This window comes from Pseudomonas sp. TNT2022 ID1044, assembly GCF_028656895.1.
Classification (GTDB): Bacteria; Pseudomonadota; Gammaproteobacteria; order Pseudomonadales; family Pseudomonadaceae; genus Aquipseudomonas; species Aquipseudomonas reinekei.
In genome coordinates, this window is record NZ_JAMDHB010000014.1 from 171,469 (window position 1) to 267,418 (window position 95,950).

Annotated in this window: 88 protein-coding genes, 2 tRNA genes and 2 pseudogenes; 28 read left to right on the forward strand and 64 right to left on the reverse strand. The window is 56.8% G+C overall.

The window, feature by feature from the left end; all coding sequences use genetic code 11:
- The first annotated feature begins 305 nt into the window (after window positions 1-305).
- On the forward strand, window positions 306-515 hold the full coding sequence (locus tag M5G20_RS18780) for a hypothetical protein (RefSeq protein ID WP_046819955.1): 210 nt from the start codon (window positions 306-308) through the stop codon (window positions 513-515).
- Between the two features lie 372 nt (window positions 516-887).
- Here M5G20_RS18780 and M5G20_RS18785 read toward each other — a convergent pair whose 3' ends face one another.
- Window positions 888-2,213 carry an OprD family outer membrane porin gene (locus M5G20_RS18785; RefSeq protein ID WP_046819781.1) on the reverse strand — a complete coding sequence of 442 codons (1,326 nt, stop codon included), beginning with the start codon at window positions 2,211-2,213 and terminating at the stop codon, window positions 888-890.
- A 449-nt stretch (window positions 2,214-2,662) separates the two neighbouring features.
- On the opposite strand from M5G20_RS18785, the gene M5G20_RS18790 reads away from it, so the two are divergent.
- Entirely contained in the window at window positions 2,663-3,988 is a 1,326-nt protein-coding gene (locus M5G20_RS18790; RefSeq protein ID WP_046819782.1) for an OprD family porin, read from the forward strand.
- Between the two features lie 375 nt (window positions 3,989-4,363).
- Here M5G20_RS18790 and M5G20_RS18795 read toward each other — a convergent pair whose 3' ends face one another.
- The 5 genes from M5G20_RS18795 to M5G20_RS18815 form a co-directional block, all read right to left on the reverse strand.
- Complete coding sequence (locus M5G20_RS18795; RefSeq protein ID WP_046819783.1) at window positions 4,364-4,696, reverse strand: DUF2790 domain-containing protein; 333 nt, start codon at window positions 4,694-4,696, stop codon at window positions 4,364-4,366.
- Between the two features lie 148 nt (window positions 4,697-4,844).
- Window positions 4,845-5,045 (reverse strand): co-regulatory protein PtrA N-terminal domain-containing protein, encoded by a 201-nt coding sequence (locus tag M5G20_RS18800; RefSeq protein WP_046819784.1) that lies wholly within the window; start codon window positions 5,043-5,045, stop codon window positions 4,845-4,847.
- Between the two features lie 142 nt (window positions 5,046-5,187).
- The gene (locus M5G20_RS18805; protein WP_046819785.1) at window positions 5,188-8,355 is read right to left on the reverse strand and encodes a CusA/CzcA family heavy metal efflux RND transporter; all 3,168 of its coding nucleotides are present in this window, start codon (window positions 8,353-8,355) and stop codon (window positions 5,188-5,190) included.
- 26 nt (window positions 8,356-8,381) lie between these two features.
- Window positions 8,382-9,623 (reverse strand): efflux RND transporter periplasmic adaptor subunit, encoded by a 1,242-nt coding sequence (locus M5G20_RS18810; protein WP_046819786.1) that lies wholly within the window; start codon window positions 9,621-9,623, stop codon window positions 8,382-8,384.
- A gap of 88 nt (window positions 9,624-9,711) precedes the next feature.
- A complete protein-coding gene (locus M5G20_RS18815; RefSeq protein WP_152670452.1) occupies window positions 9,712-10,998 on the reverse strand; it encodes a TolC family protein in 1,287 nt (428 codons plus the stop codon).
- A 491-nt stretch (window positions 10,999-11,489) separates the two neighbouring features.
- Here M5G20_RS18815 and M5G20_RS18820 point away from each other — a divergent pair, with 491 nt between their 5' ends.
- Entirely contained in the window at window positions 11,490-12,164 is a 675-nt protein-coding gene (locus tag M5G20_RS18820) for a heavy metal response regulator transcription factor (RefSeq protein WP_046819787.1), read from the forward strand.
- Window positions 12,161-13,597, forward strand: coding sequence for a heavy metal sensor histidine kinase (locus M5G20_RS18825; RefSeq protein WP_046819788.1), 1,437 nt, complete (start codon window positions 12,161-12,163; stop codon window positions 13,595-13,597). Before M5G20_RS18820 ends, M5G20_RS18825 begins: the two co-directional genes overlap by 4 nt.
- Before the next feature lie 138 nt (window positions 13,598-13,735).
- Here the strand turns inward: M5G20_RS18825 and M5G20_RS18830 are convergent, their stop codons facing one another.
- The 5 genes from M5G20_RS18830 to M5G20_RS18850 form a co-directional block, all read right to left on the reverse strand.
- Window positions 13,736-14,647, reverse strand: coding sequence for a cation diffusion facilitator family transporter (locus tag M5G20_RS18830; RefSeq protein ID WP_046819789.1), 912 nt, complete (start codon window positions 14,645-14,647; stop codon window positions 13,736-13,738).
- A gap of 56 nt (window positions 14,648-14,703) precedes the next feature.
- Window positions 14,704-15,045, reverse strand: coding sequence for a DUF3703 domain-containing protein (locus tag M5G20_RS18835; protein ID WP_046819790.1), 342 nt, complete (start codon window positions 15,043-15,045; stop codon window positions 14,704-14,706).
- Between the two features lie 14 nt (window positions 15,046-15,059).
- Entirely contained in the window at window positions 15,060-17,132 is a 2,073-nt protein-coding gene (locus tag M5G20_RS18840; RefSeq protein WP_414478848.1) for a heavy metal translocating P-type ATPase, read from the reverse strand.
- Between the two features lie 559 nt (window positions 17,133-17,691).
- Entirely contained in the window at window positions 17,692-18,336 is a 645-nt protein-coding gene (locus M5G20_RS18845; RefSeq protein WP_046819792.1) for a DsbA family protein, read from the reverse strand.
- Entirely contained in the window at window positions 18,333-18,773 is a 441-nt protein-coding gene (locus M5G20_RS18850) for a disulfide bond formation protein B (protein ID WP_046819793.1), read from the reverse strand. Before M5G20_RS18850 ends, M5G20_RS18845 begins: the two co-directional genes overlap by 4 nt.
- A gap of 105 nt (window positions 18,774-18,878) precedes the next feature.
- Here M5G20_RS18850 and M5G20_RS18855 point away from each other — a divergent pair, with 105 nt between their 5' ends.
- Entirely contained in the window at window positions 18,879-19,286 is a 408-nt protein-coding gene (locus M5G20_RS18855) for a MerR family transcriptional regulator (protein ID WP_046819794.1), read from the forward strand.
- Between the two features lie 139 nt (window positions 19,287-19,425).
- Here M5G20_RS18855 and arsJ read toward each other — a convergent pair whose 3' ends face one another.
- Genes arsJ through M5G20_RS18895 form a run of 8 tightly spaced genes read right to left on the reverse strand, consistent with a single transcriptional unit; the run spans window position 19,426 to window position 25,303 of the window.
- Entirely contained in the window at window positions 19,426-20,646 is a 1,221-nt protein-coding gene (arsJ, locus tag M5G20_RS18860; RefSeq protein ID WP_046819795.1) for an organoarsenical effux MFS transporter ArsJ, read from the reverse strand.
- Between the two features lie 12 nt (window positions 20,647-20,658).
- Window positions 20,659-21,663: an ArsJ-associated glyceraldehyde-3-phosphate dehydrogenase gene (locus tag M5G20_RS18865; RefSeq protein ID WP_046819796.1), complete on the reverse strand. Its 1,005-nt coding sequence runs from the start codon at window positions 21,661-21,663 to the stop codon at window positions 20,659-20,661.
- A 23-nt stretch (window positions 21,664-21,686) separates the two neighbouring features.
- Entirely contained in the window at window positions 21,687-22,199 is a 513-nt protein-coding gene (locus M5G20_RS18870; RefSeq protein ID WP_046819797.1) for a phosphatase domain-containing putative toxin, read from the reverse strand.
- 12 nt (window positions 22,200-22,211) lie between these two features.
- Window positions 22,212-22,928, reverse strand: a complete 717-nt coding sequence (arsH, locus tag M5G20_RS18875) for an arsenical resistance protein ArsH (protein ID WP_046819798.1) — start codon at window positions 22,926-22,928, stop codon at window positions 22,212-22,214.
- 4 nt (window positions 22,929-22,932) lie between these two features.
- Window positions 22,933-23,994, reverse strand: a complete 1,062-nt coding sequence (arsB, locus tag M5G20_RS18880) for an ACR3 family arsenite efflux transporter (RefSeq protein WP_046819799.1) — start codon at window positions 23,992-23,994, stop codon at window positions 22,933-22,935.
- A 16-nt stretch (window positions 23,995-24,010) separates the two neighbouring features.
- Window positions 24,011-24,481 carry an arsenate reductase ArsC gene (locus M5G20_RS18885; protein WP_046819800.1) on the reverse strand — a complete coding sequence of 157 codons (471 nt, stop codon included), beginning with the start codon at window positions 24,479-24,481 and terminating at the stop codon, window positions 24,011-24,013.
- A 44-nt stretch (window positions 24,482-24,525) separates the two neighbouring features.
- Window positions 24,526-24,882: a metalloregulator ArsR/SmtB family transcription factor gene (locus M5G20_RS18890; protein ID WP_046819801.1), complete on the reverse strand. Its 357-nt coding sequence runs from the start codon at window positions 24,880-24,882 to the stop codon at window positions 24,526-24,528.
- A 7-nt stretch (window positions 24,883-24,889) separates the two neighbouring features.
- On the reverse strand, window positions 24,890-25,303 hold the full coding sequence (locus M5G20_RS18895) for an arsenate reductase ArsC (RefSeq protein WP_046819802.1): 414 nt from the start codon (window positions 25,301-25,303) through the stop codon (window positions 24,890-24,892).
- A 351-nt stretch (window positions 25,304-25,654) separates the two neighbouring features.
- Between M5G20_RS18895 and M5G20_RS18900 the strand changes: the two genes are divergently transcribed.
- The 6 genes from M5G20_RS18900 to M5G20_RS18920 all read left to right on the forward strand — a co-directional run bounded on the left by M5G20_RS18900 (window position 25,655) and on the right by M5G20_RS18920 (window position 31,054).
- Entirely contained in the window at window positions 25,655-26,002 is a 348-nt protein-coding gene (locus tag M5G20_RS18900) for an ArsR/SmtB family transcription factor (protein ID WP_046819803.1), read from the forward strand.
- 38 nt (window positions 26,003-26,040) lie between these two features.
- Complete coding sequence (locus M5G20_RS30170; RefSeq protein WP_321032487.1) at window positions 26,041-26,178, forward strand: FAD-dependent oxidoreductase; 138 nt, start codon at window positions 26,041-26,043, stop codon at window positions 26,176-26,178.
- A gap of 60 nt (window positions 26,179-26,238) precedes the next feature.
- Complete coding sequence (locus tag M5G20_RS18905; protein WP_321032488.1) at window positions 26,239-27,126, forward strand: flavin-containing monooxygenase; 888 nt, start codon at window positions 26,239-26,241, stop codon at window positions 27,124-27,126.
- A gap of 208 nt (window positions 27,127-27,334) precedes the next feature.
- A complete protein-coding gene (locus tag M5G20_RS18910; protein ID WP_046819804.1) occupies window positions 27,335-27,853 on the forward strand; it encodes an arsenate reductase (azurin) small subunit in 519 nt (172 codons plus the stop codon).
- Window positions 27,854-27,866: 13 nt separating this feature from the next.
- Window positions 27,867-30,350, forward strand: coding sequence for an arsenate reductase (azurin) large subunit (locus M5G20_RS18915; RefSeq protein WP_046819805.1), 2,484 nt, complete (start codon window positions 27,867-27,869; stop codon window positions 30,348-30,350).
- Between the two features lie 530 nt (window positions 30,351-30,880).
- The gene (locus M5G20_RS18920; protein WP_414478851.1) at window positions 30,881-31,054 is read left to right on the forward strand and encodes a transposase domain-containing protein; all 174 of its coding nucleotides are present in this window, start codon (window positions 30,881-30,883) and stop codon (window positions 31,052-31,054) included.
- A 115-nt stretch (window positions 31,055-31,169) separates the two neighbouring features.
- Here the strand turns inward: M5G20_RS18920 and M5G20_RS18925 are convergent, their stop codons facing one another.
- Window positions 31,170-31,685 carry a hypothetical protein gene (locus tag M5G20_RS18925; RefSeq protein WP_046819807.1) on the reverse strand — a complete coding sequence of 172 codons (516 nt, stop codon included), beginning with the start codon at window positions 31,683-31,685 and terminating at the stop codon, window positions 31,170-31,172.
- A 481-nt stretch (window positions 31,686-32,166) separates the two neighbouring features.
- On the opposite strand from M5G20_RS18925, the gene M5G20_RS18930 reads away from it, so the two are divergent.
- Window positions 32,167-33,153: an arsenic resistance protein gene (locus M5G20_RS18930; protein ID WP_046819808.1), complete on the forward strand. Its 987-nt coding sequence runs from the start codon at window positions 32,167-32,169 to the stop codon at window positions 33,151-33,153.
- Window positions 33,154-33,198: 45 nt separating this feature from the next.
- On the opposite strand, the gene M5G20_RS18935 is transcribed toward M5G20_RS18930, so the two are convergent.
- The 5 genes from M5G20_RS18935 to M5G20_RS18955 all read right to left on the reverse strand — a co-directional run bounded on the left by M5G20_RS18935 (window position 33,199) and on the right by M5G20_RS18955 (window position 36,689).
- Window positions 33,199-34,023, reverse strand: a complete 825-nt coding sequence (locus M5G20_RS18935) for a sulfite exporter TauE/SafE family protein (RefSeq protein ID WP_321032489.1) — start codon at window positions 34,021-34,023, stop codon at window positions 33,199-33,201.
- A gap of 234 nt (window positions 34,024-34,257) precedes the next feature.
- Entirely contained in the window at window positions 34,258-34,911 is a 654-nt protein-coding gene (locus M5G20_RS18940) for an NAD(P)-binding domain-containing protein (RefSeq protein ID WP_235431885.1), read from the reverse strand.
- Window positions 34,912-34,925: 14 nt separating this feature from the next.
- The gene (locus M5G20_RS18945) at window positions 34,926-35,615 is read right to left on the reverse strand and encodes an FAD-dependent oxidoreductase (RefSeq protein ID WP_235431886.1); all 690 of its coding nucleotides are present in this window, start codon (window positions 35,613-35,615) and stop codon (window positions 34,926-34,928) included.
- 15 nt (window positions 35,616-35,630) lie between these two features.
- The gene (locus M5G20_RS18950) at window positions 35,631-36,134 is read right to left on the reverse strand and encodes an arsinothricin resistance N-acetyltransferase ArsN1 family A (RefSeq protein ID WP_046819810.1); all 504 of its coding nucleotides are present in this window, start codon (window positions 36,132-36,134) and stop codon (window positions 35,631-35,633) included.
- Between the two features lie 57 nt (window positions 36,135-36,191).
- Complete coding sequence (locus tag M5G20_RS18955; protein WP_046819957.1) at window positions 36,192-36,689, reverse strand: MarR family winged helix-turn-helix transcriptional regulator; 498 nt, start codon at window positions 36,687-36,689, stop codon at window positions 36,192-36,194.
- A 138-nt stretch (window positions 36,690-36,827) separates the two neighbouring features.
- Between M5G20_RS18955 and M5G20_RS18960 the strand changes: the two genes are divergently transcribed.
- Window positions 36,828-38,024: an MFS transporter gene (locus tag M5G20_RS18960; protein ID WP_235431887.1), complete on the forward strand. Its 1,197-nt coding sequence runs from the start codon at window positions 36,828-36,830 to the stop codon at window positions 38,022-38,024.
- 447 nt (window positions 38,025-38,471) lie between these two features.
- Here M5G20_RS18960 and M5G20_RS18965 read toward each other — a convergent pair whose 3' ends face one another.
- The 5 genes from M5G20_RS18965 to M5G20_RS18985 form a co-directional block, all read right to left on the reverse strand.
- Window positions 38,472-38,822 carry a copper-binding protein gene (locus M5G20_RS18965; protein ID WP_046819811.1) on the reverse strand — a complete coding sequence of 117 codons (351 nt, stop codon included), beginning with the start codon at window positions 38,820-38,822 and terminating at the stop codon, window positions 38,472-38,474.
- A complete protein-coding gene (locus tag M5G20_RS18970; protein ID WP_046819812.1) occupies window positions 38,819-41,977 on the reverse strand; it encodes an efflux RND transporter permease subunit in 3,159 nt (1,052 codons plus the stop codon). The genes M5G20_RS18965 and M5G20_RS18970 overlap by 4 nt, the downstream gene beginning before the upstream one ends.
- Window positions 41,974-43,458, reverse strand: a complete 1,485-nt coding sequence (locus tag M5G20_RS18975) for an efflux RND transporter periplasmic adaptor subunit (protein WP_046819813.1) — start codon at window positions 43,456-43,458, stop codon at window positions 41,974-41,976. The genes M5G20_RS18970 and M5G20_RS18975 overlap by 4 nt, the downstream gene beginning before the upstream one ends.
- Window positions 43,455-44,711, reverse strand: a complete 1,257-nt coding sequence (locus tag M5G20_RS18980; protein ID WP_046819814.1) for a TolC family protein — start codon at window positions 44,709-44,711, stop codon at window positions 43,455-43,457. The genes M5G20_RS18975 and M5G20_RS18980 overlap by 4 nt, the downstream gene beginning before the upstream one ends.
- Window positions 44,712-44,810: 99 nt before the next feature.
- Complete coding sequence (locus tag M5G20_RS18985) at window positions 44,811-45,152, reverse strand: hypothetical protein (RefSeq protein WP_046819815.1); 342 nt, start codon at window positions 45,150-45,152, stop codon at window positions 44,811-44,813.
- 195 nt (window positions 45,153-45,347) lie between these two features.
- On the opposite strand from M5G20_RS18985, the gene M5G20_RS18990 reads away from it, so the two are divergent.
- Entirely contained in the window at window positions 45,348-45,464 is a 117-nt protein-coding gene (locus M5G20_RS18990) for an MbcA/ParS/Xre antitoxin family protein (protein WP_235431888.1), read from the forward strand.
- Between the two features lie 186 nt (window positions 45,465-45,650).
- Here the strand turns inward: M5G20_RS18990 and M5G20_RS18995 are convergent, their stop codons facing one another.
- Window positions 45,651-46,016, reverse strand: a complete 366-nt coding sequence (locus tag M5G20_RS18995; RefSeq protein ID WP_046819816.1) for a histone-like nucleoid-structuring protein, MvaT/MvaU family — start codon at window positions 46,014-46,016, stop codon at window positions 45,651-45,653.
- Window positions 46,017-46,416: 400 nt separating this feature from the next.
- Between M5G20_RS18995 and M5G20_RS19000 the strand changes: the two genes are divergently transcribed.
- Window positions 46,417-46,716, forward strand: coding sequence for a hypothetical protein (locus tag M5G20_RS19000; protein ID WP_046819959.1), 300 nt, complete (start codon window positions 46,417-46,419; stop codon window positions 46,714-46,716).
- 361 nt (window positions 46,717-47,077) lie between these two features.
- Here the strand turns inward: M5G20_RS19000 and M5G20_RS19005 are convergent, their stop codons facing one another.
- The 4 genes from M5G20_RS19005 to M5G20_RS19020 form a co-directional block, all read right to left on the reverse strand.
- Entirely contained in the window at window positions 47,078-47,434 is a 357-nt protein-coding gene (locus M5G20_RS19005; protein WP_046819818.1) for a hypothetical protein, read from the reverse strand.
- A gap of 47 nt (window positions 47,435-47,481) precedes the next feature.
- Entirely contained in the window at window positions 47,482-47,886 is a 405-nt protein-coding gene (locus M5G20_RS19010) for a DUF6957 family protein (RefSeq protein ID WP_046819819.1), read from the reverse strand.
- A gap of 67 nt (window positions 47,887-47,953) precedes the next feature.
- Window positions 47,954-48,682: a metallophosphoesterase family protein gene (locus M5G20_RS19015; RefSeq protein WP_046819820.1), complete on the reverse strand. Its 729-nt coding sequence runs from the start codon at window positions 48,680-48,682 to the stop codon at window positions 47,954-47,956.
- A 218-nt stretch (window positions 48,683-48,900) separates the two neighbouring features.
- Window positions 48,901-49,281 (reverse strand): hypothetical protein, encoded by a 381-nt coding sequence (locus M5G20_RS19020; RefSeq protein WP_052760678.1) that lies wholly within the window; start codon window positions 49,279-49,281, stop codon window positions 48,901-48,903.
- 229 nt (window positions 49,282-49,510) lie between these two features.
- Between M5G20_RS19020 and M5G20_RS19025 the strand changes: the two genes are divergently transcribed.
- Window positions 49,511-49,990 carry a helix-turn-helix domain-containing protein gene (locus M5G20_RS19025; protein ID WP_152670453.1) on the forward strand — a complete coding sequence of 160 codons (480 nt, stop codon included), beginning with the start codon at window positions 49,511-49,513 and terminating at the stop codon, window positions 49,988-49,990.
- A 67-nt stretch (window positions 49,991-50,057) separates the two neighbouring features.
- Here the strand turns inward: M5G20_RS19025 and M5G20_RS19030 are convergent, their stop codons facing one another.
- Window positions 50,058-51,713 (reverse strand): NAD+ synthase, encoded by a 1,656-nt coding sequence (locus M5G20_RS19030; protein ID WP_046819821.1) that lies wholly within the window; start codon window positions 51,711-51,713, stop codon window positions 50,058-50,060.
- Window positions 51,714-52,015: 302 nt separating this feature from the next.
- On the opposite strand from M5G20_RS19030, the pseudogene nadE reads away from it, so the two are divergent.
- Window positions 52,016-52,324: pseudogene (gene nadE, locus M5G20_RS19035) on the forward strand (NAD(+) synthase); the annotation flags it as partial.
- Window positions 52,325-52,520: 196 nt separating this feature from the next.
- On the opposite strand, the gene azu reads toward nadE, so the two are convergent.
- On the reverse strand, window positions 52,521-52,967 hold the full coding sequence (azu, locus tag M5G20_RS19040; protein WP_075947758.1) for an azurin: 447 nt from the start codon (window positions 52,965-52,967) through the stop codon (window positions 52,521-52,523).
- 344 nt (window positions 52,968-53,311) lie between these two features.
- Here azu and M5G20_RS19045 point away from each other — a divergent pair, with 344 nt between their 5' ends.
- Window positions 53,312-53,899 carry a TIGR00730 family Rossman fold protein gene (locus tag M5G20_RS19045; protein WP_273920308.1) on the forward strand — a complete coding sequence of 196 codons (588 nt, stop codon included), beginning with the start codon at window positions 53,312-53,314 and terminating at the stop codon, window positions 53,897-53,899.
- A 68-nt stretch (window positions 53,900-53,967) separates the two neighbouring features.
- Window positions 53,968-54,147, forward strand: a complete 180-nt coding sequence (locus tag M5G20_RS19050; RefSeq protein WP_034149642.1) for a hypothetical protein — start codon at window positions 53,968-53,970, stop codon at window positions 54,145-54,147.
- A gap of 222 nt (window positions 54,148-54,369) precedes the next feature.
- On the opposite strand, the gene M5G20_RS19055 is transcribed toward M5G20_RS19050, so the two are convergent.
- The 11 genes from M5G20_RS19055 to rnr form a co-directional block, all read right to left on the reverse strand.
- Entirely contained in the window at window positions 54,370-55,260 is an 891-nt protein-coding gene (locus M5G20_RS19055; RefSeq protein WP_273920309.1) for a transglutaminase family protein, read from the reverse strand.
- The gene (locus M5G20_RS19060; RefSeq protein WP_273920310.1) at window positions 55,260-57,746 is read right to left on the reverse strand and encodes a circularly permuted type 2 ATP-grasp protein; all 2,487 of its coding nucleotides are present in this window, start codon (window positions 57,744-57,746) and stop codon (window positions 55,260-55,262) included. Before M5G20_RS19060 ends, M5G20_RS19055 begins: the two co-directional genes overlap by 1 nt.
- Before the next feature lie 88 nt (window positions 57,747-57,834).
- Window positions 57,835-61,110, reverse strand: coding sequence for a transglutaminase family protein (locus M5G20_RS19065; RefSeq protein ID WP_273920311.1), 3,276 nt, complete (start codon window positions 61,108-61,110; stop codon window positions 57,835-57,837).
- A 241-nt stretch (window positions 61,111-61,351) separates the two neighbouring features.
- A complete protein-coding gene (locus M5G20_RS19070) occupies window positions 61,352-63,655 on the reverse strand; it encodes a YgiQ family radical SAM protein (RefSeq protein WP_075947753.1) in 2,304 nt (767 codons plus the stop codon).
- Between the two features lie 190 nt (window positions 63,656-63,845).
- A complete protein-coding gene (gene dnaB / locus M5G20_RS19075) occupies window positions 63,846-65,243 on the reverse strand; it encodes a replicative DNA helicase (protein WP_150705315.1) in 1,398 nt (465 codons plus the stop codon).
- Between the two features lie 134 nt (window positions 65,244-65,377).
- Complete coding sequence (gene rplI / locus M5G20_RS19080) at window positions 65,378-65,824, reverse strand: 50S ribosomal protein L9 (protein WP_034149636.1); 447 nt, start codon at window positions 65,822-65,824, stop codon at window positions 65,378-65,380.
- 19 nt (window positions 65,825-65,843) lie between these two features.
- Window positions 65,844-66,737, reverse strand: a complete 894-nt coding sequence (locus tag M5G20_RS19085; protein ID WP_273920312.1) for a hypothetical protein — start codon at window positions 66,735-66,737, stop codon at window positions 65,844-65,846.
- Window positions 66,738-66,773: 36 nt separating this feature from the next.
- Window positions 66,774-67,004 carry a 30S ribosomal protein S18 gene (gene rpsR / locus M5G20_RS19090; protein ID WP_002551829.1) on the reverse strand — a complete coding sequence of 77 codons (231 nt, stop codon included), beginning with the start codon at window positions 67,002-67,004 and terminating at the stop codon, window positions 66,774-66,776.
- Between the two features lie 28 nt (window positions 67,005-67,032).
- On the reverse strand, window positions 67,033-67,455 hold the full coding sequence (rpsF, locus tag M5G20_RS19095) for a 30S ribosomal protein S6 (RefSeq protein WP_003217491.1): 423 nt from the start codon (window positions 67,453-67,455) through the stop codon (window positions 67,033-67,035).
- Between the two features lie 290 nt (window positions 67,456-67,745).
- The gene (gene rlmB, locus M5G20_RS19100) at window positions 67,746-68,513 is read right to left on the reverse strand and encodes a 23S rRNA (guanosine(2251)-2'-O)-methyltransferase RlmB (protein ID WP_150705313.1); all 768 of its coding nucleotides are present in this window, start codon (window positions 68,511-68,513) and stop codon (window positions 67,746-67,748) included.
- Window positions 68,510-71,137 carry a ribonuclease R gene (rnr, locus tag M5G20_RS19105; protein WP_273920314.1) on the reverse strand — a complete coding sequence of 876 codons (2,628 nt, stop codon included), beginning with the start codon at window positions 71,135-71,137 and terminating at the stop codon, window positions 68,510-68,512. Before rnr ends, rlmB begins: the two co-directional genes overlap by 4 nt.
- 225 nt (window positions 71,138-71,362) lie before the next feature.
- On the opposite strand from rnr, the gene M5G20_RS19110 reads away from it, so the two are divergent.
- From M5G20_RS19110 to M5G20_RS19125, 4 genes are all read left to right on the forward strand, one after another.
- Window positions 71,363-71,449, forward strand: a tRNA-Leu gene (locus tag M5G20_RS19110).
- 166 nt (window positions 71,450-71,615) lie between these two features.
- Window positions 71,616-71,702 (forward strand) — tRNA-Leu (locus M5G20_RS19115).
- Between the two features lie 210 nt (window positions 71,703-71,912).
- Window positions 71,913-72,923: an extracellular solute-binding protein gene (locus tag M5G20_RS19120; RefSeq protein ID WP_273920315.1), complete on the forward strand. Its 1,011-nt coding sequence runs from the start codon at window positions 71,913-71,915 to the stop codon at window positions 72,921-72,923.
- Window positions 72,923-74,488: an ABC transporter permease gene (locus M5G20_RS19125; RefSeq protein WP_273920316.1), complete on the forward strand. Its 1,566-nt coding sequence runs from the start codon at window positions 72,923-72,925 to the stop codon at window positions 74,486-74,488. Before M5G20_RS19120 ends, M5G20_RS19125 begins: the two co-directional genes overlap by 1 nt.
- A gap of 89 nt (window positions 74,489-74,577) precedes the next feature.
- Here the strand turns inward: M5G20_RS19125 and M5G20_RS19130 are convergent, their stop codons facing one another.
- The 12 genes from M5G20_RS19130 to M5G20_RS19185 form a co-directional block, all read right to left on the reverse strand.
- Window positions 74,578-76,512, reverse strand: coding sequence for a methyl-accepting chemotaxis protein (locus tag M5G20_RS19130; RefSeq protein WP_273920317.1), 1,935 nt, complete (start codon window positions 76,510-76,512; stop codon window positions 74,578-74,580).
- A gap of 150 nt (window positions 76,513-76,662) precedes the next feature.
- Window positions 76,663-77,952: an adenylosuccinate synthase gene (locus M5G20_RS19135; protein ID WP_273920318.1), complete on the reverse strand. Its 1,290-nt coding sequence runs from the start codon at window positions 77,950-77,952 to the stop codon at window positions 76,663-76,665.
- 54 nt (window positions 77,953-78,006) lie between these two features.
- Window positions 78,007-79,194 carry an ATP phosphoribosyltransferase regulatory subunit gene (locus tag M5G20_RS19140; protein ID WP_273920319.1) on the reverse strand — a complete coding sequence of 396 codons (1,188 nt, stop codon included), beginning with the start codon at window positions 79,192-79,194 and terminating at the stop codon, window positions 78,007-78,009.
- A 313-nt stretch (window positions 79,195-79,507) separates the two neighbouring features.
- The gene (hflC, locus tag M5G20_RS19145) at window positions 79,508-80,377 is read right to left on the reverse strand and encodes a protease modulator HflC (protein ID WP_075947746.1); all 870 of its coding nucleotides are present in this window, start codon (window positions 80,375-80,377) and stop codon (window positions 79,508-79,510) included.
- On the reverse strand, window positions 80,377-81,549 hold the full coding sequence (hflK, locus tag M5G20_RS19150; protein ID WP_075947745.1) for an FtsH protease activity modulator HflK: 1,173 nt from the start codon (window positions 81,547-81,549) through the stop codon (window positions 80,377-80,379). The genes hflC and hflK overlap by 1 nt, the downstream gene beginning before the upstream one ends.
- Window positions 81,550-81,645: 96 nt before the next feature.
- Window positions 81,646-82,947 (reverse strand): ribosome rescue GTPase HflX, encoded by a 1,302-nt coding sequence (gene hflX, locus M5G20_RS19155; RefSeq protein WP_273920320.1) that lies wholly within the window; start codon window positions 82,945-82,947, stop codon window positions 81,646-81,648.
- Between the two features lie 12 nt (window positions 82,948-82,959).
- Window positions 82,960-83,220 carry an RNA chaperone Hfq gene (hfq, locus tag M5G20_RS19160; protein ID WP_007902656.1) on the reverse strand — a complete coding sequence of 87 codons (261 nt, stop codon included), beginning with the start codon at window positions 83,218-83,220 and terminating at the stop codon, window positions 82,960-82,962.
- 93 nt (window positions 83,221-83,313) lie between these two features.
- Window positions 83,314-84,285, reverse strand: a complete 972-nt coding sequence (gene miaA, locus M5G20_RS19165; protein WP_273920334.1) for a tRNA (adenosine(37)-N6)-dimethylallyltransferase MiaA — start codon at window positions 84,283-84,285, stop codon at window positions 83,314-83,316.
- On the reverse strand, window positions 84,285-86,195 hold the full coding sequence (gene mutL / locus M5G20_RS19170) for a DNA mismatch repair endonuclease MutL (protein ID WP_443218308.1): 1,911 nt from the start codon (window positions 86,193-86,195) through the stop codon (window positions 84,285-84,287). The genes miaA and mutL overlap by 1 nt, the downstream gene beginning before the upstream one ends.
- Window positions 86,192-87,622, reverse strand: a complete 1,431-nt coding sequence (locus tag M5G20_RS19175; RefSeq protein WP_443218309.1) for an N-acetylmuramoyl-L-alanine amidase — start codon at window positions 87,620-87,622, stop codon at window positions 86,192-86,194. Before M5G20_RS19175 ends, mutL begins: the two co-directional genes overlap by 4 nt.
- Window positions 87,623-88,093: a tRNA (adenosine(37)-N6)-threonylcarbamoyltransferase complex ATPase subunit type 1 TsaE gene (gene tsaE / locus M5G20_RS19180; protein WP_273920321.1), complete on the reverse strand. Its 471-nt coding sequence runs from the start codon at window positions 88,091-88,093 to the stop codon at window positions 87,623-87,625.
- On the reverse strand, window positions 88,081-89,580 hold the full coding sequence (locus tag M5G20_RS19185) for an NAD(P)H-hydrate dehydratase (protein WP_273920323.1): 1,500 nt from the start codon (window positions 89,578-89,580) through the stop codon (window positions 88,081-88,083). The genes tsaE and M5G20_RS19185 overlap by 13 nt, the downstream gene beginning before the upstream one ends.
- Before the next feature lie 63 nt (window positions 89,581-89,643).
- On the opposite strand from M5G20_RS19185, the gene queG reads away from it, so the two are divergent.
- On the forward strand, window positions 89,644-90,723 hold the full coding sequence (gene queG, locus M5G20_RS19190) for a tRNA epoxyqueuosine(34) reductase QueG (RefSeq protein ID WP_273920324.1): 1,080 nt from the start codon (window positions 89,644-89,646) through the stop codon (window positions 90,721-90,723).
- On the opposite strand, the gene M5G20_RS19195 is transcribed toward queG, so the two are convergent.
- Entirely contained in the window at window positions 90,705-91,316 is a 612-nt protein-coding gene (locus tag M5G20_RS19195; protein WP_034148736.1) for a trimeric intracellular cation channel family protein, read from the reverse strand. The genes queG and M5G20_RS19195 overlap by 19 nt on opposite strands.
- A gap of 152 nt (window positions 91,317-91,468) precedes the next feature.
- Window positions 91,469-92,011: an oligoribonuclease gene (gene orn, locus M5G20_RS19200; protein WP_075947736.1), complete on the reverse strand. Its 543-nt coding sequence runs from the start codon at window positions 92,009-92,011 to the stop codon at window positions 91,469-91,471.
- A gap of 107 nt (window positions 92,012-92,118) precedes the next feature.
- On the opposite strand from orn, the gene rsgA reads away from it, so the two are divergent.
- From rsgA to M5G20_RS19220, 4 genes are all read left to right on the forward strand, one after another.
- Window positions 92,119-93,150 (forward strand): small ribosomal subunit biogenesis GTPase RsgA, encoded by a 1,032-nt coding sequence (gene rsgA, locus M5G20_RS19205; RefSeq protein ID WP_150735793.1) that lies wholly within the window; start codon window positions 92,119-92,121, stop codon window positions 93,148-93,150.
- Window positions 93,151-93,361: 211 nt separating this feature from the next.
- Window positions 93,362-93,769, forward strand: coding sequence for a TIR domain-containing protein (locus M5G20_RS19210; protein ID WP_273920327.1), 408 nt, complete (start codon window positions 93,362-93,364; stop codon window positions 93,767-93,769).
- A 2-nt stretch (window positions 93,770-93,771) separates the two neighbouring features.
- The gene (locus tag M5G20_RS19215) at window positions 93,772-94,731 is read left to right on the forward strand and encodes a caspase family protein (protein ID WP_273920328.1); all 960 of its coding nucleotides are present in this window, start codon (window positions 93,772-93,774) and stop codon (window positions 94,729-94,731) included.
- Window positions 94,731-95,222: a toll/interleukin-1 receptor domain-containing protein gene (locus M5G20_RS19220; RefSeq protein ID WP_273920329.1), complete on the forward strand. Its 492-nt coding sequence runs from the start codon at window positions 94,731-94,733 to the stop codon at window positions 95,220-95,222. The genes M5G20_RS19215 and M5G20_RS19220 overlap by 1 nt, the downstream gene beginning before the upstream one ends.
- 86 nt (window positions 95,223-95,308) lie before the next feature.
- On the opposite strand, the gene M5G20_RS19225 is transcribed toward M5G20_RS19220, so the two are convergent.
- Window positions 95,309-95,578 carry a PAAR domain-containing protein gene (locus M5G20_RS19225; protein ID WP_075947731.1) on the reverse strand — a complete coding sequence of 90 codons (270 nt, stop codon included), beginning with the start codon at window positions 95,576-95,578 and terminating at the stop codon, window positions 95,309-95,311.
- A pseudogene (locus M5G20_RS19230) lies at window positions 95,575-95,950 on the reverse strand (DUF2875 family protein); the annotation flags it as partial. The pseudogene M5G20_RS19230 and the gene M5G20_RS19225, both read right to left, overlap by 4 nt.

Below are 95,950 nucleotides of genomic sequence, written 5' to 3' on the forward strand. Positions count from 1 at the left end.
CTTCGTTGTCATAGATGTTGAAGCCTATGGGCGCAGTCTTGCAGTAGAAGCGCGCTCCGTTACGCAATGATCCCGTTTCTGTTGGTATTGCAGGGACAACAACAAATCTCGAAATCATCTTCAAGCCCTCTCCAATTCCCCTTAACTATTAGCGGCTGTTTGCCACCATAGCAAGGATGGAACATTGGTTTCCGATGAGGGGCACGACCGGCCACTGGCGCTGGCTAAAGTCGTTTAAGGGTTCGAGAATTGTGTTTCTAAAACTCACCCACTGGTACGCTGAGCTCTTCCACGGAGGAATCACCATGTCGAACGCCGACCTGCTCCCTTTCCTACTGCTCAGGATCAATCAGAACCAATTGGCCCTCGAAGCCGCAAACATGGAGTTTACGCTGTGGGTCGAACAGCGTGGCGCGGGTGAAGTTGGCGGCAATGTGCTCGGCGCACTGCAAATTTTCAGCAAGAATGAGGAGTTTATCAACATGACGCTTGCGGTGCTGATGACGCCGGATTGACTTCTTCATGACAGACAGCTAACGGCTTGGGATTCAACCGGTCGATGCAACAGCATTGGTTCAATCTTTCAGCGGGTGTTTCGTAGTTAGGAGCTTGCCGGAGAAAATGTCCGGGTTGAGACTCGCTCGTCCTGCAGCCCCGCCATACTGTTCAACATGACCATGAGGGAAACTAGACGCAGCCTATGCACGTTGCTGCTTACAGCCATCGGGTTTAGTGTACAAAATCTCCGTTTTCTGCATCCTCCCCGTATAGGACAGGGCGGCACCTTACCGGAGGGTAGGTGTTGCGCTCAGTCTTCGCAGCCGCCCGGGATAAAAACCAACTCACAATAAAAAGGGCTCATCAATCGAGCACTTTTTTACGCGTGATTACAGGAAACTATATGTGTAGTTAAAAATTAGGCGAGTCTGGTCTTGGTCGGCAATGCTTTCACCGCCGCCACGGTAAGTACCGTGACGCACAGTGGCCCCGAAGCCTTTGAGCACACCTGTTTGGAATAAGTAGTCGACACGCATGTCGCGTTCCCACTCAGAGTAATCGCCGGTGCCACTCTTGTTCTTGATGTCGTCGCCGCTCAGATAGGCGATCGACGCTTTCAAGCCTGGCACGCCGAGGCGGGCGAAGTCATAGGAGTACTGGCCGAAAGTGGTGTTTTCACCAGCGCGGGCGAACTGGTTGACCATGCTGTCGGTGAAAAGGTAGAAGCTAGAACCACCGGCGCCTTCAGGGCGGTTGTTGCTGTCGCGTACGCTACCCTGGTTAAGCCAGACAAAACCTCCATCGTCGCCAACTTGCTGGTGGCCCAGCAAGAACGCATGACCAACCAGGGTGTAGGTGAACATGGCGCTCCAGGTCTTGTTGGCGACCTCGCCAGTGTTCGCGGCAAAACCACCATTGTTGTCGAAGGCATAACCGGCTTGGCCGTTCTTGCCATCGGAACGGCTGTCGAAGTAGCGCAGGTCGGTCTTAAACGATTGGTCAGTGCCGATCGGGAAGACGTGAACCAGGCCCAGGAAATTTTGCGTGTAGTAATTTTCCAGGTTCGAGTAGTAGTACTGAAGAGTCAGATCTTTGGTGACCTTCCAGTCTACACCGCCAAAACGGAACTGGTTGCTGTCCTGGGTACCACCGGAAACGGCAAGGCCGGTGCGGTTGGTCGAAGCACGACCATAGGCGTGTTCCATCTGGCCGGCAGTGATGGTCAGGTTGTCGATTTCCTTGGAGGTTACGATGCCACCATCAAAGGTTTGCGGCAGCAGGCGACCGTCGTTCGCGATCAGGATCGGTAGGTTTGGCGCGAGGGCACTGCCTAGGTGACCTTCAGTTTTGGAGATGCGTGCCTTGACGTTGCCGCCGACACGGCTCCACTCATCTACCGCCGAACCATCGGTGTCACTTGGGACGAAGGTGTTGCTGTCCGGGTGGTGTCCCTTTCCGCCATCGAGGTGAATACCCCACAGCGCTTGAGCGTCGAAACCGATACCAATGGTACCTGGCGTGAAGCCGGACACGTAATCGAGCTTGAAGCCCTGGGCCGACTCGCGCTGGTCAGCACCGCCTTCTCGGTTGTCGGCGTTGTAATACATGGTTCGGGAACTGAGCGCGGCTTTGCTGTCTTCAATAAAACCGGCAGCGCCGGCTTGCTGGGCCAATACCCCGGAGGCCACGGCAAACGCCAAGCTGGATTTGTACATGTATTGCTCCTGTGGTTTCTAATTCTTGTGTTCATAGGCCGGGGTCTTATTGCCGCCTGGCCGCTGATGCGCGATTAGCACCAGTGTCCTCTCTCGCAAACAAGTTGCCTCTTGACGACTGCCTGTCGCCACCATGCTGCGTTGCGAATCCTCGCCAAAGCCCAGCCATGACTCGTCGCGGCGCCTTGCCTGACAGCAGGCGGTCGTCAAAAGGCAACTTATTTGCGAGACAAGACACTAAGGCATCCACGTATCGGCTGGGTGCATGCTACGCAAGTCAATTAAAAGCGATTGAACATTACGAAATTGTAATCATCTGATCATGTCCCCGTTATCTCCAGATTGCCACGATATAAATCGGCAACCGTATGGGAGGGCAATTCGCTTCCTGTAGAAAATAAAATTAAGCCGATGAACGTTCTCGTTCTGCCGAACCTAAGGAGTGATGGATGAATAACAACACAAAATTTTCGATGGCCGCGTTGGCAGTGGTTGTGAGTACCGGGCCATCCATGGTTTTTGCTGAGGAAAAATCTGGGGGCTTTATCGAAGATAGCAGCCTTAGTGTGCTCAACCGAAATTTCTACTTCAACCGCGATAATCGCGACGGTCAATCAAGCGCGACAGGCAACGGTTATTCCGAAGCTTGGGCGCACGCCATTATCAGTAAATTTGAGTCTGGATTTACACAAGGAACTGTGGGAGTGGGCGTCGACGCGTTCGCTATGTTAGGGTTGAAACTCGACACGGGTGACGGCCGTAATGGCGGCCGTAGTTCGTTCGATGTACTCCCCGTCAATAGTGAAGGGGAGGCTAGTGACGAATACACCAAAGTTGGTGGCGCGGCAAAAGTTCGCGCCTTTGACACTGTAGTAAAGGTCGGCGACGTATTCCCATCTAACCCAGTTGTTGCCGCGGGTGACTCCAGACTTCTGCCAGAAAGCTTCACTGGTGTAACGGCGACCAACACCAGCATTGACGGATTGACAGTTCAGGGCGGTCGCTTGCACGCCATGAGCCAGCCAACTTCCAGCAATATGCGCGATAACTTCGCGACATTCTATGCTGGGCCTGTTAACTCGCCGTGGGTCGGTTACTTTGGCGGTGACTACAATCTGAATAAGAACGTGATTGTAAGCCTCTATTCCAGCCGTCTCAAAGACGCATGGAATCAATATTATGCCGGCACGGGATTGAACTACTCACTGTCGGATGAACTCTCCGTATTCGGCGGTGCGAACTACTACAAAGCCGTCGACGAAGGCAAAAAACTGCTGGGTGAGTTCAACAACAATATTTGGAGTGCTAAAGTCGGCGTGAAGTATGGCGCACACTCTGTCGCACTGTCTCACCAACGAAATAATGGTAACGACGACTTCGACTATCTGCGTCAGTCTGACTCCATCTTTCTTGACAACTCAATCCAGTATAGCGACTTCAACTCGCCGAAAGAACGCTCATGGATGGTTCGTTACGACCTCGACATGAGTTCCTATGGCGTGCCTGGCTTGACGTTTATGACACGATACGGTCGCGGCACTGACGCTGATTACTCCAACGCTAACGCAACCTACATGCGACGTGATGCTGACGGGAACCCGTTGACTGACCAGAAACGTTGGGAGCGCGACATCGAAGTAAAATACGTCGTTCAGACAGGTTCCTTGAAAGACATGTCTTTCCGCCTGCGTCAAATGAACACTCGTGCAACCGCGTTTGAGTCTGACCTGGATGAAGTACGTGTGATTGTTGAGTATCCATTAGCGATCCTGTGATATCGAACGGGGCGACTCGTGTTGCGAGCGTCCCGCTCCTCCGAAAGTTACAGAAATGTCATTTTTCAATCATCTTCATGTTAGGTTCAGTTTTTTATACTTGTCGTGAGTTGATAGAGTTCTAGCTAGCGCATCTGGCTGGGACTCTATAGGCAAGTAGCTAGTCTGTGAAAGTCTGAACTCAATGCTGTTCAGTTGTAATATCCGTTCACCTTTGGAAGCTCCTTTGCTCCTTTGGAAAAGGTGAATTTTTAAGACGTCCTCCGGGACGTCTTTTTTTGGCCTGTCGAATCTTGAGCAAATAAAAAACGCCCGACACCCTTAAATAACGAAGTGGGTCGCGCGTTAATGATTCGTACGATAGCAACGCAGCTATTAACCGCCTCGTTTACGACAGTCTCCAGCGACCGTGTAAGTGATCGTATTGAGCTGTCCTTCGGAATCCTCATAAGTCATTGCAGCGGGCACTACTGCGCAGACTTTCGCAGGGCGCACCACACTGATCACCTTCACCACATCCACCTTCATCCCGTATTCGTATGGCCTCGGCACAGGAGCGCTCTTTCCCTGGCTGATCGCGTACTGCTCCATAGCTTTAGTATTGGCAGCCATCATTTTCTCAAAGGTTTTATCTCCCCCACCCTCAGCAAGCAAGTTTGAAGAAATAACTAAACCTCCGACTATAGCGAAGAAGTTCATAAATTTCATATTCTGTACCTCATCTAATAACAGCTACGAGAATATCAATCTAAACATTGCGACGGCGTGGCACGAAAATTACAAGTATGTAAGCTAGCTATCCATAAAAAAACCCGCCACCAGCAATCTGGAGACGGGTTCTTCCCAACGTGCATCACTACATTTCTTTTGCCGTCTCATTTTTTGCATCACTTGACACCACCGGGGCACTCTTCCCTTCTCTAGCTAAATATTTCTCCATTGCCGAGTCATTCGCCGCCATCATTTTTTCGAAGGTTCTATCTCCGCCACCCTCCGCCAACGCAGCGGAAGAGAGAACCAAAGCGCCCGCGAGAGCAAATATTTTAGTAATTTTCATTCTGACACCTCATATAGATAACGCTATTAGGGTATCAATCCGAACCTATCATCACGGTGGCACCAAGATTACAGATCCGTAATGTAACGTGCGTAAAAAAACCCGCTACTGAATCTCAGCAGCGGGCTTTAAAATCGAAGAACTATACTGTTACTGTTTTTTCTTCTTCTGCTTCATCCTCATCTCGACGGTGCGCCCAGTGATACAGCGCAGGCAGTATCAACAGGGTCAACGCAGTTGAAGACAGGATGCCGCCGATCACCACGGTAGCCAGTGGTCGTTGGACTTCTGCCCCGGTTCCGGTGGCCAGAGCCATAGGAATAAAGCCAAGGGAGGCCACCAGTGCTGTCATCAACACTGGGCGTAGCCGTGTAAGTGCCCCTTCATTGATCGCGGAACTCAACGAATATCCCTCCTCTCGAAGATTGCGGATGAACGCAATCATCACGAGACCGTTCAGCACCGCCACCCCCGATAACGCGATGAAACCAACTCCCGCTGAAATCGACAGCGGGATATCGCGTAGCCACAAAGCCATCACTCCGCCCGTTAATGCAAAGGGAATCCCCGTGAATACCAACAGGCCATCCTTGAGGTTGTTGAACATCATGAACAGTAGGGCGAATACAAGGAGCAGGGCTACCGGGACGACAATCTGTAAGCGTTTGGCGGCTGATTGGAGTTGCTCGAACTGCCCACCCCAGTTTATCCAATAGCCGGCCGGGATTTGCACCTGCTGATCAATGACGCTGCTGGCTTCCTGTACAAATGAGCCGATATCCCGTCCACGCACGTTGGCGCTCACAATTACCAGACGCTTACCGTTTTCACGACTGACCTGGTTCGGCCCCAGCACCAGATCCAGGGTTGCTACCTCTGAGAGCGCAATGAAAGCGATCTGATCGGCGTTGCCGTTAAGCAACGCCGGCACCGGAATCAGCAGCGTGGCCAATTCCTCGAGGTCTTTGCGCATGACGTCGGATAAACGCACCACCATGTCGAAGCGACGGTCTCCTTCGTACATAGTGCCGGCCTGGCGGCCACCAACCGCCACCGCAATGGTGTCTTGTACGTCGCCAACATTCAGACCGTAACGTGCGGCTTTGTCACGATCGATGTTGATGGTCAGCACCGGCAGCCCCGTTGTCTGCTCAACTTTGACTTCGGAAGCACCATCGACCTTTTGCATGGACGAGGCAATTTTGGCAGCGGTGCTATTCAGCACAGCCATGTCATCGCCAAAGACCTTGACCGCCACGTCACTACGTACGCCTGAAATCAACTCGTTAAAACGTAATTGAATGGGCTGGGAAAGCTCATAGTTGCTGCCGGGCATAGCGGACGTAGCTTTTTGGATATCGGCTATCAAAGCTTCTCGGGATTTATTGGGATCAGGCCATTGATCCTTGGGCTTGAGCATTACGTAGCTATCAGAGATGTTGGGCGGCATTGGATCAGAAGCGATCTCTGCGGTACCTGTACGAGCAAACATCCGTTCAACTTCAGGCACCTTTGCCAGTACAAGTTTTTCGAGACTCTGCTGCATTTCTACCGATTGTGTCAGGCTGGTGCCCGGTACACGCAATGCTTGCAGGGCCAAATCCCCTTCGCTAAGGCTCGGCACAAACTCACTACCCATTCGACTGGCGACCACACCGCACACAGCGATAACGCCGAGTGCCATGGCGAATGCCAGCGACCGATGTCCCATGACCCAGTCAAGCGCGGGGGCATAGACTCGGCGCGCCCCTCGCATGACCGCGTTCTCTTCTTCCTTAACCTTGCCAGTCACGAACATGGCAATCGCCGCAGGAACAAAAGTTACGGACAGCAGCATGGCACCCAACAAAGCGATCACGACGGTAAACGCCATTGGGTGGAACATTTTCCCTTCGACGCCGGTGAGTGCAAAAATCGGCAAGTACACGACCATGATAATCAACTGACCAAAAATCAGCGGTCGTCGGGCTTCCTTGGCTGCTGCAAAGACCTCGTGAAAGCGTTCTGAGCGAGTGAGGATTCGCCCATGATGTTGTTGCGCATGGGCCAGACGCCGGATGGCGTTCTCGACAATAACTACCGCACCATCGACGATGATGCCAAAGTCCAACGCCCCAAGACTCATCAGGTTGGCGCTGACCTTGTTGGTGAACATACCGGTGAAGGTGAAGAGCATGGCCAGCGGAATGACCATGGCTGTGATCAGCGCGGCGCGAATATTGCCAAGGAACAGAAACAGAATCGCGATCACCAGGATCGCACCTTCAATCAGGTTCTTCTTAACCGTGGCAATTGCTTTGTCCACCAAATTGGTACGGTCATAGACGGTGACCGCCACCACACCTTTTGGCAGTGAGCGGTTGATTTGCTCCAGTTTAGCGGCAACGGCCTGAGACACGGTTCGACTGTTTTCGCCAATCAGCATGAAGACCGTGCCAAGTACAACTTCACGACCGTTTTCGGTAGCCGCGCCAGTGCGCAACTCACGCCCAATATCCACGGTCGCGACATTCTTTATGCGGATTGGCGTGCCATCGACATTGGCCATCACAATGTTGGCGATGTCGTCGGTAGTCGCCACTTGGCCAGGCGCACGAATCAGCAGTTGTTCGCCGTTGTGTTCAATGTAGCCGGCACCGACGTTGGCGTTGTTCCGCTCCAGCGCAGTCACAAGGTCGGTCAGTGTCAGTTTGTAAGCCGCTAAACGTTTCGGATCGGGAGCAATCTGATACTCCTTGGCGAAGCCGCCAATGGTGTTGATTTCTGCGACTCCCGGAACATTGCGCAACTGGGGTTTGATGATCCAGTCCTGGATCACCCTCAGGTCGGTCGGCGTATATGGAGTGCCATCCTCCTTGACTGCACCTTCCTCGGCTTCGACCGTCCACAGGAAAATCTCACCCAGACCGGTTGAGATCGGCCCCATGACCGCTTCCACACCCTCGGGAAGTTGCTCCTTGGCTACTTGCAAACGCTCGTTGACTAATTGCCGGGCGAAGAAGAGATCGGTGCCTTCTTTGAATATCACCGTGACTTGCGACAGGCCGGAGCGTGAGAGGGAACGTGTCTGCTCAAGAGCGGGCAAGCCAGCCATCGCGGTTTCGATGGGGAAAGTGATGCGCTGCTCAGTTTCTAGTGGCGAGAAACCTGCGGCGCCAGTATTGATCTGTACCTGGACGTTGGTAATGTCGGGTACGGCGTCGATCGGAAGCTTTTGGTAGCTGGCTATGCCAAGGCCGGCCATGAGGAAAACCGCGAGCAGCACAATAATGCGCTGCTCAATGGCAAATTGGATCAGGCGTTCGAACATGAGAACCTTCTCGTGGAAGTGGCGGATCAGTGGGCGTGTTCAGCCGAGGCTTTACCCAGTTCTGATTTCAGAATGAAGCTACCGGCAGCAGCAACTTGAACACCGGGCTCCAAGCCCCCTGTGATTTCGACCAAACCTGCCGCACGGCTACCCACCTCCACCGGCTTCGCCTGAAATCCGTCATCGGTTCGAACGAAAACGGTTGGTTTGTCTTCGACCGTCTGGATGGCGATTTCTGGCACCGCGACTCTCGTCTGTCGGGTATCGGTCTCAACCAGCACGGTCACGAATAACCCCGGACGCCAGGCACCGTTTGGGTTGGTCAAGGTCACCCGGACTGTTGCAGTGCGGGTCTGCTCACCCAACAAGCTTCCGACGTAAGCCACGGTTCCAGTGACTTCGGCGTTCAGCTCTGTTGCACTGACCGTGACAGACTTACCAACCACTACCTTGTTCAAATCTTTGGGAGAGACACCAAAGGTCACCCAAACGCGTGATAAGTCAGAAAGCGTAAACGCGTTAGTGGTTTCACTGACGACCTCACCGAGCCCCAGATGCTTTTCGACCACGACGCCATCGAATGGCGCACGTAATTCATACCGATTACCGCCGCTGGCCACCGAGCTACCACTGAGTACACTGATTTTTTGGCGAGCATTGCTGAGAGCGATTTCGGCCTCTTGTAATGCCTGACGAGCCTGAAGAAAATCCTGTTCGGCGGAGATTTTGTCCTGCCATAACTGGCGCTCACGTTCGTAGGTGGTACGCGCTAACTCAAGACGGCGTTGCGCAGCAGCTTGCTCACTGCGCTGGTCAGAAATTTGTTGGCTGGCGATGACGGCCAGTAACTGACCTTTTTTAACCTGCTGGCCCAGATTGACATGTACCGACTCGACGACACCGGGCACCCGGGGCACAACATGCGCTGTGCGGTCTTCATCGAAACGAATTTCTCCAGGAAAGGGCAATGAAAGGCTGATGCTCTGTGCCTTGGCTTCGACCAACTGAATACCAGCCGAGTTGATCTGCTCGTCGCTCAGTGTCAGATGACCTTCTTCCTCCTCGCCTTCGGCATGCTCGCCCTCAGCTGACTCCTTTGCGGCACCCTCGTTGCCGTGTTCGTCGTGTTCGTCGTGACCGTCGTGGCCCTGTTCTTCTTGCGCCTGAGGCTCACTGGACGGTGCCGAGGAGCTACCCATCCAGAGGGAACCGATTCCTATGCCCACCGTCAGGGTCAGTGCGGTGACAAGGATTTGTTTTTTATCCATGGAGACTCCCTGCGCAACTCAGTTGGCAGCCACGAAATACCGTGGCACTGCAACACCGAGCAGCGGTGTAAAAAAGTTATTTGAAAATTCAAGGGGTACGAGTGAGCTGGTCGACATCACCAAAAATTCGCTCAATGCGCACCCAGGCGTCTGTCGCCTCAGCAATGGCCTGGATATATTGGGTGCGTGCGCTGATCAAGGTGCGCTGAGCATCGAGCACGTCCAGGAAATTGAACTTGCCCATTTCAAAACCCCGCGTAGCGGTGTCGACTGCATTTTGTGCGGCAGGCAGGATGGTCTGATTGAACGAGGCGACTTCAGTGTTTGCCGTCATCCACTGATCCAGAGTGGTTTGAATTTCTGTGCGCAGGCGTAACTCACTGGCATTGCGAAGGTCGCGGGCTTGATCGGTACGGCGGGCAGCTGCCAGTACATTGCCCTGGTTACGGTTGAATAACGGTATAGGCATCGACAGCCCCACGACATTGACCCGCTCCCGTTCCCGTTCATCGTATTGGCTGCCTACACTCACGGTGAGGTCTGGAATACGCTGAGCTTTCTCCAAACTAAGGGATGCTTCTCGCTGGTCGATTTGAAGCTTTGCCAACCGTAGCTCTGCGGTCTCGCCGATGCGGTTAATCAACAGCGAGAGTTTCGGCACATCTGGCATCGATTTACCGGCATCCCCCACAGACACGAACGCAGGCAATGGTGCCCCCATTACCTGAGCGAGCTGCTGATAGGCACTGGCCTCATCCCGCTCGGCCCGTCTCAACTCTAGACGCACCTCCGACAACTGGACTTCTGCTCGCGTGCCCTCAACAGGTGAAGATTTGCCACTTTTGATACGACCTTGAGCGACACGCAAACCACGCTCGGCGAGCTCAAGGGATTGACGTGCCAAGAGCAACCTTTGCTGGGCCGTTGATGAGTTGTAAAACGCCTGGATGACATCGGCACGCAAAACATTACGTTTGCGCTCCAATTCAATCCCAACCGCATCCTGAGCTCGGCTGGCAACATCTATCCTGGCCCCACGCTTGCCACCCAGCTCGATCGGCTGGTTGATCATTACCGTCGTAGTCCGTGAATTTCGTCGAGTATCTTCAGCCTCCCAGGACAGTTCGGGATTAGGAATCAAGCCCGCTTGTTGTCGATCTCCTTGAGCGATACCAATTTCCCGCTGCGCTGCAGCCAGATCAGGATTGTTGGCAAAAGCCGTTTCCAGTGCTTGATCGATGGTTAGCGTCTGCGAAGACGAAACTGCGGCAAAACTGGGGCCTGCCAGTGAGAGCATAAAACTGAAGCCTACAATCAGTAAGGCTTTTTTTATGCTAAAGGGTGCAGTTAATTTTATATGCCGCCGCAATTTCATAGTTCCTTTAACGCTAATATTTTCTATGCACAAATGGTAGAGTTTTCAACTTATCAGCAAGGTGACTGAAAAATTACAAATACGTTATCAAACGATCCGACTGTATTTTTTGCATTAGCATATGAGGTATTAAAAAATAGATGCACAAGGTCGGCAACATGACGAAACAAATACCAACCAATATCTTCCGAACAGCACTTGTCGAAGCTCGAAAACTATGTGCGTTGCGCCTCTATGGCTAAATTCAAGAGCGTTTTGTGCGACACGTTGTCGCAGGACGCTGGCTTGATGGCTCAAGAGCGGAGCTTTGGCTTGACCCTGTAGCAGCTATAGGCTTTAGGGTGATGATCATTACCGAGCAAACGGACGTTGAGACGCACAAACAGCTTAACAGTATCAAAGTCGTATTGTTTCGGTCGGAAAACCCTTACAAATACTAAATTTTTTCTAATTAACTAATATTAATTATCCTATTGAAAGGGTGACATATCATGCGAATCCTTGTAATTGAGGACGAGCCTAAAACTGCCGAATACTTGCATCAGGGGCTGACTGAAAGTGGCTATGTTGTTGACCGTGCGATAACTGGCGCGGATGGACTTCATCTGTCGCGTCAACATGTCTATGACTTGGTGATACTTGACGTTAATCTTCCAGAACTTGATGGTTGGGGTGTTCTTGAACGTCTGCGCCAAAGCAGTAATGCCCGGGTCATGATGTTGACGGCCCGAGGGCGCCTGGCGGACAAAATCCGCGGACTAGATTTAGGCGCCGATGACTATCTGGTCAAGCCGTTTGAGTTTCCTGAGCTACTGGCACGTGTACGAACCCTGATGCGTCGCAGTGAGCACATTCCTGTCCAGCAGGTACTCAAGGTAGCCGATCTGGAGCTCGACCAAGGACGCCACCGTGCTTTTCGTGGAGATCAGCGCATAGATCTGACGACCAAGGAGTTTGCGCTTCTGCACCTGCTGATGCGTCACACTGGAGAAGTGCTTTCCCGTACCCAAATCATTTCATTGGTCTGGGACATGAACTTTGACTGCGACACCAACGTTGTCGAGGTTTCAATCCGTAGGTTGAGGGCCAAAATAGACGACCCCTTCGATAACAAATTGATCCACACCCTTCGCGGTGTTGGTTACGTATTGGAGGCACGCGAATGAAGCCGGTCAGCCTGTCAATGCGACTAGGTTTGACGGTAAGTATTCTGGGAGCATTGTTGGTGGTGTTTTTGGCTATCCTGGCCTTTTTCGCCCTGACGCATGAGCTGGATAAGCTGGCGAAAAATAGCCTGTACAATAAAATGCAGCAGGTTGAGCACAGCCTCTCACTATACGACGACACGGCTGACGTTAACTCGACACCGCACTCGTTGCTGGATCAAGTCATGGGGCATGACAATCTGAACTTGGCCATCTATGACCTGACAAACCTCAGGACACCCTTACTGAAATTCGGGTCTGGTTTGTCGGATCCGCGGATTGAGTTGAAAGCTGCGACTGCTGCCGTTGACAAGATTTCATACTCCACCAATTCCGATGGTGAGGGTCGACACTTCCTTACCGCATCCAAGCTCATCCGATTAAAGAACGGTGTGAGCGTTCCCGTATTGCTGTCGATGGATTGTGCGAACGATGAAGCGCTGCTCAGCGCGTATCTTCGATCGACGATTATTGCACTGCCGCTTTTACTGATACTCATCGGAATAAGTGCCTGGGCCGTTGTGCAACGAGGACTTGCTCCCCTGAGAGAGTTCCGGAAGGTCGCCGCCATGATCTCTGCTCAAGATCTCAGCCATCGACTCTCTGTGGTCAAAATGCCTCAAGAGCTCAGTGAGTTGGCCCATGGCATCAACTTCATGCTGCACCGACTCGACAGCGGTATTCAGCAGCTGTCGCAGTTCTCCGATGACTTAGCCCACGAATTACGATCCCCCATCACCAATTTGATGGGCAAGGCCCAGGTTACCCTGTCTCGGGAGCGTCCGGCAGAAGAATACAAAGCAGTGCTTGGGTCATGCACCGAAGAGTTGGGGCGTGTCACCCGAATTGTCTCGGATATGCTCTTCCTTGCTCAGGTCAGTCACCCCGCCGCGCTCGTCCCGTTCGAGACAATTACCCTGGAAGATGAAGCGTTGAAAGTCATCGATCTGTTTTCACTGTCTGCGGAAGAAAAACGGATCAGCCTGAGCGTCACCGGAAACGGCAAGACCATTGGCGACAGGTTGATGATTCAGCGAGCAATATCAAATCTGTTGTCCAACGCGATACGTCACTGCCCGGCCGGACAATTCATTTCAATCGTTATCGAAAACCACGCCGATCAAGTCTCCCTACTCGTCGGCAACCCTGGCGCGGGGATCGAGCCTCAGCATCTGTCGCACTTGTTCGACCGCTTTTATCGGGTCGACACCAGTCGTTCACGTGCAGAAGGTGGTACCGGTCTTGGTTTGGCCATTGTTCGATCGATCATGAGCCTCCACCAGGGAACGGCGGACGTTCAAAGCATGCCTGGCAGCATGACCGTTTTCAGGCTGAACTTCCCAAACCTCGACGGACAGACCACCTGGCAACAGGCTAGAAAGGCTCAAGGGTAAACTCCCACAGCTAGCTTGTATAACCGGCCCCGTCCCTGCACCGCTGGAGATGCTCCGGTGGTCAGGGCTTTATGTCCGTTGGGTTCTCAGCACATCAGCAGCCCCTACCCCGACATGGGATGTTCACAAGATCCCGCTCTAGTGCTGCATGCCTTCGTTTTCTTCGAGCCCCGCATGAAACTGCGAGTTTTCTAATTGAAGAGTCGTATGGCTGATATGGAATACCTCACCCATTAGTCGAGTCAACTCAGCCAATATATCTTGCTCGGCACGGGAGGAACGCTGGATGACAAGGTGAGCACTCATGACATTCTTGCCGCTGGTCAGGGCCCAGATATGCAGATCATGGATATCCTCAACTCCTTCAACCGCCCTGATGCTCGCCTCCACTTCAGCGATATCGATACCATCCGGAACCCCTTGCAATAGGATGTTCATGCTTTCTTTGAGCAAAACCCAAGTTCTGGGAAGCACCCACAGGCCGATGGCTGCGGCAACGATCGAGTCAACCCAAGTCAATCCGGTAAAACGAATGATCAACGCCGCCCCTATTACGCCTATGGAGCCCAACATGTCGCTCCATACTTCCAGGTACGCACCTTTTACGTTAAGGCTTTCGGCACTGGCAGACATGAGCAAACGCATTGAAACAAGGTTCACAACGAGCCCTATCAGCGCGACGATCAGCATGCCTGTCGATTGGATTTCTGTCGGGATTTTAAACCTCTGATAAGCCTCGTACAAGATGTACACCGCTACCATGAACAACAGAATCGCGTTAAAAGCAGCTGCGAGGATCTCAAATCGTGCGTAGCCGAATGTCCGTTTTTTATCCGCAGCGCGTTTGGCGATCTGAATAGCGATCAATGAAATAGCCAGGGCAGTGGAATCGGTCAGCATGTGAGCCGCATCGGATAACAACGCCAAGCTGCCGGTAACGAAAGCCCCAATGACCTCCGCGATCATGAAGCTTGTCGTTAACGCCAGAGCGATCCACAACTTTTTCTCGTGTCCGGCACGAGCTTGACCGTGACTATGACCAGCGCTCATATGACTCTCCATGTGGATGAAAGGATGAGGCAACTACTCAGAAAACCGTCTGCGGGTCAATCTTCGTCAAGAAGGGATTCCAGTTCCGGAGAGAGAGGCATCACCTGAAAAGCGTTGATTCGGGCGCGGCCGGTATTCCCACGAGGCACCCACACTCTAGAAAATAGCAGTGCAGCGATGACACGTGGTATTTGCCCCAAAACCTCCCGGGGATCTTGTGCCCTGATGCCCACGAACAACATCAAGACGTGGGATTTGGCATGTAGCAGGGTACGACGTTGCGTAAGGATGTGGGTGCGCTCGAGCCAATGGTAAGCGCGCCCATAATCCCGGGAACGAATCGCTACACGGGCTTCGCCGAAGCCCTCGAGAATTGCGTCATGCAACCTCTCTTTCATGCTCAGCCTCCGGACTATTTTTTCAGCAAGCGCAACCCATTCAGTACGACCAACAGGCTGACGCCGACATCTGCAAACACCGCCATCCACATGGTGGCGAAACCCATCAAGGTGAACACTAGGAACACGGCTTTGATGCCGAGGGCAAATCCGATGTTTTGTTTGAGGATCGATGCGGTCTGCCGTGACAGGCGAACAAAGGCCGGAATCTTGCGCAGGTCATCATCCATCAACGCAACGTCAGCCGTTTCAATGGCAGTGCCCGTACCTGCGGCAGCCATGGCAAAACCAATCTGCGACTTCGCCAGTGCCGGTGCATCGTTTATCCCGTCACCGACCATCCCCACCACGTGGTTGCGGCTCTGCAACTCGCCAATGGCCGCCAGTTTGTCGGCAGGCAGCAAGTTACCTCGCGGCTCATCAATGCCCACACGTTGAGCAATGGCCTCAGCCGTATATGCGTTATCGCCAGTCAGCATCATGGTCTTGATGCCCAGTTCGTGCAGTTCCTTGATCGCAGCCTGACTTGAGTCTTTCACGGTATCGGCCACGGCAAACAGGGCGAAGACCTGAGTAGAGTTGGTCAACGCTACAACCGTTTTTCCCTGACGCTCCAGTCGACTCAGTGAGGCTTCCAGCTGCGGTGTTCCAAGCCCCAGCTCTTCGATCAGGCGATGATTTCCAAGGTGATAAAGCTGTCCGTCGATCACGCCCTTAACCCCACGTCCGGGAAGCGCTTCAAAGTTCTCCACCTGTTTGAGCGTTGAGGTGTCCAGTCCCTCGTGTTTGGCTATTGCCTGCGACACTGGGTGATCCGAGCGAGCACCCAGGCTTGCGGCAATAACCTGAGGGTCAACCGTTGAAAGCTCCACCAATGGCATGTAATCGGTTTGAACCGGCTTGCCGTGGGTGATGGTACCGGTTTTATCCAGCGCGACAAAACTCAGCTTGGCGCCAATTTCCAGGTAGACACCGCCCTTGACCAAAATGCCTTTACGGGCCGCCGCCGCTAGCCCGCTGACGATGGACACAGGTGTGGAAATAACCAAGGCACAGGGGCACGCAACGACCAGAAGTACCAAGGCGCGATAAATCCAGTCCGTCCATACTCCGCCCATGAACAAGGGTGGAAAGACCGCAATGGCGAGGGCAAAGAAGAACACCCCAGGCGTATAAACCTTGGCGAACTGGTCGACGAACCGCTGGGTGGGTGCTCGCGAACTTTGAGCTTCCTCCACCGCGTGAATGATCCGGGCCAGCGTCGTACTGTTGGCCTCTGCCGTTACGCAGTACTCGAAGGAACCCGACTCATTAATGGTACCGGCATACACAGGGTCATTGACCGCCTTCTCAATGGGCAGGCTCTCCCCCGTGATCGGTGCTTGATTGACGGTAGAGGTGCCAGAAACAACGTCACCATCCAGGCCAATACGCTCACCGGGACGCACCCGAACCAGAGCCCCGAGCCCGACCGTCTTCACATCGACTTCCAGCCAGGAGCCGTCGACCTGACGGACAGTTGCTCGTTCCGGCGTCAAATCCAGTAGGCCTTTGATAGCATTACGCGCACGATCCAGCGACTTCGCCTCGATCATTTCGGCAATGGTGAACAGCACCATGACCATCGCCGCTTCTGGCCACTGCCCGATCAACACGGCGCCGGTTACCGCGATGCTCATCAAGGCATTGATGTTCAGGTTCAAGTGTTTGAGCGCAATCCAGCCTTTCTTGTAGGTGGTCGGCCCACAAAGTGCGATGGCGAACAAGGCGACGACGGCAATCACCCATTCCGGGGCCGATTGGGTGAAGTGCAAGACCTCTGCGATTACCGCAGCGATACCGGACAGCGCTAACGGCCACCAACTGCTTTTACGCGGTGATGTCGCTTGTGACACGGCTTGCGTTGCATTGGCATTAGATATCTTGCCATCAGCAGTCAACGGTTCCGCGTGCATGCCAAGCGATGACACAGCCGCTTCAATACCCAGGGTATCCGGCAGTTCGTGCCAGACGCCCAGAGTACGTTTCATCATATTGAACTCAAGCTTTTGGATCCCGCTCATTCGAGCGAGCTTGCCTTCGATCATCGTCTGCTCGGTAGGACAGCACATTTGCCCGATCCGGAAACTGCTGAAGCGAGTCGATTCCCCGGCACCAGTCTGAAGCTCCTCCGCGCCAGGAGACTTAGTGTCGGATGACGGGCAGCCCACTTCAGTAAATAGATCATTGCCCACCGGAGCGGCAGATTTGCTCGGTTCCGCCAGGGCATGCAAGGTGGACGGCGCAGTGTTGCTAGCGCAGCATGATTTGCCGCCGTCTTGCGCAGGAGCGCAGCAACTGGCGTCTTCTGGTTTGAACGGGGCCGAAATCAAGTCTGCGGCTTTCGGATCACAACATCTGCTCGTGGACTGAGTATTGGTAACGCAGGGAGTGCTAGCCGTAGCGGCAGGTGCACAGCAACTCGAACCCGCAGACGAATCAAAAACTTCAACGCCGGCCTGAGTTTCAGGTGTTGGCTTGTCACCGCAACAGCTTTTCATAAGGGCACTCCCAGCAGGATATGGCGAAGAGTGAACACCCTATAGCCACTATAAGGTCAAGCAATTCATTAAGAGCTTGACCCATTCTCAGCATTACTAATCTTGCTTATCGCGACTGGTTGATCTCACTCCAAATGAGGTCATAGAGCTGCTGGGCACCGAAGTTGGTCAGCGGCTTACCGTTGACGAAAAACGTCGGTGTGCCACTTACGCCAACCTTTTTCGCATCGGCGGCGTCTCGCTCAATGGTGGCGGTGATCTCGGGAGACATCATGTCCTCACGCGCCTTGGCCACATCCAGGCCTGCCTGGCCGGCAGCGTCCCATGCCGCCATAGCTTTGGCGTCGTCATGCCATTGCGGTTGAGCCTCAAGGACAGCTTCAAGCACCGGCACAAACACGCCTTGTTTACGTGCGGTCTCCAGAATCCGGATGGCCTCTTCAGAACCGACGTGAAGTCGAACGTAGCGCAGCACCAGACGAACATCATCCGGATGCTGGGACATCATTTTTTTGACAATGGGATAGAAGGCGCGGCAGCTCTCACACGAGGGGTCAAAGAACTCGACAATTGTGACCGGTGCCTTGGCAGGGCCAAAACTTGGCGAATTGAATCGTACCAATGCGCCAGCTTCTTGTACGGGTGCAGTCGCCTGGGGCACCGTGGAGGCCCGGTCATAAAAGAATGCAGCAACCGCGAAGCCGATCACGGCCAGGGTACTGATGGCGAGGACGATGATGCGTCGACTCATTGGGTAAATCTCCGGCGGATAAGAACAAGAAGAAAGGTCAGAAGGCTGAATACGCCCAGCGATAACAATGGCAATGGCACACCACTGAGGATGGTCATGTCAGCACCCGAGCATGACGGGCCCGCACCACAGGGTTGAATGCTTTCGGAAATCAGCTCGAAATAAAGCAGGTTGTGGTACAGGGCTATCAACCATCCCATAACGGCCAACGGCAATGCATAACGCCAGACACCCGCGTCTGCGATGAAGCAAGCCACACCTAGCACAAGGACTAGAGGAAACATGAAGGCACGCTGAAACCAGCAAAGAACACAGGGTTCCTGTCCCATAACTTCACCGACGAACAACACGGCGATGGTGGAAACAAGAGCCAGCAGCCAGGCGCAAAGCAGGAGCGCCCAACCTTTGGGTTGAGGCTGTTGATGTGAAGTTGGCATCGGGTTAAAGCCCCTTCTTTTTTAAGTGGTAAGGGCGTGGCACGGATTTGCTTATCGCCTGATCTGGGTAGAATGAAGGTTCTAGCGACTATAAGGTCAAGCGAAATGAATGCGGCCACATACACCGTTGGCGCCTTGGCAAAAGCGACCGATACCAAGACGGTGACCATCCGCTATTACGAGCAGCTGGGCCTGCTGCCCTCTGCCGGAAGATCACCCTCAGGCTATCGCTTCTACACGGATGAGGAGCGCGACCGCCTTTTGTTTATCCGACGCAGTCGCTCACTGGGATTCAGCCTGGATGACATCCGTGAGCTTTTGGGATTTGCTGATCGACGCGATGCTTCCTGTGCTGGAGTAGACGCAAAGGTCGAGGGACAACTGGAGCAGGTGCGAATGCGTATTCGCGACTTGCAGGGCCTGGAGGCTGAACTGGAGCGTCTGACCGTCTGTTGTCAAGGTGGTGTGATCGAGCAATGCCGCATCATTGAGTCATTGTCGAAACGTGATTAGGTCGGCAATGGATTATTGTCCGAAGACAGGGGCTCAAACTCTCCAGGAGTGTCTGCTTTGGGTTGAAGGCCTTCATGATGCCCTAATGGCACTGTACATATCGCATAGCACTGTTGACCTTGCGTCCTGTCTGACAGTTTCATATCGCTTCGGCATGCCTAGGTAATGCGATAGAAATTAGGGCTGCCAGCAACACGAAGGCTGTAGAAACCCACAAGCAGGCCTCCAACCCGTAACTCTGATAAATCCAGCCGGACAGCACGGTACCGAGCAGTCGGCCCAAGGCGTTCGACATGTAGTAGAAACCCACATCCAACGACACCCCGTCTTCTTTGGCATACGAGACGATGAGATAGCTGTGCAGAGAAGAATTCACCGCGAACAGTGCGCCAAATACCATCAGCCCACCCAGCAGCACAACGTGAGGCGACCAACCCGCCGAGAGACCGAGGGCGATTGCCGCTGGCAACCCCGCCAGCAACCCCGCCCAAATGAAGGCAGCCCGCCCATCAGGGACGTGGCCGCGTTTCTTTCCGGTGATGTTCGGCGCCAATGACTGGACGATGCCGTATCCGATGACCCAGGCCGCGAGGAAGCCGCCAACCTGCCAGAAGTCCCAGCCAAACATGCTGCTCAGGTACACCGGCAGCGCCACCACGAACCACACATCGCGGGCACCAAAGAGGAACATTCGCGCCGCCGAGAGAATGTTGATCGCCCGGCTCTTGGAGAGGATGTCGCGGAACTTCGGTTTAGCCTTGGCTTTACCCAGATCCTTCTTCAGCAGGAACAGGCTGGCTACCCATATCAGCGCCAGAGTCGCGGCCATCGCCAGCACGGCAACCGTGAAGCCCAGCAATGCCAGCAGCGCACCGCCCAGGAAGAAACCCACACCTTTGAGCGCGTTCTTTGAACCGGTGAGAATTGCCACCCACTGGTAAAGGGTGCCTTGCTGGTTGTCGGGCACCAGCAGCTTGATGGAACTCTTGGCGCTCATCTTGTTGAGGTCTTTGGCAATGCCCGATAGCGCCTGAGCCCCCATCACCCAAGGGATGGTCAGCCAGGCGGCGGGCACCGTCAGCATCAACAAGGCTGCCACCTGTAAGCCCAAGCCAATGTTCATGGTGCGATTCAGGCCTAGACGGGCCCCCAGGTAACCGCCCACTAGATTGGTAATGACGCCGAAGATTTCGTAGAACAGAAACAGGAACGCAATCTGTAACGGGCTGTAGCCCAACGCATGGAAGTGCAACACCACCAACATGCGTAGCGCACCGTCAGTGAGGGTAAAAGCCCAGTAATTGCCGGTCACCAACAGGTACTGGCGCACTTGCGGGGAAAGGGCTGACAACGCGTTCATGATCTCTCCCTGTTAATCGGCCAAACCGACCAGTTTGGCCAACTCAACAGCGCGGTTGGCATAACCCCATTCGTTGTCATACCAGGCATAGATCTTCACTTGAGTGCCATTGATCACCATCGTCGACAGCGCATCGATGATCGATGAGCGCGGGTCGGTGCGGTAGTCGATGGACACCAGTGGGCGTACTTCATAGCCGAGGATATTTTTCAGTGGGCCTTCTGCCGCCGCCTTGAGCAACGCATTAACCTCGTCCACCGAGGTGGCACGCTCCACTTCGAATACGCAATCGGTGAGCGAGGCGTTGGCCAGCGGTACGCGCACCGCGTGACCATTCAGGCGGCCACGCAGCTCGGGGAAAATTTCCGCAATGGCGGTGGCCGAGCCGGTGCTGGTCGGGATAAGGCTCATGCCCGAGGCACGGGCACGGCGCAGATCCTTGTGCGGTTGATCGAGGATGCTCTGGGTGTTGGTCAGGTCGTGAATCGTGGTGATCGAGCCGTGACGGATGCCCAGGTTCTCGTGGATCACTTTGACTACTGGTGCCAGGCAGTTGGTGGTGCAGGAGGCTGCCGTGAGGATACGGTGCTGCGCCGGGTCGAACAGGTGCTGGTTAACGCCCATCACCACGTTCAAGGCGCCTTGCTCCTTGACCGGCGCACAGACCACCACACGCTTAACGCCCTGATCCAAGTAGGCCTGCAACACCGCCACCGTTTTCATCTTGCCGCTGGCCTCGATCACCAGATCGCAACCCGACCAGTCGGTGTCGCCAATCGCTTTGTTCGCGGTGACCTTGATGCGCTTACCGCCAATCACTACATGATCGCCTTCGGCGCTGGCTTCGCTGTGCCAACGGCCATGCACAGAGTCGAAGTTGATCAGGTGTGCATGGGTTGCTGCATCGCCTGCAGGATCGTTGATCTGCACGAACTCGAACTCTGGCCAACTCCAAGCGGCTCGTAGAGCGAGGCGACCGATCCGACCAAATCCATTAATGCCAACTTTGATAGTCATGTTGTTGTGCTCTGTATCTGTCGTCAGTGGGAGTTCGACTGGGTATCGAACTGGCCGATATATTCAATGTGGGTTGGATGCTGAATGGCGCGTGGACGCAACGACTGAACATCGCGGATGGCATCGCTGAATGGCACACCGCTCTCAATCAACAGCTGCGCCGCGATCAAGCCAGTACGGCCCGAGCCACCCTTACAATGGATGGCAATGGTTTTCCCTTCGTTCAGCAGTTGCTTAAGTCGTGAATGGTGCTGTTCCCATGCGTTTTTGAATGCTTCGCCAGGAGCTTGATCATCGTCCACTGGCAGGTGAAACCACTCGATGCCGAGCATTTGGCACTCTTCGGGCAGCAGGTCGATCTCGTTCTGAAGTAACTCCTCAGTCGGCATCAGTGTCAGCAACGCCGATGCACCTGCATTCTTAAGCGTTTGCAGCGCCTCGAAAGGTAGGGTGCCCTTCGTGCCGGGGCACGGGGTGAAGATTAATTGGCCACTGAACTGTGCCAGGGGCAGTACGGAATATGGGTGTTGTTGCACGGCGAAATATCCTCAGATGGAGCGCTGATTAACACGTTTCATGAGTTCTTCCGCCGATTCCTTGCGTTCGGAATAGCGGTCGACCAGATAGTCCTGGCGGTCGCGAAGCAGTAGTGTAAATTTCACCAACTCTTCCATTACGTCCACGACACGGTCGTAGAAGGGAGAAGGTTTCATCCGACCGTTATCGTCGAACTCCAGGTAGGCCTTCGGCACCGAGGACTGGTTGGGAATAGTGAACATACGCATCCAGCGACCCAGCACACGCAGCTGGTTGACCACGTTGAAGGATTGCGAGCCACCACAGACCTGCATCACCGCCAGCGTCTTACCCTGGGTTGGGCGCACCGCGCCCATGGTCAACGGAATCCAGTCGATCTGCGCCTTGAACACTGCGCTCATCGAACCGTGGCGCTCGGGGGAGCACCAGACTTGACCTTCTGACCAGAGCACCAGTTCGCGTAGCTCCTGCACTTTGGGGTGGCTGTCCGGCACATCATCTGGCAACGGCAGCTCAGATGGATTGAAGATGCGTGTTTCTGCGCCGAAGTGCTGCAACAGGCGCGCAGCTTCTTCAGTTAGCAGGCGGCTGAACGAACGCTCGCGAGTCGAACCGTAGAGCAGCAGGATGCGCGGCTTGTGCGTGGCCGACAACGTACTGCCAAGTTTATCGAGTGTCGGCAGATCAACCAGTTCGGCATCGAGGTTGGGGATCAGTTCTTCAGTCATAGATTTATTCCTGTGTGAGGGCGCCTTTGGGTTGATCGAACCAGCGGCGTTTCAGCCAGAGGGCCACGCCAACCAGGGAGATCAGCACCGGCACTTCCACCAGTGGGCCAATCACCGTGGCGAAGGCCACCGGTGAGGCGAGACCGAAAGTCGCGATAGCCACGGCTATGGCCAGCTCGAAGTTGTTGCTGGCAGCGGTAAAGGCCAGCGCGGTAGTGCGTGGATAGTCAGCGCGGAGCAGTTTGCCCATCCAAAAGCTGATGAAGAACATCACCACGAAGTAGATGGTCAGCGGGATAGCGATACGCAGCACATCCAATGGCAGTTGCAGCACCATGTCGCCCTTGAGGCTGAACATCGCCAGGATGGTCAGCAGCAGCGCGACCAGCGTCAGGGGGCTGATACGCGGAATGAAGCGTTGGCTGTACCAAGTCTCACCTTTGCGGCTGATGAGGATCTTGCGCGTTAGAAAACCAGCCAGGAATGGGATGCCCAGGTAGATCAGCACGGACTCGGCGATGCTGACAAAGTTGGTGACTATTACGCTGCCCTGTAGACCGAACAATGGCGGCAGCAGACCAAGGAAGATCCATGCATACACACTGAAGAACAGGATCTGGAAGATGCTGTTGAAGGCAACCAACCCCGCGACGTATTGGTTGTTGCCGCCCGCGATCTGATTCCACACCAGCACCATGGCGATGCAGCGAGCTAGGCCGATGAGGATCAGACCGGTCATGTACTCCGGCTTGTCGGCGAGAAACACGATGGCCAGTACGAACATCAGCACTGGGCCAATCACCCAGTTTTGGATCAACGATAGCGCCAAGATGCGCTTGTCCTTGAACACCTCCGGCAGCTCTTCGTACCTGACCTTGGCCAACGGCGGATACATCATCACAATCAGGCCGATGGCAATCGGGATGTTGGTCGAACCCACCGAAAGGCTGTTAAGCCAGGCCGGCAGCCCCTCAAACAGACTGCCCAAGCTGACACCAATCGCCATGGCGAGAAAGATCCAGACCGTCAGATAGCGATCCAAAAAAGAAAGACGGCTTTTACTCATCGTCATGTCTCCAGTGTCAGAGGGTGCCGATCAGGGCCAGCTCGGCCTTGAGTTGTTCGGCACTTAACCGCTTGAGCGGTAAAGCCAGGAAGGCTTCGATTCGGGTTCTGATCTGTTCCAGAGTGGCTTCGAAAGCCGCCTCGATCTCTTCTTGAGTCCCTTGATATTCCGAAGGGTCTGCCAAGCCCCAATGGGCCTTGGTGGCCGGCCCGAAAAACACCGGGCAGGCTTCGCCGGCAGCCTTGTCACACACCGTGATGACGAAATCAGGCGCCAGGTTCTCGTAAACATCGCTGGACTTGCTATAGAGCCCTGCGGGCGAGATTTCAGCCTTATCCAACGTTTTCAGACTCAGCGGGTGCACTTCACCCTTCGGCTGGCTACCGGCGCTGTAGGCTTGCATATCCGTCGGAGCCAAATGATTGAACATGGCCTCACAAAGAATGCTGCGGCAGCTGTTGGCGGTGCAGAGAAACAGAATCTTCATCAGGCGATCTCGTGAAGGCCGAGCGCTGCTCGGGCAGGCGTTACTCAGCAGCAAACGGCTAGGCGCTGAGGGCGATCACCCATCACGTCGAGGCGTTTGGCGTCGGGACTGAGCCAATGCTGGTTGGCGTCAAGAGTGGTTTTCAGTACGGTCATCACCCAGTCGGGCAGACTCGGATGCAGGCGGTAATACACCCACTGGCCTTGCCGACGATCCTCCAGCAAACCGCAATTGCGCAGTTGCGCCAGGTGGCGGGAAACCTTCGGCTGGCTCTCATCGAGTGCGCAGGTCAGTTCGCAAACGCACAGCTCTTCCTCACGGGTGATGAGCAACATAATGCGTATGCGAGTTTCGTCGGCCAGGCATTTGAATACGGTGGTCGGTGTCAGATGGTCAGCCATAGGGGTCTCAACGTTTGTTTTTCACCAACACGAACATCTTGATGCGTTCATGGATCTCGTGAAGGGTGTGACGAAATGCATCATGTTTGGTGCTAGTGACCGGGTCTTCAAAGTTCCAGGCCAGCACCTCTCCGGCGCCTGGAAGGGCATGACATTCCAGAGACGATTTATCGCACAGCGTGATGACGTAATCGAAACGCTCTCCCGCAAACTCATCGATAGACTTGCTGTGCAACCCTTCGGTACTTACACCCAGGTGCTGAAGTGATCCCAAGGTGCGGGGATCAATCTCGCCGGGCGCAGTACCTGCACTGAAGGCTTCGAACTGCTCTGAATCAGTGTGGCGCAGCAGCGCCTCAGCCAACTGTGAGCGAGCAGCGTTAGCCACACAAACGAACAGCACGCGGGTCTTATCAGTCATCGCCAAGTCTCGAATTGGATATGGTTTTACGAATATACGTTTTTTCGAATATTCAGTAAAGCAGCAAGACCAATACCCGTAAATATAGCCAATTTCAAGCCCTGAACTTTCATTAACCTCAGCCGGATCGCGGCCAATCGGCACGCCTCCAGCCACTTAACATCTGATAAATCGTATATTCGTATTTGGTAATTAATCTGTCATCGCGGCGGCTTAGGCTCTCCCACGCCTCAACCTCAAACAGGAATCTTGCGATGAAAAACTGACCCTGACTGTTCTCTGCTAAAGGGGACAGCACCATTCTTCAAACAGGGCTTTACATGTGCATGTGCATGCACATATATTCTCGGCATGAACATCACCACCAACCGATCTCAAGCCATTGAGTCTGCCATTGAGTCTCTCGATGGTGCATTTTTCAAAGCCCTCTGCGAGCCGCCAAGAGTCGCTGTGCTGAAGCGCGTCATGCAATTAGGTCGAGCAGATGTGACCGCGATTGCGGCTGATCTACCGCAGGAGCGTTCGGTGGTATCTCGTCATCTTCAAGTGCTGCTGGATGCCGGGATCGTGCGCGCCACTAAGGTGGGACGTCAGATGTTCTATGAGGTGGACGGCCCAGCCATCGTTAAGCGACTGGAGGACATCCTCCATCACACCAAGAGCATTGCTTTATTGTGCTGCCCAGGCGGGTCTCGCTGATTTTTTTCTTACCTAAATATGTGTATAGGTGCGCACACATGAACGCAATAGATCGCCCATTCGATGTTGCCGTAATAGGCGCAGGGCAGGCAGGAATGGCCTGTGGCTGGCATTTGAAACAGCAGGGACTCGATTTTCTGATCTTGGATGAGCAGCAGCAACCGGGTGGGAACTAGCGTAACTACTACGACAGCCTCGAACTGTTCTCGCCGGCAGCGTATTCCTCGCTACCGGGGCTGCCGTTTCCTGGAGCGCCGGGGCACTACCCCTCCCGCGATGAAGTAGTGCGCTACCTGGAGCAGTACGCCAGCTTCTTCCAGTTGCCGATTCTTTCGGGGATACAGGTCATGAAGGTGGATCAGGAAGCTGGGGGGTTCCAGATAGTGGCCGCCAATGGGCAGCGCTTCTTTACCAGGGCGCTGATCGTGGCATCGGGGGCATTCAGTCGTCCCTATACACCGGACATTCCTGAGCTCGAAAGCTTCCAAGGTGTTCGCCTTCACAGTGCCGAGTATCGGAATGTGGAAATGCTCCGTGGGCAACGCATCGTAGTGATTGGAGCGGCGAACTCGGCGGTGCAGATTGCTTACGAGCTAGCGAAGGTGGCCAAGGTCACGCTCGCCACGCGTAAGGCAATTCGACTCTTTCCGCAGAAGCTGCTCGGCGCAGATTTTCACGCCTGGCTGAAATGGACAGGCCTGGAAAGAACCCGCTGGCTCAATGATCAGAGCACACCGGTACTGGATGACGGTACTTACAAAAAAGCACTGAAGTCAGGCCTTTTCAACCAGCGGTCGATGTTCGGGCAAGTAACCCCAACCGGAGTTATTTGGGCGGATAGTCACCAAGAAGCCGTTGATTGCCTAGTCTTCGCCACCGGGTTCCGCCCAAATATTGCCTTTCTTGAAGACCTCGCGGTGACGGATGATCAAGGGCGATTAATGCAGCGCGATGGACGAGCACTGCACATCCCAGGCCTGTACTTTATGGGGTTACCAAAGCAGCGCAATTTCGCCTCAGCAACTCTCAGAGGTGTAGGGCCTGACGCTGAAGTCATCCTTCCACATCTGCTACGCCATCTGCGTTCCACAGGTACAGAGCTAGTCATAGCCGCGCAGCGATGAGCGACTAAAGCAGTGATGCTCAATGCGAACGCCGCCTCCCTTGACCGGATCCCGCATTACCACCAGCAGGCCTTCTGAATTCACTCGACATCTAAGCCATTTAGGCCACAAAACAGGGTTTTCTATCCTATGCTGAATAGCTGGAACGAATAGCTGCTTACGACACAGACAGGGCTGACTGCATCGCAAGCGCAATGCGGAGGCTGAGATGACATCCATTTCCAGAAGAACCTTTTTGAAGGCGGGAGGCGGGGTTGCTGCGAGCGCGGCCTTCGGAGTGCCCGATTTAACTCAAGCCGCAACGTCAACGCCTGTGGTCGAGGGGCGAGTCAATCTCCCGTACCAGATGAAAGCAATCACCACGGCGCAGAAATTGCTGGTCAACACGCCAGTCCAATTTTCCTATCCCGATGCCGCCTCACCTTGTGCATTGATCAAAATGGGCGCTCCTGTTCCAGGCGGCGTCGGCCCGGAACGCGATATTGTCGCCTACAGCATCCTATGCACTCACATGGGCTGCCCGGTTGCCTATGACGCGGGACAGAAGGTGTTCAAATGCCCCTGCCATTTCAGCATTTTCGACCCTGAACATGCGGGCCAGATGGTGTCTGGCCAAGCCACCGAGAACTTGCCCAGCGTAGTGCTCGAATACAACCCAAAAGACGATTCGGTACGTGCAGTTGCCGTCGAAGGGTTGATCTACGGACGTCAGTCCAACCTCCTGTGATAAGGAGATTAAAATGGCAACCAATAAAGATCGTGTGGCACTGCCTCCTGTGGATGCCCAAAAGACCAACCTGACATGCCACTTCTGCATCGTGGGGTGTGGCTATCACGTATACAAATGGCCGGAGAGCCAGGAAGGTGGACGGGCTCCTGATGAAAATGCGCTCGGGCTCGACTTCCGCAAACAGTTGCCACCCTTGGCCGTCATCATGACCCCGGCGATGCAGAATACGATCACCGACAAGGACGGCAAGCGCTACAACATCATGATCGTGCCGGATAAACAGTGCGAAGTTAATAAAGGCCTCTCGTCCACACGAGGCGGACAGTTGGCCAAGGTCATGTACAGCCCCGATGGCGTAGGCAAGGAGCGGTTGCGCAGTCCACGCGTCTATGTTGCTGACCAGTGGGTAGACACCAGTTGGGATGATGCGCTGGCACTTTATGCCGGTGTGACAAAGAAGATTCTTGATAATGACGGGCCAGCCGCTCTCGCCTTTGACTGCTTCGATCATGGAGGCGCTGGAGGCGGGTTTGAGAATACCTGGGGCACCGGCAAGCTGATGTTCACGGCGCTGAAAACACCATTGGTGCGTATCCACAACCGCCCTGCCTATAACTCCGAGTGCCATGCTACCCGCGAGATGGGCATTGGCGAACTCAATAACAGCTATGAAGACGCCGAGTTGGCCGACGTCATTGTTGCCATAGGCTGCAACTCATACGAAACCCAAACCAACTACTTCCTGGCCCACTGGTTACCTAACTTGCAGGGGCAGACGGTAGACAAACGTAAGCAGCGATTTCCTGACGAGAGTATTGCTCCTGCGAAAGTGATTTTTGTTGATCCGCGCAGGACGCCCACTTTCACGATTGCCGAGCAAGCGGCAGGCAAGGGCAACGTGCTTCACCTTGATATAGAACCAGGGTCGGATATCGCCCTGTTCAATGGCCTGTTGACCTACGTGGTTGAACAAGACTGGCACGATAAAGAATTTATCTCTGCCCATACCAAGGGGTTCGATCAGGCACTTCAAGCCAACAAGCTGTCGCTTGAAGAAACCAGCCACATCACCGGAGTGTCGGTGGATAAGCTCAAACTTGCTGCCGAATGGGCCTACAAGCCCAAAGCTTCCGGTCACCGCCCCCATACCATGCATGCATACGAAAAAGGAATCATCTGGGGGAATGACAACTACCTCATCCAGTCCGCCTTGGTCGACTTGGTGCTTGCAACCCATAACGTCGGACGCCGGGGTACAGGTGTAGTGCGGATGGGTGGGCATCAGGAGGGATACACGCGTCCTCCTTATCCAGGCGACTCCAAGATCTACGTGGATCAGGAGATCATCAACGGCAAGGGCATGATATATACGGCATGGGGGGCCAACCCGTTCCAGACCACGCTGAATGCTGAGCAGCATCGCGCAGTCATCCTGAAACGCGCCAGCATTGTCAGGGAGGCCATGGCCCAAGTTCGCGGCGGTACGACCGCGCAGATGGTGGATGCGATCTACGATGCGGTAAAAACCAAAGGCGGGCTTTTCCTTGCCAATATCAATCTCTACCCCACCAAGCTGGCAGAGGCCGCGCACGTGATGCTGCCGGCAACCCATCCGGGTGAGATGAATCTCACCTCTATGAATGGGGAGCGCAGGATACGGCTTTCGCAAAGATTCATGGATCCTCCTGGTTCGGCGAAACCCGACTGCCTGATCGCGGCGGCTATTGCCAAGACCCTTCAGCAAATGTATCTCGCCGAAGGAAAACAGGAAATGGCGGCGCGTTTTACAGGGTTCGACTGGAAAACCGAGGAAGACGCCTTCAATGACGGCTTTCGTATGGCCGGCCAACCCGGTGCTGGCCCAATCGACAGTCAGGGAGGCACCACGGGAAATCTCGTCACCTATGAGCGGTTGAAGGCCATGGGCAACAATGGCGTCCAGCTACCCGCCAAAGAGTACCGAGATGGCAAACTAATTGGCACAGAGATGCTCTACACCGACTACAAGTTCGATACCCCGGACGGCAAAGCTGAGTTCAAGTCCGCGACGTGGCCAGGGTTGCCTAAGCCAGTGGCAGAGCAGAAAGCGAAATACAAGTTCTGGGTCAACAACGGGCGTATCAACGAGGTGTGGCAAACGCTTTACCACGATCAATACAACGACTTCGTGCAACGGCGTGTGCCGATGGCCTATCTAGAAATTAATCCCGACGATGCACAAGCCTTGGCTATTACATCGGGTGACGTGGTCGAGGTATTTAACGACTACGGTTCGTCCTACGCCTTGGCCTACCTGGAGCCGGATATCAAGCGGAACCATACGTTTATGCAGTTCGGCCACTTCAACGGCGTGATGGGCGATTTGACCACGCCATGGACAGACCGAAATGTAGTGCCGTATTACAAAGGGACGTGGGCGAACATTCGTCGCATCGGGAAAGTGGAGGAATTCAAAGAGAAGATCAGCTTCAAATCGCGGAGGTTTAATGTGTAATTACGCTTGTTTAGCAGCTAGCCGGGCGTTTCTTCCATTAGGTCGTCCAGTTAGACACTCCGCCCCTCGTGCCTAGTAAAACTGCATGAGGGGGCGCTAGGTATCCTTCTCAGCCAGGAAGAGGTCTGGGCAAATGCCTAGTTACTTCGCATACAGCTACGAGCAGCAGGAGCGGGTCGATGTCGGCACAACTTCAGCAGCCTTATCCGCATTGGTGCAACAAGTTGGCTCGCAGCAGTCTTGGTTTGCCGCACGGTCGCAGCAGGCAGAATCATCGAGTCGCTTGCTGCAGACACCTGTCTCTGGCAAGAACAATTCAACTCGCTTGGCCGCATCCCAATCACCGGCTAGCGCCCTACCGAACGCACCCGCTCATAGCCTGTCAGTAGCAGGAAGGTCGAGGCGCGGCCATAGCTCTTCATTCCTACGATGAAGATCCCATCATCAGGATGAGCCAGCTCGACGGCACCATGTGCAATTATGCTCATTCGGATCAATCAGCGGATAAAGATGAATGGAGCTTTGAGTCGATGTATCCAGCGCCGGCGCGACTCAATGGGTATGATCCGTATACTTATTTTAAGGACGTCCTCACGCGCCTGCTGATGCAGCGGGTAAGTGAGATTACCCAGATTCTGTGCATAACTGGGCGCCTATATCGGGACGCTTTCCTAGAGAAGCCAATGCTAACTGATGACCACTAACCGCAGAGGGCACTACAGGGCCAGCTGCAAGCCTTAGGCGAAAGGGCGAGTTAGGAGTACGTCCGAGCAGCGGAGAACGTACTCTGCGATCTAAATAGCTAGCAAATACTTACTTTCAAGGCTTCGCCGGTAACTGCCCTTGCATATAGTTTTGATGCCACATCATGTGATCCATCATCATCTGTTGCATACCTGTGTACCTGTCCATCATGTACTGGCGTTGACTTTTTTGCTCTGGGGTCAAGTTTGAGTAGTCCTGCCACCCCATCATATGGCCGCCCATCATGCCACCGCCCATCATGTGTCCATTGCCCATCCTGCCGCCTCCGCAGCAGCCCATCATTCCCGGCCCCCACATGTTGTTCATCATGCCCATGCCGCTTTGCATCGTATTCCAATGCTCCTGAAGGAGCTTCTGGCGCTGCTGGGGATCTTGGGTCTGCTGAATTTTCTCCATCTGCGTCTGCATCTTCTGGAAGGTTTCTTGCGCCTGAGTCATCTGCTTATCGAATTCGGCAACATTCGGAGCTTGTTGCTGCGTCTGCGTCGTTTGAGGTTGCTCTGCTGCTAACGCCCACATGGGGGAAAGCGATGCGGCGAGAAAAAGCACGGCCAATTTGATATTTTTCATTTCGAGCTGCCTTTGTGAAGGTGAGCTGAACCGAAATCTAATGTGCCAACCGATTGCGGTGCCTGGGTTCAACCGCACTCGCCGAGAATTATAGACTTCAGCATGACAATCGCCTGTTTACACTCAATAATTAGCAGGTCTTCCCAAAACCACCTTGACTTATGTCATTACTGAGGTGATCTCCAAAGGCCGCTGTTTACGCCGGACGCCAAAGAGTCCGCAGTGAACAGGCACAGCCCGCCAATGAACACTCGACGCTGTACAGCAGCCTCCTATCATTTACGCGACCATGACCAGTAATAGGCCGTGACCATCCGATCTGCACGTACAACACACATGAATATGCTCATTGCAATGCAGTCATGACCGATGCAAATGGCTGGTCAAGTCGAATGCAAACAGGTGGTCAGGTGAATGACAGCGCGTTGACTTGGGCGCCCGTTTAGGCTGACGGCCTTTTTTTATATCCGAGGAGAGCACTATGGATAGGGATGCACTTGAACAGAACCAGATACCGATCTACTTGGTTGCAGTGATAGCGGCTGCAATTGGTGGGTTGGTGGCGCCTACAGCAGCTCAAGGCCTGAACGCGTTGGTGACCCCGACTATTGCCGTGCTGATGTACGCGATGTTCCTACAGATCCCCTTTCTTGACCTGCGCGAAGGCCTCAGCAACAAACGCTTCATGTCCGCTTTGCTTATCGCCAACTTCGTGTTGATTCCGCTGCTGGTGTGGGGGCTCACCAGAGGTCTTACGGATCACCCGGCAATCCTTGTCGGCGCACTTCTGGTGCTGCTGACCCCCTGCATCGATTACGTGGTGGTTTTTACGCACATTGGCATGGGCGACTCTCGCGGGATCCTTGCGGCAACACCGATTTTGTTGCTGCTTCAGCTTGTACTACTACCCGTGTACTTGGCCTTCATGCTGGGTGGGCAGTCCGAAGTCGTTATCTCAGTGGGCCCCTTTGTCGAAGCCTTTCTCGTGTTGATTGTCGCGCCTTTGTTACTGGCCGTGGTTACAGCAGCCCTGGCCAAAAAGTCGAAAATCGTCAGCGGTTGGAACGCTGCCTGGGCCTGGCTGCCTGTCCCAGCAATGGCAGCGGTTTTGATCGCAGTTGTCGGTTCTCAAATCTCATCGGTGGTTCGCGACATCGACGAGCTTGCACCGGTTATCCCCGTGTACATCGGATTCATGCTACTGGCCCCCCTGATGGGTGCTTTGGCTTCTAGAGTTTTCAAGCTGTCATCCACAACTGCCAGAGCGGTCACCTTCAGCTCATCGACACGTAACTCTTTGGTGGTTCTCCCGCTGGCCTTAGCTTTGCCTGAAGAAGTTCGAGGGCTTGCTGCTGCTGCAGTGATCACTCAGACACTGGTTGAGTTGGTTGGTGAGCTGATCTACATCCGTGCAATACCGGCACTCGTTTGGCGGAAAAAATCGCAGGCTACGTCGATGACGTCTTAGATACATCAGCTGGGTGGACGCTTTCCAAAGTGACCCAGTTAAAACTCAACGATGACGCCAGACTTTCACCGAGGAGATCAGGAGGATGGCGGCAAGCAATGGCAGCAGGTATACCGTCGGGATCAGACCTAGTAATTGCCCGCCGATGAATGTCCCTATGATTGATCCCGCTGCCATGACCAGGATGAAGGGCCGTTGAGCACGGATTATTGAAAAACTTTGGTCGCGGCTGTATCGCGTGAAACCCACAATCATTGTGGGCAGGCTCACAGCAAGTGAAAGACTGCCGGCGAGCTTGATGTCAGCACCGAATAGAAGAACGATTGTCGGTATTAACAACTCACCACCAGCCACGCCCATCAGCGCTGCAACCACTCCGATACCAAAGCCTACCACTATCCCAACAATAGCCAGCAGCACGCCGTGGAACAGGGCTACGCCGGTAGAACTTGTCTCATGACCGAAAAGCAAAGCACCGGCGATACCCACAAGCAGCACTGCCAAAACACGGTACAAGGTTTTGCTCTTGAGTTTGGTTGCCCATCCTGCACCGAACCAGGCGCCTGCAAGGCTCCCGGCCAGCAGCGTGACAATGATGTCCCATCGCTCAAATACCGCCTCGTAGGGAACACTGAACGCACGAAATGGAAGGGCTGTGGCTACCACTACAAGACTCATGGCCTTGTTAAGGATGATTGCCTCCAATGCGCCAAAACCAAACAAGCCAATAAGCAGCGGCAGCCTGAACTCTGCGCCCCCCAATCCAATCAGCCCACCCAGGGCGCCGATAATAGTGCCGCTACCAAATACAGCTAGTTTGTTTTTTTCTCTGATTGAGGTCATCGCTCGTCTTTCGTTTCTGCGCGCCAGAAGCTCAACCTGCCCGCTTTGGCCCAATGAATGGCCCCGCCAGCCCTCGAGTTTGCCGACAGGTTGAATGCCGACAAAGCAGCGAAGCGAAACTATAGCCAGCGTTAGCAATTGTCCATGAGCGTATATAGACGATATTTGGTTGAGCCTGCCCCACGGGCAGTTGGGGGCTATGGCTGGTAGTCCGTCATTGGCTCATTAAGCCTGATCAAGTGCATGCAACTTCGTACACAGTTACGAGCAGCAGGAGTGGGTCGATGTCGGCGCAACTTCAACAGTCTTATCCGAATCGGTGCAACAATTTGGCGGACAGCAATCAGGGCTTGCCGCTCGCTCGCAGCAGTCAGAATCACCGAATTGCGTGCTGCACACGCCTGTCTCTGGCAAGACCAATTCAACCCGCTTGGCCGCATCCCAATCACCGGCCAGCGCCGCTACCACCGAGCGCACCTGTTCATAGCCTGTCAGGAGCAGGAATGTCGGTGCGCGGCCATAGCTCTTCATACCTACGATGAAGACCCCCTCATCAGGATGAGCCAGTTCGACGGCCCCATGCGGGCGAACCGTACCGCAACTGTGCTCATTCGGGTCAATTAACGGGGCTAAATGAATGGGGCTCTGAGTCGCCGAATCCAGCGCCAAACGCAGCTCGGCAAGCATCTCCAACTTAGGTCTGAATCCAGTTGCGACCACAACCTCATCAACCTTGGGCAGGGCTTGGCCGTTTGCCTCAACAACGATGCCATCATCACCTGCGGAAACCTTGTCGATGGCGATGTCAATGAACAGCTCAATGGCCCCATCGTTCAACAGTTGGCGAACCCTCTGCCCCAACTTTCCTCGTTCCTCCAGCTTGTCGTTTGCCCCACCACCCAATATGCGATCCAAAGATGAGCCGCGAGTCACCCAATAGATCTTCGTGCGGGGCTCCTGCTGGGCAGCCGAGTCAATTCCAGCAATACATTGAACGCCGAGTGACCGCTGCCAACCACCATCACTCGCCGATTTGCATAGCGTTGCCGCTCACTATGAAGCACTTCGGGAATGCCGTAGGTGATGCGATCAGCCAAGTCCTTCTCGCCTAAGGCAGGAATACCATGTGCCCCCATCCAATTTGGCGAGCGGAACGTACCGGATGCGTCTATGACTGCACTGGCGAGCACATCCTTTTCGCCCTCTTGCGTCCTGACCCGTAGCAGAAATGATGCGGCTGCACGGTTCTTCGTTTTCATGACGTCCTGGCCGAACCGAGTCACCGCCAGGACTTCGGTGTTCAGGCACAGATACCTATTCACGGATGGCAGCGCTGCAAGTGGATATACGTACTCATCCAGTAGTTCACGCCCGGTGGGATAAACGTCCTCCGCAGGCGCCACCCATCCTTGGGCCGTGAGCAGCGTGGCAGCCTGCTTGTCGACGTTGAACCCCCATGGAGAGAACATCCGCACGTGCGCCCAGTTTTCGATGCTAGCCCCTGCGCTGGGCCCCGCTTCAAAGATCAAAGGTGTCAGCCCCCTCGCGATGAGATGGCAGGCAGCAGCCAGCCCCACAGGGCCGGCACCAATGATGGCAACAGGAAGTTTACTGTCCATGACTGACTCCTCGCTTCAGTGCGGCTGATTAACAGGAATTAGGTGCTCAACGATTACACAATCGAGCCACTGACCTTCAAGGCAAGCATGCCTTTCGTACACACCCACCTCCCGAAACCCACACGAACGGCACAACGCCAAACTGGCCGTGTTAAAGGTGAAGATGCGTGATAGCACCTTCCAGAAACCTCGGGTTTTGGCCTCATCCAGTAGTGCTTGAAGCAAAATTTTTCCTAGTCCTTGGCCTCGAATGCTCCGATCCAGGTAGATCGAAAAATCTGCGATACCGTCGTAACAGGTACGGGAACGGTAACTACTCAAACCTGCCCAAGCGACCACCTCATCCGCATCGTTAACCATAACCAAGGTCGGATAGCGCTCCATCAAGGCAATGCGCTCAAGCATGTCATTTGACCCGCGCAACGTGGTCTCGAATGTAGAGCTTCGCTCCGCAATACCCTGGTTGTAGATGCCAGCTATCGATGCAGCGTCCCTGACTTCAGCGAATCGAATGTGCATGCTTGAACCCATCCAGTTGGTAGTAACAACATTTCAGATAAAAAAGGGGGTCACCCTTTATTTCGCTTCGGGCACCGACGGGCAGCAGCCACTGACCAGGCCACAGCGAATCTCAGTCGCCCTAGTGATCTGCTTCAGCAAACTCAGCGCTCCTTGCCGCGCTTCGGGTGACAACTGTTCGATCATTGCCCGCTCTTCAGCGATAAGGTCAGCGCGGATCTTCTGGTACAGCTCATGACCAGATTCAGAAACCTCAACCTGCACTGCGCGACGATCCTCGCTGTCTTCCACTCGCGACACGTACCCCTTGCGTTCAAGCGTATCGACCACCCGGCTCGCGGTGCTTTTATCTAGAAACATCTCTTCTGCAAGCGCTTGCAGGCGGAGTCGGCCCCTTTTAACCAGCGTCTCGATGGCATAACACTGCGTGACCGAAACGTCGTAGCAGCAGATGCGATCCCGGTCGCGAAACTGATACACCCGGACGAGCTGGTTCAAGGCTTCGTAAAGATCTTCGGAATCCTGAGTCAGTTGGTCTTTTTTTCGCTTTGCCATGGCCATCACAAATTAGTTGTTAGATGCAACAGTAATCCCGACTTCAGGAAAGGGTCAACCACTCCTTCATTCTGGTTGACGATTCTGTACCGGGATCGCTAATTTGTTGCATCTAACAACTAAAAAGGCTCGCAGCTTGTGAGTTATCCAATCAGCGGTGAACGCACAATCAACAGAGCTGGGCTGGTCTGGGCGATGGGCATCGCACAGATACTCGCGTGGAGTACAACGTACTACTTGCCCGCAGTCCTCGCGACGCCGATTGCACAAGAAATGGGTTGGTCGATTACCAGCACCGTGGCCGGACTTTCATGGGGTTTGTTGGTTGCAGGTGCTTGCTCTCCAATGGTCGGGAGGCAGATAGATCGGCATGGTGGCCGCCCCGTCCTGGCAACCAGTTCGATGTTGATGGCACTGGGGCTGCTGCTGATGGGTGTGGCTGGCAACCTGGTCATCTATTACCTGGCCTGGACATTTATTGGTGTCGCCATGGCTGCCGGCCTGTATGACGCCGCTTTCTCGACTCTTGGACGTCTATTTGGGGATAGCGCACGCACTTCGATGACCGGTCTTACTCTGCTGGGTGGGTTCGCCAGCACTTTAGGCTGGCCACTGATCGCCAGCCTGGAACACCAGATTGGCTGGAGATATAGCTGCGTCACATTAGCCGCAGCTCATCTGGTCATAGGATTGCCGATTCATCTCTTGTTGATTCCAAAGAGTGAGAGCATTCCTAAAAGCGCTGCAGTTCCTACCCACGCCTCTTCCGCCGTCACCGCCCATCACACAAAATCCAGCAATCGCCTCTTTCTACTGTTGGCAGTGCTACTGACGCTCCAGTCGCTGGTGATCTCTTCAGTTTCTGTCCATCTGCTTGATGTGCTGAAGCTGCTCGGCATAGCTACGGCCACCGCACTGGCCATCGGCATGATGATAGGGCCATCTCAAGTCGTAGCCCGGCTTGCAGAGTTTTCCCTTGGGCGAAACTTGCATCCGACCACATCTACCAGGGCTGCGATATTGCTGAGTGGGATAGGAATCGGGCTACTGCTACCGGCTATTCCATGGCTGGCATTCATTGCAATGGCGTTATACGGCGCTGGAAATGGGATTCTGACCATTGCTCGTGGGACATTGCCACTGGCTCTTTTTGGGCCAGATGGCTACGGGGCTCGCATGGGCTTGTTGGCTCGTCCAATGCTGGTCGCGCAGGCCATAGGCCCTGTGGCAGCTGCTGTTATTCTGGACAAGCTCGGCTCAACACCTTTGCTCCTCGTCATGTGCACTCTAGCGACGGCAAGTCTCATCGCCAGCTTTGGTCTTCCTTCGAAATAAACTGTTGTTTGAGGGAAATGAGAGGTTTATGCCCACCTTGGGTCGAAGCTGTGTGAAAGCGTTTTAGAGCGGATCTGGCAGTCAGAGCCGGTCAGGCTTTGCTCCAGCGAGATATGTCAGTAGACACCGGCAATACGGCAATACGGCAATACCATCGACTATGAAGCCAGCGTTCGTGTCCAGCCTTGCAATCATCTGGGTGAGTAGCTGGGTGTCGGTCTTGCTGATGCATCCTGCTCGAGATCCTCTCAAGGAACGAGAGTTTCATGGTCGGTCATCCCTTCGCTATCGCCCGGTGGCAGCAGATTTCTACCAAAGGCCTGCATAAGTCGATACTCGTCCATCTGAGTGGACAGCTCTCAACCAATATCTGCATCAAGCTTTTTGCTACGTAGACGGAAAAAACCGGCGCGACAGAGCGTGCCGGTAATTTTCATCATCACCGCCTCATTTTTTTATGGAAACTATTGTGGCTTTGCCACCCTCTAGCCGAAAGGAAAACGATACACGGTCTCCAACCTTCAGCCCTTTCAGCTGATCTTGCGTCACAGAAAAGGCCATGGTCATCGGTGGCCATTGCACAGCTGGAACAGCACCATGAGCAAGGGTCACCGTGTGCTTTGCAGTATCCATGGCCTTGATCGTTCCCTCGGCGCTGGCGGCTGGAGCCTGTTTTGTTTCCTGCTCCATTTTCATGCCCTCCATACCATCCATTTTCATTCCTGGCATATCCTCCGCGCGGGCAGAAAGCGATAGCGCAAATACGGTGCTTGCAACTGCAATAAGGGTCAGTTTCATACGACTTTTCCTTGAAGATTGGTGGGTACAATCTGGAGCTGCCGGCGACGCATCAGGCGATACGCTGCCGGAATGACAAACAGGGAAAGCAAGGGGGCTGTGACCATGCCGCCGACCATCGGCGCGGCAATGCGGCTCATCACTTCGCTGCCCGTGCCGCTGCCCAACAAGATGGGTAACAGGCCAGCAATGATGACGGCCACGGTCATGGCCTTGGGCCGAACTCGCTGCACAGCGCCGTCACGAATCGCTGCAACCAGGCCGGATTCAGTGCTGTCGCCGAGATCTTCACGTTCGGCCCAAGCGTTCTTCAAATAGAGCAACATGATCACGCCGAACTCGGCAGACACACCGGCCAAGGCGATAAAGCCCACCCCGGTGGCCACCGATAGGTTGAATCCCAACAGATAGAGGAACCATGCTCCACCAGTCAGTGCGAATGGCAGCGTGGCCATGATCAGCAACGCCTCATCGAAACGGGCGAAAGTCAGGTAGAGCAGCACGAAGATGATCAACAGCGTGGCAGGCACCACCAGTTTAAGGCGTGCGTTGGCCCTTTCGAGAAACTCGAACTGTCCTGAGTAGCTCAGGCTCATGCCGGGCTGCATCTTGACCTGTTCATTGATGATCCGACGTAGGTCGGCTACCACCGAGGCAATGTCCCGCCCTCGCACGTCGATGTATACCCACCCAGAAGGACGTGCATTCTCGCTCTTGAGCATCGGCGGCCCGTCGCTGACCTTGACCTTCGCCACCGTGCCCAGAGTAATCTGACTACCTAACGGGGTGTAGATCGGCAGTTGCTCCAGGGCGCCGACCGAGTCACGCCACTCCCGTGGGTAACGCACGTTGATCGGAAAGCGTGCGAGACCTTCAATGGTCTCCCCGACGTTTTCACCGCCGATAGCGCCGGCCACGATGGACTGCACATCAGCGATATTCAATCCGTAGCGAGCGGCAGCCTTGCGGTCGATATCCACGTCAATGTAGCGGCCACCGGTCAGTCGCTCGGCTAGAGCCGAACTGACACCGGGCACGTCTTTGGCCACCCGCTCGACTGCCTGGGTGACAGCATCAATTTCCGCCAGATTGGTGCCGGCAACCTTCACTCCAATGGGGCTCTTGATGCCCGTAGCCAACATATCGATACGGTTTCGTATCGGCGGTATCCAGATATTGGTTAGTCCAGGGACTCGTACCACGCGATCCAGTTCTTCCACCAATTTCTCCTGGGTCATGCCTGGGCGCCATTGCTCGTGCGGCTTGAATTGAATGGTGGTTTCGAACATCTCCAGCGGTGCCGGATCGGTAGCGGTTTCGGCACGACCGGCTTTACCGAAGACGTGTTCAACCTCTGGAACGGTCTTGATCAGGCGGTCTGTCTGTTGCAGCAATTGCGCCGCTTTTTGCGGCGACAATCCCGGTAGTGCTGAAGGCATATAAAGCAGATCGCCCTCGTCCAACGGGGGGAGAAACTCGCCTCCCAAGCGCGACATTGGCCATAGCGCACTGATAAAAACCAATAGCGCCACCAGCAGCGTGATCTTTGGTCGACGCAAGACTGCGTCCAGAACCGGCTGGTAGATACGGATCAGCCAACGGTTCAACGGGTTCTGTTGTTCACTGGGGATTCGTCCCCGAATCCAGTAGCCCATCAGCACGGGCACCAAGGTCACTGACAATCCCGCCGCTGCGGCCATGGCGTAGGTCTTGGTGAAAGCCAATGGGCCAAACAATCGACCTTCCTGTGCTTCCAGGGTAAAAACCGGAATGAACGACAGGGTGATGATCAACAAACAGAAGAACAGTGCTGGGCCTACCTCCGCTGCCGCTTCAGTCATAACGTGCCAATGATGCTCCCCCTTCAGCTCCTCCCCAGGATTGGCCGCATGCCAGGCCTCAACTTTCTTGTGGGCGTTCTCAATCATCACCACGGCGGCATCGACCATCGCGCCGATGGCGATGGCAATCCCGCCCAAGGACATGATATTGGCGTTGATACCTTGGTAACGCATGACGATGAAGGCAATTAGTATCCCCACCGGAAGCGAGATAATCGCCACCAGCGATGAGCGTAAGTGCCAGAGGAAGATCCCGCAGACCAATGCGACGACGATAAACTCTTCAATGAGCTTGTGGCTTAGATTTTCCACCGCGCGGTCGATCAGCTTACTGCGGTCGTAGGTGGTGACGATTTCCACACCAGCCGGCAAACTGCTTTTCAGTTCATCGAGCTTTGTCTTGACCGCCGCAATGGTTTCGCGAGCGTTCTTGCCGCTGCGCAAAATCACCACACCACCGACGGTCTCACCTTCGCCGTCGAGTTCGGAGATGCCCCGCCGCATTTCAGGCCCTAACTGAATCGTGGCGATATCACCAAGGGTTACTGGCACGCCACCCGCACCCAACTTCAGCGGGATCGCCCGAAAGTCATTGAGTGTCTTTAAGTAGCCCGACGCACGCACGATGAACTCGGTCTCTGCCATCTCCAACACGGCACCACCGGTTTCCTGGTTGGCCTTGCCAATAGCCTCGCTCACCTCGACTTGAGTGATACCGAGGTTAGCCAGTTTGAGCGGATCAAGCTGCACCTGGTACTGCTTGACCATGCCTCCCACCGTAGCCACTTCCGCAACGTTGGGCAAAGTCTTGAGTTCGAACTTGAGGAACCAGTCCTGGAGTGCGCGAAGCTGTGCCAGGTCGTGCCCCCCACTGCGATCTACCAGTGCATATTGATAGATCCAACCCACCCCTGTCGCATCCGGCCCCAACGCCGGCTTGGCACTGGCTGGTAACCGACTTTGTATTTGGCTTAGGTACTCCAACACGCGCGAACGGGCCCAGTACAAGTCAGTGCCGTCTTCGAACAACACGTAAACGAAGCTGTCACCAAAGAAGGAGTAACCACGTACCGTTCTGGCGCCCGGCACCGAGAGCATGGTGGTGGATAACGGATAGGTCACCTGGTTCTCGACAATCTGCGGCGCCTGGCCTGCGTAAGGTGTCCGGATGATCACCTGCACATCGGAGAGATCCGGCAGCGCGTCGATGGGCGTGCTCTGCACCGACCAAATGCCCCACGCCGTGACGAACAGTGTCGCCAGTATTACCAGGAATCGGTTGGCCACTGACCAACGAATCAGGGCCGCGATCATGGCTGCCCCCCCGTTTTATCCAAACGCTCAACACGCAAACCATCGTCGGTCTGGCTCACCGCGATCCGAACCTTGTCGCCCGTTTTGAGGCCCTGCATCAGCGCCGGATTGCCGAGCGGGAACGTCATCGTCATGCCAGGCATGCCCAGCGTCTTGAAAGGGCCATGGGCAAGCGTGACTTCTTTGTCGTTGATCTCCACGATCTGCCCATCCGCCTCATGAAAACTGGAGGCTGCTGCGCTGGGTGGTGACGCTTCCTCTGAGCTTGCAGTAATGCCCTTAAGACTGGCCTCCGAGTCGAGCAGAAACTGTCCAGAAGTAACTACCTTCTGGCCTTCTTCCAGCCCCTTCAGGATTGCCGTTCTGCCATCGTTTTCCTGCCCGATTTGTACCTCCACGGGACGGTAGCGTCCGGCGTCTTCGGCGAGCATCACCAGGGCACGTCGACCGGTACGAATGACGGCTTCGCTTGGCACCCACATCACACTTTGCTCGGTCGAACGATTCAGGCTCACCTCCGCTGTCATACCTGGTCTCAGGCGACCGTCCAGATTCGGGAGTTCCACCCGTACACGAATCGTGCGACTGTCCGGATTGGTCTCGGGCAAAATCGCGCTGACCTTGCCATTGAGTGTTGTCCCTGGAAAGGCAGGTAAGCGCGCTTCGACTGTCTGTCCTACGGTGATAGCTCCGGTTTCCGATTCTGGAATGGCCACGGCTAGCCAGATACTGCTCAAGCCATTCACACGTGCCAGAGTGTCGCCAATCGCCACGATCATGCCGGCACGGACATTCAGTTCTTGCAACACACCACCAATGGGACTGGTGAGAGTCAGGTAAGGTTGAACCTTGCCGTTACGCCCTACCTGAGTAATCAGTGATGCCGACATCCCCGTGAGCAGCAGTCGTTGGCGGGCCGCAGCTAACAGGTCAGCATCCCCGTTGCGCTTCAAGGCAAGAAATTCTGTCTGCGCAGCGGCCCACTCTGGCACCAGGATATCCGCCAACGCCGCGTTGGCCTTGAGCACATCGCCGGGAGCATGGGGGTAGACTCGCTCCACAAAGCCAGTGGTGCGTGCCTGAATCACGGCGACATCACGTTCGTTAAACGCCAGGATGCCTGTCACGTTGAGGCTGGAATGTAAGACACCACGGGTGACAGTCGCAAAACGCAGCCCAAGATTTTGGGTCAGACGCGGATCAATAGTGACAGTCGCCCGATCTCCTTCACCGCTGGCGTACTGAGGAACCAGTTGCATGTCCATGAAGGGGGACTTACCCGGCTTATCGAACTTTTGCTGCGGGTACATGGGGTCATACCAATACAGAGCCTTGCGTTCGTCAGGTGAGTCGAGGCTCTGCTTCAAGGCACTACTTGATACCCCATTCATGCGCTGTTGAGCGAACCAGTAACCACCGGCAACACCGAACGCCAGCGAGATGCCTACCAACAATGCCCCGTTCCATTTTTTCAGGATCATTGGCTGGACTCCCCATAGGCAAAATAGAGTCGCGCACTGGTCAGCGCTCGTAGCTCTTCCACGTCGATCTGTTTGAGCCGGGCTTCGATCAGTTCACGTCGGGCGGCAACAACGGCGTTTAAATCGCCTTTGCCAGCACGGTAACTGGCCATGCTGAGTTCGACCTTTTCCCTAGCCAGCGGCAACAGGCTTTCCTGGCTTCGGCGTACCGCACGATTAAGGCGCTCATAGTCAGCCAGTTCGATCTCTAACTGCTGAGTGTGCTCGCGCGACAGGGCTTCGCGCTCGGCCTCAAGCTGATTAAGTTCGGCGTGCTTGGCCGCAATCTTGGGGTTTTGCCGTGAGCCAGGAAACAGCGGTAGATCCCAGGAAAATTGCACACTGACCATGTCGCCGAACTCACGGCCACGATGCTGATAATCGAGCTCCCAACTCCAATCCGACTGCTTCTCCGCTTCGGCTTCACGAACCTTGGCTTGCGCTTCACGGGTCATCGGCGCAAACGCTGCCAACTCGGGATGGTGTTGCAGTTTATGGGAGTAGCTTGAGGTATCGACGGGCCATGCAGGCAAGCTACCCACAGGCTTGTCATTGGCAGCGGAGCCAATCCAGCGTTTGAGGGCTGCTCGGGCCTGCGCTCTCTGGAGAACCAGATCGTCCTGCTGCTCCGCCAGTTGAGCCGCTTCTTGCTTGGGCGTCACCGCATCGGCGGGTTGAGCGCGACCCCCGGCAATCTGGGCCCGGACGGTATCGGTCAATAACCGGTTTTCTTTATAGAAGTCCTGGAACAGCGCATCTTTGCGCTCAACCGAGTAACTGCTGATCCAGGCCAATGCCGTGGACTGGCGTACCTTCAGACGTTCGACTCGACGCTCCGCAGCAGCGCGATCAACAGCCGCATCGGCGACCTCGATGCGCGCTTTGCGCTTGTCGCTATTCGGCACCTCCTGCATGACCCCGACCATTTGCATGGTCATGAAGTCCTGGTCGATGCTCCAGCGATCCGGGCCGCCAATGGGGTAGTTCTGCACACCCACCAATAACTTTGGATCGGGTAATTCACCAGCGGGGATGGCCGCACTACTGGCAGCCTGAATTTTCGCGTCTTGTGCGGTCAGCGACGGCGCATTGCTTTCGGCCAGCCGCAACGCTTCATCGAGCGTCAAATCGGCAGCGAAGCTCGGCAATGCCAGTACGCTTGCCGCCAGACCGGCCACGAGGGGCCAACCTGTGCAATAGCACTTGGGGTTCATGTTCACGATTCCTGTGATGATCCACTGCGCGCTTCAAAACACATGCACGCAGATATGCCATCCCGCTAAAGCGGAATGAGGCTCAGTGTGGTACAGGAATCAAACGCGAGGCGGTCGCCATACCCCGGAAGGGGTCTGTTCAGGCAGGGAGTCGCTGAAAAAGGAAAGTACTACAGGGCTGAATACGGTAAGCAGCGGCTTGAGGATCGAGACTTGCAACATGCCGCTCGTCTTGCACTCCTGGCCAGGCTTGCAAGGCTTACCGTGCTCAGTGGGGTTTTTCATGTCGTTGCAGCAGTCCATCCCCATGTCGTCCATCATCGCCATGCCCATCGTCTTCATCGGGCAAGGCTCTGTCGGCGGCTGAACGCCCGCCATCCCGCTGAGGGGAAGCGCCAGGCTGATCAGAAAAATGAGGCAAAACCGCAGATAGCGTTTCATGGGCTGGAGTGTAGTCGTTGAAAATGGCTCTTACAATTGCACACGCGTCATCAATAACCTATCGTCAGGCTCCGACGTAGGCGATAACACCGAACAGGAATTAAGCCAGCATTACGTGTAAAAAATAGACCATTAACTGTCACATTAGGTTATTTCGCAGCTTACTAGAAGATCGGTTTCACAGGAGCCAGATTCGTGAATCATGTTGATCTGATTCAGTTGCAAGCAGAGCAAGTCTTTGCGGATAAAGAGAAAGCGGCAGCTTGGCTGAGCAAACCGCAAACCGCGTTGGGTGGGATGACGCCATTGTAGGTTACAAACAGTGAGGCTGAGTACGTTGTCGTGAAAGAAGCGCTTGAGAGATTGAATCAAGGCTATGTCGCTTAAACCCGGCAAGCTGATGCGATTCCAGACTCTCCCTTTCCAAGCGCCATGTTCGTCCCCACGCCAACAAAAAAAGGCCCTGTTTATGAGCCTTTGTTTGTACTCAAACCAAAATCAGTTGGTCAGCCAGGATTCCACGGTATCGGAACCGTACTGCGCTTTCCATTCCTTCAGCGTCTTGTGATTGCCGCCTTTGGTTTCGACAACTTCGCCGGTGTGAGGATTTTTGTAGACCTTGACCTGACGCGGTTTGCGGCTACCGGCTTTGGACTCAACGGCTGGAGCGCGACGGCTCGCCTTCGGATCCAGCAGGTTAATCACGTTCGGCAGGCTGTAACCGTATTCGGCAAGCAATGCGCGTAGCTTGGTCTCAAATTCAATTTCTTTCTTCAGGCCAACATCACCTTTGAGTGCTTCGAGCGCTTGGAGCTGCTCGGCAAGGTGTTTTTCGAGCTGGCGGAATTCTGCGAGCTTGGACATGACAGTTCTCTTTTAGATAGTTGCCTAACAGTATATTGCAAATCGGTCATCGCAATAGGTACTGCTTGCGACAACTGAACTGAAACGGAGAAGGCAAAAATTATGGCTCAGCAATAATTATGGCTGAGCCATAATTTGGGATAATCCAATTTTACCGCTTCCCCGATCGTCTCCGTCGATAGCGAAAACCCGTGTCGTGCCGAGGCAATGAGAGCTAAATCACTAATGCATTCCGATGTACATGTCGCGCTAGGATGATCGCCTCTTCGCGTAAGCGCCTAGCCTTGTGGTCGCGGTGCCCCCTTCAAAAAAATTGAAACCGACAAGCCAGCCAGTAGCAAGCGATTAAGTGTGCGCATGATAGCCTCCGGCACAGACGTAACCGTTGCGAGACTCCGCTTTGAACACACCTACCGCGCATGCCGATTTCAACACTCTGATCAACGCACCGAAATTTTCCGACGATCCCATTGGGCACTGGCAGAAAAAGCGGTGGCAGCTCATCGCTGAAGACATCATTAAAAGCACATCCAAACAGGCGTTACTTGAAGCAAGAGGCCGAGCCGAAGGCTACATTCATGGTCTTGTGGACGCGGGGCATTTGTCGACGAGAGATACCGAGCGCGACTATCTTGTCTTGAGCATCGTCCAACGGCGGCGTGAGTTTTTGCAGAGGCTGTCAAACGAGTACGGATACTGAGTCAAGGCGAGCTGTGAATCCATCCGACGGCAAAATGTACATCGCATCATAGAGGCAATTTGCAGCGCTCCGCACGGCTAACTCGGAGCGCTGCTGATTGAAACCGTAAGAGGCTTAGCAAGCGATTTTCAGAAGTCTGACGGAGCTCGAGAATTGAGCTTGGCCTGAATCGACTCCCATTCCACCATTGAAATGAGCACCGCATTCCTGCGTTCCCCTTCGATGAAAACCGGTTGTCGAGTCGTGATCACCTGGTCGAGCAACTCCTCGAAATGGATTATCGCCCGAGCAACTGACCATCTTTCATCTGCCATGTGCCAGGCCCTATATCGATATTAAAAAGGGGATTTCTCACCCTCGTTTAGAGCCGGTCGGCGGTTTCGAGAAGCTTGAGAAAGCTAGCTCTGCCGAGCTCTCGTTTAAAGCTGGCGATGACGTAATTACCGTCCTGAGTTTCGAGCAGCCAAAACCGCCCTTCTTTCCTAGCCGATCGAATTTTACCTGTGCGAATGATTCCGCCATTGGCGGTTCGGTACGCGTCGTCATGCGGAAAGTGGTCGAAGGACACGCCAAGGCACCTGTCCTCGATGATCACCGCATCGCTGATAAAAGCCGTTATGGCTACTGTGTATTTCTGAAGACTCGCTTGTACAAGACGGCTCAGCTGGAAGTCACTGAGATACTTACTATGAAATTCGACTTCGATGATTTCAGGCATCCGGCCATCTCCAAATGACTTAAGTAGTATTTTGCGCCAGTCATTGCTCAATCCGCTTTCATTGAAAAAGCAGCACCTATGCTGGCATTTTTTCTTAGGCCCGATCCCAGCAGGAGGTAGACCGTACTCTTGGTTTCAAACATGCAGCCCTGGCTAAAAGACACGCCAAAATTGCTGCGTACCCACATGCCTGCCTGAAATCGATTTCGGCTATCGAAAACGACTTCATGCGCGTACAGAGTCGCGGGCAGTAGACCCAGTCCGATGAGCTTTTCTTTCTCATCTGAATTGACCGTGAGGTCGATCAAAATCCACTGCCGAACAACGCAGAATGCTTTGCCTGGGAATGACTTTGCTGCTAAATAGATCAGGTCTTCCTCAGACCCCAACCAGCCAGCCATCTCCGCGCCTGCGCCATAAAGTAGCTGCGAGATTTCTTCTAACGTCACCATCAAAAATTCTCCATCTCATTAGGAGTGACCTACCGCGTGAGCTTTGCCAAATGACCAGCTGCTGGCATCAAAGCTCGATCAAAAAATCCGGATCGAACTCAGTCTGTTGATTTGGATATCCGCGAGGATTTGAAACGACTCGGCATCCACGTTTTATGAAATCCGCTGCAATGTGGGTATGTCCATAAATCCAAAGATCCGCCTTGCCCAGAAGCTCCGGCCAATCGTTGGCGTAGGCTGCGATCAAGTGTGCGGGAAGATCATCAGCCACGTGATCCAACGCCGGCGCATGGTGTGTAACTACAACCGTTTTGCCATCAAATGGCTTGTCTAGTTCCTGTATGAGCCAGGCATAAGCTGCTTTAGATTTAGCGACCAAGTCATCGGGACGAAGGCGTCGGTAACTCTCATCTGTTCTGATGACGGTGTAGTCGTTCATCCATTCCCAAGCGATGCGTTTCGCCGCAACAACGTCGCCGGTCGACGAGTAATCCGTCCACGCTGTAGTGACCAAAAACCTGGTTTGGTTCAGGATCAAAACTTCATTTTCAAGGATGTGGACATGTGGCGCTGCGGCGTCCTTCATTTTTCGAAACGTGCGCTCGATGTGGCCGCCGTAGTACTCATGATTTCCGCATACGTAGATCACCGGGCACTGGAATGTGTTATTGGCCCAAACCACGCCGCGCGATTTGATATCAATATCGCCGGCCAGGATGACAACGTCCGCATCACTTGGGGCGGGCTCGAACCGAGCAAATTCAAGGTGCAAATCTGAATAGATTTGAAGCTTCATTGGAGTCGCCGTGTTGTTCAGTGTTGAGCACATTCCGGAACTGCTGAGTGAGCAGTTTTCGTCAATGCTGCCAGCTTTGGGGGTGTCTTCTTAAGGAAGGCCTGATCAGCAACGCTAATGAGCTTTTGCTACCTTCAGACATGACTATCAACTCTCTATCTTTAGAGATGCTGGAAGGCATCTTCTAGCAAGACAGAGCTGTGAACCTCTGCCAGTCATCACCCTCTGGCGGTTGAGTAGACCTGCCCGTTTTGGGTAACAAACTCATAGACTGGACTGGCTTCACTACCTTCCTTGATCCGGATATCCGACAACGGCTGTATCGAAATTCCCGCCTGCTTGGTCATGGAGGGCGGCGCGATCAGGTGAATCTTGTTTACGCTCAGCGTATCGACCTGTTCTCCCCTGCACAGGGAGTCGACTTCATCGACGCTCGACACTAGGCGTACCCAAGGCCCAAGAGAACCATCGACCAGCCCGCAACCTTCGACCACGAAATAGTAACTGTCCGGATTGAGGCTTGCTGATTTCCACAGCAAGCGAAGGCTGTCCTGAGCAAAAAACTGCCCCTGAAGTTTTTCGCGATTAGTGAACAACACGGCTTACATCCCACCTATCTCTTACGGGCCCTATCGGTACTGACGAGCGCTGAAAACAATGTATGTAAATTGACAATTCTGCGTCTGCCAGTGATTGTCCTGCTACACCTCCTTCCACCTGCTGGAACGGGTAGAGCCACCATATCACCGATTCACATTCACTTACTATATTTCATGGATGTGAATTTTACGATATGGCCTTATCCTTCCCTTTGCGGGAAGACGCCTCATGCCATCGCGATACACTCTGGCAGCAGTACTCCGCACCGTTCGCGCCGCACGGGGCCTCTCCCAAGAGCAGCTCGGAAGCGCATTGGAAGCTCGCCATCTGCACAACGTAGAGCATGGTACGTCCAACGTGACCTTGAAGATGCTGGAAAGCATTAGCGAACGCCTGGACGTTGATGTTGTAGCTTTGCTAGCTGTCGCCTCCAGCTACGACCGCCAAGAGACGCTTGAGGACTATATGTCCCATCTTCAGTCAGAAATTGAAAAACTGCGTAGTTTACGAGTTTTGGAAAACGTTCCAGCGCAATTTGATAATGGAGAGTTAGTCGCTGCGAAAGCAGGCAAGCCACCAATTGCTTTAAACAAAATTTCAGCCGTACTTAGCTGTAAAGCTGATGGACTGACTCAAAAAGAAATTTCAGTGAAGTTGGGTATGCCGGCGTCCACGGTGCATAAGATTTGGCACAGCGGGGAGAGTTGAATGCTACGTGAGGATGGGCTTGTTAAACCAGCCCCATTACTGGGACTGGCTTTCTTGTATCGTCTGTTTAATCGCCGATGCGCCACCCCGAGGTAATCGGGTAACGGCGATCTCTTCCAAAGCCTCGCTCAGTTACTCGCGGGCCAACTGCAGCCTGGCGGCGCTTGTACTCGTTGATATCAACTAGCCTAATTACCTTGCGCACCACTTCTTCATCGAAGCCGGCATCAACAATGGCATCTGCTGAGTAGTCATGTTCAACGTACAAGCGCAAAATTTCATCGAGCACGGGATATGGAGGAAGCGAATCTTCGTCCTTCTGATCCGGCGCAAGTTCTGCTGACGGTGGTCGATCAATAACACGCTGAGGTATGACATACTCAAGGGTATTTCTGTATTCGCACAGACGGAACACCAGAGTCTTGGGAACATCTTTCAATACATCGAAACCGCCAGCCATGTCGCCATAGAGGGTTGCATAGCCGACTGCCATTTCACTCTTGTTACCAGTTGTCAGCACCAAGTAGCGCTTTTTATTGGAGATAGCCATGAGAATTACCCCACGACAACGGGCTTGCAGGTTTTCTTCGGTGGTGTCTTTGGGCAGGCCTTCGAAAGCGGGTGTAAGTGTACTCAGGAAAGCCTCAACCATGGGCTGAATCGGCATCACGCTGTACTTGACGTTAAGCAGCTCGGCCTCTTCCTTCGCGTCGTCCTGGCTCATCTGGGCGGTGTAGTGGTACGGCATCATCACCGCTTCCACGTTTTCCGCCCCCAAGGCATCGACCGCCACGGCAAGGGTTAAGGCCGAGTCGATACCTCCAGACAGACCTAGCACAACGCCCTTAAAGCCGTTGCGCTGAACGTAATCACGCACACCAATAACCAATGCTTGGTAAACGCTCGCCTCCACGTTCAGAAGTTCAGCCTTCCCTGCCTCAACTGGTACGAGGGAATTTTCTTTTATGGTGAAGTCAGCATGGAAGAGTCCTTCTTCGAAGGCAGGGGCTCGTTGAGTAACTTTTCCGTTTCCATCAACCACGAAGCTGTTGCCATCGAAGACGAGTTCGTCTTGGCCTCCAACTTGGTTCACATAAATCATTGGAATCGAGCATTCATTTGCTCTTTGCGCAAGAAGCTCTTCGCGCTCAGCTTGTTTGCCCCGATGGAAAGGTGACGCATTCAGGGTGAGCATTATTTGCGCACCTGCGGCACATGCTTCATTCAAAGGTTCCGGAAACCATATATCTTCGCAAATACCGAGAGCTATCTTTACACCCAAAAGATCAACAACACACGGCCCATTGCCAGGCACGAAATATCGTTTCTCATCAAAGACTCGATAATTCGGAAGTTTCTGTTTGTGGTAACGGCCGAGTTCTAGCCCATCAACAAAGATAGCGCAGCTGTTGTACCTATTACTTTGAAGCTCTTCGTGGCCAGAACCACTTTCAACCCAAGGAAATCCAACCACTACAGCTATACCCTGAGTACTTTGGCGAACTTTATCTAGGGCCTTTTCAATTCGGAGCTGCATGCTAGAGCGCAGCAAAAGATCCTCTGGTGGATAGCCGCACAAAGTAAGCTCAGGAAACACGATGATCTGGGCATGGAGTTCGTCACGCGCTTTCTTCGCCGCGTCGATGATCTTCTCAACATTACCTTGAATATCCCCCACACGGATATTCAACTGGGCCATTACCACTCTCAAACTCTGCGCCATGGTTCCTCCTATGCCTTGAGCCGAACTGCAAAATGTCGCTCAATAGCCGACTCATCATCAGGCCATTTGCCTTGCCAGGCTCCAACGAGTGCTTATCACAGGTAGAGCCGCGTCTCGCGATTGTCGTTCATTATGCCTCATCCATCCCTCGAGCCTATGGGTGGAGTGGTCGCCAAGGTGCGGGGATTTCAAAAAGTCTTACACTTTTTTAAGGCTGTGCAGAATGTAATTTTGCACAATCCATAAGCTAGCCAAAACGCAAGTATTCACAACGCATTGGGCACTTTTTGGGGGGGAGGAAGGTTTTGGGCTTCTTCACCAAGTTCGGTGACGGCGCTTGCGACCTCGCACCGCTGAGCGGGCTGGTGAAAAACCAGGTCCGGGCGATTGCCCGCAGCTTCGGCGCCCCGGAGTCACTGGTGGAAAAGGTCCCGACCGCCGACCTTGAAGACCTGTCACCCGGCAAGCCGGACGAAGCCTCCCACGGCGTGACCTATGCCGAGATCGATGCATTCCTGCATGGTCAGCCGGTGCGCGAAGAAGCGTTCAAAATTATTTGCGATACGTACAACAAGACCCATCACAAGCGTGTGATGCCGTTTGCGCCTTGAGGCGTGACTGAATGAAAAAGCCCGCTGAAGTGTTGAGCTTCAGCGGGCTTTTCTTTGGCCGGTGCATGCGTCGATGTTACCGGCCTCTTCTCGGGCAAGCCCACACAGGGTTTCAGGTGTCCACACATGCGGTGTCCGACACAGAACCTTGTGGGAGCTGGCTTGCCCGCGATGAACGATGACGCGGTATTTCGGCTTACTTCAGCGTAACCGTGCCTTTCATCATCGAGATGTGCCCCGGGAACGAGCAGAAGAAACCGTATTTCTCGTTGGCATCCAGCTTCGACACGTCGAAGGTCACCGAGTCGGTTTCCTTGGCGCCGATCACTTTGGTGTGCGCGATCACACGAGTATCACCTTCTTTCAGGTACTGCTTGTCGATCCCGGCGCTCAGGCCGTCGGTGGCGATCGGCTGCATGTCGGCTTCTTTACTCAGCACCCAGTTATGGCCCATCACGTTTTTCGGCAGGTTGCCGGAATGGGTCAGTTCGACGGTGAATGTCTTGCAGCTCTTGTCGATCTCAATGGCCTTGGTGTTGAAGGACATTTGGTCAGTGGAGTCAACGGTGACTTTGCACTCGGCAGCCATCAATTGGCTGCTGGCCAGCGTCAACAGGGATACCGCAACTAGTTTGGCAAACATGGTGAATCTCCAAGACAGGGTTAACGAAAAATGCGAATGGACAGAAGACTGCCTGAAATCTTCGCAAGTTCATATGACTTGAATCAAAAATTGTATACAACTTTCAGGCTATGGCATCGATGGAAATAATCTACCGGCCAAGCGTCTGGCCCGGCCCTATGATCAGACCGTCATCAATCAACGGAGCGTCTGTCATGTCCATCAATAGCCTGTTGTGCAGCTTGCTCGCCGCCTATGCCTGTGGCGCCAGCGGCACTTATGAAACGCCCAGGCGGGAAGTTTAGCCCTTGGAGCGCCGAGCACCTGCCTTTACTCTGTGGCCCTGATCGACCATGGAGCAAGGCATGTCTTTAACATCCGTATGTGTATTTTGTGGCGCCAGCACCGGCACCCATCCGGCTTATCGTGAAGCGGCTGTGGCCTTGGGCCAAGCCCTGGCCGAGCGCAAGCTGACCCTGGTCTATGGCGGCGGTGCCGTGGGCTTGATGGGCATTGTGGCCGATGCCGCGCTGGCAGCCGGCGGTGATGTGGTGGGCATCATCCCGCAAAGCCTCATGGATAAAGAAATCGGCCATAAAGGCCTGACCCGCCTGGAAGTGGTCGACGGCATGCATGCGCGCAAGGCGCGGATGGCCGAACTCAGCGATGCCTTCATTGCCCTCCCCGGCGGCCTCGGCACCCTGGAAGAGCTGTTCGAAGTCTGGACCTGGGGCCAGCTCGGCTACCACGGAAAACCGCTCGGTTTGCTGGAAGTGAACGCTTTCTACAGCAAACTCACCGGTTTTCTTGATCACATCGTCGGCGAAGGCTTCGTTCGCGCGCCACACCGTGACATGCTGCAGGTGAGCGAATCGCCGCAAACGCTGCTCGACGCGCTAGATAGCTGGCAGCCGAGCGTATTGCCCAAGTGGGTCGAGCAAAAACCCGACTAACGACTTGGCACCGATACAGGGCAGAATACGCGCCGCTCAACCTCACCTTCGACCCCAGAGGATCGCCCATGGCTAAACCCAATTATTCCTTCGCCAAACGTCAGCGTGACTTGGCAAAGGAGCAGAAGAAAGAGGAAAAACTTCAGCGCAAGAAAGCTACAGCTGAAGAAGCAGCACTGAACCCTGATGGTGAAGTGGCAGCAGAAGATGATGTTGATGCACCGAAAGATCAGGCGCCCGACGCCTGAACCCCTTCGGGCCGGATGATCTGATCAGGCCCACCGGATCTGTGTCCAGGGTTGGCAGCGTTGCTGCTGACCCTCACAGGCCAACCTGAAAAAACTCAAATCTTGAATGAACATACAGTTCTCTGTGGGAGCGAGCCTGCTCGCGAAGACGGTGGAACAGTCAGAATCTCCATGACTGACAGTCCGCTATCGCGAACAGCTCGCGCCTCCAGTCGATCTTCATTACTCCAAGGGCATCACGGTAACGCTGACTTCCGGATCATGATTGCCGCCCCCGAGAATCACACCTCTTAACGGCGACACGTCGGAAAAATCCCGCCCCCAGGCCAGCGTGATGTGCTCAAGCGCCGGTTGCACATTGTTCGTTGGATCGAAATCAACCCACCCCAGCACCGGGCAATACACCGACACCCAGGCATGGGACGCATCCGCGCCGATCAAGCGTGGCTGGCCGGGTGGCGGCTGGGTCAGCAGGTAGCCGCTGACGTATCGAGCAGCCAACCCCCGTGAACGCACGCAAGCGAGCATCAAATGAGCGAAGTCCTGACAGACCCCACGCCGACGTTCCAGCACTTCCACCAACGGCGTCGCCACCTGGGTCGCTTCGGCATCGAAGGTGAACTCGCTGAAGATTTTCTCCATCAGGGCCTGAACCCCAAGCAACAGCGGCCGCCCTTGCGGGAAGCAACTCGCGGAAAAATCGACGAAGTTGCGCTTCAAATGCACATAGGGTGATTCGAAGCGGTAACGGCAGGCGTCAAGCAGTTCAGGCGACAGCGGCTGGCTGCTGTAGGTCAGCGCACTGCGGGTGTCTTCCCACGCGGGGCAACGATTGAAATCCAGCGCCGGCCGGGGCAGTACTTCGATCGTGAGGCTGGCGTTGACCAGCAGTTCATCATGGGGACGCTCAAACGCCAGCCGGGTCAACGGATTGCCGAACACGTCCAGCTCATCACGACGCGAGGTGGGGTCAGGGCTGATCTGCAACTGCTGATCGGTGCAGCGCTGCCAGGCACAAGGACGCGGCCACAGGTGCGCCAGCTGCTGGGCCAGTGACACCGGGCTGTCGTAGTGATAATGGGTGTCGTGGAAAATCTGGTAATGGGCGCTCATCAGACAGACACCGTGCGCTGGCTGACATCATCGACATGCGCGAAATGGCGCAAGGCCAGGCGATCCGAGACCTGCCCGCTGGCGTCGGCGATCGCTTGCAGCAGATCGGCCAACCCATCGAGAGCCGCGCGTACGCTGCTCTCGCCGAACAGCGGATTCTCCAGGCAGCCCAGATCAAAACGCGCCAGACGTTCGACCAGCAACGGCAGCCCTGCCTCGCGCGGCGCGCCAAAATCGTCGTTCAGACGTTTGAGGGTGCGGGTCACCAGCTTCAACTGGAACAGCACCGCGTGCGGGTTCTGTTCGTCGAGCAGCAACAGGTCGAGCACCGGGATCAATTGCGCCACTGCCAGATACCGCGAGCGGTAGGTGATGCTGCTGTTGCCGAGCTCCAGCAGCCACTCCAATCCCGCCTGGTCGAACGCCCCGGCACCGCGCAGAAAGGCCGCCAGGCTGCCACTGAGAAATTGCAGACGCTCGATACGCCGACCGATCATCAGGAAGCGCCAGCCTTCGTCCCGGGTCATGTCGTCGAGGGCAAAACCGGACAGTGCCGCCAGGGACATCACCAGACGGTTGAGAAAATCGAGCAACTCGCCGAAATCCGGCTCATCGGTTTCCAGCTCAATGGCCTCGCGCTGCAATTCCACCAACGCCTGCCAGTTCTCCCGTGAAAGTTTGCCCCGCACCTGCGACGCCGCCCATTGCAAGCGTTGCAGGTTGGAGCGAAGGCTGAACGGCCAGTCATCACCGAGTATCGCCGCCAGCAAGCGCTCGGGCAGCTCGCCTTCGTCAGGCAACAGCATCAACCGCTCGCCCAGCTCGACCGCCGCTTGCAGGGCCTGCGGGTCATCGCCGTCGACGTAGCGCGCCAGCATGATCCGCAGCAACCGGGCGCTGTCGTCGCAGCGTTCGCAGTAACGACCAAACCAGAACAGATTCTCCACCACCCGCGACGGCAGGTACGGATCGCGCCGCACCAGATCGTGCACGCCGATGTTGCGCTGGGCTTTCCATTGTTCGCCGCTGGGCGGACGATCGCCCAGCACCCAGGTGTCCTTGCTGGCGCCGCCGCGCTGCATCGACACGACTTCGGCGTCGGCTTCGGCGGCCACGCGGGTCAATCCGCCAGGAAGCACCCGATAGCCTTCGCGGCTGGCCACCGCATACACGCGCATGCCAATGGCCCGGGGTTGCAGCATGCCGCCCTCGGCTTGCCAGATCGGTGCCTGGGACAATTGCGCCAATTCTTGCGCAACGTAGGCGTAAGGACGAGCCTGCATGCGTTCGGCGAGTTCCTGACGCTGTTTTTCACTCAAGTCCCGGCCAAAAACCGGTATAAAACTCTGCGACGGAAACGCCGGTTTGATCAGCAGTTCCGGCAGTTTTTCCAGGGCCTGGGCCAACACCGGCGCTTCACCGCACCACCAGGTCGCAATGGACGGCAGGATCAGTTCTTCACCAAACAGGAATTGATTGATCTTCGGCAGGAAGCCCAGCAGCCCTGGCGACTCCAGCACACCGCTGCCAAGGGCATTGGCCACCAGCACTCGCCCCCGTCGCACGGCTTCCAGCAGGCCCGGCACGCCAAGGGCCGAATCGGTACGCAGCTCCAGCGGGTCGCAGAAATCGTCGTCGAGCCGGCGCATGACCGCATGAACCCGGCGCAGGCCGCTGAGGGTTTTCAGGTAGACCGTGGCATCGCGCACCGTCAGGTCGCCGCCCTCCACCAGCGGATAACCGAGCTGACGCGCCAGGTACAGATGCTCGAAATAGCTTTCGTTGAAACGCCCCGGTGTCAGCAACACCACCAGCGGCGCGTCGTCATCGCTCGGCGCCTGGCGCGCCAGGGTTTCCTGCAGCGTGCGGAAGAAGCCGGCCAGGTGCTGCACTTTCAGATCGCGGTACAACTCGGGAAAGGCCCGCGACACGATGGTGCGGTTTTCCAGTGCATAACCGGCACCCGATGGCGCTTGAGTGCGGTCCGCCGTGACCCACCAACGACCATCGGGGGTACGCGCCAGGTCCACGGCATACAGATGCAGAAAAGCGCCGTCAGGCGGGTTGATACCCTGACAGGGCCAAAGGAAGTTGTTGTGGCCAAACACCAGTTCGGCCGGCAGCAGGCCTTCGGCGATCAGGCGTTGCGGGCCATAGAGGTCAGCCAGCACCGCGTTGAGTAACCGCGCACGCTGGGCAATGCCGGCAGACAACTGTTCCCACTCGTCAGCGGCAATGACATGGGGCAGCAGGTCCAGCTCCCACGGCCGATCGGCGCCCTTGGGGTCGGCGTAGACGTTGTAGGTGACACCGTTTTCCTGAATCTGCCGGGTCAGCAAGGCCTGACGCTGCACCAGTTGCGCCGGCGAGCTGCGCTGTAATTGGTCGAACAATCGACGCCAATGCGGGCGCACGGCCCCGCTGTCGTCGAGCAGTTCGTGATAGGTGCCCGCCGTGAGCGGGTAGCGGTCTAGCAGGTCAGGCATGGAAAGCTCGGCAGACAGCAATGAACGGTCAGACTAACGCAGGCTCATGACGCCCGGATATACGAAAAATCCGAGCGTCGCGTACGGTTTAGAAACGTCGTAAATCGAGAGTCATCGGCAGCTCGTCGTTAATTTCCAGAATCGGGACAGGAAGTTTCCCAGGCGTGTGTCCGATCCGGAAGAAACGCGCCATACGACGGCTCTCGGCCTCATTGGCGTTCACCGGCAAGGTCTCGTAGTTGCGGCCCCCAGGATGCGCCACGTGATACTGGCAACCTCCCAGTGAACGCCCCATCCACGTGTCGAGCAGGTCGAACACCAGCGGTGCGTGGACCGGAATGGTCGGTTGCAGGCAGTTGGTCGGTTGCCACGCACGAAAACGCACGCCGGCAACGAATTCTCCTACACGCCCGGTGGGCTGCAAGGGCACCGGAACGCCGTTGCAGGTCAGCAAATAGCGCTGCGGCGGCAAACCGCTGAGTTTGACTTGCAAGCGCTCCAGAGACGAATCCACATACCGCACCGTGCCACCGACCGCGCCCTCTTCGCCCAATACGTGCCAAGGCTCGAGTGCCTGACGCAGCTCCAGCGCAATACCGCTGACGGCGTAATCGCCGACCTTGGGAAAACGAAACTCCAGATGCGCCGCAAACCATTCGGCCCGTACCGGATAACCGGCAGCGTTGAGATCAACGATGACGTCGGCAAAATCCTGTTCGATAAAGTGCGGCAACAGGAACCGGTCGTGCAACTCCGTGCCCCAGCGCGCCAGTTTTGGCGGCGCGTAAGGCTCACGCCAGAACCGTGCGACCAGCGCCCGCAGCAACAGCTGCTGAGCCAGGCTCATGCGCGCATGCGGCGGCATTTCAAAGGCGCGCAGCTCAAGCAAACCAAGGCGCCCCGTCGCGCCGTCCGGCGAGTAGAGCTTGTCGATGCAGAATTCGGCGCGGTGGGTGTTGCCGGTGACATCGATCAGCAGGTTTCTCAGCAACCGGTCGACCACCCACGGCGCACACGCTTCGCCCGGTTCAGGCATCTGTGCAAAGGCAATTTCCAGTTCATACAGGGCATCGTTTCGCGCCTCGTCGACGCGTGGCGCCTGGGACGTGGGGCCGATGAACAGCCCGGAAAACAGGTAGGACAGCGAAGGATGGTTATGCCAGTAACTGATCAGGCTACGCAGCAAATCCGGACGCCGCAGAAACGGTGAGTCAGCCGGTGTCGCGCCACCCAGTACGAAATGGTTACCGCCGCCGGTTCCAGTGTGTCGACCATCGATCAGGAATTTCTCGGTGGTCAGTCGGGTCTGGCGCGCTTCTTCATAGAGAAACTCGGTGCGTTCGACCAATTCGTCCCAGGTCGCGGACGGCTGAACGTTGACCTCGATCACGCCCGGATCAGGCGTGATGCGGAAGTTGCTCAAGCGTGGATCGCTTGGCGGTTCATACCCTTCCAGCAACACCGGACAACGCAGTTCTTCGGCAGTGGCTTCGATGGCAGCCACCAGCTCCAGATAATCCTCGACCCGCTCCAGGGGCGGCATGAACAGATACAACCGGCCTTCACGCGCCTCGGCGCAAAACGCTGTGCGGGTCAGCCAGTCGGCGGACTCATCAATTTTCGGGACTCGATCCTCAATCAGCGCCGCCGTACCCTGACGCTGCGATTGCGCAGTGTCGGGGAGCGGTGGAAATGCCTGATTCGGGTCTTGTGGATGAATAAACGGATATTCCGCCGCTTTCACCCAGGGCTGCGAACCCAGCGGCAAGCGATAGCCCAGTGGCGAATCCCCCGGCACCAGACGGCAATGTTCATCGCGCAAATACCAGCGACCGCTCTGCCACTGATCGCCCTTGGCGGTGCGTGCCAGCGGCAGGACCTGGCCGATCACCTTGTCCAGCCCCTGGCTGAAGACTTTGCGCAGACGTGCACGCTCGAGGGGCTCCTCAAGGCGCGAATCTTCGGCGCTGACGTTCTGCGGCAACGTACCTTCGCGCCAGAGGTAATAGAAATTGTCTTCGTAGGCCGGAAACACAAAGCGCGCGGGAATCTTCAGGCGCTCGGCGACACTCGCCAGGAAACGCCCGGCCAATTCGCCGGTCGCGCCATAGTCCTCCTGCTCGTCGGCAATCAGTGCGCTGTTGTTCCAGATCGGCACTCCGTCACGGCGCCAGTAGGCATTGAGCGACCAACGCGGCAGCTGCTCGCCCGGGTACCACTTGCCCTGGCCGAAATGCACCAGGCCCTGCGGCGCGTAGCGCTTCCTCATGCGTTGGAACAGCTCGGCGGACAGACGTCGTTTATCCGGCCCCAGTGCCGCTGTATTCCACTCGGCACCATCCGGGTCATCGATGGACACGAAAGTCGGCTCACCGCCCATGGTCAAGCGCACATCGCCTTCCAGCAGGTCAGCATCGATTTGCCGACCCAACGCTTGAATCGCCAGCCATTGATCATCGGTGTAGGGCCTGGTGACGCGGGGCGCCTCCCAAATCCGCTCAACCGACATCTCGTGGCTGAATTCGCACTCGCATGGTTCCACCAACCCCGTGATCGGTGCCGCAGAGGACGGATCGGGACTACAGGCCAACGGAATATGTCCTTCGCCGGCGAACAACCCTGAGGTGGCGTCCAGGCCGATCCAGCCTGCGCCGGGCAAGTAAACTTCGCACCAGGCGTGCAAGTCGGTGAAATCGACATCGGTGCCGGAAGGACCGTCGAGGCTTTTCACGTCAGCGGTCAGCTGGATCAGGTAACCGGAAACGAAACGCGCTGCCAGCCCGAGGTGACGCAGCAGTTGCACCAGCAACCACGCGGAATCGCGACACGAACCGGAGCTTTGTTCGAGGGTGAACTCAGGCGTTTGCACACCCGGTTCCATGCGGATCAGGTAGTCGATGTCTTCACTCAGGCGCTGGTTGAGCGCAACGAGGAAATCCACGGCGGGCAGTGCCGTGCGGTCGATGGCATCCAGATAGGCCTGGAACCTGGGCGTCAGGGGCAACGTTTCCAGGTAAGGGGCCAACTCCTTGCGCTCATCGGCGGCGTAAGTGAACGGGATTTTCTCGGCGTAGGGTTCGAGAAAAAAGTCGAAGGGATTGAAGACCGCCATTTCGGCCAGCAAATCGACTTCGATCCGCAGCTCATCGGTTTTTTCCGGGAACACCAACCGCGCCAGGTAATTGCCCTGCGGGTCTTGCTGCCAGTTGATGAAATGCTGCTCGGGCGAGATTTTCAGCGCATAAGACAGAATTCGCGTGCGGCTGTGGGCGGCCGGGCGCAGACGAACGATCTGCGGACCGAGCTCAACGGCGCGGTCGTAGCGGTAATGCGTGACGTGGTGCAATGCGACATGAATCGACACGGCGTGCCTCCTGCGAGCCCTAAGCGTATTGGAAAGCGCGCAAGACTTATGCCATCCAGCAGCGCTGGCGCTTTCCCCGATTGCTTGAGGCAGTACAGCACCAAAATCGGGCGAGGCGGGAAAATGGTTTGAATCGATTGCACGTAAATGTGGCGCCACCCTCGCCACAAATGGAATTCGCCGCCCCTGAAATGCAAAACGCCAACCCGAAGGTTGGCGTTCTGTTCAGCTCAAGCGCAGCTTAGCGCGGTACGACCGGCTTGCGGGTGGGCTTTGGCCCCTTGCCTTTGGCCGCGTCCTTGCGCTCCTTGGCCGCCTGCTGGTTGCGGGCAAACGCCGCAGCCTTGGCCTGTTCACGCTTGTCCCACGGGTTACCGCCATCGCTGGCGCGTGGTGGCAGGCCGGTGTGCTGGGTCAGGATCTTGGTGGTCTTTTCCCCTGCAACCTTGTGGCTGCCAGCCGGCGTCGAGTTCTTGCGACGGGCACTCTGGTAGCTGTCGGTGGACGGCTGGTGCAGCGGGATCAACTGGTTCTTGCCCGGCCCGATCAGATCGGCGCGGCCCATGCGGGTCAGCGCTTCACGCAGCATCGGCCAGCCTTTCGGGTCGTGATAACGCAAGAACGCCTTGTGCAGACGACGCTGCTCTTCGCTCTTGACGATGGTCACCGCGTCCGACTTGTACGTGACTTTGCGCAGCGGGTTTTTGCCGGAGTGGTACATCGCGGTGGCGGTGGCCATCGGCGACGGGTAGAACGCCTGCACCTGGTCGGCACGGAAACCGTTGCCCTTGAGCCACAGGGCCAGGTTCATCATGTCTTCATCGGTGGTGCCTGGGTGGGCAGCGATGAAGTACGGAATCAGGTACTGCTCTTTGCCCGCTTCCTTGGAATACTTCTCGAACATGCGCTTGAACTTGTCATAGCTGCCGATGCCCGGTTTCATCATCTGGTTGAGCGGACCCTCCTCGGTGTGTTCCGGGGCGATCTTCAGGTAACCACCCACGTGGTGGGTCACCAGTTCTTTCACATATTCCGGCGACTCGACCGCGAGGTCGTAGCGCAGGCCGGAAGCGATAAGAATCTTCTTCACACCCGGCAAGGCGCGAGCGCTGCGATACAGCTGGATCAACGACGAGTGGTCGGTGTTCAGGTTCGGGCAGATGCCAGGGAACACGCACGACGGCTTGCGGCACGCGGATTCGATTTCCGGGCTCTTGCACGCAATGCGGTACATGTTCGCGGTGGGGCCGCCAAGGTCGGAGATCACACCGGTAAAACCCGGGACCTTGTCGCGAATTTCTTCGATTTCGCGAATGATCGACTCTTCGGAACGGTTCTGGATGATCCGGCCTTCGTGCTCGGTAATCGAGCAGAACGTGCAGCCACCGAAGCAGCCACGCATGATGTTCACCGAGAAACGGATCATGTCGTAGGCCGGGATTTTCTCCTTGCCATACGCCGGGTGCGGAATGCGCGCGTAAGGCATGCCGAACACGTAGTCCATTTCTTCAGTGGTCATCGGAATCGGTGGCGGGTTGAACCAGACATCGACTTCGCCATGCTTCTGGACCAAGGCGCGAGCGTTGCCCGGGTTGGTTTCCAGGTGAAGCACGCGGTTGGCGTGGGCGTAGAGAACCGCGTCGTTACGGACCTTTTCCACCGACGGCAAACGAATCACGGTCTTGTCGCGGGTCATCTTGGGACTTGCCAGGATCTGCACGACCTTGGCTTCCTGCGGATCCTCAACCGGACCCTTTTCCTGCTCGATGGCGCAGGCCTGGGTGTCCTGGGTGTTCACGTACGGGTTGATGATCTTGTCGATCTTGCCCGGACGGTCGATGCGCGTGGAATCGACTTCGTACCAGTCTTTCGGCGTGTCACGACGGATGAACGCAGTGCCGCGCACGTCAGTGATGTCTTCGATCTTGTGACCGTAGGACAGACGCTGGGCAACTTCGACAATCGCACGCTCGGCGTTGCCGTAGAGCAGGATGTCGGCGCAGGCGTCGATCAGGATCGAGTTGCGAACCCGGTCCTGCCAGTAATCGTAATGAGCGATACGGCGCAGGGACGCTTCGATGCCGCCCAGTACGATCGGCACGTTTTTGTAGGCTTCCTTGCAGCGCTGGCTGTACACCAGGCTTGCGCGGTCCGGACGTTTACCCGCCAGGCCGCCCGGGGTGTAGGCGTCGTCGGAACGGATTTTCTTGTCGGCGGTGTAGCGGTTGATCATCGAGTCCATGTTGCCGGCCGCGACACCGAAGAACAGGTTCGGCTCGCCAAGCTTCATGAAGTCGTCTTTGGACTGCCAGTTCGGCTGGGCAATGATCCCGACGCGGAAGCCCTGGGACTCCAGCAGCCGGCCGATGATCGCCATGCCGAACGACGGGTGATCGACGTAGGCATCACCGGTGACGATGATGATGTCGCAGGAATCCCAGCCAAGCTGATCCATCTCCTCCCTGCTCATTGGCAGGAATGGCGCTGGCCCGAAACATTCGGCCCAGTACTTTGGATAGTCAAATAACGGCTTGGCTGCTTGCATGTCGATAACCGGTGTTGGCTTTCATTGAATTTCGCGGGCGCGGAATATAGCACAAATTTTGACCAATTCCGACGGCCATGGTCGGAAATTGCGTCGACCCTATCGCGAGCAAGCTTGCTCCTACAGGTACGACGCGCCCCCTGTAGGAGCTGGCTTGCCAGCGATGGGGCCCTTGAGGACGCTAAATAACTTACTCGTCATCGTCGAAGTTATAGCTACCCGGCGCCAGGTTCTCGAATCGCGTGTACTTACCGATAAAGGCCAGGCGGATAAAGCCGATCGGCCCGTTCCGCTGCTTGCCGATGATGATCTCGGCAATACCCTTGTGTTCGGTTTCCGGGTGATACACCTCGTCGCGATACACGAACATGATCACGTCGGCGTCCTGCTCGATCGCTCCGGATTCCCGCAAGTCGGAGTTCACCGGGCGCTTGTTCGGACGTTGTTCCAGGGAACGGTTGAGCTGGGACAACGCCACCACCGGGCAGTTGAATTCCTTGGCCAGGGCTTTCAGGGATCGGGAGATCTCGGAAATCTCGTTGGTCCGGTTGTCACCGCTGGAACCCGGAATCTGCATCAACTGCAGGTAGTCGATCATGATCAGGCCGACTTCGCCGTGCTCACGCACCAGTCGCCGGGTCCGGGCACGCATTTCAGACGGGCTGATGCCGGCGGTATCGTCGATGAACAGCTTGCGGTCGTTGAGCAGGTTGACCGCCGAGGTCAGTCGCGGCCAGTCGTCGTCTTCAAGCTGACCGGAACGGACCTTGGTCTGATCGATACGGCCGAGGGACGACAACATACGCATGATCAGCGATTCGCCTGGCATCTCCAGCGAATAAACCAGAACAGCCTTCTCGCTGCGCAACACGGCGTTTTCCACCAGGTTCATCGCAAAGGTGGTTTTACCCATGGACGGACGGCCGGCGACGATGATCAGGTCGGACGGCTGCAAGCCGCTGGTCTTCTCGTCGAGGTCGGTATAGCCCGTGGACAGTCCGGTAATGGCATTGTCGGTGTTGAACAGTGTGTCGATACGGTCGATGGCTTTGGTCAGCAGATCATTCACACCCACCGGGCCACCGGTTTTTGGCCGGGCCTCGGCGATCTGGAAAATCTGGCGCTCAGCCTCGTCAAGAATCTCGGCGGCTGTACGGCCTTCCGGATTGAACGCGCTGTCGGCGATTTCGGTGCTGATACCGATCAACTGACGCAATGTCGCCCGCTCGCGAACGATTTGCGCATAAGCCTTGATGTTGGCGACCGATGGCGTGTTTTTCGCCAGCTCCCCGAGGTAGCCGAGGCCGCCGACTTGCGAAGTCTGACCTTCCTTGTCCAGTTGCTCGGACAGGGTCACGACGTCGATCGGCATGTTCTGATCGGCCAGTTTGGCGATCGCACGGAAAATCAGACGGTGGTCATGTCGATAGAAATCGCCGTCGGAGACTTGATCAAGCACGCGTTCCCAGGCGTTGTTGTCCAGCATCAGACCACCGAGAACAGCCTGTTCGGCTTCGATGGAATGCGGCGGCACCTTCAGCGCGGCGGTTTGCAGATCGTATTGCTCAGGAGCGGAAATTTCGTTCATGGCCACTTGGTTGTTCAGAAAAAACAGGGATTGAAAAACAGGAGTTACCAGAAAGACAAAGGGCACGACCTGTAAACAGGATCGTGCCCGATGTTACCGGCAAGCACCCGAGGGTGCCAGCCGACAAGTGCTGCTTAAGCTGCTACCACGACAACGCGTACGGTGGCTTCAACTTCGGCGTGCAGGTGCACGGCTACGTCGAATTCGCCTACGTTGCGGATGGTGCCGTTCGGCAGACGAACTTCGCTCTTCTGCACTTCAACGCCGGAGGCGGTCAGTGCGTCAGCGATGTCGTGAGTACCGATCGAACCGAACAGCTTGCCTTCGTCGCCAGCGGTGGCAGTGATGGTCACTTCCAGCTCGGCCAGTTGGGCAGCGCGGCTTTCAGCCGACGATTTACGATCTGCTGCTGCTTTTTCCAGCTCGGCACGACGCTCTTCGAACGCAGCCAGGTTGGCTGGGGTCGCAGCGGTAGCTTTGCCGTAAGGCAGCAGGTAGTTACGACCGTAACCAGCCTTAACGTTCACTTTGTCACCCAGGTTGCCCAGGTTGGTGACTTTTTCCAGAAGGATCAGTTGCATGTGAAAATCCTCTTAACTTTTAACCTTCACCGTTCGCGTTATCGGCATCTTTCGGTGCCGAACGACCGCGAAAATCAATCAGGCTGTCGACGATGGCCAAGACCACCAGCAACGGATAGATCAGCTGCATGAACAGCAACAGCGTGACGTACATCCCTACGAGCCAGAATCTGGCCAGTCGCTTTTGCGCCACCAGCCCGTGAATCAGGGCCAGCCCGGCGAACACCAGCGGTACGCTGCACAACGGCGTCAGCATTGCCATCTGTGAACCGAGATTCGGTCCCAGAAGCATGCACGCCAGCAGCAACATCGCCGGCAACAGCGGGAAGCGGATGGCGCGAAATTCGCGACCAAAACCACCCGGGTTGTACAACAACGCCTGCCAGTAGCGCCCGACAAGCAGGCTCAACAAGCTGACGATTTGCAACAAAGCCGCAATCAGGCCGGTCAGGACCGGTGCAATCAGGGACGCGAAACGCGCTTGTTCGTCTACCGACAACTTCTGGTAAACGTCGCCGAGTAGCGACGGCATGACTTTTATCAAAGCCTGCGCCAGCATCTCGATCTGGGGACCAAAAGCCGTCCCCAACACCACTGAAAACACCACTCCCATCGCTATGCTGACCAGCAGCACGCGGTTCCAGGACTCGCTTGCGCGCAAAACCAACGCAAGGCTCGCAGACCCCAGCAGCACCAGAAGTGCCCGTGGGTCGTCGGAGTAAAGCCACCAGAGCAATGCCGGCAGCAGTCCCAGAGCAAGAACGCCCAGGGCGTCCTTCAATCCGCGCCGCAGGAGCACAAGGCATCCGGCGGCAGCACCCAACCAATACAACAACGGCAATGCCGCACATCCAGCCACTACCAGAGTGGCCTGCATGCGGCCCCGCATGATGAACTCAGCCAAGGCACGCATACATTCAATCCTTTGCTACGAGTCGACTGCCCGGTCTCAGCGGCCGTGGCTGTCGGTGTAGGCCAGCAGGGCCAGGAAGCGGGCGCGCTTGATAGCGGTGGCCAGCTGACGCTGATAACGAGCTTTGGTACCGGTGATGCGGCTTGGAACGATTTTGCCGGTCTCGGATACGTAGGCTTTCAGAGTGTTGAGATCTTTGTAATCGATCTCTTTCACGTCTTCAGCGGTGAAGCGGCAGAATTTACGACGACGGAAGAAACGTGCCATTTGATAGGCTCCTTAAAAGGTCCGTGGATTACTCGTCAGCGTTATCGCTGTTGTCGCTGTCATCACTGTCAGCGCTTTCAGCGCCTTCGTGCTCAGGACGGTCGCGACGCTCACGGCGCTCACTGCGGTTTTCTTCAGCCTTGAGCATCTCGGATTGGCCGGTAACGGCTTCTTCGCGACGGATGACCAGGTTACGGATCACTGCATCGTTGTAGCGGAAGTTGTCTTCCAGCTCGGCCAGGGCCTTGCCAGTGCACTCAACGTTCAGCATCACGTAGTGAGCCTTGTGAACATTGTTGATTGCGTAGGCCAGTTGACGACGGCCCCAATCTTCCAGACGGTGGATTTTGCCGCCGTCTTCTTCGATCAGCTTGGTGTAACGCTCAACCATGCCGCCGACTTGCTCGCTTTGATCCGGGTGGACCAAAAAGATGATTTCGTAATGACGCATGAATGCTCCTTACGGGTTGTAGCCTGCCGCTCAAAAGCGGTCAGACAAGGAGTGAATGACACTTATGGACTTGAGGACGCTAGACACGTGGGTGCCTGCCATCACAGCAAGGGGCGCAATTGTAGAGAAGGGGCGAGAGAGGCGCAAGGTAATTGGTGATTATTTGAACAGCCACCAATAAACCCGCACCTGTAGGCGCCGGCTTGCTGGCGATCGATGCGATGCGGTCCTTCAGACACACCGCAGCGCTTCAATCGCCAGCAAGCCGGCTCCTGCAGGTTATGGGCGGATCAGGACTTTTTGGCGGCAGCCTTGGCTTTGGCACCACGTTGGCGCTGCGCCTCGAACAGGCAAACGCCGGTGGCTACCGAAACATTGAGACTGCTGACGCTACCGGCCATCGGCAGGTTCACCAGATAGTCGCAATGTTCGCGAGTCAGGCGACGCATGCCCTTGCCTTCAGCGCCCATGATCAGAATGGTCGGGCCGGTCAGGTCCTGGTCATAAATGCTGACCTCGGCCTCCCCCGCCGTACCGACAACCCACAACCCGCGCTGCTGGAGTTTTTCCAGGGTGCGCGCAAGGTTGGTCACGGCAACCAGCGGAATCACTTCCGCAGCACCACAAGCGACTTTTCGTACAACCGGAGTCAGGGTTGCCGATTTGTCCTTCGGAACGATTACCGCCAGCGCACCGGCCGCATCGGCAGAACGCAGGCAGGCGCCAAGGTTGTGCGGGTCGGTCACGCCGTCGAGCACCAGCAGCAGCGGCGCGCCTTCGGTGCGATCGAGCAGCTCGTCGAGCATCGCTTCGCCCCAGACCTGGCTCGGGCTCACCTCTGCCACCACGCCCTGGTGCACGCCTTCTACCCAGGCATCCATTTCACGGCGCTCGGCCTGACCCACCTGGACACGATTTTCGTTGGCCAGCTCGATCAACGTTTGCACGCGCGGATCACCGCGACCTTCAGCCAGCCAGATCTGCTTGACGCGTTTCGGGTGGTGACGCAGCAACGCTTCTACAGCATGTACGCCGTAGATCTTTTCCAACTGACTCATGGCTTGGCCTTAGGCTTACGCGCCCCGCCGCTTTTGGCTGGGGCCGAACCCGCTTTTGGCGGGCCTTTACGATGTTTACTTGGTTTGGCTGGCTTGCCGCCGACGGCCTTTTCAGGCGTCGACCGTCCGGTCTTTCCCCCAGACGCCGCTTTACCGCCGCTTTTCGCACCGGCCAGCAACGCCTGTTTCATTTCACGACTTTTGCGCACTTCGGCGTTTTTCGCCGCGGCATCGCTCGGACGATAGGCTTCGACAGCCTTTTCCTTCGCAGGACGACGACCGGTTTTGGCCGGTGCCGGTTCTGCGGCAGTTTTTGCAGCAGGCGCTGCGTTTTCGGTGCTGCGCTTCTTGCGACCGATCGGCGCACTGATGGTTTTTTCAGCCATCTCGAAGTCGATCTTGCGCTCGTCGAGGTCGACGCGCATGACCCGCACTTCAACGGTGTCACCCAAGCGGAAGCTGCGACCGGTACGCTCACCGGCCAGGCGGTGATGCACAGGATCGAAGTGGTAGTAATCACCCGGCAGCGCGGTGACGTGCACCAGGCCTTCGACGTAGATATCGGTCAGTTCGACGAACAGACCAAAACCGGTCACTGCGGTGATCACACCCGGGAACGATTCGCCCACGCGATCTTTCATGAACTCGCACTTGAGCCAGTTCACTACATCTCGGGTCGCTTCGTCGGCACGGCGCTCGCTCATCGAGCACTGCTCGCCGAGCTGTTCCAGGGCCGCTTCGTCGTACGGGTAGATGCGCGCCTTCGGAATGGTCATCGCACCTGCACGGCGAACGTGCGGAGTGTCCTGTTTCGAATGGATGACGCTGCGAATCGCCCGGTGCGTGAGCAAGTCCGGGTAGCGGCGGATCGGCGAGGTGAAGTGGGTGTAAGCCTCATAATTGAGGCCGAAGTGGCCCTGGTTATCAGCGCTGTACACCGCCTGGCTCAACGAACGCAGCATCACGGTCTGGATCAGGTGGAAATCCGGACGATCCTTGATACCAGCCAGCAGTGCCTGGTAATCCTTCGGCGACGGGCCATCCTTGCCTTTGTGCAGGGACAGGCCCAACTCGCCCAGGAATGCGCGCAGTTTTTCCAGACGCTCCGGTGGCGGACCATCGTGCACACGGTACAGCGCAGGGATTTCGTGCTTCTTCAGGAATTCAGCGGTGGCCACGTTCGCCGCCAGCATGCATTCCTCGATCAGCTTGTGCGCGTCGTTACGCACGGTCGGACGGATTTCGGCGATTTTGCGCTCGGAGCCGAAGATGATCCGGGTTTCCTGGGTTTCGAAATCGATCGCGCCACGCACATGACGAGCCGCCAGCAACACCTTGTACAGCGAGTACAACTGCTTGAGGTGCGGCACGACGTCGGTGTACTCGCCACGCAATTTGCGAGCTTCGGTAGCCTTCGGCGTTTCCAGCATCGCGCTGACTTTGTTGTAGGTCAGGCGGGCATGGGAGTGGATCACCGCTTCGTAGAAGCAGTAGTCGGTCATTTCGCCGGACTTGGAGATGGTCATCTCGCAAACCATGGCCAGACGATCGACTTGCGGGTTCAGCGAGCAAAGGCCGTTGGACAACTGCTCAGGCAGCATCGGGATCACGCGCTCGGGGAAGTACACCGAGTTGCCACGAACCTGGGCTTCAGCATCGAGTGCCGAACCGAGTTTCACGTAGCTGGATACGTCGGCAATCGCCACGTACAACTTCCAGCCACCGGAGAACAGGCGCAGCTTGCCCGGACGGGCTTCGCAGTAGACCGCGTCATCGAAGTCGCGGGCATCTTCGCCGTCGATGGTGACGAACGGCAGATGACGCAGGTCGATGCGCTTCTCTTTGTCTTTCTCTTCGACTTCCGGCTTGAGCTTGCCGGCTTCCTTGAGCACGGCATCAGGCCAGACGTGGGGAATGTCGTACGTGCGCAGGGCAACATCGATTTCCATGCCCGGCGCCATGTAGTTACCCACAACCTCGACCACGTCGCCTTGCGGCTGGAAGCGTGGCGTTGGCCAATGGGTGATCTTCACTTCAACGAACTGACCGATCTGCGCATTGGCGTTGCGGCCCGGCGTCACCAGCACTTCCTGCTGGATCTTCGGGTTGTCGGCAACGACAAAACCGATGCCGCCCTCTTCGAAGTAGCGGCCGACGATGGTTTCGTGAGCGCGGGACACCACTTCGACGATCATGCCTTCGCGGCGACCACGACGGTCCAGGCCGGAAACACGGGCCAGGGCACGGTCACCGTCGAACACCAGACGCATTTGCGCCGGGCTCATGAACAGGTCGTCACTGCCGTCGTCCGGTACCAGGAAGCCGAAACCATCACGGTGACCGCTGATGCGGCCGAGGATCAGGTCGAGCTTGTCCACCGGCGCATACGTGCCGCGACGGGTGTAAATGAGTTGAGCATCGCGCTCCATGGCGCGCAGACGGCGACGCAGGGCTTCGATCTGGTCTTCTGTGGTCAGACCAAACTCTTCAACCAGTTGCTCGCGGTTAGCAGGCGAACCCCGATCAGCAAGATGCTGAAGGATCAGTTCGCGGCTAGGAATGGGGTTTTCATATTTTTCCGCTTCACGAGCGGCCTCGGGATCGAGGGACTGCCAATCGGCCATTAGAGAGTTTTCACCTTGTCTATATGCGGGTTAGTTTGGCATAGGCGTAATGAAACGGGAAATTTCAAGCTAAGACGACCCTTCTTGAGCCCTGTATCGACACCGCAAAGCTGTTTTGAAGACCGCTGGCGAAATTTTCCAGGTTTTTTTGAGCCCGGGGGTTTACAGTTAAAAAGACGCTCCGTATAGTGCGCGCCATCGACGACGGACAACGTTGCCGATACTGCCCAGATGGTGAAATTGGTAGACACGCCAGCTTCAGGTGCTGGTGACCGCAAGGTCGTGGAAGTTCGAGTCTTCTTCTGGGCACCAATTTCGAGCTTGAGATTAGTTCAATTTCAAGACTCACACAAAACCCGCGAAAGCGGGTTTTTTGCATTCAGGGTTTCTGATTTATTAAATTTAAATCAGGGGTTTACAGATCAAAATGCTCTCCGTATAGTGCGCCACATCAACAGCGGCAACGCTGAAGATGATTGCCCAGATGGTGAAATTGGTAGACACGCCAGCTTCAGGTGCTGGTGACCGCAAGGTCGTGGAAGTTCGAGTCTTCTTCTGGGCACCAATTCAAATCCAGGGTTACGACCCTGGATTTCACAAAAACCCGCGAAAGCGGGTTTTTGCGTTTCTGGCTTTCGAAATGACAGGAAGACTTTTGTGGCGAGGGACCACCCTCTTTAGCAAAACCCTCTCAACCCCGCAAGGCGCATTTGAGAAAGAATATCGTTTATCATTGTTGCAAGTTTTTGCAATGCGACAGTGAGGAACCCTGCGAATGATGTTTCGAAATACCCTGCGCCGCGGCCTGAGCATTACCCTCCTTGGCCTGACACTCGCCACTCCCCTCACCCAGGCCGCTGATCCGGTTTCCCTGACCCTCTACAACGGTCAACACAAAGAAGTCGGTGACGCCGTTGCCAAAGCCTTCGAAGCCAAGACCGGCATTCACGTCAATGTGCGCAAAGGCAGCAGCAACCAGCTCGCCAGCCAGGTCGTCGAAGAAGGTGACCGCTCTCCCGCCGACGTGATCTACACCGAGGAATCGCCGCCGCTGAACAAGCTCGGCGAACAAGGCCTGCTGGCCAAGGCCGACGACGCCACCCTGGCGGTTCTGCCCAAGGATTACGTGGCTGGCAATGGCACGTGGATCGGCGTCACCGCCCGGGTTCGCGTCGTTGCGTTCAACCCCAAGCTGATCGATGAAAAAGACCTGCCGAAGTCGGTGATGGAATTCTCCGATCCGAAATGGCAGGGCAAGGTCGGCTTCGTACCCACCAGCGGCGCCTTCCAGGAGCAAGCGGTAGCGATCATCAAGGTGCACGGCATGGACGCCGCCGAGGAGTGGCTGACCGGTTTGCGCGCATTCGGCAAGACCTACAGCAATAACATGGTCGCGCTTAAAGCCGTGGAGAACGGCGAAGTGGCTACTGTTCTGGTCAACAACTACTACTGGTTCGCCCTGCAACGCGAAAAAGGCCAGCTCGATTCGAAACTGCATTACTTCACCGGCGGCGACGTCGGCGGGCTGATCACCGTGTCCAGCGCGGCAGTCCTGAAATCCAGCAAACATCCAAAAGAAGCCCAACAATTGCTCGCCTACATGGCCAGCGAAGAAGGTCAGCGGGTGATCACTCAGACCACCGCCGAATATCCGCTGCACAAAGGCATGGAATCGGATCGCGGCCTCAAGCCGTTCAGCGAACTGGAAGCACCGAAAGTCACCCCTGCCGACCTGGGCAATGCTGAAGAAGCCCTGGAACTGGAACGTGAGGTTGGCCTGAACTGATGAGCGCATCGCTATCCGCCCTCACTGCACAGAATGCATATGTGCCGCGGCGCAAGCGGCCGTCGATCTGGCTGTTGCTGCCGGTTCTGCTGCTGGTGGTGCTCAGCCTGCTGCCGCTGGCCTATGTCGGGCTCAAAGCCTGGCAGGCAGGGTGGGCCGAAGCCGTGCATTTGCTGTGGCGCCCCTATGTGTTTGGCCTGCTGCGCAACACCCTGGCGCTGATGCTCGGCGTTACGCTGGCTTGCGGCGTGATCGGCCTGTCGCTGGCGTGGTTGCTGGAACGCAGTAATTTGCCGGGACGGCGGATATGGGGCGTGATTCTGTGCCTGCCGTTCGCCGTCCCGGCCTTTGTCAGCAGCTTCACCTGGGTATCCTTGAGCGCCCAGTTCGAAGGGCTGGGTGGGGCGATTCTGGTGATGACGCTTTCCAAGTACCCGCTGATTTTTCTTCCTGTGGCCGCGACCCTGCGCAATCTCGATCCATCACTGGAAGAGTCCGCCCGCACACTGGGGCACAATCGCTGGGGCGTATTCTTCAAGATCACCCTGCCCCTGCTCTGGCCGTCACTGCTCGCCGGCTCTTTGTTGATTGCATTACACATGCTGGTGGAGTTTGGTGCGCTGTCGATTATCGGCCTGCAAACCTTCACTACCGCGATCTATCAACAGTTCGAACTGGAGTTCAGTAACGCCAATGCCGCGATGCTTTCAGCGGTGCTGCTGGTGCTGTGCCTGATGCTGCTATGGCTGGAGTTGCGGGTTCGCGGCAAAGGCCGACATGTACGCACCGGCCAGGGTGCGGCGCGACGGGCGGAGCAGGTTCACCTGGGCGCATGGGCTTTGCCCGGGCAGCTTTACTGCCTGCTGCTGGCAATCATCGGCAGCGGCATTCCCCTGGGCATGCTGGTGTATTGGCTGGCGGCGGGGTCCTCCGCTGCATTTCCGGTGGCTGCAATCGGTGAGGCGCTGCTGTCTTCTCTGGCGCTGTCTCTGGGCGGTGCGGCACTGTGTCTGATGCTGGCGGTGCCCGTCGGACTGCTGGTGGTGCGCTACAAAGGCCAACTGGCGATCTGGGCGGAACGCCTGCCCTATCTGCTGCATGCGCTGCCTGGATTGGTGATCGCACTGACGCTGGTGTATTTCGCCCTGCACTATGTGCCGGTGCTGTACCAGACTTCGGCGCTGCTGTTGGTCGCTTATGCGTTGCTGTTTTTGCCGCTGGCTCAGGCACCGATTCGCACGGCACTGAACAAGGCCGCACCGCAATTGGAAGAAGCAGCGCGCACGCTGGGCGCATCATCGTTCACCGCGTTTTGCCGAGTGACGCTGCCGATCATTTTTCCGGCGCTGGGAGCGGCGTTTGCCTTGGTGTTTCTGGATGCGATGAAGGAGCTGACGGCGACCTTGCTATTGAGTCCGACCGGGCTCAATACGCTGGCCACGGAAGTCTGGGCGCATACCGCGAATGTGGAATTCGCGGCGGCGGCGCCTTATGCGGCGTTGTTGATATTGGTTTCGGGGTTACCGGTTTATTTGCTGACGACCCGGATGTATTTGAGCCGTTGATGAAGCAAAAGACCGCAACCTGCGTCAGCTCCTGCAGAGAACGCATATTCCCTTGCAGGCGCTGACGCAGGCTGCGATTTTTTGATCGGTTAAGCCCTGAACTGCCCCAGGCTCGCCTTCAACTGCGCCGCCAGACCATCCAGCACCTTCCCGCTGGCCGTGGTTTCCACCACCGCCTGAGCTGCTTTCTCAGCCTGCGCATGAATCGTCTCGACCCGCCCCCGCACCGCTTGCGCGCCCTTGGCCTGATGCGCCGCCGCCTGGGTTGCCAGGCCGATCGCCGCATGCACCTGCTCAACGGATGCCTGCACCGACTGCTGCAACCGCGCACTGTCACGCAATACCAGCAAGCCTTCGCTGGCCTGACGCCCGGCCTGACCAATCGCCGCCACCGCCTCACGCGCACCCTGCTGCAACGCCACGATGTGCGCCTGAATATCGCCGGTGGAGCTCTGGGTCTTGCTCGCCAGTGCTCGCACCTCGTCTGCCACCACCGCAAAGCCGCGCCCGGTCTCACCGGCTCGCGCCGCTTCAATGGCAGCGTTCAATGCCAGCAGATTGGTTTGCTCGGCAATTCCGTGAATCACCGTCAACACCACTTCAATCTGTTCACTCTGCTGGGCCAGTCGCTCGATGACTTGTGCGCCGGTATTGACCTGTCCGGCCAGCTCCTCGATCAGGCTGCCGACTTTCGCCGACGTCCGGGTGTTCTCGTCGGTCGCCTGACGAATATCCACCACCTGCTTCAACGCCGCCTGCATGGCATGGCTTTCAGACTGGGCTTCGTCAGCCATTTGCGACAAGGCACGCAGGCTTTCCGCGACCTCATCACGCTGCATGCCTGCCGCCGCGTCGGCTCCGGCGTTGCGCAACGTCATGGCACCGATTTCCACGCCGGTGCGCTGAGCCACATCACCCGCTTCGCGCACGATCGGCTGCAACTTATCCACAAAGCGATTGACTGCCGAGGCCATGTCGCCGATTTCGTCCTTGCTGTTGATCTGCACACGCTTGGTGAGGTCACCCTCACCCGCCGCCAGGTCATCCATGGCCACAATCAGCATTTTCAAGCGATTGACCACACGACGCCCCAGCACAACGGCCAGCAGCAGTAAAACGCCAAAACCGACTACCGCGAGGCTCACCCCGATGCGCCAGCGCAGGTTGGATGCAGCCTCCTGCACGGTACTGGTGGTATTGGCCTTCATTTCGGATGCCGTGGACTGCGCCGACTGCAAACGCGCACGCATCGCCGTCGCACTGTCGGCCGCTGCGCCTTTGAGGCTGTCGCCCACCAGTTGATCACCACTGGCAATCAATGCCGCGAAGCGCTTGTCCAGCGCCGCCAGATCGGCTTCCACCGAAGCGGTCGAGACACCCATCAGGACCTTGCCGATCTCCACGCCGTTAGGATTGATCGAAGCCTCGATGTAGAACACCGAGGGATCGTTCTTCGCTGCATCCAGTACTTTGTCCAGCGCACGCTCGCCCTGGCCCTTTTCCAGCAGCGCCTTGTTGATCGGGTTTTCCCGGTTGAGGTAGCGCGTCAGGTGCTGGCCCGTGGCATCGTCATACACCACAAACAGTACGTTGGGATTGCGCTGGGCTCGACGGGCGAACTCGGACAGGGTCGGCACATCGTTGTCCCACATGGCACGAGGCGCCACGGAAGCCAGAAGCTGCGCCATGTCGCCGGCGGAGTCCTTCAAGTCTTTTTCCAGGGTTGCACGCAGCTGCGCCTGCTCGTCCTTCAGTCGCGAGGACAAGCCTGCAGTGAGGCGTTGACGGGTACTGGTGGAGAGACTGTCGAGGCTCGACGTGACTTCACGCCCCGCCTGCTCGAGTTCCCCGGACAGTTTTTGACTGTCCGCACCTAGACGCACCCCAAGATCAGCTTCCAGCGCAGTCACCGTGCTCCGGGTAAGAGCAACGGCCACCAGCACCTGCACCAAAAGCGCGATACCAAGGGTAACGAACACAGGCCGCAACAAACGGCTTTGTAACAGTGAGAGAACGGCCGACACTTGAAATCCCTCTGCATAAGCGCCATTAAATTGATGGCACGCCGAAAATGACGCTTTAAGCAAAGCTAATAGCAAAGGTCATGCCGTCCAACAGGCATAAACGACAAAGGCCCCTATAAAGGGGCCTTTGTTTTTTACATCAACAACTTATCACGCGAACGGATGGCGCAGAACGATGGTTTCGTTGCGGTCCGGACCCGTCGAAATAATGTCGATCGGCGCACCGATCAGCTCTTCGACGCGCTTGATGTAAGCACGAGCGTTAGCTGGCAGCTCTTCCAGGGTTTTGGCACCCACGGTCGACTCGGTCCAGCCCGGCACTTCTTCGTACACAGGCTGCAGACCTACGTAGCTGTCCGCATCAGTCGGGGCAACCGCATTACCTTGCGCATCTTTGTAGCCGACGCAGATATTGATGGTTTCCAGACCGTCGAGTACATCCAGCTTGGTCAGGCAAATGCCCGAGATACTGTTCACATCGATAGCGCGACGCAGGATAACGGCATCGAACCAGCCACAACGCCGGGCACGGCCGGTCGTCGCGCCGAACTCGTGACCTTGTTTGGCCAGGTGCGCGCCGACGTCGTCGAACAGCTCAGTCGGGAATGGACCCGAACCTACACGCGTGGTGTAAGCCTTGGTGATGCCCAGGATGTAGTCCAGGAACATCGGGCCAACGCCCGAACCGGTAGCAACGCCGCCAGCGGTGGTGTTCGAGCTGGTCACGTACGGGTAGGTGCCGTGGTCGATGTCCAGCAGGGAACCCTGGGCGCCCTCGAACATGATGTCTTTGCCAGCGCGACGCAGGTCGTGCAGCTCGGCAGTCACGTCCAGCATCAGCGGCTTGAGCAGCTCGGCGTATGCCTTGCACTCGGCCAGGGTCTTGTCGAACTCGATGGCTGGCTCTTTGTAGTAACCCACCAGCATGAAGTTGTGGTAATCCACCAGTTCACGCAGCTTGTCTTCAAAGCGCGGCATGTTGAGCAGGTCGCCCACACGCAGGCCACGACGTGCAACCTTGTCTTCGTAAGCAGGGCCGATGCCGCGACCGGTGGTGCCGATCTTCAGCTCGCCACGGGCCTTTTCACGGGCCTGGTCCAGCGCAACATGGAAGGACAGGATCAGCGGGCAGGAAGGGCTGATACGCAGGCGCTCGCGCACCGGCACACCTTTCTCTTCCAGCTTGGTGATCTCGCGCAGCAGGGCGTCAGGTGCAACCACCACGCCGTTACCGATCAGGCACTGCACGCCTTCGCGCAGCACACCCGACGGGATCAGGTGCAAGACAGTTTTTTCGCCATCGATCACCAGCGTGTGACCAGCGTTGTGGCCACCCTGGTAGCGCACTACGGCGGCAGCATGTTCGGTCAGCAGATCAACGATCTTGCCTTTGCCCTCATCACCCCATTGGGTGCCCAGGACTACGACATTCTTACCCATAACACTTGTCCTCATTCGCGCAAACTTGGTGCCGGCGGCGGCCGGCAGGAAAACTCAAGAAGCCAGTGGCGATACTTGCCAAAGCCCGTTCTGCTGAATCAATTGCCGGTCGCAGTCCGCTTCACGGGCGGCGGCCAAAGGTTGTCCAGGCAAAGCCTGAACGACACGCTGACCCTCACTGCGCAACTGGCAAACCTGCTGCCAGAGTGCCGCATCCGTACTGTCAGGCATCCAGATACCGCCAGACGGTAACTCGATCTCAGCACGCCCCAGGGTCACCAGGGTTTTCAAATCGGTGGAGAAGCCGGTTGCCGGGCGAGCACGACCGAAGTCGGCGCCGATGTCGTCGTAGCGACCACCCTGGGCAATGGACTGGCCAACACCCGGCACGAATACGGCGAACACCACACCGGTGTGGTAGTGGTAACCGCGCAATTCGCCCAGATCGAAATACAGCGGCAGCTCCGGGAAGCGCGCGGACAGACGCTCGGCAATCGCCAGCAAATCGTCCAGTGCAGCCAGAACCGGCGCCGGTGCCTTGGCCAGACGCTCACGCGCAGCCACCAGCACTTCACGGCCGCCACACAGGTCGACCAACGCCCGCAACATGTCCGACAGATCGGCAGGCAAGCCTTCGGTCAGGGTAATGACCTCGTCGATGGCCTTACGTTGCAACGCATCGAACAACTGCTGTTCAACTTCGCCGGACAAACCGGCAGCGCGGGCCAGGCCGCGGTAGATGCCTACATGCCCCAGATCCATGTGCACATCTGGCACATCGGCCAGTTGCAGCATGGCCAGCATCAGGCTGATGACTTCGACATCACTGCTCGGGCTGCCGTCGCCGTACAGCTCCGCACCCAGTTGAATCGGGCTGCGCGAGGACGACAAGGCACGCGGCTGGGCATGCAGCACGCTGCCGGCATAGCAGAGACGATTCGGTCCTTCGCGACGCAGGGTATGCGCATCGATACGCGCCACCTGCGGTGTGATGTCAGCCCGGAAACCCATCTGCCGACCCGATTGCGGGTCGATAACCTTGAAGGTACGCAGATCCAGGTCCTGGCCCGCGCCGGTCAGCAGGGATTCCAGGTACTCGATATGGGGAGTCACGACAAACTCGTAACCCCAGCTCTGGAACAGATCCAACACCTGACGACGCGCGACTTCAATGCGCGCAGCTTCCGGTGGCAGTACTTCTTCGATGCCATCTGGCAGCAGCCAGCGGTCTACCGTTGCCATTACGCCAATCCCCTATCATCCGGGCAGCAAGCCTTTGGGCGAGCCTTGAGTGAAGCAGAAAATGGCCGACCCAGCGTAAACCACGCGCATGAGCGACGTGGCGAAAAGCCTGAAACGGGCTTCGCCGACCACTTTCCTCGTAAAACCTTTCGAGCCATAGCGCTCGGGCACCTGCATAAAACAGCAATCAAACGTGCAGACGCAAAAAAGCCGGGAATTTCCCGGCTGCCGCATCATACACACGTTTTCCCAAAGGATCACCCCGCCAGAGGTTTTAGCCGCCCGGCGGAGGATGATTCAGGTCAACGTCGTATCAAGGCTTGGCTTTTTCCAGGTAGTGGAAGAAGTCGCTGCTTGGGTCAAGGACCATGACGTCGGATTTGTTCGCGAAGCTTTCACGGTAGGCACGCAGGCTACGGTAGAACGCGTAGAACTCCTGATCCTGTCCGTAAGCCTTGGAGTAGATCGCAGCGGCCTGCGCATCGCCGTCACCGCGAACCTCTTCAGATTCACGATAGGCTTCAGCCAACAGTACGCGGCGCTGACGATCGGCATCGGCACGAATACCTTCAGCCAGTTCGTTACCCTTGGCGCGGTGCTCGCGAGCTTCACGCTCCCGCTCGGTGCTCATACGTTCGAACACACTGCGGTTTACTTCTTTAGGCAGGTCGATGGTCTTGACCCGAACGTCGACTACTTCGATGCCCAGCTCTTTTTCCGCCATCGTGTTCAGCGACGCGGTGATGTCAGCCATCAACGCATCCCGCTCACCCGACACCACTTCGTGCAAGGTGCGCTTACCGAACTGGTCACGCAGACCCGATTCCAGACGACGGGACAGACGCTCGTCGGCGATTTGCTTGAGACCGGAAGTCGCGGTGTAGTAACGCTCGGCGTCCTTCACACGCCACTTGGCGTAGGCATCGACCATCACGGCTTTCTTTTCCAGCGTCAGGAAGCGCTGTGTCGGCGCATCGAGCGTCATCAGGCGGGCGTCGAATTTACGCACCTGGTTAACGTAAGGCACTTTCACATGCAGGCCTGGCTGGACATCGGTCTGAACCACGCGACCGAACTGCAGCAACACCGCACGCTCGGTCTGAGCCACGATGTAGAAGCAGTTCCAGGCAGCGATCGCCACGACGACGCCGACAATAAGGGCGATCAGCGATTTATTGCTCATCAGCGACTCTCCCTGGTACGTGCTTGCTGTTGCTGCAGATCAGCTGCCGCACGCGCATTCGCTTCATTGCTGCTGGCTGCCGCGCCGGTCACCGGAGTGCTGGTGCTGCGACCACTTTCGACCATCTTGTCCAGAGGCAGGTAGAGCAGGTTGCTCTGGCCATTCTTGTTACCGGTCACGAGAACCTTGCTGGTGTTGCTGAAGACTTCCTGCATGGTGTCCAGGTACAGACGCTGGCGGGTGACTTCAGGTGCCTTGCGGTACTCGGCGACCAGTTTGGTGAAGCGATCGGCCTCACCCTTGGCGCGCGAGACGGTTTCGTCACGGTAGCCATTGGCATCTTCAAGAATACGCTGGGCCTGACCACGGGCTTCCGGCACAACGCCGTTGGCGTAGGTTTCAGCCTGGTTACGCGAACGCTGCTCGTCTTCACGGGCGCGGATCACGTCGTCGAAGGCTTCCTGCACTTCGCGCGGGGCTGCCGCGTTCTGTACGTTGACCTGGGTGACGGTGATACCGGTGCGATACGTATCCATGAAGCGTTGCAGACGCTCCTTGATTTCGCTGGCCATCAATTCACGACCTTCGGTCAGCACCTGGTCCATGGCGGTGGAACCCACCACATGGCGCAATGCGCTGTCGGTCGCGTGCTGCAGGCTGATTTCCGGCTGATCGACGCTCAGCACGAAGTCCTGCAGGTTGCTGATCTTGTACTGCACGGTCAGCGGCACTTCGACGATGTTCTCGTCTTCGGTCAGCATCTGGCCCTGCTTGGTGTACGCACGCTCACGCGTGACGTTTTCCATGTACTTTTTATCGATCGGCGGGAAGTAGATGTTCAGACCCGGGCCGACCGTTTCGTAGTACTTGCCGAAGCGCAGCACCACGGCCTGCTCCTGCTCGTCGACTACATAGACCGCGCTGTACAGCCATACGGCCGCCAACACAACCAGGCCGATGCCGAGCAGACCGCCGAAGCCGCCACTCTTGCCCGACCCACCGCCGTCATCACCACGTTTCTTACCACCACCGAACAACCCGTTCAGGCTTTCCTGCAGCTTTCGGAAGGCCTCGTCGAGATCTGGTGGACCCTTGCGGTCGCCGTTATTGCGACGCTTGCCACCCCAAGGATCCTGATTATTCGAGTTGCCACCCGGCTCATTCCAAGCCATAGCGCTCTCCATCTGATAAAGCAAAGACGCACCCACGGCGCGCCGACCCATGCTACAGAATGCCTGTCACCACGGCACAACCGCTTTCTCAGGCTTTTATTGCAAAGTGTGTTGCTCGATGAATTCCAGCGGTTGCAAACCTTCGCGGCTCACCAGTCGATTCAACTCGGCTCGTGGCAAACGAACGGCCAGCAAACTGATGCCTTCGTCATCGTGTTCTTCCTTTTGTACCGCACCGAGTTCGAAAAACTGCGCACGCAGCCGGGCGAATCGTTGCGGCAAGCGCAAGGTACCGACAAACAAATCACTGCCAAGCAATTCGGCAATGGCTTGCTCAAGCAACTCCAGACCCGTGCCATCACGCGCCGACAGCCAGACCCGCTGGGGCTTGCCGTTTTCGTTGCGCTGGATTTGTGGCTCAACGCCCTCAAGCAAATCGAGTTTGTTATAGACCTCGAGGATCGGCAAGTCCTGGGCGCCAATCTCGCCCAGTACCACCATCACCTGCTCGATCTGCAACATGCGATCCGGTTCGGCCGCATCGATCACGTGCAATAACAGGTCGGAGTTGCTCGACTCTTCGAGGGTAGACCGAAATGCCTCGACCAGCTTGTGGGGCAAGTGGCGAATGAAACCTACCGTGTCGGCCAGGACAATCGGCCCCAGGTCGTCCAGATCCAGACGGCGCAGGGTCGGGTCCAGGGTGGCGAACAATTGGTCAGCCGCGTAAACGTCGGACTTCGTCACGTTATTGAACAGCGTGGACTTGCCGGCGTTGGTATATCCCACCAGCGATACAGTAGGAATATCCGCGCGCATACGGCCACGGCGCGACTGTTCGCGCTGGCTGCGCACCTTCTCCAGCCGCCCTTTGATCTGCCGCAGGCGAACCCGCAGCAAACGGCGGTCGGTTTCCAGCTGGGTTTCACCCGGGCCACGCATGCCGATACCGCCACCCTGACGCTCAAGGTGAGTCCAGCCACGAACCAGCCGGGTGCTCATGTGGTCAAGCTGGGCCAGTTCTACCTGGAGCTTGCCTTCATGGGTACGGGCGCGTTGGGCGAAAATATCGAGAATCAGACCGGTGCGGTCGATCACGCGACACTCGAAGACACGTTCGAGGTTGCGTTCCTGGCTGGGCGTGAGGACGTGATTGAAGATCACCAGATCGGCTTCTTCGGCTTTAACGAGGTCGCGCAGTTCCTCGACCTTGCCGCTGCCAATCAGGAATTTGGCGGTTGGCCGATGACGCGGCACGTTGAAAAACGCGACGGTCTCGGCGCCGGCCGAATTAGCCAATTCCTGAAACTCCTGCGGATCTTCGCGCGCCTCAGGGTCCTGTCCATCCAAGTGAACGAGGATTACTCGCTCACCACCACCGTGGCGCTCAAAGAACAAAGGAGACTCCTATCAGGCGTTACCTGGCTCAGCGTCACCCGCTTCGGATTCGGTTGCGCTAGGCAGACGAATTGGACGAACCGGCACCACTGTAGAAATAGCGTGTTTGTAAACCATTTGGCTGACGGTGTTTTTCAGCAGGATAACGAACTGGTCGAACGACTCGATCGTGCCTTGCAGTTTGATACCGTTGACCAGGTAAATGGAAACCCCAACTTTCTCTTTACGTAAAGTATTCAAGTAAGGGTCTTGTAGCGAATGCCCTTTTGACATGTGCCGCACTCCTTTAAGGATTCAATATAAAAAATAGGTAAACAGATGGCTTTGGCCGCCACACCCCCAAGGATAGACGGCAATTGCAAGGACTCAGCTCAATATGGAGATGGTCCCAAGGTATTTCAAGGCGCGCGGCAGATTGTCGCAATCCAGACTGTCCAGCCAGTGTAAATCAGCCCAACTGCGCAGCCATGTGAACTGGCGTTTCGCCAACTGGCGCGTGGCAATGATTCCACGCTCCTGCATCTCGGCTGACGTCAGCTTGCCATCCAGGTAGTCCCAGACCTGGCGGTAGCCTACTGCACGTATAGACGGCAACCCGGCATGCAGGTCACTTCTCTTACGCAGGGCTACGACCTCGTCAATGAATCCCTGTTCCAACATTAAAGTGAATCTTTGTTTAATTCGCTCGTGCAATACCTGACGATTTGCCGGAGCAATGGCCAAGTTCGCGACAGTATAGGGCAATTGTTGCCGTCCCGAAGCGGCTGCTTCAGTACTTTGCGCAGATTGTTGCAAGCGTAGTTCAGTCATGCTTTGACCGCTCACGCGATAAACTTCCAGTGCTCGACTCAGGCGCTGTGGATCGTTCGGATGAATCCGCGCCGCAGAAACCGGGTCGATCACTGCCAATTGGTCGTGCAGGGCTTGCCAGCCAAGGCGTGCAGCCTCTTCTTCGATTTGCGCGCGGACCTCGGGATCAGCCGCCGGCATTTCTGCCAGGCCTTCGAGCAAAGCCTTGTAGTAGAGCATCGTGCCGCCTACCAACAGCGGAATTTTTCCCCGCGCGGTGATATCGGCCATGGCTTCGAGGGCGTCACGACGAAAATCTGCGGCCGAATAAGACTCGGCCGGGTCGAGAATATCGATCAATCGGTGAGGAAACTCTGCCAGAAGCTCTTTCGACGGTTTGGCGGTGCCAATGTCCATGCCACGGTAGACCAACGCCGAATCGACACTGATCAGCTCGCAAGGCAGGACCTTGGTGAGTTCGATGGCCAGGTCGGTCTTGCCGGCGGCGGTCGGGCCCATCAGGAAAATCGCAGGTGGGAGCTGGCTCATCAACGACCGCGCAAGAACAGTTTGTCCAGATCGTCCAGGCCCAGTTGGGTCCAGGTCGGTCGGCCATGGTTGCATTGACCGCTGCGCTCGGTGTTTTCCATGTCACGCAGCAGACCGTTCATTTCCGGCAAGGCCAGACGCCGATTCGCCCGAACCGCACCGTGGCACGCCATGGTCCCGAGCAGTTCGTTGATGTGCGCCTGGATGCGATCGCTGGTGCCGTACTCCATCAGGTCGGCCAACACGTCAGCGACCAGGCGGTTGGCTTCGGCTTGCTTGAGCAATGCCGGAATCTGCCGGATGGCCAGGGTTTCCGGGCCAAGGCGCTGCAATTCAAAGCCCAGACGCTGGAACCAGGCGACGTGTTCTTCAGCGCAATCGGCTTCACGCTGGCTGACCGCCAGCGATTCCGGCACCAGCAGCGGTTGACCGCTCAAGCCTTCGCTGGCCATCGCGACTTTCAAACGCTCATACATGATCCGCTCGTGAGCGGCGTGCATGTCCACCAGCACCAGGCCCTGGGCGTTTTCCGAGAGGATGTAGATGCCTTTAAGCTGCGCCAACGCGTAACCCAACGGTGGAATATCGTCCTGCCCTGCCGGCAGCGCGACCGCATTGGCCTCGGGCAGCGGTGCGAAAAACTCTCGATAGGCCGCTTGCGCCTCAGCTACCGGCACAGCGGACTGCGGGCGTGGCGTGTATTGATACTGATAGCCGGCGCCAGCGCCTGAACCGGCAGGCGTATTGAATGAAGGCTGAGCCTGTGGCTGTTCCAGCAGCGCATTGGCCGCCAGGCGCATTTCGCCCTGGGGGCCGAATTCACCGGCATCCAGACCGGTGGGCCGGACGATCGCTGTCGCCACCGGTGCCGCCAGATGATCGTCCGGCCGCACATCGCCCAAAGCACGGTGCAACGTGCCGTAAAGGAAATCGTGGACCATGCGCCCTTCGCGGAAGCGCACTTCGTGCTTGGTCGGGTGCACGTTGACGTCGACGCCGGTCGGATCGACTTCAAAAAACAGCACGAAAGTCGGGTGCCGGCCGTTGAACAACACATCGCGATACGCCTGGCGCACCGCGTGAGCCACCAGTTTGTCGCGCACGGCACGACCGTTGACGAAGAAATACTGCAAATCCGCCTGGCTACGGTTGAAGGTCGGCAAACCGACCCAGCCCCACAGGTGCAAACCATTGCGCTCGATTTCGATCGGCAGCGCCTGCTCCAGGAACCCCGGCCCGCAGATGGCCGCCACGCGCCGGGCACGGGCCGCATCATCGTGGGCCTCGTGCAGGCTGAGAATGGTCTTGCCGTTGTGGCGCAGGTGGAACGCCACGTCGAAGCGTGCCAGGGCCAGACGCCTGATCACTTCCTGCAGGTGATCGAATTCGGTTTTTTCGGTTTTGAGAAACTTGCGCCGCGCCGGGGTGTTGAAGAACAGGTCACGTACTTCCACCGAGGTGCCCACCGGATGGGCTGCGGGCTGCACACGGGGCGCCATGTCCCGGCCTTCCGTTTCCACCTGCCAGGCCTGTTCGGCATCACGGATGCGAGACGTCAGGGTCAGGCGTGCTACGGAGCTGATCGACGCCAGCGCCTCGCCACGAAAGCCCAGGCTCATCACCTGTTCAAGGTCTTCCAGATTGCGAATCTTGCTGGTGGCGTGACGCGCCAGGGCCAGCGGCAGGTCATCGGCGGAAATGCCGCTGCCATCGTCGCGCACCCGCAGCAGCTTGACCCCGCCCTGCTCCACGTCGACGTCGATGCGCCTGGCACCTGAGTCAAGGCTGTTTTCCAGCAGTTCCTTGATCACCGAAGCCGGACGTTCAACGACTTCACCGGCGGCAATCTGGTTCGCCAGTCGCGGGCTGAGCAGCTCGATGCGCGCGCCGTTGTTCACGACCTGATTCATTCTTTGGCCGCCAGTTCGGTGCCTGGAATGGTCAAGTGCTGTCCCACCTTGAGCTCATCACTCGACAGTTTGTTGGCGCTACGCAGAGCAGCCGGCGATATCTGGTAACGCACGGCAATCATCGCCAACGTTTCGCCCGGGTTTACGCGATGGTCACGCGGACCTTGGGCGATCTTCCCGGCGTCACGCAGCCAGGCAATGTAAGTGCCCGGTGGCGGGTTCTGCTGGAAGAACTGGCGCACGCCGCTGCTGATCGAACGCGCCAGCGCTTGCTGGTGGCTCGAAGCCGCGAGCTTCGAGGCTTCCTTGGCGTTGGAGATGAACCCGGTTTCCACCAGGATCGACGGAATGTCCGGCGACTTCAGCACCATGAACCCGGCCTGTTCGACGCGCTGCTTATGCAGCGGCGTGACCCGGCCGATGTTGCTCAAGACTTTCTGGCCGACGTTCAGGCTGGAAGTCAGGGAAGCGGTCATCGACAGATCGAGCAGTACGCCGGCGAGCATGCGGTCCTTGTCATCGAGACTGACGTTGCCGGCACCACCGATGAGGTCGGAACGGTTTTCGCTGTCGGCCAGCCAACGGGCAGTCTCGGAAGTGGCGCCGCGATCAGACAGGGCGAACACCGAAGCACCGAACGCAGCGGCCGAAGGCGCGGCATCGGCGTGTATCGAGACGAACAGGTCGGCGCCCTTCTTGCGGGCGATTTCGGTACGGCCACGCAACGGGATGAAATAGTCGCCGGTGCGGGTCAATTCCGCGCGAAAACCTTTCATTCCGTTGACCTGGCGTTGGGTTTCGCGGGCGATCTGCAGCACCACGTCTTTTTCACGCTGACCGCGAGAGCCGGAAGCACCCGGGTCTTCGCCACCGTGGCCGGCGTCGATCACCACAATAATGTCGCGCTTGCCGGCCGGGGCTGGCGGCAACTTGATTGCAGGCTCCGTCGGCGTAACCGGTACGGCCGGCACCGTGGCGACCGACGGCGTCGGTGCAGGCGGCGGCGCGGCATCGGCCGGGTTATCGAACAGGTCGACCACCAGTCGGTTGCCGTACTGGGCATTGGGCGCCAGGGAGAAACTTTTCGGCGTGACCGCTTTTTTCAGGTCGACGACCACCCGCAGGTCGGTCGGCGTACGCTGAGCCGAACGGATGGCAGTGATCGGCGTATTGGCCGTGTTGACGTTCAGCGGCGTACCCAGGCTGGCACCATTGATGTCGATGACCAGACGGTCGGGCGCCGACAGGGTAAAGACGCTGTGCTGCACCGGACCTGTCAGGTCAAACACCAGCCGCGTGTTGTCCGGCGCCCGCCACAGGCGAACACTGTTGACCTTCGTCTCGGCCACAGCATCGACGGTCACCGCCAAAAACAACACCCCAACGGCAGCAACCAACGCGCGAAAGCGCATACCTAACCCCATCATTTATTTGGATTCCGATGCCAACGCGGCACACCAGGCTTCGCCACGCGACCCCTGGGATAAAATTTTCAGCGAACGTCCGCTGTCTTGCGGGCTAATGGTAATGGTCAGGTCAGGCTTTGGCAAAAAGCCTGCACCTTTATCGGGCCACTCGATCAGGCACAACGCATCGTCTTCGAAGTAGTCGCGGATACCAAGGAATTCCAGCTCTTCAGGGTCGACCAGTCGATACAGGTCGAAATGGAAGGCGCGGATGTCACCGATTTCGTAGGGTTCGACCAAGGTGAAGGTAGGACTTTTCACCGCCCCGACATGACCCAAGCCACGGATGATGCCCCGTGAGAGCGTGGTTTTGCCCATGCCGAGATTGCCTTCGAGAAAAATCAAACCGTGCCCTTGGGTCGTTTGAGCGATACGCGCGCCAAACGCGGTCATCGCCTCTTCATCAGCCAGATACAGGGTTACTTCAGACACGGTGCTTGCTCCTCCAACAACTGACGAATGGCTGGTATCAGATCACTGGCCGCCAGCCCACGGCCGAATTTACCTTGCTGCGCCCCGGCATTGGCGTGCAGCCAGACCGCCAGGCAGGCCGCGTCGAACGTCGCCATGCCCTGGGCCAGCAACGCGCCGACCAATCCGGCCAACACATCACCCAAACCGGCGGTGGCCATTGCCGGGTGCCCTTGATGACAGACCGCCAACCGTCCGTCTGGACTGGCGATCAAACTCCCGGCACCTTTGAGCACAACGACAGCTGTATATTTTTTGCTCAGCGCATGGGCCGCCCCAGGTCGGTCAGCCTGAACCTGCGCGGTGCTGATCCCCAACAATCGTGCGGCTTCCCCCGGATGCGGCGTGATCACGCAATCCTTCGGCAACACCACCCCTTCCTCGGCAAGCAGGTTCAGCGCATCGGCGTCCCAGACTTGCGGCAAAGACGCATTGGCGGCGGCGGACAAAAGGCTGCGGCCCCACGCAGCTTGACCGAGACCGGGCCCGACGACCAATACGGAAACCTTTTGAAGCAATCCCATCAACTGATTGGCTGATGACGTGCCCAGCACCATGGCTTCGGGGATTCTCGCCAGCGCCGCGGGCACATGCTCGCTGCGGGTCGCCACCGACACCATGCCGGCGCCGCTGCGCAGCGCACTTTGCGCGCTCAGCAGGATCGCGCCACCGAATCCTCGATCGCCGCCGATCAGCAGCACATGGCCGAATCGGCCTTTATGGGAGGCCGGTGTTCGGGCGGCCAGGCGTGGAAGATTGCTGGCTGACAGGCGACAAGCGCTGGTTGACGCGCCTTCAAGCAACTGCGGGTCGGCGTGCAGATCATTGAAAACCAGCTCGCCCACCACATCCGCCGCATCGCCGGTGAACAATCCCAGCTTCAAGCCAATGAACGTGACGGTCAGGTCGGCCTGCACCGCATCCCCCAACATTCGACCGGTATCGGTGCACAGCCCCGAGGGGATATCCACCGCCACCACCGGCAGCCCGGCGGCATTGATCGCGTGGATCGCGCTGCGGTACGGCTCGCGCACGTCGCCGGTCAAACCGGTGCCGAGCAAGGCGTCCAGCACGATGCCGCGCAACTCGGACTGAGCCGTCCAGGTGTCGATGAGGATTTTTTCCGAGACGGCCTCGGCATGGGCCAGTGCCGCGTCGCCCTGCAAACGCTGCGGGTCGCCGACTGCCAGCACCCGCACTGACCATCCCGCACGGCGAGCCAGCACGGCCACCAGATAGCCGTCGCCGGCGTTATTGCCATGACCGGCCAGCACGCTTAATTCGCTCGCTGTCGGCCATTGGCGGACCAGTGCACGCCAGGTCGCCCGCGCCGCGCGCTGCATCAATTCGAAGCCCGGCGTACCCGCCGCGATCAGGCTCGCATCGAGTGCTCGCACCTGGGCGGCGCTGTACAGCGCGTCGGGTAATTCATCTTTAGTGTGCGGCATGCGTCTTCGGGCTCCGATGTCTGGCAGAATTATACGCACCTCAGCTCCGGTTTCTCTCGCCTCATGCCTGCTATTACCACAGACCTGCCCGCCCTCGCCCAATCCATCAAGGACTGGGGCCGCGAGCTGGGCTTTCAGCAAGTCGGCATCAGCGGCCTCGACCTGGCCGAGCATGAGCAGCATCTGGAGCGCTGGCTCGAAGCCGGCTACCACGGCGAAATGGACTACATGGGCGCCCACGGCAGCAAACGCTCGCACCCGGAAGAACTGGTGCCGGGCACGTTGCGCGTGGTTTCGCTGCGCATGGACTACCTGGCCGGCGATACGCACATGGCGAAAGTGCTGGCCCAACCGGAAAAAGCCTACGTCTCGCGTTATGCCTTGGGTCGCGATTACCACAAGCTGATCCGCAAACGCGTGCAGCAACTGGCGGACAAGATTCAGGGCCAGATTGGCCCGTTCGGCTTTCGCGCCTTTGTCGACAGCGCGCCCGTGCTGGAAAAAGCCATCGCCGAACAGGCCGGCCTGGGCTGGATCGGCAAAAACACCCTGGTGTTGAATCGCAAGGCTGGCAGCTACTTCTTTCTCGCCGAACTGTTCGTCGACTTGCCCCTGCCGGTGGACCCGCCTCACGCCACCGAACACTGTGGCCGCTGCAGCGCCTGCCTCGATATCTGCCCGACCAACGCCTTCATCGGCCCTTACGTGCTGGACGCCCGACGCTGTATTTCCTACCTGACCATCGAACTCAAGGGCGCCATTCCCGAAGACTTGCGGCCACTGATCGGCAACCGGGTGTTCGGTTGCGACGACTGTCAGATCGTTTGCCCGTGGAACCGTTTTGCCCGCCCGACCGGCGAAAGCGATTTCAAGCCACGCCACAACCTGGACAACGCCGGGCTGGCGGAATTGTTCATGTGGGACGAGGACAAATTCCTCAGCAGCACCGAAGGCTCGCCACTGCGCCGCACGGGTTATGAAAACTGGTTGCGCAACCTGGCGGTGGGCCTGGGCAATGCGCCTTCAACGATTCCGGTACTGGAAGCGTTGAAAGCGCGGCGGGATTATCCGTCGGAGCTGGTGCGAGAGCACGTCGAATGGGCGCTGAAGCAACATGCCGAGCGTCAGGCTTCGTCGTTGTAAACGAATTTAGGCATTTCCCAGTGGAACCGGATTGCCAATAGTCGCAACAGGAAACCACCGAACAGCGTGATCAGAATCGCCTGCTCTCCCGGCAAATTCAGGTAAAGGCAAAGCATGTAACACCACGCCGCGGCGAACGAGACACTGGCGTATAGCTCACGGCGGAAAATCAGCGGAATGTCGTTGCAGAAGATGTCCCGAAGGATGCCGCCGAATACCCCGGTGATCACGCCACTAACGGACGCGACCAACATGCCATGGCCCATTTCCAGAGCGGTCATGCAGCCGATCAGGGTGAATGCCACGAGACCCACGGCATCGAGCACCAGAAACAGCGAACGCAAGTGACGCATCCAGCGTGCAGTGAACACCGTAACCATGGCCGCGATGGAGGTCAGCACCAGATATTCCGGGTGTTTGACCCAGGTCAGCGGGTAATGACCGAGCAGCACGTCGCGCACGGAACCGCCGCCCAGTGCCGTGACGCAAGCGATCAGCACCACACCAAACCAGTCCATACCGCGACGGCCCGCAGAGAGCGCGCCGGTCATGGCTTCGGCGGTGATGGCGATCAGGTAGAGCATCAGCAACATGGTGGCGATCCTTGCAAAAAGGCGCGCAGTCTACTCACTTCCCCAAGGCACCAAAAGAGGGCACCACTACTTGTAGGAGCCGGCTTGCTGGCGATGGCGTCCTCAATGGCGCCATCGCCAGCAAGCTGGCTCCTACAGGTCGGATTCCAGGATCAGAACTTGATGAAGTGCTTGCGGTAGTGCTGCAACTCGGCGATCGATTCGCGAATGTCGTCGAGCGCCAGGTGGGTGCTGCCCTTCTTGAAGCTGTCGCGCACGTCCGGCGCCCAGCGTGCGGCCAGCTCTTTGAGCGTGGACACGTCGAGGTTGCGGTAATGGAAATAGCTTTCCAGGGATTTCATGTGCGTATAAAGGAAGCGACGGTCCTGGCAGATGCTGTTGCCACAGATCGGCGACTTGCCCTTCGGCACCCACTTTTCCAGAAACGCGATGGTCTCGGCTTCGGCTTCGGCCATGCTGATACGACTGTCGCGCACGCGCTGGGTCAGGCCGGAGTTGCCGTGGGTGCGGGTATTCCATTCGTCCATACGGGCGAGGACTGCGTCGCTGTGGTGGATGGCGATCACCGGACCTTCGGCCAACGTGTTCAGGTCACTGTCGGTAACGATGGTGGCCATTTCGATGATGACGTCGTTTTCCGGATCCAGACCGGTCATTTCCAGGTCGATCCAGATCAGGTTCTGCGAATTTTGCATGTGTCGGCTCCTAGGCAATGCTGCGCAGTTTAGCCTAGGCCGGTGGCTGGGCGTGCTAAACTCGCGGCCGTTTTACCTAATCGCTGCATTCTTGATACGGAACACCCATGGCCAAACGCCAACTCAATCGTCGTCAAAACTGGCGCATCGAAAAGATTCAGGGCGAGCGCGCCGCCCGCGCCGCCAAACGCGAGTCCTCGGCTGTCGAGGCACTTGAGGGTGGCGACCTGGGTCCGGAACAGCACGGCCTGGTGATCGCGCACTTCGGTGTGCAGGTAGAGGTCGAGGCCCGCGACGGCGAGATGGCCGGCAAGGTGTTCCGTTGTCACCTGCGAGCCAACCTGCCGGCGCTGGTGACGGGCGATCAGGTTGTCTGGCGTGCCGGCAACCAGGGCATCGGTGTGATCGTGGCGCAACTGCCGCGCAACACAGAACTGTGCCGCCCGGACAGCCGTGGCCAGCTCAAGCCGGTTGCCGCCAACGTCGACATGATTGTCATCGTTTTCGCACCGCTGCCTGAGCCTCACGCCAACCTCATCGACCGTTATCTTGTCGCCGCCGAACACGCGGGCATCAAGCCGCTGTTGCTGTTGAACAAGTTCGACCTGATCGATGAGCACAACGCCCCGGCGCTCAATGCCCTGCTGGCGGTTTACCGCACACTCGGCTATCCGGTGCTGGAAGTGTCGGCCCATCACGGCAACGGCATGGAGCAACTGCAAAAGCAGTTGGACGGACGCATCAGCGTGTTCGTCGGCCAGTCCGGCGTCGGCAAGTCGTCGCTGGTCAACAGCCTGCTGCCGGAAGTCGAAACCCGCGTCGGCCCGTTGTCCGAGCTGTCCGGCCAGGGCACTCACACCACCACCACCGCGCGGCTGTTCCACTTCCCCGGTGGCGGTGAGCTGATCGACTCCCCCGGTATCCGCGAATTCGGCCTGGGCCATGTCAGCCGTGCCGACGTCGAGGCCGGTTTCATCGAGTTCAACGACCTGCTAGGCACCTGCCGTTTCCGCGACTGCAAGCATGACCGCGAACCCGGTTGCGCGCTGCTCAAGGCCCTCGAAGATGGCCGCGTGCAACAGCAACGGATGAACAGCTACCGTTCGATCATCGCCAGTTTGCCGGAAAACGGCTACTAAACAATCGCGTCCACCGCCCTTGGTCCAACGGGGCGGTGGGTGGCCGGTTCTGCTGTTTAATTCCCCCGCCACTTAACCATCAGACCTTTCTGTAGGGCGTCTGCGCGCGCACTTGTAGGGCATTTCTCTTTAACGCTCAGCCCCTTGTGGCCGCCAGCCAATGACCTAAGTTCAAGCCCTCTTCGCACTTCCGCGACACAGAGGGACACCCATGCAGACCTACCATTTGTTCATCAGCCATTCGTGGACCTACCCTCACGCCCACGACAATCTCGTGCGCCTGCTCAACGCGCAACCGGATTTCACGTACAAGAACTTTTCGGTCCCGACGGACAACCCGATTGTCGACGCCAAAACCGATAAGCAACTCGAAGCGGCTCTCGAAAACAAGATTCGTCCGTGCTCGGCGGTGCTGATCATGGCCGGGATGTATTCCACCTACAGCAAGTGGATCAACAAGGAAATCGAAATCGCCAGGCGCATGGGCAAGGTGATCATCGCCATCAAGCCGTTTGGTGCCGAACGAATTTCCAAGGTAGTACGCAACGCGGCCCATGCCGAGTGCGCGTGGAACACCAAGAGCATCATCAGCGCCATTCGCCTGCACACGGCGGTGTAACCATGCGCAAGGGACTGTTTATCGGGATCAACGAATACACCCATGTCTCGCGCCTGAGCGGTTGCAGCAACGACGCCATGGCCATGGCATCTGTGCTGAAGACTGACGCCAATGGCGATCCAAACTTCAAGAACATCGTGCTGACCTCAGCCGAGGACTATCTGAGCCGGGAAAAACTCGAAGACCAGATCCGCGAACTGTTTTCCGGGGACTGCAATGTGGCGCTGCTGTACTTTGCCGGCCACGGCACCTTCGACATCGATACCGACGAAGGCATGCTGATCCCGCAGGATTACAAGAGCACCAAGGATGGGATTCGTCTCAGCGACATTCTCAACTGGGCGAGCAAAGCCACCAAGATCAAAAACAAAGTGATCATTCTCGATTGCTGCCAGAGCGGCTCGGCCGGCGAACAACGCGCCTTGCGCAGTGAAGGCAGCGTGGTGAGCGAAGGCATGACCATTCTCACTGCGTGCAAAAAAGACGAACCGGCGCTGGAAGGCCGGCAGCACGGCGTTTTCACCGGCTTGTTGCTCCAGGCTTTGCACGGTGGCGCTGCAAACATCCTCGGCAAGATCACCCCCGGCAGCCTCTATTCGTTTGTCGACAACGCCCTCGACGCCTGGGAGCAGCGCCCGGTGTTCAAGACCAACGTGTCGCAGTTCATTTCCCTGCGCGAAGTGTCGCCGCTGATCCCCAAGGAAATCCTGCGCAAGCTGCCCGACTGGTTTGCCGAAGCGGAATCGGTGTATCCCCTCGCCCCGAGCTTCGAGCCCACCGAGCCTGAATACAACCCAGAGCACGGCGAAGTCTTCGCGCAACTGCAAAAGTGCAATCGTCACAGCCTGATCGAACCGGTTGACGCCGAACACATGTATTACGCCGCCATTCACTCCACCGGCTGCCGCCTCACCGCGCTCGGTGCCTATTACCGCGAACTCGCGATCAAGGGACATTTCTGATGCCAGTGTTTATCAGCTACCGCCACATGGATCGCGCCCACGCGGTCAACATCAACACCCGCCTGATGCAAGCCAACATCAAGACCTACCTCGATGTGCTCGACGCCGAATCCCAGACCACCGACGACATCACCGGCGTGATCACGCGCAACATCAGTGAATGCACGCACCTGCTCGCCGTGGTATCGGAAAAAACCGCGCTGTCGTGGTGGGTGCCGTTCGAAATCGGCGAGGCGACCATCACCAACCGACGCATCTGTTCGTTCAAGACCGGCCCGGCAGAACTGCCGCTGTACCTCGACAAATGGCCGAAGCTGACCAGCGACAAAGATATTGATTTCTTCATTGAAGCCTATCGAAACGAATCGATACTCAAACGCTCGATGTCGCTGGAATCGATGACCGGCAGTGAGTCGACGCGCAGTGTGAACAGGACGAACGCCGATCGGTTCCATACGGATCTCAAGTCTCGAATCATCCGTGGATTTTAATAGTCTGCGCGCACAAAGAAGCCGACATCGCTGTCGGCTTCTTTGTGCACAAAACTGAAGCCACCCGACGCTGCACAACTTTCGACCTAGACCACCTGCACATTCCGAGCAGTGCTCGCCACGCCATGACAACCACAGGCCAGGAGATGGCCCTCCAATACAACCGGAATGCCATTCATACGCCGGCGCGGATGCCCTTCGACGAAGGCAAACTCGCCCAGATGCAGCGGACAGTAAGCCTTGTCGCCCAACACCGCCGGGGTTTTTCCATTGAGGGTATGCGTGCCCTTGAGCTGGCAGGAGACTACTTCGCCGCCGCTACTTGTAGCGTCACTCAGGCAGATGGGGTGCTTCATGGTTTGGGTACTCCACCGCTAGGCGACCCGAATTTGAAAGGGTCGGCACCTCGGTTCTGGCGGTTTTTCTCTTTGCGGGCCTCGCTCGGAGGGCGGATCATTTGTACCGTCAGGCTGCCATCTGCACCGGCGTAAACCACCGCACTGGTTCCACCGTCCAGATAGCTGGCGATGGTCGCCAGGTTGATTTCCACCAGCGCGCTACTCACCCCTGTGTTGCCCAGGCGCCGCCCGATGTTGTAACCCTCGTCGACATTGCCCAATTCGATGCCATGGCCGTCGGTATTCAGGCCGTGCAAGGCAAGGGCCAGGGCGATTTCAGCTTCTTGATTGTCGGTGGTGTCGTAGAACACACGGACCGGCTTATGCCCT

What these genes read in the sequence shown, in the direction of transcription:
- M5G20_RS18780 (WP_046819955.1), top strand. Translation starts at nt 306, where the DNA reads ATGTCGAACGCCGACCTGCTCCCTTTCCTACTGCTCAGGATCAATCAG.
- M5G20_RS18785 (WP_046819781.1), bottom strand. Translation starts at nt 2,213, where the DNA reads ATGTACAAATCCAGCTTGGCGTTTGCCGTGGCCTCCGGGGTATTGGCC.
- M5G20_RS18790 (WP_046819782.1), top strand. Translation starts at nt 2,663, where the DNA reads ATGAATAACAACACAAAATTTTCGATGGCCGCGTTGGCAGTGGTTGTG.
- M5G20_RS18795 (WP_046819783.1), bottom strand. Translation starts at nt 4,696, where the DNA reads ATGAAATTTATGAACTTCTTCGCTATAGTCGGAGGTTTAGTTATTTCT.
- M5G20_RS18800 (WP_046819784.1), bottom strand. Translation starts at nt 5,045, where the DNA reads ATGAAAATTACTAAAATATTTGCTCTCGCGGGCGCTTTGGTTCTCTCT.
- M5G20_RS18805 (WP_046819785.1), bottom strand. Translation starts at nt 8,355, where the DNA reads ATGTTCGAACGCCTGATCCAATTTGCCATTGAGCAGCGCATTATTGTG.
- M5G20_RS18810 (WP_046819786.1), bottom strand. Translation starts at nt 9,623, where the DNA reads ATGGATAAAAAACAAATCCTTGTCACCGCACTGACCCTGACGGTGGGC.
- M5G20_RS18815 (WP_152670452.1), bottom strand. Translation starts at nt 10,998, where the DNA reads ATGAAATTGCGGCGGCATATAAAATTAACTGCACCCTTTAGCATAAAA.
- M5G20_RS18820 (WP_046819787.1), top strand. Translation starts at nt 11,490, where the DNA reads ATGCGAATCCTTGTAATTGAGGACGAGCCTAAAACTGCCGAATACTTG.
- M5G20_RS18825 (WP_046819788.1), top strand. Translation starts at nt 12,161, where the DNA reads ATGAAGCCGGTCAGCCTGTCAATGCGACTAGGTTTGACGGTAAGTATT.
- M5G20_RS18830 (WP_046819789.1), bottom strand. Translation starts at nt 14,647, where the DNA reads ATGAGCGCTGGTCATAGTCACGGTCAAGCTCGTGCCGGACACGAGAAA.
- M5G20_RS18835 (WP_046819790.1), bottom strand. Translation starts at nt 15,045, where the DNA reads ATGAAAGAGAGGTTGCATGACGCAATTCTCGAGGGCTTCGGCGAAGCC.
- M5G20_RS18840 (WP_414478848.1), bottom strand. Translation starts at nt 17,132, where the DNA reads ATGATCGAAGGCAAGCTCGCTCGAATGAGCGGGATCCAAAAGCTTGAG.
- M5G20_RS18845 (WP_046819792.1), bottom strand. Translation starts at nt 18,336, where the DNA reads ATGAGTCGACGCATCATCGTCCTCGCCATCAGTACCCTGGCCGTGATC.
- M5G20_RS18850 (WP_046819793.1), bottom strand. Translation starts at nt 18,773, where the DNA reads ATGCCAACTTCACATCAACAGCCTCAACCCAAAGGTTGGGCGCTCCTG.
- M5G20_RS18855 (WP_046819794.1), top strand. Translation starts at nt 18,879, where the DNA reads ATGAATGCGGCCACATACACCGTTGGCGCCTTGGCAAAAGCGACCGAT.
- arsJ (WP_046819795.1), bottom strand. Translation starts at nt 20,646, where the DNA reads ATGAACGCGTTGTCAGCCCTTTCCCCGCAAGTGCGCCAGTACCTGTTG.
- M5G20_RS18865 (WP_046819796.1), bottom strand. Translation starts at nt 21,663, where the DNA reads ATGACTATCAAAGTTGGCATTAATGGATTTGGTCGGATCGGTCGCCTC.
- arsH (WP_046819798.1), bottom strand. Translation starts at nt 22,928, where the DNA reads ATGACTGAAGAACTGATCCCCAACCTCGATGCCGAACTGGTTGATCTG.
- arsB (WP_046819799.1), bottom strand. Translation starts at nt 23,994, where the DNA reads ATGAGTAAAAGCCGTCTTTCTTTTTTGGATCGCTATCTGACGGTCTGG.
- M5G20_RS18885 (WP_046819800.1), bottom strand. Translation starts at nt 24,481, where the DNA reads ATGAAGATTCTGTTTCTCTGCACCGCCAACAGCTGCCGCAGCATTCTT.
- M5G20_RS18890 (WP_046819801.1), bottom strand. Translation starts at nt 24,882, where the DNA reads ATGGCTGACCATCTGACACCGACCACCGTATTCAAATGCCTGGCCGAC.
- M5G20_RS18895 (WP_046819802.1), bottom strand. Translation starts at nt 25,303, where the DNA reads ATGACTGATAAGACCCGCGTGCTGTTCGTTTGTGTGGCTAACGCTGCT.
- M5G20_RS18900 (WP_046819803.1), top strand. Translation starts at nt 25,655, where the DNA reads ATGAACATCACCACCAACCGATCTCAAGCCATTGAGTCTGCCATTGAG.
- M5G20_RS30170 (WP_321032487.1), top strand. Translation starts at nt 26,041, where the DNA reads ATGAACGCAATAGATCGCCCATTCGATGTTGCCGTAATAGGCGCAGGG.
- M5G20_RS18910 (WP_046819804.1), top strand. Translation starts at nt 27,335, where the DNA reads ATGACATCCATTTCCAGAAGAACCTTTTTGAAGGCGGGAGGCGGGGTT.
- M5G20_RS18915 (WP_046819805.1), top strand. Translation starts at nt 27,867, where the DNA reads ATGGCAACCAATAAAGATCGTGTGGCACTGCCTCCTGTGGATGCCCAA.
- M5G20_RS18920 (WP_414478851.1), top strand. Translation starts at nt 30,881, where the DNA reads ATGTATCCAGCGCCGGCGCGACTCAATGGGTATGATCCGTATACTTAT.
- M5G20_RS18925 (WP_046819807.1), bottom strand. Translation starts at nt 31,685, where the DNA reads ATGAAAAATATCAAATTGGCCGTGCTTTTTCTCGCCGCATCGCTTTCC.
- M5G20_RS18930 (WP_046819808.1), top strand. Translation starts at nt 32,167, where the DNA reads ATGGATAGGGATGCACTTGAACAGAACCAGATACCGATCTACTTGGTT.
- M5G20_RS18945 (WP_235431886.1), bottom strand. Translation starts at nt 35,615, where the DNA reads ATGGACAGTAAACTTCCTGTTGCCATCATTGGTGCCGGCCCTGTGGGG.
- M5G20_RS18950 (WP_046819810.1), bottom strand. Translation starts at nt 36,134, where the DNA reads ATGCACATTCGATTCGCTGAAGTCAGGGACGCTGCATCGATAGCTGGC.
- M5G20_RS18955 (WP_046819957.1), bottom strand. Translation starts at nt 36,689, where the DNA reads ATGGCAAAGCGAAAAAAAGACCAACTGACTCAGGATTCCGAAGATCTT.
- M5G20_RS18965 (WP_046819811.1), bottom strand. Translation starts at nt 38,822, where the DNA reads ATGAAACTGACCCTTATTGCAGTTGCAAGCACCGTATTTGCGCTATCG.
- M5G20_RS18970 (WP_046819812.1), bottom strand. Translation starts at nt 41,977, where the DNA reads ATGATCGCGGCCCTGATTCGTTGGTCAGTGGCCAACCGATTCCTGGTA.
- M5G20_RS18975 (WP_046819813.1), bottom strand. Translation starts at nt 43,458, where the DNA reads ATGATCCTGAAAAAATGGAACGGGGCATTGTTGGTAGGCATCTCGCTG.
- M5G20_RS18980 (WP_046819814.1), bottom strand. Translation starts at nt 44,711, where the DNA reads ATGAACCCCAAGTGCTATTGCACAGGTTGGCCCCTCGTGGCCGGTCTG.
- M5G20_RS18985 (WP_046819815.1), bottom strand. Translation starts at nt 45,152, where the DNA reads ATGAAACGCTATCTGCGGTTTTGCCTCATTTTTCTGATCAGCCTGGCG.
- M5G20_RS18995 (WP_046819816.1), bottom strand. Translation starts at nt 46,016, where the DNA reads ATGTCCAAGCTCGCAGAATTCCGCCAGCTCGAAAAACACCTTGCCGAG.
- M5G20_RS19005 (WP_046819818.1), bottom strand. Translation starts at nt 47,434, where the DNA reads ATGCCTGAAATCATCGAAGTCGAATTTCATAGTAAGTATCTCAGTGAC.
- M5G20_RS19010 (WP_046819819.1), bottom strand. Translation starts at nt 47,886, where the DNA reads ATGGTGACGTTAGAAGAAATCTCGCAGCTACTTTATGGCGCAGGCGCG.
- M5G20_RS19015 (WP_046819820.1), bottom strand. Translation starts at nt 48,682, where the DNA reads ATGAAGCTTCAAATCTATTCAGATTTGCACCTTGAATTTGCTCGGTTC.
- M5G20_RS19025 (WP_152670453.1), top strand. Translation starts at nt 49,511, where the DNA reads ATGCCATCGCGATACACTCTGGCAGCAGTACTCCGCACCGTTCGCGCC.
- M5G20_RS19030 (WP_046819821.1), bottom strand. Translation starts at nt 51,713, where the DNA reads ATGGCGCAGAGTTTGAGAGTGGTAATGGCCCAGTTGAATATCCGTGTG.
- azu (WP_075947758.1), bottom strand. Translation starts at nt 52,967, where the DNA reads ATGTTTGCCAAACTAGTTGCGGTATCCCTGTTGACGCTGGCCAGCAGC.
- M5G20_RS19045 (WP_273920308.1), top strand. Translation starts at nt 53,312, where the DNA reads ATGTCTTTAACATCCGTATGTGTATTTTGTGGCGCCAGCACCGGCACC.
- M5G20_RS19050 (WP_034149642.1), top strand. Translation starts at nt 53,968, where the DNA reads ATGGCTAAACCCAATTATTCCTTCGCCAAACGTCAGCGTGACTTGGCA.
- M5G20_RS19055 (WP_273920309.1), bottom strand. Translation starts at nt 55,260, where the DNA reads ATGAGCGCCCATTACCAGATTTTCCACGACACCCATTATCACTACGAC.
- M5G20_RS19060 (WP_273920310.1), bottom strand. Translation starts at nt 57,746, where the DNA reads ATGCCTGACCTGCTAGACCGCTACCCGCTCACGGCGGGCACCTATCAC.
- M5G20_RS19070 (WP_075947753.1), bottom strand. Translation starts at nt 63,655, where the DNA reads ATGCAAGCAGCCAAGCCGTTATTTGACTATCCAAAGTACTGGGCCGAA.
- dnaB (WP_150705315.1), bottom strand. Translation starts at nt 65,243, where the DNA reads ATGAACGAAATTTCCGCTCCTGAGCAATACGATCTGCAAACCGCCGCG.
- rplI (WP_034149636.1), bottom strand. Translation starts at nt 65,824, where the DNA reads ATGCAACTGATCCTTCTGGAAAAAGTCACCAACCTGGGCAACCTGGGT.
- M5G20_RS19085 (WP_273920312.1), bottom strand. Translation starts at nt 66,737, where the DNA reads ATGCGTGCCTTGGCTGAGTTCATCATGCGGGGCCGCATGCAGGCCACT.
- rpsR (WP_002551829.1), bottom strand. Translation starts at nt 67,004, where the DNA reads ATGGCACGTTTCTTCCGTCGTCGTAAATTCTGCCGCTTCACCGCTGAA.
- rpsF (WP_003217491.1), bottom strand. Translation starts at nt 67,455, where the DNA reads ATGCGTCATTACGAAATCATCTTTTTGGTCCACCCGGATCAAAGCGAG.
- rlmB (WP_150705313.1), bottom strand. Translation starts at nt 68,513, where the DNA reads ATGAGTCAGTTGGAAAAGATCTACGGCGTACATGCTGTAGAAGCGTTG.
- rnr (WP_273920314.1), bottom strand. Translation starts at nt 71,137, where the DNA reads ATGGCCGATTGGCAGTCCCTCGATCCCGAGGCCGCTCGTGAAGCGGAA.
- M5G20_RS19120 (WP_273920315.1), top strand. Translation starts at nt 71,913, where the DNA reads ATGATGTTTCGAAATACCCTGCGCCGCGGCCTGAGCATTACCCTCCTT.
- M5G20_RS19125 (WP_273920316.1), top strand. Translation starts at nt 72,923, where the DNA reads ATGAGCGCATCGCTATCCGCCCTCACTGCACAGAATGCATATGTGCCG.
- M5G20_RS19135 (WP_273920318.1), bottom strand. Translation starts at nt 77,952, where the DNA reads ATGGGTAAGAATGTCGTAGTCCTGGGCACCCAATGGGGTGATGAGGGC.
- M5G20_RS19140 (WP_273920319.1), bottom strand. Translation starts at nt 79,194, where the DNA reads ATGGCAACGGTAGACCGCTGGCTGCTGCCAGATGGCATCGAAGAAGTA.
- hflC (WP_075947746.1), bottom strand. Translation starts at nt 80,377, where the DNA reads ATGAGCAATAAATCGCTGATCGCCCTTATTGTCGGCGTCGTCGTGGCG.
- hflK (WP_075947745.1), bottom strand. Translation starts at nt 81,549, where the DNA reads ATGGCTTGGAATGAGCCGGGTGGCAACTCGAATAATCAGGATCCTTGG.
- hfq (WP_007902656.1), bottom strand. Translation starts at nt 83,220, where the DNA reads ATGTCAAAAGGGCATTCGCTACAAGACCCTTACTTGAATACTTTACGT.
- miaA (WP_273920334.1), bottom strand. Translation starts at nt 84,285, where the DNA reads ATGAGCCAGCTCCCACCTGCGATTTTCCTGATGGGCCCGACCGCCGCC.
- mutL (WP_443218308.1), bottom strand. Translation starts at nt 86,195, where the DNA reads ATGAATCAGGTCGTGAACAACGGCGCGCGCATCGAGCTGCTCAGCCCG.
- M5G20_RS19175 (WP_443218309.1), bottom strand. Translation starts at nt 87,622, where the DNA reads ATGATGGGGTTAGGTATGCGCTTTCGCGCGTTGGTTGCTGCCGTTGGG.
- M5G20_RS19185 (WP_273920323.1), bottom strand. Translation starts at nt 89,580, where the DNA reads ATGCCGCACACTAAAGATGAATTACCCGACGCGCTGTACAGCGCCGCC.
- queG (WP_273920324.1), top strand. Translation starts at nt 89,644, where the DNA reads ATGCCTGCTATTACCACAGACCTGCCCGCCCTCGCCCAATCCATCAAG.
- M5G20_RS19195 (WP_034148736.1), bottom strand. Translation starts at nt 91,316, where the DNA reads ATGTTGCTGATGCTCTACCTGATCGCCATCACCGCCGAAGCCATGACC.
- orn (WP_075947736.1), bottom strand. Translation starts at nt 92,011, where the DNA reads ATGCAAAATTCGCAGAACCTGATCTGGATCGACCTGGAAATGACCGGT.
- rsgA (WP_150735793.1), top strand. Translation starts at nt 92,119, where the DNA reads ATGGCCAAACGCCAACTCAATCGTCGTCAAAACTGGCGCATCGAAAAG.
- M5G20_RS19210 (WP_273920327.1), top strand. Translation starts at nt 93,362, where the DNA reads ATGCAGACCTACCATTTGTTCATCAGCCATTCGTGGACCTACCCTCAC.
- M5G20_RS19215 (WP_273920328.1), top strand. Translation starts at nt 93,772, where the DNA reads ATGCGCAAGGGACTGTTTATCGGGATCAACGAATACACCCATGTCTCG.
- M5G20_RS19220 (WP_273920329.1), top strand. Translation starts at nt 94,731, where the DNA reads ATGCCAGTGTTTATCAGCTACCGCCACATGGATCGCGCCCACGCGGTC.
- M5G20_RS19225 (WP_075947731.1), bottom strand. Translation starts at nt 95,578, where the DNA reads ATGAAGCACCCCATCTGCCTGAGTGACGCTACAAGTAGCGGCGGCGAA.